The sequence below is a fragment of the uncultured Amphritea sp. genome (assembly GCF_937127095.1).
GTDB lineage: Bacteria > Pseudomonadota > Gammaproteobacteria > Pseudomonadales > Balneatricaceae > Amphritea.
In genome coordinates this window covers 1-115343 of record NZ_CAKZLP010000008.1, presented here as the reverse complement: position 1 = coordinate 115343, position 115343 = coordinate 1, and the positions used below count along the sequence as shown (strand labels likewise).

103 protein-coding genes and 1 pseudogene are annotated in these 115343 nt (G+C 51.2%); 36 read left to right on the top strand and 68 right to left on the bottom strand.

Annotated elements, in window-relative coordinates; all coding sequences use genetic code 11:
- Nucleotides 1-287: 287 nt before the first annotated feature.
- Nucleotides 288-2882 (top strand): DNA mismatch repair protein MutS, encoded by a 2595-nt coding sequence (mutS, locus tag Q0499_RS01700; RefSeq protein ID WP_299195336.1) that lies wholly within the window; start codon nucleotides 288-290, stop codon nucleotides 2880-2882.
- 164 nt (nucleotides 2883-3046) lie between these two features.
- Here the strand turns inward: mutS and rpoS are convergent, their stop codons facing one another.
- The 26 genes from rpoS to rpsB all read right to left on the bottom strand — a co-directional run bounded on the left by rpoS (nucleotide 3047) and on the right by rpsB (nucleotide 30847).
- Entirely contained in the window at nucleotides 3047-4051 is a 1005-nt protein-coding gene (rpoS, locus tag Q0499_RS01695) for an RNA polymerase sigma factor RpoS (protein ID WP_299195334.1), read from the bottom strand.
- Nucleotides 4052-4123: 72 nt separating this feature from the next.
- On the bottom strand, nucleotides 4124-5011 hold the full coding sequence (locus Q0499_RS01690) for a peptidoglycan DD-metalloendopeptidase family protein (RefSeq protein ID WP_299195333.1): 888 nt from the start codon (nucleotides 5009-5011) through the stop codon (nucleotides 4124-4126).
- A 3-nt stretch (nucleotides 5012-5014) separates the two neighbouring features.
- A complete protein-coding gene (locus Q0499_RS01685) occupies nucleotides 5015-5953 on the bottom strand; it encodes a DUF368 domain-containing protein (RefSeq protein WP_299195331.1) in 939 nt (312 codons plus the stop codon).
- 25 nt (nucleotides 5954-5978) lie between these two features.
- Nucleotides 5979-6647, bottom strand: a complete 669-nt coding sequence (locus Q0499_RS01680; RefSeq protein ID WP_299195329.1) for a protein-L-isoaspartate(D-aspartate) O-methyltransferase — start codon at nucleotides 6645-6647, stop codon at nucleotides 5979-5981.
- Complete coding sequence (gene surE, locus Q0499_RS01675) at nucleotides 6644-7393, bottom strand: 5'/3'-nucleotidase SurE (RefSeq protein WP_299195327.1); 750 nt, start codon at nucleotides 7391-7393, stop codon at nucleotides 6644-6646. Before surE ends, Q0499_RS01680 begins: the two co-directional genes overlap by 4 nt.
- Complete coding sequence (locus Q0499_RS01670) at nucleotides 7393-8445, bottom strand: tRNA pseudouridine(13) synthase TruD (RefSeq protein ID WP_299195325.1); 1053 nt, start codon at nucleotides 8443-8445, stop codon at nucleotides 7393-7395. The genes surE and Q0499_RS01670 overlap by 1 nt, the downstream gene beginning before the upstream one ends.
- Before the next feature lie 17 nt (nucleotides 8446-8462).
- Nucleotides 8463-8756, bottom strand: a complete 294-nt coding sequence (gene ftsB, locus Q0499_RS01665; protein WP_299195370.1) for a cell division protein FtsB — start codon at nucleotides 8754-8756, stop codon at nucleotides 8463-8465.
- 110 nt (nucleotides 8757-8866) lie between these two features.
- Complete coding sequence (gene eno / locus Q0499_RS01660) at nucleotides 8867-10162, bottom strand: phosphopyruvate hydratase (protein WP_299195323.1); 1296 nt, start codon at nucleotides 10160-10162, stop codon at nucleotides 8867-8869.
- Between the two features lie 30 nt (nucleotides 10163-10192).
- Nucleotides 10193-11824, bottom strand: a complete 1632-nt coding sequence (locus Q0499_RS01655) for a CTP synthase (RefSeq protein WP_299195321.1) — start codon at nucleotides 11822-11824, stop codon at nucleotides 10193-10195.
- A gap of 66 nt (nucleotides 11825-11890) precedes the next feature.
- Nucleotides 11891-13210: a tRNA lysidine(34) synthetase TilS gene (gene tilS / locus Q0499_RS01650; protein WP_299195319.1), complete on the bottom strand. Its 1320-nt coding sequence runs from the start codon at nucleotides 13208-13210 to the stop codon at nucleotides 11891-11893.
- 74 nt (nucleotides 13211-13284) lie between these two features.
- A complete protein-coding gene (accA, locus tag Q0499_RS01645) occupies nucleotides 13285-14238 on the bottom strand; it encodes an acetyl-CoA carboxylase carboxyl transferase subunit alpha (RefSeq protein ID WP_299195317.1) in 954 nt (317 codons plus the stop codon).
- Nucleotides 14239-14355: 117 nt separating this feature from the next.
- Nucleotides 14356-17850 (bottom strand): DNA polymerase III subunit alpha, encoded by a 3495-nt coding sequence (gene dnaE / locus Q0499_RS01640; protein ID WP_299195315.1) that lies wholly within the window; start codon nucleotides 17848-17850, stop codon nucleotides 14356-14358.
- Between the two features lie 30 nt (nucleotides 17851-17880).
- Entirely contained in the window at nucleotides 17881-18489 is a 609-nt protein-coding gene (rnhB, locus tag Q0499_RS01635) for a ribonuclease HII (RefSeq protein ID WP_299195313.1), read from the bottom strand.
- The gene (gene lpxB / locus Q0499_RS01630; protein ID WP_299195311.1) at nucleotides 18470-19642 is read right to left on the bottom strand and encodes a lipid-A-disaccharide synthase; all 1173 of its coding nucleotides are present in this window, start codon (nucleotides 19640-19642) and stop codon (nucleotides 18470-18472) included. Before lpxB ends, rnhB begins: the two co-directional genes overlap by 20 nt.
- Nucleotides 19643-19645: 3 nt before the next feature.
- A complete protein-coding gene (gene lpxA, locus Q0499_RS01625; RefSeq protein WP_299195309.1) occupies nucleotides 19646-20416 on the bottom strand; it encodes an acyl-ACP--UDP-N-acetylglucosamine O-acyltransferase in 771 nt (256 codons plus the stop codon).
- Between the two features lie 2 nt (nucleotides 20417-20418).
- A complete protein-coding gene (gene fabZ, locus Q0499_RS01620; RefSeq protein WP_299195307.1) occupies nucleotides 20419-20859 on the bottom strand; it encodes a 3-hydroxyacyl-ACP dehydratase FabZ in 441 nt (146 codons plus the stop codon).
- On the bottom strand, nucleotides 20856-21902 hold the full coding sequence (gene lpxD, locus Q0499_RS01615; protein ID WP_299195305.1) for a UDP-3-O-(3-hydroxymyristoyl)glucosamine N-acyltransferase: 1047 nt from the start codon (nucleotides 21900-21902) through the stop codon (nucleotides 20856-20858). The genes fabZ and lpxD overlap by 4 nt, the downstream gene beginning before the upstream one ends.
- Nucleotides 21903-21909: 7 nt before the next feature.
- On the bottom strand, nucleotides 21910-22416 hold the full coding sequence (locus Q0499_RS01610; RefSeq protein ID WP_299195303.1) for an OmpH family outer membrane protein: 507 nt from the start codon (nucleotides 22414-22416) through the stop codon (nucleotides 21910-21912).
- Nucleotides 22417-22426: 10 nt separating this feature from the next.
- Complete coding sequence (gene bamA, locus Q0499_RS01605; RefSeq protein WP_299195301.1) at nucleotides 22427-24730, bottom strand: outer membrane protein assembly factor BamA; 2304 nt, start codon at nucleotides 24728-24730, stop codon at nucleotides 22427-22429.
- A 29-nt stretch (nucleotides 24731-24759) separates the two neighbouring features.
- Nucleotides 24760-26112, bottom strand: coding sequence for a sigma E protease regulator RseP (gene rseP, locus Q0499_RS01600; RefSeq protein ID WP_299195299.1), 1353 nt, complete (start codon nucleotides 26110-26112; stop codon nucleotides 24760-24762).
- A 12-nt stretch (nucleotides 26113-26124) separates the two neighbouring features.
- Nucleotides 26125-26937, bottom strand: a complete 813-nt coding sequence (locus Q0499_RS01595) for a phosphatidate cytidylyltransferase (protein WP_299195297.1) — start codon at nucleotides 26935-26937, stop codon at nucleotides 26125-26127.
- Nucleotides 26930-27691, bottom strand: coding sequence for a polyprenyl diphosphate synthase (gene uppS, locus Q0499_RS01590; RefSeq protein ID WP_299195295.1), 762 nt, complete (start codon nucleotides 27689-27691; stop codon nucleotides 26930-26932). Before uppS ends, Q0499_RS01595 begins: the two co-directional genes overlap by 8 nt.
- A gap of 45 nt (nucleotides 27692-27736) precedes the next feature.
- Nucleotides 27737-28294 (bottom strand): ribosome recycling factor, encoded by a 558-nt coding sequence (gene frr, locus Q0499_RS01585; protein ID WP_299195293.1) that lies wholly within the window; start codon nucleotides 28292-28294, stop codon nucleotides 27737-27739.
- A complete protein-coding gene (pyrH, locus tag Q0499_RS01580; protein ID WP_299195290.1) occupies nucleotides 28284-29042 on the bottom strand; it encodes a UMP kinase in 759 nt (252 codons plus the stop codon). Before pyrH ends, frr begins: the two co-directional genes overlap by 11 nt.
- Nucleotides 29043-29139: 97 nt before the next feature.
- Nucleotides 29140-30000: a translation elongation factor Ts gene (tsf, locus tag Q0499_RS01575; protein WP_299195288.1), complete on the bottom strand. Its 861-nt coding sequence runs from the start codon at nucleotides 29998-30000 to the stop codon at nucleotides 29140-29142.
- A 109-nt stretch (nucleotides 30001-30109) separates the two neighbouring features.
- Nucleotides 30110-30847, bottom strand: coding sequence for a 30S ribosomal protein S2 (gene rpsB / locus Q0499_RS01570; RefSeq protein WP_299195286.1), 738 nt, complete (start codon nucleotides 30845-30847; stop codon nucleotides 30110-30112).
- Between the two features lie 301 nt (nucleotides 30848-31148).
- Here rpsB and map point away from each other — a divergent pair, with 301 nt between their 5' ends.
- Genes map through Q0499_RS01555 form a run of 3 tightly spaced genes read left to right on the top strand, consistent with a single transcriptional unit; the run spans nucleotide 31149 to nucleotide 34977 of the window.
- Nucleotides 31149-31919, top strand: a complete 771-nt coding sequence (gene map, locus Q0499_RS01565) for a type I methionyl aminopeptidase (RefSeq protein WP_299195284.1) — start codon at nucleotides 31149-31151, stop codon at nucleotides 31917-31919.
- A gap of 23 nt (nucleotides 31920-31942) precedes the next feature.
- Complete coding sequence (locus Q0499_RS01560) at nucleotides 31943-34633, top strand: [protein-PII] uridylyltransferase (protein ID WP_299195281.1); 2691 nt, start codon at nucleotides 31943-31945, stop codon at nucleotides 34631-34633.
- 44 nt (nucleotides 34634-34677) lie between these two features.
- Entirely contained in the window at nucleotides 34678-34977 is a 300-nt protein-coding gene (locus Q0499_RS01555; protein WP_299195280.1) for a DUF1244 domain-containing protein, read from the top strand.
- A 117-nt stretch (nucleotides 34978-35094) separates the two neighbouring features.
- Here Q0499_RS01555 and Q0499_RS01550 read toward each other — a convergent pair whose 3' ends face one another.
- Entirely contained in the window at nucleotides 35095-35580 is a 486-nt protein-coding gene (locus Q0499_RS01550) for a hypothetical protein (protein WP_299195278.1), read from the bottom strand.
- A complete protein-coding gene (locus Q0499_RS01545; RefSeq protein ID WP_299195276.1) occupies nucleotides 35577-36278 on the bottom strand; it encodes a FlgO family outer membrane protein in 702 nt (233 codons plus the stop codon). The genes Q0499_RS01550 and Q0499_RS01545 overlap by 4 nt, the downstream gene beginning before the upstream one ends.
- Before the next feature lie 140 nt (nucleotides 36279-36418).
- Here Q0499_RS01545 and Q0499_RS01540 point away from each other — a divergent pair, with 140 nt between their 5' ends.
- Complete coding sequence (locus Q0499_RS01540) at nucleotides 36419-37627, top strand: flagella assembly protein FlgT (protein WP_299195273.1); 1209 nt, start codon at nucleotides 36419-36421, stop codon at nucleotides 37625-37627.
- A gap of 184 nt (nucleotides 37628-37811) precedes the next feature.
- On the opposite strand, the gene Q0499_RS01535 is transcribed toward Q0499_RS01540, so the two are convergent.
- Nucleotides 37812-38480 (bottom strand): hypothetical protein, encoded by a 669-nt coding sequence (locus tag Q0499_RS01535; protein WP_299195271.1) that lies wholly within the window; start codon nucleotides 38478-38480, stop codon nucleotides 37812-37814.
- A gap of 280 nt (nucleotides 38481-38760) precedes the next feature.
- Nucleotides 38761-39414 carry an OmpA family protein gene (locus tag Q0499_RS01530; RefSeq protein ID WP_299195268.1) on the bottom strand — a complete coding sequence of 218 codons (654 nt, stop codon included), beginning with the start codon at nucleotides 39412-39414 and terminating at the stop codon, nucleotides 38761-38763.
- Nucleotides 39415-39712: 298 nt separating this feature from the next.
- Between Q0499_RS01530 and Q0499_RS01525 the strand changes: the two genes are divergently transcribed.
- Complete coding sequence (locus Q0499_RS01525) at nucleotides 39713-41620, top strand: beta-ketoacyl synthase (RefSeq protein WP_299195266.1); 1908 nt, start codon at nucleotides 39713-39715, stop codon at nucleotides 41618-41620.
- Nucleotides 41621-41715: 95 nt separating this feature from the next.
- Nucleotides 41716-42129: a hypothetical protein gene (locus tag Q0499_RS01520; RefSeq protein ID WP_299195263.1), complete on the top strand. Its 414-nt coding sequence runs from the start codon at nucleotides 41716-41718 to the stop codon at nucleotides 42127-42129.
- Here Q0499_RS01520 and Q0499_RS01515 read toward each other — a convergent pair.
- Both Q0499_RS01515 and Q0499_RS01510 read right to left on the bottom strand, forming a co-directional pair.
- Nucleotides 42102-42869, bottom strand: a complete 768-nt coding sequence (locus tag Q0499_RS01515) for a TatD family hydrolase (protein ID WP_299195260.1) — start codon at nucleotides 42867-42869, stop codon at nucleotides 42102-42104. The two genes, Q0499_RS01520 and Q0499_RS01515, sit on opposite strands and share 28 nt — an antisense overlap.
- A gap of 147 nt (nucleotides 42870-43016) precedes the next feature.
- The gene (locus tag Q0499_RS01510; protein ID WP_299195257.1) at nucleotides 43017-44597 is read right to left on the bottom strand and encodes a peptide chain release factor 3; all 1581 of its coding nucleotides are present in this window, start codon (nucleotides 44595-44597) and stop codon (nucleotides 43017-43019) included.
- A 337-nt stretch (nucleotides 44598-44934) separates the two neighbouring features.
- On the opposite strand from Q0499_RS01510, the gene Q0499_RS01505 reads away from it, so the two are divergent.
- Genes Q0499_RS01505 through Q0499_RS01490 form a run of 4 tightly spaced genes read left to right on the top strand, consistent with a single transcriptional unit; the run spans nucleotide 44935 to nucleotide 49183 of the window.
- A complete protein-coding gene (locus Q0499_RS01505) occupies nucleotides 44935-46719 on the top strand; it encodes a bifunctional alpha/beta hydrolase/class I SAM-dependent methyltransferase (protein ID WP_299195254.1) in 1785 nt (594 codons plus the stop codon).
- Between the two features lie 12 nt (nucleotides 46720-46731).
- Entirely contained in the window at nucleotides 46732-48075 is a 1344-nt protein-coding gene (locus tag Q0499_RS01500; RefSeq protein WP_299195251.1) for a phosphatase PAP2/dual specificity phosphatase family protein, read from the top strand.
- Nucleotides 48065-48529 (top strand): hypothetical protein, encoded by a 465-nt coding sequence (locus tag Q0499_RS01495; RefSeq protein ID WP_299195248.1) that lies wholly within the window; start codon nucleotides 48065-48067, stop codon nucleotides 48527-48529. The genes Q0499_RS01500 and Q0499_RS01495 overlap by 11 nt, the downstream gene beginning before the upstream one ends.
- A gap of 12 nt (nucleotides 48530-48541) precedes the next feature.
- Nucleotides 48542-49183 carry a CDP-alcohol phosphatidyltransferase family protein gene (locus tag Q0499_RS01490; protein ID WP_299195246.1) on the top strand — a complete coding sequence of 214 codons (642 nt, stop codon included), beginning with the start codon at nucleotides 48542-48544 and terminating at the stop codon, nucleotides 49181-49183.
- Here the strand turns inward: Q0499_RS01490 and Q0499_RS01485 are convergent.
- The gene (locus tag Q0499_RS01485; RefSeq protein WP_299195242.1) at nucleotides 49180-49845 is read right to left on the bottom strand and encodes a lysophospholipid acyltransferase family protein; all 666 of its coding nucleotides are present in this window, start codon (nucleotides 49843-49845) and stop codon (nucleotides 49180-49182) included. The two genes, Q0499_RS01490 and Q0499_RS01485, sit on opposite strands and share 4 nt — an antisense overlap.
- A gap of 17 nt (nucleotides 49846-49862) precedes the next feature.
- Nucleotides 49863-50795 carry a phosphatidate cytidylyltransferase gene (locus Q0499_RS01480; RefSeq protein ID WP_299195239.1) on the bottom strand — a complete coding sequence of 311 codons (933 nt, stop codon included), beginning with the start codon at nucleotides 50793-50795 and terminating at the stop codon, nucleotides 49863-49865.
- 506 nt (nucleotides 50796-51301) lie between these two features.
- Between Q0499_RS01480 and Q0499_RS01475 the strand changes: the two genes are divergently transcribed.
- The 7 genes from Q0499_RS01475 (at nucleotide 51302) to Q0499_RS01445 (ending at nucleotide 58106) form a co-directional block, all read left to right on the top strand.
- The gene (locus Q0499_RS01475; RefSeq protein ID WP_299195235.1) at nucleotides 51302-52285 is read left to right on the top strand and encodes a MotA/TolQ/ExbB proton channel family protein; all 984 of its coding nucleotides are present in this window, start codon (nucleotides 51302-51304) and stop codon (nucleotides 52283-52285) included.
- Nucleotides 52275-52670 carry a biopolymer transporter ExbD gene (locus Q0499_RS01470; protein WP_299195232.1) on the top strand — a complete coding sequence of 132 codons (396 nt, stop codon included), beginning with the start codon at nucleotides 52275-52277 and terminating at the stop codon, nucleotides 52668-52670. Before Q0499_RS01475 ends, Q0499_RS01470 begins: the two co-directional genes overlap by 11 nt.
- Complete coding sequence (locus tag Q0499_RS01465; protein WP_299195229.1) at nucleotides 52670-53092, top strand: biopolymer transporter ExbD; 423 nt, start codon at nucleotides 52670-52672, stop codon at nucleotides 53090-53092. Before Q0499_RS01470 ends, Q0499_RS01465 begins: the two co-directional genes overlap by 1 nt.
- Entirely contained in the window at nucleotides 53089-53907 is an 819-nt protein-coding gene (locus Q0499_RS01460) for an energy transducer TonB (RefSeq protein ID WP_299195226.1), read from the top strand. Before Q0499_RS01465 ends, Q0499_RS01460 begins: the two co-directional genes overlap by 4 nt.
- 33 nt (nucleotides 53908-53940) lie before the next feature.
- A complete protein-coding gene (locus tag Q0499_RS01455; RefSeq protein ID WP_299195223.1) occupies nucleotides 53941-56184 on the top strand; it encodes a TonB-dependent siderophore receptor in 2244 nt (747 codons plus the stop codon).
- A 69-nt stretch (nucleotides 56185-56253) separates the two neighbouring features.
- Nucleotides 56254-56937 (top strand): Fe2+-dependent dioxygenase, encoded by a 684-nt coding sequence (locus tag Q0499_RS01450; protein ID WP_299195220.1) that lies wholly within the window; start codon nucleotides 56254-56256, stop codon nucleotides 56935-56937.
- A 59-nt stretch (nucleotides 56938-56996) separates the two neighbouring features.
- Nucleotides 56997-58106, top strand: a complete 1110-nt coding sequence (locus Q0499_RS01445; RefSeq protein WP_299195217.1) for an alpha-hydroxy acid oxidase — start codon at nucleotides 56997-56999, stop codon at nucleotides 58104-58106.
- Nucleotides 58107-58142: 36 nt separating this feature from the next.
- On the opposite strand, the gene Q0499_RS01440 is transcribed toward Q0499_RS01445, so the two are convergent.
- The gene (locus tag Q0499_RS01440) at nucleotides 58143-58787 is read right to left on the bottom strand and encodes a hypothetical protein (protein WP_299195215.1); all 645 of its coding nucleotides are present in this window, start codon (nucleotides 58785-58787) and stop codon (nucleotides 58143-58145) included.
- Nucleotides 58788-58979: 192 nt separating this feature from the next.
- On the opposite strand from Q0499_RS01440, the gene Q0499_RS01435 reads away from it, so the two are divergent.
- Together Q0499_RS01435 and Q0499_RS01430 are read left to right on the top strand one after the other, a co-directional pair.
- The gene (locus Q0499_RS01435; protein ID WP_299195212.1) at nucleotides 58980-60254 is read left to right on the top strand and encodes an ATP-binding protein; all 1275 of its coding nucleotides are present in this window, start codon (nucleotides 58980-58982) and stop codon (nucleotides 60252-60254) included.
- Nucleotides 60244-60795 carry a response regulator transcription factor gene (locus Q0499_RS01430; protein ID WP_299195209.1) on the top strand — a complete coding sequence of 184 codons (552 nt, stop codon included), beginning with the start codon at nucleotides 60244-60246 and terminating at the stop codon, nucleotides 60793-60795. The genes Q0499_RS01435 and Q0499_RS01430 overlap by 11 nt, the downstream gene beginning before the upstream one ends.
- Nucleotides 60796-60960: 165 nt before the next feature.
- Here Q0499_RS01430 and Q0499_RS01425 read toward each other — a convergent pair whose 3' ends face one another.
- From Q0499_RS01425 to Q0499_RS01410, 4 genes are read right to left on the bottom strand one after another with little or no spacing between them, the layout of a single operon-like run.
- Entirely contained in the window at nucleotides 60961-61629 is a 669-nt protein-coding gene (locus Q0499_RS01425; RefSeq protein WP_299195206.1) for an energy-coupling factor ABC transporter permease, read from the bottom strand.
- Between the two features lie 40 nt (nucleotides 61630-61669).
- Complete coding sequence (rimI, locus tag Q0499_RS01420; protein WP_299195203.1) at nucleotides 61670-62131, bottom strand: ribosomal protein S18-alanine N-acetyltransferase; 462 nt, start codon at nucleotides 62129-62131, stop codon at nucleotides 61670-61672.
- On the bottom strand, nucleotides 62121-63119 hold the full coding sequence (locus Q0499_RS01415; RefSeq protein WP_299195201.1) for a hypothetical protein: 999 nt from the start codon (nucleotides 63117-63119) through the stop codon (nucleotides 62121-62123). Before Q0499_RS01415 ends, rimI begins: the two co-directional genes overlap by 11 nt.
- A gap of 47 nt (nucleotides 63120-63166) precedes the next feature.
- A complete protein-coding gene (locus Q0499_RS01410) occupies nucleotides 63167-64705 on the bottom strand; it encodes a 2-isopropylmalate synthase (protein ID WP_299195198.1) in 1539 nt (512 codons plus the stop codon).
- A gap of 246 nt (nucleotides 64706-64951) precedes the next feature.
- Here Q0499_RS01410 and Q0499_RS01405 point away from each other — a divergent pair, with 246 nt between their 5' ends.
- Nucleotides 64952-66109, top strand: a complete 1158-nt coding sequence (locus Q0499_RS01405) for a PatB family C-S lyase (protein ID WP_299195196.1) — start codon at nucleotides 64952-64954, stop codon at nucleotides 66107-66109.
- Nucleotides 66110-66462: 353 nt separating this feature from the next.
- Here the strand turns inward: Q0499_RS01405 and Q0499_RS01400 are convergent, their stop codons facing one another.
- The 5 genes and pseudogenes from Q0499_RS01400 to efp form a co-directional block, all read right to left on the bottom strand.
- Nucleotides 66463-66903, bottom strand: coding sequence for a hypothetical protein (locus Q0499_RS01400; protein WP_299195374.1), 441 nt, complete (start codon nucleotides 66901-66903; stop codon nucleotides 66463-66465).
- A 73-nt stretch (nucleotides 66904-66976) separates the two neighbouring features.
- Nucleotides 66977-67390 (bottom strand): annotated as a pseudogene (locus Q0499_RS01395) (pilin); the annotation flags it as partial.
- A 464-nt stretch (nucleotides 67391-67854) separates the two neighbouring features.
- Complete coding sequence (locus Q0499_RS01390; RefSeq protein ID WP_299195193.1) at nucleotides 67855-69849, bottom strand: hypothetical protein; 1995 nt, start codon at nucleotides 69847-69849, stop codon at nucleotides 67855-67857.
- A gap of 589 nt (nucleotides 69850-70438) precedes the next feature.
- A complete protein-coding gene (epmA, locus tag Q0499_RS01385; RefSeq protein ID WP_299195190.1) occupies nucleotides 70439-71410 on the bottom strand; it encodes an EF-P lysine aminoacylase EpmA in 972 nt (323 codons plus the stop codon).
- A 173-nt stretch (nucleotides 71411-71583) separates the two neighbouring features.
- Nucleotides 71584-72147 carry an elongation factor P gene (gene efp / locus Q0499_RS01380; protein WP_299195188.1) on the bottom strand — a complete coding sequence of 188 codons (564 nt, stop codon included), beginning with the start codon at nucleotides 72145-72147 and terminating at the stop codon, nucleotides 71584-71586.
- Between the two features lie 110 nt (nucleotides 72148-72257).
- Here efp and epmB point away from each other — a divergent pair, with 110 nt between their 5' ends.
- Together epmB and Q0499_RS01370 are read left to right on the top strand one after the other, a co-directional pair.
- On the top strand, nucleotides 72258-73268 hold the full coding sequence (gene epmB / locus Q0499_RS01375; RefSeq protein ID WP_299195186.1) for an EF-P beta-lysylation protein EpmB: 1011 nt from the start codon (nucleotides 72258-72260) through the stop codon (nucleotides 73266-73268).
- Between the two features lie 7 nt (nucleotides 73269-73275).
- Nucleotides 73276-74094 (top strand): glucosaminidase domain-containing protein, encoded by an 819-nt coding sequence (locus tag Q0499_RS01370; RefSeq protein ID WP_299195183.1) that lies wholly within the window; start codon nucleotides 73276-73278, stop codon nucleotides 74092-74094.
- A 25-nt stretch (nucleotides 74095-74119) separates the two neighbouring features.
- Here the strand turns inward: Q0499_RS01370 and Q0499_RS01365 are convergent, their stop codons facing one another.
- The 3 genes from Q0499_RS01365 to Q0499_RS01355 all read right to left on the bottom strand — a co-directional run bounded on the left by Q0499_RS01365 (nucleotide 74120) and on the right by Q0499_RS01355 (nucleotide 78697).
- Complete coding sequence (locus Q0499_RS01365; RefSeq protein ID WP_299195180.1) at nucleotides 74120-77446, bottom strand: EAL domain-containing protein; 3327 nt, start codon at nucleotides 77444-77446, stop codon at nucleotides 74120-74122.
- Between the two features lie 343 nt (nucleotides 77447-77789).
- On the bottom strand, nucleotides 77790-78200 hold the full coding sequence (locus Q0499_RS01360) for a DUF805 domain-containing protein (RefSeq protein WP_299195177.1): 411 nt from the start codon (nucleotides 78198-78200) through the stop codon (nucleotides 77790-77792).
- A 182-nt stretch (nucleotides 78201-78382) separates the two neighbouring features.
- Nucleotides 78383-78697, bottom strand: a complete 315-nt coding sequence (locus tag Q0499_RS01355) for a DUF1820 family protein (RefSeq protein WP_299195174.1) — start codon at nucleotides 78695-78697, stop codon at nucleotides 78383-78385.
- Nucleotides 78698-78855: 158 nt separating this feature from the next.
- Between Q0499_RS01355 and miaB the strand changes: the two genes are divergently transcribed.
- The 5 genes from miaB (at nucleotide 78856) to lnt (ending at nucleotide 84231) form a co-directional block, all read left to right on the top strand.
- The gene (gene miaB / locus Q0499_RS01350) at nucleotides 78856-80214 is read left to right on the top strand and encodes a tRNA (N6-isopentenyl adenosine(37)-C2)-methylthiotransferase MiaB (protein ID WP_299195171.1); all 1359 of its coding nucleotides are present in this window, start codon (nucleotides 78856-78858) and stop codon (nucleotides 80212-80214) included.
- Between the two features lie 102 nt (nucleotides 80215-80316).
- Complete coding sequence (locus tag Q0499_RS01345; protein WP_299195168.1) at nucleotides 80317-81354, top strand: PhoH family protein; 1038 nt, start codon at nucleotides 80317-80319, stop codon at nucleotides 81352-81354.
- The gene (gene ybeY / locus Q0499_RS01340; protein WP_299195166.1) at nucleotides 81351-81809 is read left to right on the top strand and encodes an rRNA maturation RNase YbeY; all 459 of its coding nucleotides are present in this window, start codon (nucleotides 81351-81353) and stop codon (nucleotides 81807-81809) included. Before Q0499_RS01345 ends, ybeY begins: the two co-directional genes overlap by 4 nt.
- A 44-nt stretch (nucleotides 81810-81853) precedes the next feature.
- A complete protein-coding gene (locus Q0499_RS01335; RefSeq protein WP_299195163.1) occupies nucleotides 81854-82711 on the top strand; it encodes a transporter associated domain-containing protein in 858 nt (285 codons plus the stop codon).
- Nucleotides 82711-84231: an apolipoprotein N-acyltransferase gene (gene lnt, locus Q0499_RS01330; protein ID WP_299195161.1), complete on the top strand. Its 1521-nt coding sequence runs from the start codon at nucleotides 82711-82713 to the stop codon at nucleotides 84229-84231. The genes Q0499_RS01335 and lnt overlap by 1 nt, the downstream gene beginning before the upstream one ends.
- Here lnt and Q0499_RS01325 read toward each other — a convergent pair.
- Nucleotides 84175-84717 (bottom strand): zinc ribbon-containing protein, encoded by a 543-nt coding sequence (locus Q0499_RS01325; protein ID WP_299195159.1) that lies wholly within the window; start codon nucleotides 84715-84717, stop codon nucleotides 84175-84177. The genes lnt and Q0499_RS01325 overlap by 57 nt on opposite strands.
- Before the next feature lie 124 nt (nucleotides 84718-84841).
- Between Q0499_RS01325 and leuS the strand changes: the two genes are divergently transcribed.
- The 4 genes from leuS (at nucleotide 84842) to Q0499_RS23640 (ending at nucleotide 89472) form a co-directional block, all read left to right on the top strand.
- A complete protein-coding gene (leuS, locus tag Q0499_RS01320) occupies nucleotides 84842-87430 on the top strand; it encodes a leucine--tRNA ligase (protein ID WP_299195157.1) in 2589 nt (862 codons plus the stop codon).
- Between the two features lie 10 nt (nucleotides 87431-87440).
- Nucleotides 87441-87950, top strand: coding sequence for an LPS assembly lipoprotein LptE (gene lptE / locus Q0499_RS01315; protein WP_299195154.1), 510 nt, complete (start codon nucleotides 87441-87443; stop codon nucleotides 87948-87950).
- Nucleotides 87951-87956: 6 nt separating this feature from the next.
- Complete coding sequence (gene holA / locus Q0499_RS01310; protein ID WP_299195152.1) at nucleotides 87957-88976, top strand: DNA polymerase III subunit delta; 1020 nt, start codon at nucleotides 87957-87959, stop codon at nucleotides 88974-88976.
- A gap of 172 nt (nucleotides 88977-89148) precedes the next feature.
- Nucleotides 89149-89472 (top strand): cytochrome c, encoded by a 324-nt coding sequence (locus Q0499_RS23640; protein WP_363317757.1) that lies wholly within the window; start codon nucleotides 89149-89151, stop codon nucleotides 89470-89472.
- A 298-nt stretch (nucleotides 89473-89770) separates the two neighbouring features.
- On the opposite strand, the gene Q0499_RS01305 is transcribed toward Q0499_RS23640, so the two are convergent.
- The 18 genes from Q0499_RS01305 to Q0499_RS01220 form a co-directional block, all read right to left on the bottom strand.
- The gene (locus tag Q0499_RS01305) at nucleotides 89771-90211 is read right to left on the bottom strand and encodes an OsmC family protein (RefSeq protein WP_299195149.1); all 441 of its coding nucleotides are present in this window, start codon (nucleotides 90209-90211) and stop codon (nucleotides 89771-89773) included.
- A 140-nt stretch (nucleotides 90212-90351) separates the two neighbouring features.
- Entirely contained in the window at nucleotides 90352-91209 is an 858-nt protein-coding gene (locus Q0499_RS01300; protein WP_299195146.1) for a phosphatase PAP2 family protein, read from the bottom strand.
- Entirely contained in the window at nucleotides 91184-92794 is a 1611-nt protein-coding gene (locus Q0499_RS01295) for a glycosyltransferase family 39 protein (protein ID WP_299195144.1), read from the bottom strand. Before Q0499_RS01295 ends, Q0499_RS01300 begins: the two co-directional genes overlap by 26 nt.
- Nucleotides 92754-93788: a glycosyltransferase family 2 protein gene (locus Q0499_RS01290; protein WP_299195141.1), complete on the bottom strand. Its 1035-nt coding sequence runs from the start codon at nucleotides 93786-93788 to the stop codon at nucleotides 92754-92756. The genes Q0499_RS01295 and Q0499_RS01290 overlap by 41 nt, the downstream gene beginning before the upstream one ends.
- A 97-nt stretch (nucleotides 93789-93885) precedes the next feature.
- Nucleotides 93886-94821: a lysylphosphatidylglycerol synthase domain-containing protein gene (locus Q0499_RS01285; RefSeq protein ID WP_299195138.1), complete on the bottom strand. Its 936-nt coding sequence runs from the start codon at nucleotides 94819-94821 to the stop codon at nucleotides 93886-93888.
- Complete coding sequence (gene lipA, locus Q0499_RS01280) at nucleotides 94821-95825, bottom strand: lipoyl synthase (protein ID WP_299195135.1); 1005 nt, start codon at nucleotides 95823-95825, stop codon at nucleotides 94821-94823. Before lipA ends, Q0499_RS01285 begins: the two co-directional genes overlap by 1 nt.
- Nucleotides 95818-96489, bottom strand: coding sequence for a lipoyl(octanoyl) transferase LipB (lipB, locus tag Q0499_RS01275; RefSeq protein WP_299195132.1), 672 nt, complete (start codon nucleotides 96487-96489; stop codon nucleotides 95818-95820). Before lipB ends, lipA begins: the two co-directional genes overlap by 8 nt.
- Complete coding sequence (locus Q0499_RS01270; RefSeq protein WP_299195130.1) at nucleotides 96489-96770, bottom strand: DUF493 family protein; 282 nt, start codon at nucleotides 96768-96770, stop codon at nucleotides 96489-96491. The genes lipB and Q0499_RS01270 overlap by 1 nt, the downstream gene beginning before the upstream one ends.
- Before the next feature lie 17 nt (nucleotides 96771-96787).
- Nucleotides 96788-97645 (bottom strand): aminotransferase class IV, encoded by an 858-nt coding sequence (locus Q0499_RS01265; RefSeq protein WP_299195127.1) that lies wholly within the window; start codon nucleotides 97643-97645, stop codon nucleotides 96788-96790.
- A gap of 62 nt (nucleotides 97646-97707) precedes the next feature.
- The gene (locus Q0499_RS01260; RefSeq protein ID WP_299195124.1) at nucleotides 97708-98877 is read right to left on the bottom strand and encodes a D-alanyl-D-alanine carboxypeptidase family protein; all 1170 of its coding nucleotides are present in this window, start codon (nucleotides 98875-98877) and stop codon (nucleotides 97708-97710) included.
- 121 nt (nucleotides 98878-98998) lie between these two features.
- Nucleotides 98999-99844, bottom strand: a complete 846-nt coding sequence (locus tag Q0499_RS01255; RefSeq protein WP_299195121.1) for a septal ring lytic transglycosylase RlpA family protein — start codon at nucleotides 99842-99844, stop codon at nucleotides 98999-99001.
- 3 nt (nucleotides 99845-99847) lie between these two features.
- On the bottom strand, nucleotides 99848-100885 hold the full coding sequence (gene mltB / locus Q0499_RS01250; RefSeq protein WP_299195118.1) for a lytic murein transglycosylase B: 1038 nt from the start codon (nucleotides 100883-100885) through the stop codon (nucleotides 99848-99850).
- Nucleotides 100886-101027: 142 nt separating this feature from the next.
- On the bottom strand, nucleotides 101028-102164 hold the full coding sequence (gene rodA, locus Q0499_RS01245; protein WP_299195116.1) for a rod shape-determining protein RodA: 1137 nt from the start codon (nucleotides 102162-102164) through the stop codon (nucleotides 101028-101030).
- Nucleotides 102157-104091 carry a penicillin-binding protein 2 gene (gene mrdA / locus Q0499_RS01240; protein ID WP_299195113.1) on the bottom strand — a complete coding sequence of 645 codons (1935 nt, stop codon included), beginning with the start codon at nucleotides 104089-104091 and terminating at the stop codon, nucleotides 102157-102159. Before mrdA ends, rodA begins: the two co-directional genes overlap by 8 nt.
- A gap of 32 nt (nucleotides 104092-104123) precedes the next feature.
- Nucleotides 104124-104591 (bottom strand): 23S rRNA (pseudouridine(1915)-N(3))-methyltransferase RlmH, encoded by a 468-nt coding sequence (rlmH, locus tag Q0499_RS01235; protein ID WP_299195110.1) that lies wholly within the window; start codon nucleotides 104589-104591, stop codon nucleotides 104124-104126.
- An 85-nt stretch (nucleotides 104592-104676) separates the two neighbouring features.
- A complete protein-coding gene (rsfS, locus tag Q0499_RS01230; RefSeq protein WP_299195107.1) occupies nucleotides 104677-105027 on the bottom strand; it encodes a ribosome silencing factor in 351 nt (116 codons plus the stop codon).
- A gap of 6 nt (nucleotides 105028-105033) precedes the next feature.
- On the bottom strand, nucleotides 105034-105699 hold the full coding sequence (nadD, locus tag Q0499_RS01225) for a nicotinate-nucleotide adenylyltransferase (RefSeq protein WP_299195104.1): 666 nt from the start codon (nucleotides 105697-105699) through the stop codon (nucleotides 105034-105036).
- Nucleotides 105700-105705: 6 nt separating this feature from the next.
- A complete protein-coding gene (locus Q0499_RS01220) occupies nucleotides 105706-106962 on the bottom strand; it encodes a glutamate-5-semialdehyde dehydrogenase (RefSeq protein ID WP_299195101.1) in 1257 nt (418 codons plus the stop codon).
- Nucleotides 106963-107117: 155 nt separating this feature from the next.
- Between Q0499_RS01220 and Q0499_RS01215 the strand changes: the two genes are divergently transcribed.
- The 4 genes from Q0499_RS01215 (at nucleotide 107118) to Q0499_RS01200 (ending at nucleotide 112139) form a co-directional block, all read left to right on the top strand.
- On the top strand, nucleotides 107118-108614 hold the full coding sequence (locus tag Q0499_RS01215; RefSeq protein ID WP_299195098.1) for a hypothetical protein: 1497 nt from the start codon (nucleotides 107118-107120) through the stop codon (nucleotides 108612-108614).
- Between the two features lie 115 nt (nucleotides 108615-108729).
- Nucleotides 108730-109500 (top strand): sulfite exporter TauE/SafE family protein, encoded by a 771-nt coding sequence (locus Q0499_RS01210; protein ID WP_299195096.1) that lies wholly within the window; start codon nucleotides 108730-108732, stop codon nucleotides 109498-109500.
- 58 nt (nucleotides 109501-109558) lie between these two features.
- Entirely contained in the window at nucleotides 109559-110182 is a 624-nt protein-coding gene (locus Q0499_RS01205) for a LysE family translocator (RefSeq protein ID WP_299195092.1), read from the top strand.
- A gap of 319 nt (nucleotides 110183-110501) precedes the next feature.
- A complete protein-coding gene (locus tag Q0499_RS01200) occupies nucleotides 110502-112139 on the top strand; it encodes a methyl-accepting chemotaxis protein (RefSeq protein ID WP_299195089.1) in 1638 nt (545 codons plus the stop codon).
- Nucleotides 112140-112412: 273 nt separating this feature from the next.
- Here Q0499_RS01200 and rpsA read toward each other — a convergent pair whose 3' ends face one another.
- Both rpsA and Q0499_RS01190 read right to left on the bottom strand, forming a co-directional pair.
- The gene (gene rpsA / locus Q0499_RS01195; protein ID WP_299195086.1) at nucleotides 112413-114092 is read right to left on the bottom strand and encodes a 30S ribosomal protein S1; all 1680 of its coding nucleotides are present in this window, start codon (nucleotides 114090-114092) and stop codon (nucleotides 112413-112415) included.
- 387 nt (nucleotides 114093-114479) lie between these two features.
- Nucleotides 114480-115343 (bottom strand): DNA gyrase C-terminal beta-propeller domain-containing protein (locus Q0499_RS01190; RefSeq protein WP_299195083.1); only part of this gene is annotated, 864 nt, incomplete at its 5' end.

Here is a 115343-nt window from a genome sequence, read left to right as displayed (position 1 = left end):
TCCTGGGTCGCTTTACCCCTAAGATAAATGAACCAAGCCTGTGCCACTCATACTGCATGAGTTCAGCTACCGCAGCCCCCATTTCAGCGTATTTAATAATGGCTTGATTATAAAACCTGCTGTAAACCATCAATCTCTACCAACAGGAATCAGTATTTTTGGTAAACTGCTGTTATTTCTGTTCGGTAAACATCTCTGCCTCGAATCAGGCAGGCATAGCTAAGCACCAGACACTTTAATCTAATGAAACATTCAGCTATCCGCTATTAAACAACAATAGAATTAAAATGAGCCATAAAACAGACACTTCCAAAGCAGCGATTAAGTCCGATCATACACCCATGATTCAGCAGTACCTGCGAATCAAGGCCGACCACCCTGATCAGCTGGTATTCTATCGGATGGGGGATTTCTATGAGCTGTTTTTTGATGATGCGAAGAAAGCGTCTCAGCTGCTGGATATCTCCCTGACGGCCAGGGGCAAGTCTGCTGGTGAGCCGATTCCGATGGCGGGGATCCCTTATCATTCGGCTGATGGCTATATTGCGAAGATAGTACGTGCGGGTGAGTCGGTGGCGATCTGCGAACAGATTGGCGATCCTGCTACCAGCAAGGGGCCGGTTGAGCGGAAGGTGATGCGGATTGTCACACCTGGTACGCTGAGTGATGAAGCGCTTTTGGATGAGCGTCGTGACAGCCTGTTGATCGCGGTGAATACCGACCTGCAACGCTATGGTATCGCTATTGTAGATATCAGTACCGGACGATTCAGTTTGCTTGAGGTTAGTGGTGAAGAAGCGCTTCACGGTGAACTGGAACGCATTAAACCTGCAGAGATCCTCTTTAACGATGGTCATAACCTTGCCAGCCAGTTGCAGGGATACAAAGGGCTGCGTCCACAGGCCCCCTGGAACTTTGAACGTGAAACCGCTGAACGTCTGCTGTGCCAGCAGTTTCAGACCAAAGACCTGACCGGCTTTGGCTGTGACCATCTGCCAGTGGCTCTGGGGGCTGCCGGCTGTCTGCTGCAATATGCAAAGGATACTCAACGTACCGCACTGCCGCATATTCGTCGTCTGATTCTCGAGCAACGCGATGAAAGTGTGATTCTGGATGCCGCCACCCGCAAAAACCTGGAGATCGACATTAACCTTGCAGGCGGACGCGAAAATACCCTGGCTGCGGTGATTGATAAAACCGCCACGCCGATGGGCAGTCGTATGCTAAGACGCTGGCTCAATCGACCGCTGCGTTGCCGTAATACACTGCAATCTCGTCAGGCTGCCTTGCAGTGGCTGATCAGTGATTACCGCTTTGAACCGTTATCTCCCCCGCTGAGGCAGATCGGTGATATTGAGCGGGTGTTGGCACGGGTTGCCCTGCGTTCTGCCCGCCCACGAGACCTTGAACGATTAAAAAACGCGTTTCAAGTGTTACCTGAGGTTCAGGACCAATTAGCGTCGACTCAACCCACCTTACTCAAAACCCTGGCTGAAACGGCCAGTACCTTCCCGGAACTTTGCGACCTGCTAAATCGTGCGGTCATTGAGAATCCACCTGTCGTTATTCGTGATGGCGGCGTAATTGCCACCGGTTATGATGCAGAACTGGACGAACTGCGGGGGCTAAGCGAGAACGCCGGTGATTACCTGGTGCAGCTGGAAACCCGTGAACGGGAGCGCACTGGCATCCCAACGCTTAAAGTGGGTTACAACCGGGTGCATGGCTATTTTATTGAAATAGGCAAAGCACAGAAGGCAGAAGTGCCGGTAGACTATATTCGCCGTCAGACACTGAAAAATGCTGAACGTTATATCACCCCGGAATTGAAAGCGTTTGAAGATAAAGCCCTGAGTGCAAAAAGCCGGACGCTGGGCCGGGAAAAAGTCCTCTATGAGGCGCTGGTTGAAACCCTTGCCGAACAGCTCGCCGAATTGCAGGACAGTGCAGCGGCACTGGCTGAGCTGGATGTCCTCTGCAACCTTGCCGAACGGGCAGACAGCCTTGATTATGTTGCGCCGACCCTGACTGAAGAGCCGCAAATCCAGATCAGCGGTGGACGACACCCGGTGGTTGAAGATGTGCTGGACGATCCTTTTGTCGCCAACAATCTCAGCCTCTCACCCGAGCGGCAGATGCTGATTATCACCGGTCCGAACATGGGCGGTAAATCCACCTATATGCGCCAGGCCGCTCTGATTACCCTGCTCGCCCATATCGGCAGCTATGTCCCGGCGCAAAGCGCGACCATTGGTCTGGTCGACCGGATATTTACCCGTATGGGATCGTCTGATGACCTCGCCGGAGGCCGTTCGACCTTCATGGTGGAGATGACAGAAACCGCTAATATTTTGCATAACGCAACCGAACAGAGCCTGGTGCTGATGGATGAAGTCGGACGCGGCACCAGCACCTTCGACGGCTTATCCCTGGCCTGGTCTGCAGCGGAATACCTGGCCAACGAAGTCAAAGCGATGACATTGTTTGCTACTCATTACTTTGAGCTGACCGTACTACCAGAGCTCTGCCAGGGAGTATTCAACGTTCATCTGACGGCGATGGAACATCAGGATCACATTGTCTTTATGCATGAGGTTCAGGAAGGGCCTGCCAGTCAGAGCTATGGCTTGCAGGTTGCGCAATTGGCAGGCGTGCCGGGGAATGTTATCAGCCGTGCGCGGCAGAAGCTGATTCAACTGGAAGAGGACGCCGGCCAGACTGAACAGCGCCGCCAACCTCCTCCGGTACAGGATGATCTGTTTGTTGCTCCACGTCCCCACCCTGCTCTGGTTCAGCTTCAGGCGCTGGAACCGGACAACCTGACACCCAGACAGGCATTGGAGCTTATCTACAGCCTGAAAAAAGAAGCCGAACGGCGCTAAGCTCTGCAGCGAAGAGTTCTGCAGCAAAGAGCTCTACAGCAAAGAGCTCTCCAGCGAAGAGCTTTACAGCAAAGAGTCTTACAGAAAATCCGACGCAGTGAGAAAACGCAGACAAAAAAACCGGGCATCTCAGCCCGGTTTTTTTTATCTCTATCGGCAAACAGCTAGCCTTTAAGCAGGTCTTCACCGCTCAGGCCGTTACGTTCAACAATCTCGCGTAACTTGCGCAGCGCTTCAACCTGTATCTGGCGCACCCGTTCACGGGTCAGGCCGATCTCTTTACCCACCTCTTCCAGCGTACTCATCTCATAACCTCTGAGTCCAAAACGACGGGATAGCACTTCAGCATGTTTTTCCGGCAGCATTCCCAGCCAGCCTTCCAGGTTTCCGCTGATATTCGATTTCTGTAGCAACGTTTCCGGATCTGATGACTCCTCATCAGCAATTGTATCCAGCAACATCTTATCTGAATCTTTACCCACCGGAACATCAATGGAGGTCACTCGTTCATTCAAGCCGAACATCTTCTCGACATTCTCGACCGGTCTGTCGACCGCCGCTGCAATCTCTTCAACGGTTGGTTCATGATCCAGCCGCTGGGCCAGTTCACGGGCGGCACGCAGATAGACATTCAGCTCTTTAACCACATGGATCGGCAGGCGGATAGTCCGGGTCTGATTCATAATCGCCCGTTCTATTGTTTGTCTGATCCACCAGGTGGCGTAAGTAGAGAAGCGGAAACCTCTTTCAGGGTCAAACTTTTCAACTGCACGAATCAGACCGAGGTTACCCTCTTCAATCAGATCAAGCAGCGTCAACCCACGATTGATGTAGCGACGGGCAATTTTTACCACCAGCCGCAAATTGCTTTCAATCATCCGTTTGCGCGAGGCCTCGTCGCCTTTCAGCGCACGACGGGAGAAATAAACTTCCTCCTCAGCGGTCAGCAACGGGGAAAAACCGATCTCATTCAGATATAACTGGGTTGCATCCAACGATTTAGCATTCAGCAGGTCATTATGGGCCATACTGCCCTTGCCCCGGCCACTGTTGAGAAACGCCGGTTCGTCATCAGCTACATTGTCAACATCTGAATCGTCAACATCCGCATCATCCATATCAACGGAAACCGCATCCAGTTCCTGCTCACTATTTTCAACATTTACCATTGTTTTATTCCCGAGTAACCTGGTTTTTATAGATTGTTATTAGTTACTTCATAGTGACAATCAATAATTTGTTCATCTTTTACGCGGCAGATACATCATCGGATCCACAGGCTGTCCATCTCTGCGAATCTCAAAATGCAGCATTGTTCGGGCGGCTCCGCTATTACCAATTTCGGCAATTTTGTCACCTGTTTTTACCTTATCATTTTCCTTCACCAGAATGCGACTGTTATGCGCATACGCGCTCAAAAATTTCTCATTATGATGAATAATGACAAGGTTTCCATACCCCAGCAAACCACTTCCTGCATAAACGACTTTGCCTGACTCGGCTGCAAAAACCGGCTCGCCTTTACTCCCTGCCAAGTTGATCCCCTTATTCACAACACCCTTATCACTAAAGCCCTGAATAACCTTGCCTGTCACCGGCCAGCGCCACTCTAATGTTCGTTCAGCCACCGCCGCTGGCGGCTTTTTAGCAATCAGCGGTGGCGTAACAGGCTTAGTTTTAGCGTTCGCCGGGGGCGTCGGCACGGGTCTTTTTACAGCGGCAGGTATCTTCTGAGTTGCGGGTTTTGTCGCTATGGTGGACTTTGCGGGTTTAGCGACGGGCGCTGACTGCTGACTGCGGGGAGGCGGAGGAGTCTCTTTTAGAGCCAGAGTCTGGCCAGGGTAGATCTCGTAGCGATCACTGATACCGTTGCTACGGGCCAGCTGCCTGAAATCCAGCCCATAACGAAATGCAATTGAATAGAGAGTGTCCCCCCGGCGCACCTTATAATGACCTGGCTTATAGGGGTCGGAGCGCGTCTGACTACTGACGATTTTTACCGCATGCCGTCCGCTGATTGAGCGTTCGTCCACCGGCGAATAGACACTGGTTGAACTGCAGGCAGACAACATCAGTACACCGACAATAAATACCGGTGCCTTGAGGAGATCTGCAACTGCTCTCAGCATAATCTATTCCTTGGCGGTCTGATAACGCTCCATAACAACGACAATTGCGATACCAACCAGCGTTAGCCCAATCGCCCACACTAGAAAAGCAGGCTGACCCGTGATGCTCTCAAAATGCCAGGGGAGAACATTATCCTGCTGCAGCGGCACCTGTTCTCCATGACGGTTAATGCTATAGGCCAGAGTATATTTCCAGGGCCAGACTTTATTCAGCGACCCCAGCATAAATCCTGCAAGCAATGCCAGAGTCACTTTCCGGTGGTGGCTGAACATCCAGCTCAGCAGCCGGGAAAAACTCATAATACCGACAATACAGCCCAGCATAAACAAACCGATAAGTTGAAAGTCAGCGCCTTTCACTGCAGACAAAATATGCGCATACATCCCCAGCAACAGCAAAATAAAACTACCAGAGATACCGGGTAAAATCATCGCACAGATCGCAATTGCACCCGATAAAAAAACCATTAATGCAGTCGGCTCAACACTGACCGGCGCAAAGCTGGTAATGATATACGCCACAATTGAGCCGATGATAAAGCTGGAGATCAGATTCATATCCCATTTATCGATATGACTCATCACCAACCATACCGACGCCAGAATCAGACCGAAAAAGAACGACCACAACAGAATCGGGTAGTTTGCCAGCAGAAACAACACCCCCCCGGCAATCGTAGCGATACTGGCAACAATACCCGCCAGCAGTACGACCAGAAAAGTACCGTTAACGTGCTGCCAGAACGCCACAGGCCCCTGCTTAAACAGCACTTTGACAGCCCCCAGATTAAACCCTTTGATGGTATTGATCAGCTCTTCATAGATACCGGTAATAAACGCAATAGTCCCCCCGGACACCCCGGGCACGACATCTGCAGCGCCCATCATGACGCCCTTAAAAAACAGCCCCAGATACTCCCGGGTTGTACGCTTCGTAGTCATTCAATATTCCGTTGCATTGATCAGTTCAGCGTATCGTTCCGCTTAACAGAGGCACAAACTTAACCCCTTCCAGTACCGTTGTTTCGTACTCTGTTTCTGTGACCCGGATAACCAGTTTAAGTTGCTGATTCTGGGTGCCGCCAACCGGAATAACCAGCCGGCCACCCACGCTCATCTGTGCTAACAGCTCTGGGGGCACCTGCTCCGGGGCCGCCGTGACCATAATGCCATCAAATGGCCCCCGGTCAGCCCAGCCCATTCCACCATCACTGTGTCTCAACGACACATTGTGAATTTTCAGCAGGGAGAAACGCTGCCGGGCTTTTTCCTGTAACGGTTTAATCCGCTCAACACTGAAGACCTTATCCACCAGCTGCGCCAGGATAGTCGTCTGATAACCCGACCCTGTACCCACCTCAAGCACGCGTTCAAGCGGGCCACCCGCCAGCAGAATCTCGGTCATTCGAGCAACAATATAGGGCTGCGAGATGGTCTGATTAAAACCGATCGGCAGCGCCGTATCTTCATAGGCACGATGGGACAACGCCTCATCAATAAAAATATGCCGCGGGGTATTCCCCATAACATCCAGCACCTGCTGACCGGTAATACCCTGCTCTTTGAGCCGCTCCACCAGTCTGCCGCGGGTGCGCTGGGAGGTCATCCCAATCCCCTGCAACTGCAACTTATTCACTCTAAATCCTCAAGCCAGTTACTCAGATTATCCATACCGGAATACTGTGTCATATCGATATTCAGCGGTGTAATTGAAACATAGCCGGACTGTACCGCAAAAAAGTCGGTTCCCGGCCCACAGTCCGCCGCAACACCCGCACCGGCAATCCAGAAACGCTGCGTGCCGCGGGGGTCGATAGACTCAACCGGAGCATCAGCCACCATCCGGTGACCCAGACGGGTGACATGGATCCCTTTCAACTGATTCAGTGGCAGGTCAGGCACATTTACATTTAATACCGTGCGCGGTGACAGCACCAATCCACGGATATCTCTGATCAGCTGCCGCACCACTTCTGCTGCAGTATCATAATGAACCGGACTGCTTCCCGCCAACGAAACCGCAATAGGCGGCAGGTGCAGATGACGTCCCTCCATCGCAGCAGCAACCGTTCCGGAATAGATAACATCATCGCCCAGATTTGAGCCACAGTTAATGCCTGAGATCACCATATCGGGGGGTTCATGGTAGATACCGCCGATCCCCAGATGAACGCAGTCAGTCGGCGTACCGTTAATACCAATAAAACCGTTCTGATGATGGTGCGCTTCAAGGGGACGGTCCAGCGTCAGCGAGTTACTTGCACCGCTGCGGTTACGATCAGGCGCGACCACCGCCAGTTCATGATCCTGCGCCAGAATTCGCGCTAACGCTTCCAGCCCCGGAGCGTAAACCCCATCATCGTTTGACAGTAACAGTCGCATTACTCGACCTCCGCTTCCTGTTGCCCTGACGCGGAGGTCACCTGAGCCAGCTCTCTGAGAACACTGGTGGCAAAGCTTCCGGCAGGCAGATTAAAGGCGAGCAGAAACTGATCTTCAGCCTCCTGCTCGATGGTCAGATTAGCGGGCATCAGTCGGGTTGAGCGACGCTCCTGATTCAGACCCAGACGCTCCAGCCCTTCTAACTGCTCCTGCCAGGGTGCTAACTGCTCGCTCTCCCAGGCCGCTGCATCAGCAGAACAGATTGAACGACCCCGACCCCACATCGCTGCAGTCAGATGCAGATCACCAGATGCAAGGCGGCTGAGAATAGTCTCATCCTCCACATCATAGGAAAAACAACTCTGACTGCCGTTGATCATCAATACATCCCCCGGCATTGGCTGAGCAAAAAAAGACTGCCCAATACGTTGGGACACCAGCTGATTAAACATAAATGAGCGCACCGCAGAGATATACAGGCCTTTCTTATGCCGTTGCCGCTCTTTCAGTTTACCCGCTATCAGCAGGGCGCCCTTGGAAAGATTACCCTGATGATGACCAAAGCGTTGTTCACCAAAATAGTTAGGTACGCCGGCGCGAATCTGCTCCGCCCGGCTTAACAATGCCGCGGGCTCTGTCACCTGACGCAGGCGAATCTGAAAGCGATTGCCGTTAAGGCTTCCCAATCTCAGCTTGCGGGTATGCTTAACCGCCTTCAGCACTTTGATAGTATCGGTTTCAAACAGCGACCAGGTTAAAGGAGAGCGCCCCGGCAGATGCACACTGAACCATTGCTCAGTCACCGCATGGCGGTCTTTCTTGCCGGCGTAGCCCACCTCTTTAGGACTGACCTGACAAAAATGTGCCAGTTGCCGGGCAACCCAATCGGTGTTTTCACCGGTTTTACGAATATAAAGAAACACATGATCGCCGCTGCCTTCCGGTTCAAAAGAGAGATCTTCTGTGACCTGGAAATCATCGGCTTCAGTTCGGATAACTGCACGACTGGCAGGCTCACCGTAGAGATAGTTTAACTCGGTTGGAAAGTTCATTAACGCTAGGGTTTCCGTTACTGACCGCTATCGGCCGGTGGCTTACCTGGCAACGCCGGGACCAGTTGAAAGAAGGACTCACCCTCCTTCACCATTCCCAACTGATTTCGGGCTCGCTCTTCCAGCGCATCAAGTCCCTGCTTGAGGTCTTTCACCTCAGCATCTAATTGATGGTTTCGATTTACCAGAAGGTCGTTTTCGGCCCGTTGCCGCTCAATCTCCTGCTGTAGCGCCTGAACTTCAGCCAGATTCGCTTCGCCAAACCATAGCCGGTACTGCAGCCCGATCAGACTGATCAGCAGCAACAACATAATCGAACGAAATAAACTCAGGCGAAACACAGTCCGACAGCACTCTACTCTGTATATAGTCAAAAAAGGGGGCGTTTAGCCCCCTTAGTATTCCATAGATCAGGTTAAAATTAACCCTGACCCTTAATTTCAGACAGGCCGTTGTACACAGCGTCCGCACCCAGCTCTTCTTCGATGCGCAGCAGACGGTTGTACTTAGCGACACGGTCGGAACGGCACAGCGATCCGGTCTTAATCTGGCCGGCAGCTGTACCGACTGCCAGATCAGCGATAGTGGTATCTTCGGTTTCACCTGAACGGTGCGAGATAACCACGGTAAAACCAGCATCTTTAGCCATCTTGATAGCATCCAGCGTCTCAGACAGAGAACCGATCTGGTTAAATTTGATCAGAATGGAATTGCCGATATTCTGTTCGATACCCCGGCTGAGGATCTTGGTGTTGGTCACAAACAGATCATCACCCACCAATTGAACCTTACCGCCAATCTTCTTCGTCAGGTACGCCCAGCCATCCCAGTCAGACTCGTCCAGACCGTCTTCGATAGAGACGATCGGGTAGTTTTCGGTCAACGCAGCCAGGTAGTCACTAAAGCCTTCAGCATCAAACACTTTACCTTCGCCAGACAGGTCGTACTTGCCATCTTTATAGAACTCAGACGCAGCACAATCCAGCGCCAGAGTGACATCTTTGCCCAGCTCATAGCCAGCATTTGAGATCGCTTCCTGAATGACAACCAGCGCCTCTTCGTTAGAGGCCAGGTTAGGCGCAAAACCACCCTCGTCACCAACAGCGGTGCTCAGACCACGGGCTTTCAGTACTGCCTTCAGCGCATGGAAAATCTCAGCACCACAGCGAAGACCATCGGAGAACTTAGTAAAGTTAACCGGCTGCACCATAAATTCCTGGATATCAACGTTGTTATCCGCGTGTTCGCCACCGTTGAGGATATTCATCATCGGAAGCGGCAGTGAAAACTGACCCGCAGTGCCGTTAAGCTCAGCGATGTGCGCGTACAATGGCATACCCTTAACAACTGCGGCCGCTTTCGCAGCAGCCAGAGACACCGCCAGGATAGCGTTAGCCCCCAGATTCTCTTTGTTCTCGGTGCCGTCCAGCTCAAGCATTTTATTATCCAGCGCACGCTGATCGGTCACATCCATACCGATCAGGGCTTCACGGATAACGCCATTCACCGCACCAACCGCTTTCAGAACGCCTTTACCCAGATAGCGGCTTTTATCGCCATCGCGCAATTCAAGGGCTTCACGTGAGCCGGTAGACGCACCTGACGGTGCACAGGCAGAACCTATCACACCAGACGCAAGGATCACATCCGCTTCAACGGTAGGGTTACCACGGGAATCGAGAACTTCACGGGCCTTAATGTCAGCAATCTGTGCCATTGACTAAACTCCAAATAGTATAGGTATTCTTTATTTTTCGAGGTCTTGATAGGCCAGCGCGGCTTCAATGAAACCGGTGAACAAACCGTGACCATCCCTCGGGGTAGAGGTAAATTCAGGATGGAACTGACAGGCAACAAACCACGGATGGTCCGGCGCTTCCACCACTTCAACCAGCTCGCCATCAACAGAGCGACCGGAAATAATCAGGCCAGCCGCTTCAAGCTGAGGAACATAGTTGTTGTTAACTTCATAACGATGACGATGACGCTCTTTGATCTCAGTTGAACCGTACGCCTGATAGGCTTTAGTGCCCTCTTTCAGCGTACATCCCTGAGCACCCAGACGCATAGTGCCGCCCAGATCATCCTTATATCCACGAATCTCTTTGGCGCCCTCTTCGGTCATCCACTCAGTGATCAGACCCACCAGCGGTGAAGGCGTATTCGCATCAAACTCAGTACTGCTGGCATCGGCAATACCGGCCACATGGCGGGCATATTCAATCACCGCCACCTGCATACCCAGACAGATACCCAGATAAGGCACCTTGTTCTCCCGGGCATATTTAACCGCTGCAATTTTTCCTTCGACACCGCGTTCACCAAAACCACCGGGCACCAGAACTGCCGATACATCCTTCAGCAGGTCGACACCATCACGCTCAATCTGTTCAGAATCAATGTAGATGATGTTCACTTTGGTACGCAGCGCGATGCCCGCATGGGTGATCGCTTCGATCAGCGATTTATAGGCATCCAGCAGCTCCATATATTTGCCAACCATCGCGATAGTCACTTCACGATGAGGGTTCAGCTTGGCATCGGACACCCGATCCCATTCACTCAGATCAGCAGGTGGGCACTCCAGATTAAACTGTTCGATAACAATCTGATCCAGTTTCTGTTCACTCAGCATCCGCGGGATACGGTAGATGCAGTCTGCATCCGGCAAAGAGATAACCGCACGTTCTTCAACGTTGGTAAACAGGGAGAGCTTGCGGCGCGAAGATATCGGCAGCGCAAAATCAGAACGACATACCAGAATATCCGGCTGAATACCGATCGACCGCAACTCTTTGACCGAGTGCTGTGATGGTTTGGTCTTAATCTCACCGGCAGTCGCAATATAGGGCACCAGCGTCAGGTGCATAAACATCGCCCGGCGGGCACCCAGCTCAACCCGCAGCTGACGCACCGCTTCCATAAACGGCAGGGACTCGATGTCACCTACGGTGCCACCGATCTCTACCAGGGCGATATCCGCATCGCCGGAACCTTCCAGTACCCGACGTTTGATCTCATCAGTAATATGAGGAATAACCTGAACCGTACCACCCAGATAATCACCACGACGCTCTTTACGCAGCACATGCTGATAGACACGGCCTGCCGTAAAGTTATTGCGTTTGGACATCGTCGTACGAATGAAACGCTCGTAGTGCCCTAGGTCCAGGTCAGTTTCGGCACCATCTTCGGTAACAAATACTTCACCATGCTGGATCGGGCTCATGGTCCCCGGATCTACGTTGATATAGGGATCCAGTTTCAGCATAGTCACTTTCAGCCCCCGGGCTTCAAGTATTGCTGCGAGTGATGCGGATGCGATGCCTTTCCCCAATGAGGAAACAACACCACCTGTGACGAAAATATATCGCGTCATGGGGAACCTGTGTCTGGTCGTGAAAAGTGAGTCGAGCTGTTCCGAAAACAGCTACTAAAGATGGGGCTACAGGGTATCAGAATCACCCCGCACAGACAATGCAGTTGGCTGCCAATTCACTGCAAAACCACTGCCTTTTTTTTCACTCTGCCAACCTTCGCAGATACAGATCCCCGGCAAAGCAACAATCTCATCACCAACCACACAGACCGGCCATGAGCTTCGTTGCCAGACGGGAACACGGAGTTCCTGAAAAACCTTCTTCAAACTGCATGAACCACCCCGCCCTACCGGCTTGCAACGATCCCCGTCACGACGGTTACGCAGGGTCACACCTGACAATGATTTCAACCCCGCACCATCGAGATCAGAATTAACAACCAGACAGCCCTGAACAGTCACTTCGCCTGCCAGCGTCAGGGGCCGACCACCCCACTCAAACACTGATTCATCGGGTTGTAGCAGCAACACTCCCTGATAGCGACGCAATTTCACCTCTCCCAGCGTAACAATCGGCTGCCGATCATCAGCTGCAGCGATCAGCTTAATGATACTCAGAATCTGACGCTCACCGACAGCAACCCCTGCCCGACGCAACCAGAAACGCAGCAGATTGTTTCTGCGTGGCTGACTCAACCGCATCAACGCTTCGCAGCACAGCCCACCGTCTTTAGAGACGGACGCACTGTCCATCTCAGCGAGATCGTGGTGTAACTGCTCTGCTTCTTCCATGTAACGAGCGGTATCCGACCAGCGCTGAGAGAAACCCGGCCAGCGGGCCTGCAACAGGGGCAATACAGCATGACGCAGGTAGTTACGATCATAACTCAAGTCGGTATTACTCGGGTCTTCAATCCATTCCAGCTGCTCAGCTTCAGCCCACGCCATGAGCTGCTGCCGGGACACCGACAGCAACGGCCGGAACAGCTCTGCCCGACCCAACGACCGACGTTCAGGAATACCGGCAAGACCGCGCACACCGGCACCCCGCAACAGACGAAACAACATGGTTTCCGCCTGATCATCCAGGTGATGAGCCAGCAACAGACAATCCCCCGATTGCAGAATATTCTCAAACGCCTGATAACGCGCACGACGTGCCGCCCGTTCAAGGCTGGCCGAGCCATCGACAACGACTTTTTCACTTCTAAAGGGGAGGTTGAGCGTATTGGCTAAGCGACCACAGAAGGCGCTCCACTGCGCTGACGGAGTCTGTAACTGGTGATCGATATTGACCACCAATATCCGGTCGGCCGGGAGTGCTCTGGCAGCCAGGTGAAGTAAAACGACGGAATCCAGCCCACCACTCAAACCGATCACCCAGCGCGTCACCGTACCGGATCGATTATCAAGCTGCTGATTGAAGTGGGACTGAAGGTCTTTCATGTAGCTTACTTATAGCAGTGTTTAACTCTGCTGGCAGACAAAAAAAACCGCCGGGGTAGCCGACGGTTCCGATATTACTGGCTGATGCCGTAGGACATAAGACGCTGATAACGTCGTTCAATGAGCTCTTCCGGCTCAATCTCGCTGAGTCGATCCAGCGTTTCCAACAGATGTTTTTTCAGATTCGCAGCGATCAGACCGTGATCACGGTGGGCTCCGCCCAGCGGCTCATCAACAATCTGATCCACCAGGCCCAGCGCGTGCAGACGATCTGAGGTCAGACCCATCGCTTTAGCAGCATCCGGTGCACGGTCTGCACTCTTCCACAGAATGGAGGCACAACCTTCCGGAGAGATAACTGAATAGGTAGCGTATTGCAGCATCATCAGCTCATCACAGACACCGATAGCCAGGGCGCCTCCAGAACCACCTTCACCCACAACGGTCGCGATAATCGGCGTATTCAAGCGAGACATTGCCGCCAGGTTGAAAGCGATCGCTTCCGACTGACCACGTTCCTCTGCATCGATGCCAGGGTAGGCCCCCGGAGTATCAATAAAGGTCAGGATCGGCATCTTAAAACGCTCAGCCATCTCCATCAGGCGCAGCGCCTTACGGTACCCTTCAGGACGCGGCATACCGAAATTACGACGCACTTTCTCTTTCACTTCGCGGCCCTTCTGATGGCCAATCACCATCACCGGACGACCTTCCAGACGGGCAATACCGCCGACCAGCGCACGGTCATCCGCAAAATGACGGTCACCATGAATCTCTTCAAACTCGTCGAAAATTAGCTTCACATAATCAAGCGTATAGGGACGTCGCGGATGGCGGGCGATCTGGGAGATCTGCCACTCACTCAGGTCACTGAAAAGAGATTTGGTCAGCGAACGGCTTTTAGCCTGCAGCTTGGAAATCTCTTCCTCAATATTCAGCTCATTGTCATCACCAACCAGACGCAGCTCTTCAATCTTGGCTTCCAGGTCTGCAATTGGCTGTTCAAAATCCAGATAATTGGGATTCATGTATTGATATTCCGTAAGTTTGCTTCGTTCCGGCCGGGACACAGTAGCAACTAAAGATCAGCCGACGATAAAATTTGGCCTAATTCTACCCTGTGTAGCAACTAAGAACCACCCTGATCAGTAGCGAATCCTGACCGCATCACCACCAAACTGATCCTTAAGTTTGATCAGCAGATCATCCGTCGGCTGCACCTGCCACGCCTCACCCAGACAGAGTGTCGCTGAGGCATTATTACTGCTATATCGCAGCGCCACCGGCATCTTCACACTGCCTTTATGTGCAGCCAGAAGCTCACCAAAGGCCTTCAGCGACCGCTCTTTCAACTGTGTATCCTGACAATCAATCTCGATATGACGACCATAACGCGCGCGGCACTGAGTGATATCAGTCACCTTATTGCCGCGCACTTTGAGCTTGTCGGTGCCGGAGTAACTATCGATGGTGATCTCGCCCTCAATCAGCAGTATTGAGTCTTTATTAAGCATGGTGCGGTATTCATCGTAGGCTTCACCAAACAGCGATACCTCAATGCGGGAGGTGCGGTCGTCCAGAGTGACAAAACAGAGCGAATCACCCTTTTTAGTTTTCTTAACGCGTACATCCACCACTAAGCCCAGCATCTTCTGCTGCTGACCCCGCTGTGGCACCAGTTCCACGATCCGCCGGGTGATAAAGTTAGGCAGCTCCGACTCATACTCATCAATCGGATGACCGGTAACATAGAGCCCCAGGGTGTCTTTCTCGCCCTGCAAACGCTCTTTATCGGTCCAGCGCCTCAGCTTCATATACTCAGCGTAAGGATCGCGCGGCTCTTCCGCCTCGACATCACCAAACAGATCAAACATGCCGGCGCTCTGATTGCGCTCAGACTGATCAGCCGCTTTCAATGCTTCGCCGATAGAGGCCCATAGCTGGGCACGGTCCGGCCCCACATGGTCCAGCGCACCGGAGCGCACTAACGCTTCCAGCACCCGCTTATTGAGTTTTTTACTGCCCACCCGTTTGCAGAAATCAAAGATATCCTTGAAATGTCCGCCCTGATTACGCGCCTCAACAATCGCCTCAATCGGGCCTTCACCGACTCCCTTGATAGCGCCCAGGCCGTATACAATCTCACCCTTGTCGTTAACAGTGAACATATATTCACCCCAGTTAACGTCCGGGAGCACCAGCGGCAACTTCATGGTGCGACACTCTTCGATAAAGATCACCACCTTATCGGTGTTCTGCATATCTGAGGAGAGCACCGCCGCCATAAACGGCGCGGGGTAGTGTGCTTTCAGCCAGGCGGTCTGATAGGAAACCAGCGCATAGGCAGCTGAGTGGGATTTGTTAAAGCCGTAACCGGCAAATTTTTCTACCAGATCAAAGATGTTGCCTGCCAGATCGGGGTCGATGCCGTTAGCTGCAGAGCCCTCCATAAAGGAGCTGCGCTGCTTCGCCATCTCCTCCGGCTTTTTCTTACCCATCGCCCGACGAAGCATGTCGGCACCACCGAGGGTGTAACCGGCCATCACCTGGGCGATCTGCATAACTTGTTCCTGGTACAGGATAATACCGTAGGTGGGCTCCAGCACCGGTTGCAGACTGTCCAGCTGATAATCTGCATGCGGATAGGCGAGTTCTGCCTGACCATGCTTACGCAGAATAAAGTCATCCACCATGCCTGATTGCAGCGGGCCGGGACGGAACAGCGCTACCAGTGCCACAATGTCTTCAAAGCGGTCAGGCTTAAGGCGGCGAACCAGATCTTTCATACCACTGGATTCAAGCTGGAACACCGCGGTGGTTTCGGCGGATTTAAGCAGCTCAAAGGTGGCTTTATCTTCCAGATCAATCAACGCGATATTCAACGGCTCTTCGCCATTTTTCGCCCGGATCCTATCGATGGTTTTCACCGCCCAGTCAACGATGGTTAGTGTACGCAGCCCCAAAAAGTCGAACTTAACCAGTCCGGCTTCCTCGACATCGCTCTTATCGAACTGGGTCACCAGGCCGTGACCAAACTCATCACAGTAGGTTGCCGAGAAATCGGTCAGTTTAGTCGGTGCAATCACCACCCCACCGGCATGTTTACCGACGTTACGGGTGAGACCCTCCAGCTTGAGGGCCATCTCCATGATCTCCTGAGCCTCTTCGCTGGAATCGACGAACTCCTTCATCAGCGGCTCTTCAACCATCGCCCGGGAGAGAGTGATACCCACTTCAAAGGGGATCAGCTTAGAGAGCCGGTCCGCCAGACCAAACGCTTTGCCCTGCACCCGGGCAACGTCACGCACAACCGCTTTTGCCGCCATGGTACCGAAGGTGACGATCTGGGATACCGCATCCCGGCCATAGGTCTCGGCGACGTAATCAATGACCCGGTCACGGTTATCCATACAGAAGTCGATATCGAAGTCGGGCATCGATACCCGTTCCGGGTTCAGGAAGCGTTCGAACAGCAGGTCGTATTCCAGCGGATCAAGATCGGTAATCTTCTGCGCATAGGCGACCAGTGAACCCGCACCTGAACCCCGCCCAGGTCCGACGGGTACGCCGTTATCCTTGCCCCACTGGATAAAGTCCATGACGATCAGGAAGTAACCGGGGAAACCCATCTGGGTGATGATATCCAGCTCAAACCGCAGTCGTTCCTCATAGGGACGGCGTTTTTCTGCATAGTCCGGGTCATCTTTGTCCAGCAGAATCTCCAGACGTTCTTCCAGCCCCTTCCAGGAAACATCGGCAAAAAACTGATCCATCGTCATCCCGGCCGGGATGGGGTACTTCGGCAGATAGTAGGTGCCAAGATCCAGCTGAACGTTACAGCGTTTAGCGATCTCAACGGTATTTTCAATTGCAGAAGGGATATCACTGAACAACTCAGCCATCTCTTCAGCGGTGCGCAGATACTGCTGTTCGGTGTAGTTCTTCGGCCGATGGGGGTCTTCAAGGGTTCGACCCTGGTTGATACAGACCCGCACCTCATGGGCTTCGAAATCTTCGGGCCGGAGAAACATCACCTCATTGGTGGCGACCAGCGGGCAGCCGGACTCATGGGCCAGTTGAACCGACGCATGTACACAGCTCTCATCTCCGGGACGTCCGGTGCGTTGAATCTCCAGATAGAAACGATCAGGAAACACCTTTTGCCACGCGTCCAGCACGGCTCTGGCAGAGTCGTTATCCGCCAGTGCCCGTCCGATTTCGCCATCTTTGGCACCCGACAGAGCAATCAGACCCTGTGAGCGTTCAGCGATCCAGCTCTTTTTCAGCAGCGCCAGTTCCGGCTGGATATTCTGACCTTTTTCGTAGGCCAGCGAGATCAGCTCCATCAGGTTACGGTAACCCTGCTCATTCATCGCGAGCAGCGTCATCCGGTGAGGCGTTGCTTCCGGGTCGGTCTCATTTTCGATCCAGATATCTGCACCAAAAATAGGTTTGATACCCGCACCGGTGGTCGCTTTGAAGAACTTAACCAGAGCAAACAGGTTTACCTGATCGGTAATCGCAATGGCAGGTATCTGCTGATCTTTGGCAACATTAACCAGCTCTTTAATACGCACCAGTCCATCGACCAGTGAATACTCTGTATGTAGTCGAAGATGTACAAATGCCGGGTCAGTCATTTCAGCTCGTTTATTCAGTTAAGTTCGTTATTAAAGGCTATTAACAGAGAGTAACTCTGCAACGGGCCTGAAGCTGCGTCGGTGTTCTGGCAGCGGGCCTAAAAGACGCAATTTTTCCATATGCAGCGCGGTGGGATAGCCTTTATGTTGGGCAAAACCATAGCCCGGGTGACGCTTATCCAGCTCGGCCATCTCCCGATCACGATACACCTTTGCCAGAATTGATGCGGCACTGATGGCGGGTTCTTTCAGATCACCCTTAACAATCGCCTCGGAAGGACAGGGCAAACCGGGAGGGCAACGATTGCCATCAATCAGGGCAAACTGAGGCACAACTTTAAGCTGATTAACGGCGCGCTGCATCGCCAGCATGGTGGCATGCAGGATGTTCAGTTCATCGATCTCTTCAGGTGTCGCCCAGGCGATAGACCAGGCAAGAGCATTCTCCTGAATCAGCGGAAAAAGCTGTTCACGCTTTTTCTCGCTGAGTTTCTTCGAGTCGGTCAGACCGCTGATCGGCTTAGCCGGATCGAGAATAACCGCAGCAGCAACGACATTGCCAATCAAAGGGCCGCGCCCCACCTCATCGACACCGGCAATCAACCGCTCCGCGGCAAAATCAAACCCCAGCGTCTTCACTCAGCCTCCCGCGGGATTGCAGCAATTGAACGATCGCATCGGCCGCTTTTTTACTGGCATCCTGTCGTAACTGCAGATGGATCTCGTAAAAGCGCTGTTTTAACGCGCTCTGCTCATCACTGTCTATCAATGCCTGCTCAATCGCTGGCCCCAACACCTCAGGGCGCACTTCATTCTGCAGGATTTCAGGCACTAAAGGCGCATCTGCCAGCAGATTCGGCAGGGATATATATTTACTACTGAGCAAGCGGGAGATGATTTTATAGGTAATCGGAGCCATCCGGTATGCCACCACCATCGGCTTTTTCAGCAATAATGCTTCAAGGGTCGCGGTACCCGAGGCGATCAACACCGCGTCCGCAGCGGTCAAAACCTCCCGCGAACGCTTCAACACCAGTTTTATAGGCAGATCACTGTAACGGCTATCGATCAGCGCACGTAAATGATCAAAACGCTCCTGATTGGCCGCCGGCATCACAAAGACAAGATCAGAGTTGCGCTTCAACAACCAGCGCGCGGTATCCAGGAAAGGTTCTGCCAGATATTTCAACTCGCCGCCGCGACTGCCGGGCATCAGCGCGACAATGCGCTGCCCATGGGGCAGATCCAGATCGGACCGGGCACCTGGCTGATCCGGTTCAAGGGGAATCATATTCGCCAACGGATGGCCAACGAACTCAACCGGCATCGCATGTTGCTCATAAAACTGAGCTTCAAACGGGAACAGGGTGAGCATCAGATCAGTTGTTTTGAGGATTTTAAACACCCGTTTACTGCGCCAGGCCCAGACCGATGGACTAACATAGTGCACCGTCGGAATACCTGCAACACGGAGTTTACCTTCCAGATTCAGGGTAAAGTCGGGAGAATCGATACCGATAAAAATATCCGGGCGATGCTGACAAAAGCGGGACACCAGCGATTTACGAATCCCCAGCAACTCTCTCAGCCTGCCAAGCACTTCAACCAGCCCCATTACGGATAGACGTTCCATAGGATAGAGACTGTCGCAGCCCTCGGCCTGCATCAGCTCACCGCCAATCCCCTCAATCTCAATATCAGGAAAACGCTGTCTGAGTTCTGCCAGCAGGCCAGCACCCAGAATATCTCCGGATGCTTCACCTGCTACGATACCAATGCGCAGGGTACTCATACCCTAACGGATGATGCCCCGGGTGGAGGCTTTGAGGGAATCAGACAACAGCTTAAGCTCCGGCGTTTCAAGCACCAGCGGCTCAAGCTCAGCTATCGCCTCATCCAGCTTCAAACCCTGACGATAGATGATTTTATAAGCACGCTTGATATTCTGAATTGCCGCCGCAGAAAAACCGCGCCGCCTCAGCCCCTCAGCATTGATGCCATGCGGCTGAGCGCTGTTGCCATTAGACATGACAAATGCAGGAATATCCTTGAGCACCACACTACCGGCACCACACATACTGTGAGAACCGATCAGACAGAACTGATGCACAGCGGTAAAGCCACCCAGGATAATAAAATCTCCCAGGTGAACATGCCCTGCAAGGGCGCAGTTATTAGCCAGAATATTGTTATCGCCAACGATGCAATCGTGGGCTACATGAACATTCGCCATAAACAGGTTATGACTGCCAATAACAGTAATACTGTTATCCTGGATCGTACCCCGGTGCACGGTACAGCCCTCACGGAAGACATTGTAATCCCCGATCTGCAGCTGTGTAGGCTCACCGTTATACTTTTTATCCTGACAGTCTTCACCGATACTGGCGAACTGATAAATATGGTTACGTGAACCGATTTTAGTCGGCCCCTTGATAACAACGTGAGAATGAATTTTAGTCCCGGGACCGACCTCTACATCGGGGCCGATAACCGTCCAGGGACCCACCTCAACATCATCAGCCAGGCGGGCAGACGGGTCAATAATGGCGCTGGAGTGGATCAAAATTAGACCTTTCTATCTGCACAAAGAATAGTTGCCGAGCTTGCCAGCTCTCCGTCAACTGTAGCACGAACATCAAACTTCCAGATACCACGCTTTTCAGAAACGATAGTGGCTTCCAACTGAAGTCTGTCACCTGGCACGACAGGACGCTTAAAGCGTACTTTATCAGAACCGACGAAATAATAAATTGAGCCATCTTCAGGCGTCTTATCCATGGTTTTAAAGCCAAGAATTCCGGCAGCCTGCGCCATCGCCTCAACAATCAGTACACCCGGCATAACCGGATGATCCGGAAAGTGGCCATTAAAGAAGTTTTCATTCACAGTGACGTTTTTATAGGCGACGATCGACTCACCCGGCACCAGCTCAACCACCCGGTCTACCAGGAGGAAGGGGTAACGGTGAGGTAAATATTTGCGGATCTCTTTTACATCCATCATCATTCAGGCTGACCTTCAGTATGCTGCTTTACAATATGTTCTAAACATTTAACCCGACGAGACAGCTCATCTAACTGACGAAATCTCACCACATTACGTTTCCACTGCTGATGCGGCTCCATAGCCGTTCCGGAAGAGTAAACTCCCGGCTGCAATATCGATTTACTAACGAGCGTCATCGCGGTGATATGCGTACCATCTGCGATCGTCAGATGCCCGGCAATACCGACAGCACCCGCGATAGTACAATTTTTTCCTATGCGGGTGCTACCAGCAATGGCGGTACAGGCAACGATTGCCGTATTATCGCCAATATTAACGTTATGACCGACCTGAATCTGATTGTCGAGTATGACACCATCGCCAATAATTGTATCATCCAGCGCCCCACGATCGATGGTGGTACCTGCACCGATCTCAACGCGGTCACCAATTCTAACGCCACCCAACTGATGAATTTTCAACCATTGGCCATCATCATTGGCAAAACCAAAGCCATCGGCGCCGATCACTGCACCGCTGTGGATAACGCATAATGCCCCCACCCTGACCTCGCTGTACAGCGTAACATTGGCAGCGATACGGGTGTTTTCACCGATCACACTGCCGGGGCCAATAACACTGTTAGCGCCAATCGTCACACCGGATGCGATCTTCACATCATCACCGATAACCGCATGTGCGCCTATAGTTACATTATCCGCTAACACCGCCGATGTACTGATCTCTGCGGAAAGACTGATAGCTGCTACCTCAGTCGTCTGCTGCTGACAAAACAACGCGGTTGCCCGTGCATAAGCAATGTAAGGGTCTGCAACCACCAGAGCAATCGAAGCTACGTCGTTACGATGCTCAGCCCGCACCAGAACAGCACCGGCCCGGGAGGCCTGCAGCTGCTGCTGATAACGCCCATTGTGTAGAAATGACAATTGCTTTTCAGTAGCCGACTGTAATGTCCCTATACCCTCGATCAGGCAATCTGAAGTAACCGTTTCAGCCCCAAGCAGGCTAGCCAGCTCAGCAACAGTAAAAGAAGGTTTCGCCATCGGTCGTTTACTGCTTATTCAGCAGTTCAACAACCTTTGCAGTAATATCCAGCTCAGGCTTTGCAAAGATGGTCGCTTGTTTGCTGACCACCATATCATAGCCCTCTGTCTCGATCAGACCACGAATAACTGTATCCAGTTTGGGCCGCATCTCTTTCAGAAACTCGTCTTCACGCAGGCGTTGTTTCTGCTGTAACTCTTGCCCTAAACGCTGATATTCGCCATAGGCTTTCTGAAACTGCACACGCTGCTGATCCTGAACTTCCTTAGACTGAGTGCCCTGGCCTTTTTTAATATCGTCCTGAATCTTTTTCGCCTGAGCTTCCAGGTCGATAAGTTGCTTTTGCTCGCTGCTGAACTCTGACTTGAGCTTCTCACGGAATGCATCCGCAGCTTTACTGGTCAGCAAAGCCTGTTGCACGCTGAGCGCAACCACTTTCTCAGCCATTGCATTGAAGCTGAATACCAGCCCTGCGATAAGTATCAGTGATCGAAACATAGTTGGTCGAAGCATTGTTTTCTCCTTAGAAAGTTCGTCCAAGAGCAAATTCGAAGAACCGCTCATCGTCTGTATCTGTTGCATTTAGCGCCTTAGACAGTGCAATTGAGATCGGCCCGATCGGGGTCAGCCAACTGAATCCAAAACCGGCAGCGTAACGCAGTTCGTCAAATTTAATACCGCTATCACAGCTGTTACTGGTAGGACACTCTGTTAAAAAAACGTTACCGGCATCGACAAATAGCAGGGTACGCATTGAACTTGAGTCTTTAATAAAGGGGACCGGGAAGATAAGCTCAGCGCTCATATCAACAGCAACATTCCCGCCAAAAGGGTCAGCCTGTGAATCTCTGGGACCCAGCGAGTTGGATTTAAATCCGCGTACTGAACTCAAACCGCCGCTATAGTAGTTCTTAAAGAACGGGTAGGCGTTATCTCCCAGCTTACCCGCAAAAGCAAGTCGACCTCTCAGCGAGCCAATAAGACCCTCTTTATCTTCTGTCAAAGGGTAATAGATACGCCCCTTGTACTGCTCTTTGTGATAAGACAGATCGCTACCGGGAATCCCTATCTCAATCGAAGCACTTTGAGAGTAGCCCTCAGTAGGGAAGATTTTCCGGTTCAGGTGATTATCACTCCAGCTGAACTGAACGTTGAAAATATTGAAATTGTCCCCCTCCTCTGCGAGATAGTCGGTCACCTCCGCTGAAACATCAGTCGAGGGCTTAACCTTGATCCCTTCATAGTTCAGACCGAAATTGAGGCGCTGATAATCATCCATTGGATATCCGAAGTTAACCCCTGCACCCAGAGTATCAGTCGAGTAGTTACTGACGTTTTCCTGATCATAGTTGGTTTCGCGGGAATAGATGTTATAGCCGCGACTGACGCCATCAACCGTATAGTAGGGTTCAACATAGCTGAACTTGTATTCGGTGATGGTATCACTTTGTGTAACACCAAAGCCGACGCTGTTACCGGAACCGAGGAAGTTATCCTGCTCGACACTCAGGTTGAGGATTGCGCCACTGGTCTGGGAAAAGCCCACACTGGCAGAGAAGTTACCGGTATTGTCTTCGATAACACTGTATTCCAGATCCACCTGATCATCCGTACCCGGTACCGACGCAGTTTCCACATTCACATCTTTAAAATAACCGGTCTGGGCAATACGCTGCTTGGATCGCTCGATGGCCGCGGAGGACACAAGACCACCCTCGACCTGAGACATTGAACGCCGGGCCACGACATCGGCGGTTTTAGTGTTGCCTTTTATCGAGATACGGCGCACATAGGTCAGATTTCCGGGTGCAATAAAGAACTGCAGATTAACGGTATTATCGTCATTAATCTTAGGCACCGGGCTGACATTGGCAAACAGATACCCCTTATCGCCCAGCTTTCGAATCAGTGCATCCTGTGATTCAGTCATGTCGCGACGCGAAAAAGTAGCCCCTTCGACAACCGTTATCGCATCCAGCAACTCCTGCTCATCAATTACCAGATCGCCGGCAACAGCTACGCTGCCAACGGAGAACTTCTCACCCTCAGTCACACTGACAGTAATATATACGTGCTTTTTATCCGGAGACAAAGAGACCTGAGATGAATCGATGGTGAAATTGATATAACCCCGGTCAAGGTAGTATGAGCGCAGTCGCTCGAGGTCGCCCGCCAGTTTTTCCCGGGCATACTTATCAGAGTCACTGAAGAAATCCCAGAAACCCGGCAGCTTGAGAGAAAAACCATCTTTCAGATCTGCATCGGTGAACACCGTATTACCGACAATATTAATATGCTGAATTGTGGCAACCTTACCCTCTTTAATATCGATATTCAGGGCAACGCGATTCTCTGAAAGCGTCTCAACCTCAGCGTCGATAGCGGCGCCATAACGACCCTGCCCCGCATACATACGTAGCAGGTCCTGGCGGATTTTTTCCAGCGTTGCCCGCTTAAAGACATCGCCTTCACGCAGACCATTCTGTTTCAGACCATCCAGCAAAACTTTATCGTCCAGCACCTTATTCCCGTCAAGACGGATGAGACTGACAGCCGGACGCTCCTGAACCTTAACGATCAGCACATTACCATCACGGGCAATACGGATATCGTCAAAATAACCGGTACGGAACACCCGCCGTGTAGCCTCAGCGATTTCGCCCTGATCAACGCTCTGCCCCGAATCAATATCAAGGTTACGCAGCACCAGGCCGGGCTCGACACGCTGCAGCCCTTCCAGACGCACGTCTTCCACAGTGAATGATTGCGCACCAACAACCGCCGAAAACAGTGCCAGGGAAAAGAGAAGTCCGATTCTGATCTTCATGAACTGGTTCTTATATTGAAATAGATAATTTAAAGTCGCATCAGATCATTAAAAATAGCGACGCCCATAAGCGAAAACAAAATTGCCATCCCGATTTTCAACCCGACCATCTGCACCTTTTCAGATACCGGCCGTCCCCTTAGCAACTCCACTGCGTAATACAGCAGATGTCCACCATCCAGCATAGGGATCGGTAGCAGATTAAGAATACCGAGACTGATACTCAGATATGCCAGAAATCCGGCAAACGCCTCAACACCAGAGGCAGCAGAAGCGCCTGCCACTTTAGCAATGGTTATCGGCCCACTCAAGTTTTTTACGGATAACACGCCTTCGAGCATTTTCCAGATAGAATCCAGAGTCAGGCTAATCATCTGCCAGGTTTTAGAGAACGCACCGCCGATTGACTCGATAACACCATACCGAACATCCCGCAGCATCTCTGCTGGCCACTCAACCGGCGCAACACCGGCACCGATATAACCAACCGTAGCGGTCACTTCCGGCTTCGCATCCGGCGTAATCGTTAGCGTAAGTCGCTGACTGTTGCGCTCCACGTCAAACTGAAGCGCCTTACCGGGGCTCTGGCGAACAATATCAACCAATTGAATCCACTCTGACACCGGCCGGCCATCTACGGCGATAACCCGGTCTCCGGCTAGCAACCCACCCTTACCCGCGGCACCCTCCTCGACGACCTGCCCGATCACCGACGGATACACGGGACGGTATGGCTGAATACCCAGCGCTGACAGAGGACTTTGCGCTTCAGGATCAAAATGCCAACCAGTCAGATTCAACTCGTAATTCTGCCTCAGACCGTTAGCACCCTGACGCAGCGTAACTGGCACCACTACTGACTCACCGAGATAGGCCGCCAACGCAAGGTTAACATCATCCCAGGAGTGCGTTTCACGCCCGGCAACAGAAAGAACCTCATACCCTGGCTGCAACCCGGATTGCTCCGCAACGCTATCCGGGGTAATGCTACCAATCACCGGAACTACTTTTTCCACGCCGGAGACCAGCATCCCCCAATACACTAACACCGCAAACAGCAGGTTAACCACAGGTCCCGCAGCAACAATCGCAATCCGCTGCAACACCGACTTGCGGTTAAAGGCCTGATCCAGTAGTTCCGGCGCAACATCAGCTTCGCGCTCATCCAGCATGGACACATAACCACCCAGGGGAATCATGGCGATAACGAACTCAGTATCCCGCCGGTCTCGCCAGCGAATCAGGGGCTTACCAAAACCAACCGAAAAACGTAAAACTTTGACACCGCAACGCCGGGCCACCCAGAAGTGTCCATATTCATGAATCGTCACCAGAATACCCAGAGTGACGATCAGTGCTAATACGGTATTTATAATATCCATCTTTCCTCAGAATCAGCTAATCGCTAACAACTGCACACCCATCACAAACACGGGCCCTGCAGCAGTAATACTGTCTATCCGATCCAACACTCCACCATGACCGGGGAGCAGCCGACTACTGTCTTTAATGCCGCGATGACGCTTCAACATACTCTCAAACAGATCACCCAGCACAGAGGCCAGTCCGGCAACCATCGCTAATAGCAACAGATAGACTCCGGTAAGCAGATCAAGTTCAAGATAGATAACAAAACAGAAGGAGATTGCTGCGCAAGAGGCAAGGCCGCCCCACAGCCCTGCCCGGGTTTTACCAGGACTGACGTTAGGCGCAAGTTTAGCCCGCCCCCAGGTTTTACCTGCAAAATAAGCACCGATATCAGCTCCCCAAACCAGAAGCAGCAACATCAGCAACAAAGTATCTCCCCGGGGATGATGGTGCAGACTGACCAGCGCCATCCAGCTGGAAGCAAGCACCAGAATACCGATCAGAGCACGCTGCCAGATAGTCTGCCAGCCACTAGCGGCAGGATAGCGTACGACCCAGAACGCAGCCAGTAGCCAGAACACTACCGCTAACATAAGAAAGCCACTAAACGCCGCATCCGGGGAATAGTAATTAAGCGCCGCAATGAGCGCTGCAATAAACGAGGTATATGCAAAACGTACAGTGGGGAGACTCAGGCCCGACAGATTAGCCCATTCCCAGGCACCAAAAAGAACAATGGCAGCAACAAACAGTTTAAACACATCAACACTGGAGAGGAACAGCCCCGCCAAAACTAACGGAGCTAACAGGACGGCAGTCCATACCCTCTGTTTAAGCATTCTCAGCCTCTATCTGTTCACTGGTTTTACCAAAACGGCGCTCGCGTGTGGCGTAGCTTTGAATCGCGGCTCCCAGTGCATACTTATTAAAGTCGGGCCACAATAGGTCACTGAAGAAGTATTCACTGTAAGCCATCTGCCAGATCAGGAAGTTACTGATGCGCTGCTCACCCGCAGTTCGGATACACAGATCCGGCGCAGGCAGATCACTCAGACAGACCATCGACCCGAGCAGATCAGCGTCCAGCTGTTCCGGGGTAAAACTCCCGTCTACACAGCCCTGGGCAAAACGCCGGGCCGCTTCAACTATATCCCAGCGACCACCGTAGTTAGCGGCCACATTCACCATAAGGCCCGTATTACCCGCTGTCAGCGCTTCCGCTTTATCGATCTTTTTCTGTAACGAGCTACTGAAGCGACTCGTATCACCGATAACGCGCAAGCGAATATTGTGCTTATGAAGCTTTTTTACTTCACGATCCAGTGCCAGCGCAAACAGCTCCATCAACCCTTTAACTTCCAGGGGAGGTCGCTGCCAGTTTTCGCTACTAAAGGCAAACAGCGTCAACACTTCTACACCCAGCTCAGCACATCCTTGCACCACACTGCGGACACTGTCCACACCGGCGCGATGCCCGGCCAGACTTCCCTTTCCATGTTTTTTCGCCCAGCGGTTATTACCATCCATAATGATCGCAATATGACGTGGTACAGATCTTCCCGCAGGCAAACTGAGCTGTAATTTTTCAGACATATCAGATGCCGATAGCTGCTGTTAACAAGCCACCGGCTATTCCCTTCAAATTTCCATCAGGTCCGATTCTTTGGCCACAAGCAGCTGATCAACATCAGCAATAAACTTATCGGTCAGCTTCTGAATCTGGTCTTCACCGCGATGCGCGTCATCCTCGGTAATCTCTTTCTCTTTCAGGAGATCTTTGATATCGCCGTTTGCATCCCGGCGAATATTACGGATAGAAACCCGGCCATTCTCAGCTTCGGCACGCGCCTGACGAATATAGCCTTTACGGGTTTCTTCGGTCAGCGCAGGCATCGGCACACGAATCACCGCACCAGCAGTCGACGGGTTAAGACCCAGATCAGACTTCATAATCGCCTTTTCGATATCCGGGACAAGGTTTGACTCCCATGGAGAGATGGACAGAGTACGACCATCTTCAACACTGATGTTTGCTACCTGACTCAGCGGTACAGGGGAACCATAGTAATTTACATATACGGTTTCCAGAATACTCGGATGTGCACGACCGGTGCGAATCTTCTTCAGATTGGTCGCCAAAGCATCAAGACTTTTACCCATGCGTTCCTGGGCATCTTTCGCTATCTCATTCAGCATATATCTCTCCTACCGTCTCATTATTATCAATGACGGTTCCTTCGTCGCTACCAACAATCAGGTTGGCAAGCGCACCTGGTTTGTTCATATTGAAAACCCGGACCGGCATATCGTGGTCACGGGCCAGACAGATTGCAGTCAGATCCATTACGCCCAGCTGCTTATCCAGCGCCTCATCAAATGTCAGATGGCGATATCGCTTAGCAGAAGGGTCCTTCATCGGATCTGCGGTATACACACCATCAACTTTGGTGGCTTTAATTACTACATCCGCATCGATCTCGATGCCCCGCAGACACGCGGCTGAGTCAGTAGTAAAAAACGGGTTACCGGTACCCGCAGAAAAAATCACAACGTCACCCTGAGCCAGGTAACGGACCGCATTACGCCGGTCATAATCATCTACCACACCGCGCATCGGAATAGCAGACATGACCCGGGTAGCAATATTACAACGTTCCAGGGCATCACGCATCGCCAACGCATTCATAACGGTTGCCAGCATACCCATATGGTCGCCGGTCACCCGATCCAGGCCCGCAGCACTCAATGCCGCTCCACGGAACAGGTTGCCACCGCCAATAACCATACCGACCTGAACACCTATACCCACCAGCTGGCCTATTTCCAGCGCCATCCGGTTTAACACTTTAGGGTCGATGCCGAAATTAGCTTCGCCCATCAGGGCTTCGCCACTTAACTTGAGAAGTATACGTTTGTACTTGGAATGCTTATGTGAGGCAGGCATCGCTATCGTCTCCACCCGGAATGAGTTCGAACAGTGTAACAAGAAAAAAATAGATTGCGCACCCAGAACAGGTACGCAATCTGCGCAGGATCAGTTTTTAACCTTTCAACTGCTCAGCAACTTCAGCAGCGAAGTCTTTGTGCTCAACTTCGATACCTTCACCTACTTCAATGCGGATAAATGATGCAACAGAAGCGCCTGCATCTTTAACCAGCTGACCCACTTTAACATCAGGGTTTTTAACAAAAGCCTGTTCTGTCAGGCTATTTTCAGCCAGGAACTTGTTGATCCGGCCAACCACCATCTTCTCAGCGATCTCAGCAGGCTTGCTCGCCATATCAGGCTGTGCCAGGATGATCTCTTTCTCTTTAGCAACTACATCAGCAGGCATATCTTCCGGGCTAACCACCTGTGGGTTAACCGCAGTTACGTGCATCGCAACATCTTTAGCCAGCTCAGCGTTACCACCATTCAGCGCAACCAGAGCAGCCAAGGTGCCGGTACTGTGAACATAGGCAGCAACCATCTCGCCTTCTACGATCATGACACGACGAACACTGATGTTTTCGCCGATTTTCTGTACCAGCGCATCACGCACATCGGTCAGTTCACCCGCCATCAATGCTGCAACATCGGTCTGCTTATCAGCAAACGCCTTTTCCAGCACAGTGTTAGCAAAGGAGGTGAAGTTGCCATCGCGGGCAGCGAAGTCAGTCTCAGAGTTAATTTCTACTGCAACAGCAAAGCTGTTGTCATCAGCGATTTTAACGACAACGATACCTTCAGCAGCGGTACGGCCCGCTTTCTTAGCGGCTTTCATACCTGATGCTTTACGCAGCTCTTCGATCGCCAGATCTACATCGCCATCAGCAGCAGCCAGCGCTTTCTTACACTCCATCATACCCAGACCGGTACGATCGCGCAGTTCTTTTACCTGCGTAGCGGAGAAGTTTGCCATTTGGTTTTACCCCATTAACAGTCTATTGATTCAAATTCAAAAAAAGGGGAGCAACTCAGCTCCCCTCCAGCGTGTCTGAATAGTCTATTCAAACCGCTTGACAGTCTGATTACTCAGCAGCAGCGTCGTTTTCAACTTCAACGAATTCGCTCTTTTCACCCGCTTCAACTTCAGTACCTTCAGAGCATGCATCAGCAATCGCTTTAACGTAGATCTGAATGGCACGCAAAGCGTCGTCGTTGCCCGGAATAACGTAGTCAACGCCATCAGGGTTGCTGTTAGTATCAACGATACCGATAACAGGGATACCCAGCTTGTTAGCTTCGTTGATAGCGATACGCTCGTGATCAACGTCAACAACAAACAGTGCGTCTGGCAGACCACCCATATCCTTGATACCGCCGATAGACAGTTCCAGCTTTTCCATCTCACGCTGACGCATCAGAGCTTCTTTCTTAGTCAGCTGAGCGAAAGTACCATCCTGGCTCTGTACTTCCAGATCACGGAAGCGACGGATAGACTGACGGATAGTCTTGTAGTTAGTCAGCATACCACCCAACCAGCGATGGTTAACGTACGGCATATTCGCACGCAGTGCTTCTTCTTTGATGGTTTTGCTGGCAGCACGCTTAGTACCAACGAACAGAATCTTGTTCTTGTTGACAGCCATGCCCGCAACTACATCCAGGGCACCGTTCAGTGCTGGAAGAGTGTGTTCCAGGTTGATGATATGAATCTTATTACGAGCACCGAAAATGTATTTACCCATTTTCGGATTCCAGTAACGGGTCTGGTGACCGAAGTGAACACCTGCTTTCAGCAGGTCACGCATTGTAACTTTTGCCATTATATTTTCCTAAGTATAGGGTTAGACGTCCATGCACCCCAGCTCCCAACCGCAAGCGGCACCCAAGGAGATGTGTCGGTAACATGTGTGGATTTATGAAATTTGAGTTTTAAAACACAAATGTTTACAAACATAAATTTCGAGCGCGATTTTATACCACAAACCGCCTTTGTTTTGAAGCAGCAATTATAATCTATTTATCCTCAGTGTTTTGTTCTTAGTCCCTAAATTCGCTACAATCGGTTAACTGTTTACACTATATTGTCTTTCGCCCCAAAGGCTTACAATTTTAAGGGTTTATATGAGCATTACTATCAAAACGCCGGAAGAGATCGAAAAAATGCGCGTCGCCGGCCGCCTGGCTGCGGAAGTACTGGAAATGATTGCCCCTTTCGTTAAGCCGGGCGTCACCACAGAAGAGCTCAACACACTCTGCCACGACTATATGGTCAATGAACAGAAAGTGATTCCTGCACCACTGAACTACCACGGTTTTCCAAAATCAATCTGCACCTCGGTTAACCACGTTGTCTGCCATGGCATCCCCAATGACAAACCCCTGAAAAACGGCGATATTATCAATATTGATATCACTGTCATCCACGATGGTTACCACGGCGACACCAGCCAGATGTTCTATGTTGGTAACGTCCCACCCCACGCGCAGCGGTTGTGCGAAATCACTCAGGAATGCCTGTACAAAGGTATGGAACTGGTCAAACCCGGCGCTCGCCTGGGTGATATCGGTTATGTCATTCAACAACATGCCGAGTCGCATCATTATTCAGTGGTACGTGAATACTGCGGCCACGGCATCGGCATCGGCTTTCATGAAGACCCTCAGGTGGTGCACTATGGCAAACCCGGCACCGGCGTTGAGCTGCTGGAAGGGATGTGTTTTACCATCGAGCCGATGATTAACGCGGGTAAACGCCATGTCAAACTATTGAAACGGGACGGCTGGACGGTGGAAACTGCCGATAAACGACTCTCTGCTCAATGGGAACACACGATTCTGGTAACAGCTGTCGGTTATGAAGCGCTGACCAAACGCAAGGATGAAGTATTCTAACCTACTGCTGACGGGGACAATCCATGTCGCACACCGCTTTTGCTGCCGATGAAACGCTCTTTTCAGCCAGTGACTTTACGGCTGCTCTGGCGGAATCAAAATCTCCCATACCCGTTTTCAAAAATGCACTGAAAGCAGCCCAGGAAAAGATGGATGCCCGCTTTCGGGACGGGGAAGATATCCGCAAACTGATCTACGGTCGGGCCTGGCTAATCGATCAGCTACTGCTGCAAGCCTGGAACCTGTTTGAATGGCCTGCGACAAAACATTTCTGTCTGATGGCTGTCGGAGGCTATGGCCGCGGGGAACTTCATCCCCGCTCCGATGTAGACATTCTGATTCTGCTGGACAACATCAGTGACAGCGAAGTGCAGGACAGCATCAGCGGTTTTCTCACCCTGCTCTGGGATATCAATCTGGATATCGGCTCCAGCGTACGCACCATTGATGAGTGCTATGACGAAGCGCAAAACGATATCACCATCGCCACCAACCTGATTGAATCACGTCCACTGGTGGGCAATGCCGACCTGCATATTCAGATGTACCTGCGGGTAACCTCCGAGGGCGCCTGGACCGATAAAGAGTTCTTCCTCGCCAAGGTTAACGAACAAAACGGTCGTCACGATAAAACCAATGACACCGAGTACAATCTTGAGCCAAACCTGAAGAACTCCCCGGGAGGACTGCGGGACCTGCAGACCATTGGCTGGGTGGCGAAACGACACTTTGGTGCCACCTATATCCGCGACCTGGTGGATCACGGCTTCCTCACCGAGCTGGAACTGGACACCCTGAATAAAGGCGAGCTATACCTCTGGACAGTTCGCTACGCCCTGCACATGCTCGGCCAGCGCCGCGAAGACCGCCTGCTGTTCGACCATCAGCGCAGCCTGGCAGACCTGTTCGGCTACACCGACCAGAACGGCGCGCTGGCGGTTGAGCAGTTCATGAACAAATACTATCGGGTCGCCAAAGCGATGTCGGAATTCAACGGCATGCTGCTGCAATATTTCGATGAGGTTATTCTGCGCCATGAAGAAGAGCAGGTAATTGAACCGCTGAACAATCGATTCAATCTACACAACGGTTTTATCCGGGTGGCGTACGAGAGCGTCTTTGAACACCACCCATTTGCCATGCTGGAGATGTTTGTACTGCTGGCGCAAAACCCTGAGATCAAAGGGGTGCGGGCGTCCACCATCCGCCTGATCAGAAATAACAGACACAGGATCGACGACGAGTTCAGAAATGATATTCGTAATACCTCGCTGTTTATGGAGCTGTTAAAACAGGAAAAAGGGGTCTCCACTGAACTGAAGCGGATGAACCGCTTCGGCATTCTGGGTCTGTACCTGCCGGAGTTTGGTGACATTGTCGGCCAGATGCAGCACGACCTGTTCCATATCTATACCGTTGACGCCCACACCCTGAAAGTGATTCAGAAGATCCGCAAGTTCCGCCATAAGGATCAACGGGAGAAGTTCCCGATCGCTTATCGTATTATCAATCAGCTTCCGAAACTCGAACTGATCTACATCGCCGGCCTCTATCACGATATCGCCAAAGGCCGTGGCGGCGACCATTCTGAGCTGGGCGCAGAAGATGCGATAGCCTTCTGCCTGCGTCACCACCTGGGTAAGTGGGACACCCACATGGTGCAGTGGCTGGTGCGCAACCATCTGCTGATGTCGATGACCGCCCAACGCAAAGATATTTCCGACCCCGATATTATTCTGCATTTTGCCAAACAGGTTCGGGATATCGTGCACCTGGATTATCTCTACATCCTCACGGTCGCTGACATTAACGCCACCAACCACAGTCTCTGGAATAGCTGGCGCGCCACACTGATGCGTCAGCTGTATACCGAGACCAAACGGGCCTTGCGTCGGGGTCTGGAGAATCCGGTTAACAAAGATGACCGGGTCGAACAGATCCAGAATGAAGCCCTGGCGATTATGCAGCGTAAAGGGTTTAACGAACATGAAGTGATGGAGTTCTGGAAACTACTGGGCGATGATTATTTCCTGCGGGAACAACCGCAGCATATCGCCTGGCAAACCAAGGCGATCCTCGAACACGGAGATTCTGATCAGCCGCTGGTGATGATTCGCAAAACCTCTTACCGGGCATTTGAAGGCGCGACCGAGATATTTGTCTACATGCCCGATCTGCCAAAACTGTTCGCCGCCGCGGCCTCGGCCCTGGATCAGCTCAACCTGAACATCCAGGATGCCCGTATTATGGTGGCCGACAACAATCAGGCACTAAACACCTATACGGTACTGGCTGAAGACAACATGCCACTGCCCGATGATGACGCGTTTCTAGAGACCATTCGCAAACATCTGGTTGAAGAACTGGATGATCCCGATGATTTCCCAGCCATTATTCAGCGTCGCATTCCACGCCAGATGAAACTATTTGCTTACCCTACTCAGGTCAACATGAGTACCGATCCGGCCACCCAGCTGACCACACTGGAGATCATCACCCCTGACCGCCCAGGCCTGCTGGCTCGCTTAGGCGGTATCTTTGTTGATTTTGATATCTCGGTACGTAAGGCAAAAATCGCCAGTATTGGCGAACGGGTAGAAGACTTTTTCTTTATCACCGATGATCAGGGGCACCCTATCAGCGACCCGGACATCTGTATGAAGTTACAGCAAGCCATCTGTCAGCAACTGGACGAATACAGTAAGTCCGCCTGAACCCCACAGACGACCGACATTGACGATGAATATGAGACGTAATCATGGATAAACAGACCCAAACCGAACTTGAAGCCGCCGCCTTTCGCCGCCTGGTACAACATCTGGATGAACGTAAGGATGTGCAGAATATCGACCTGATGATCCTCGCCGGTTTCTGCCGCAACTGTCTGTCCAAGTGGTATAAAGCGGCCGCCGACGAACAGGGCGTTGAACTGAGTTACGAACAGGCCTGTGAACAGGTCTACGGCATGCCCTATTCCGAATGGAAAGCGCAACACCAGAAGAAGGCGACACCGGAGCAACTGGCGGCCTATGAAGCGACGCAGAAGCCCCACCAGTAAACCGCATCAGGTAAACGGTTGAAACTTACCAACCGCAGGCAATAAAAAAACGCAGGTGCGATAAAGCAGCTGCGTTTTTTTATTTTTTTGCCCGCGCTTATGTCAGCGCGGGCAGTGTTACTGATTACTTGCCTGCCAGGCCCGCTGCACCTGATTCAGATCAACCTCAAGAATGGTGGCATAGACATCGGTCTGCACCGGATAACTTTTCACCACCCGCGCCCCGCGTACAATCCCGGCCACTGCGCCCTGGAACTGGTTATTCTGCAGAATCATATCCTTCACCGAGGTCGTGCCCGCCACATACTGGCCATGCACCAGCGCGGTCAGCTCACGATAGGCATCCAGCTTTGATGCCTTCATCGCCATCAGCACCTTATGCTGCTGGCTCTGGCCCTCCTGCAGACTGATCGGCGCATAACCGGTCACCTGCACCCAGTTTGGCTCTACCGGGGTATTATCAACACTGGGCGGCAGATCGGGTAGCGCAGAGATAATATCCTTGGTGGACTCAACAAAGGTTTCACAGCCCCCCAGAGAGATAACCAGCAGTATCGCCAGAGCCCCCAGAGTCAGTTTTTTCAGCCAGGATTTCACTTTCACTCTGCACGCTCCGCAGCCGTTTGACGGGTACCATTTTCAATAATCATGCCGTCATCCATCGCCTTAATCGGATCATAACCCGGCAACTCACCTTCCAGCCGAACCGAGGGGATATTTGTCTGGGCCGCCGCCAGTATCTGACGACTGGTGGTATCCAGCACCCGGGCATTGATAATAATGCCATCCGGATGCTGACTATAGGTACCGGTCAGGACGAAATGGATGCGAAAACGGTTACGAATCCCGGAGAGGTTTTCAGCGGAAAGTGGATCTTTAACCGTGGTATTCAGACTCACCGCGCGAAAATCGACCAGATTATAGCCATGCTGCTGCAGCTGAAAGATAAAGTTCTCACTCAATCGTTCGCCGGTCGGTGTACCGGAGGCTTTGCTGCCCAGCTGCACGAATGGAAGGATAGCAATCGGCAAGCGCTTTACATGATTCTCGCTCAGTCCGACATTTAACTGTATCGCCATCTGTGCCACCGCTTCGCTCAGCGGATCAGCACCGGAAGGCTGATCAGCAACCACCTTGACCTCATGTTTGGTCAGTTCCCGCTGCGCTTCAAGATTAGCCGCTTCTGCTTCCTGCATCTGCACCAGCGCCTGCGGATCAACACTCTGCACCGTCACCGGAACCGGCTGATTCAGCACACATCCAGTCAACAGGATTGGACCAAGCAGTAAAGAATATCTCATCGACACCCGACACCCAGAATTAAATATGCGTTTAAACTAACATAAATCAGGTACTTAAACAGTCCCTGCCGTATTGCAACAGATCAATAATTTGCATACCTTAGTGTATTATCGGTCACCCAGAAAGTATGTTTAGTCCTATGATGCGTATCGTTGCAGCACTATTGTTCAGCCTTCTCAGCCTGTCACTGCATGCCGTTACGATGGAAGCAGAGGGGCGCGCACTGATATTCGACAAGGATATTGATTCCGCGCGTCAGGCTGCCATCAAAAATGCCACCCAGCAGGCATCACTTCAGGCCAGTGCTATTGTCAGCAGCACTCAGACCATTAACCAGGGTGTCCTGAGCATCGACAATATGCAGGTCAGCACCCTGGGGCTGGTGGGCAACATCGATATCCTCGATGAAAAAATTCAGGGGCGCATGCTATGGGTTAAAATCCGCGCCGATATCGACTTTGAAGAGGGTTGCGCGGCAGGAGTGTCCGGGCACGGCTACCAGAAATCCGTAGCGATCACCGCGTTTCCTCTGCTCTATCCGCAACAGGCCAATCTCGGCTATCTAAGCAATATTCAGACGGAGCTGAGCCATATTCTCAGCAACCAGATCAATCAGACCAGCAATTTGCGGGCGATGAATGCGGGCATGCTCAATGTCCTGGAAAGCGCCGCTACGGCACCAACCCGCCAGCTCAGCGCGGGTGCGCTGACCACCGTACTCGACTATACCCGCCAGCTGGATGTGCAATACATCGTCTCCGGCGTGATTCGCGATATGTCTATGTACGACTCATCGGTGATCGATCCGAATCGTAATATTCTGGTAGATCTGTATAACCGGATGGATTATCGCAGTAAACGTCACCTGCGGTCGCTGGTGCTGGATCTGTATATCCATGACGGATTTTCCGGCGCATTGCTCTTCAGTAAACAGTACGCTACCGCCGGACGCTGGAATCTCGAACCCGAAGCCCGCCCTGGGTTTGCCAGCGCAGAATTCTGGCGACTGGATTACGGCAAGCAAACCCGGGAGATGTTGAACCAGATTGCTGCCGACCTCAATAACGAACTACGCTGCATGCCCTTCTCGGCCCGCATCACCAAAAGCGAAGACAACCTCCTCTGGTTTAACGCCGGAGCCCTGGCAGGCATAAAAGCGGGCGACAAACTCACGGTCTACCGCAAATCAAACTTCTTCACCGACGATATGCGCAGCCATGTACAACTCGCCAACACCCGCAAAACCATCACCGTCACCGAAGTTCAACCCATGTTCTCCATCGGCCGGCTTGCAGAGGATGGCGCGCTGTACAATATACAGCCAGACGATGTCGTGATTTCCTGGTAAGCGCGGAGCGCTTACCAGGCAGACCGCCGCTTCGCGGCTCGCTAGACGCGACTGCGTCGCTTGCTAGTGGCTAGACGAAAAACTTCGTTTTTCTTGCTAGAAAAAGCAAAGAAGAAAGAACTATATTGCTCTCTCTTTTATATAAAAAACCTAAAACAGCAAAAATATAAAAAACTAAACCTTCTCAAACCTTTCTACAAAAACAGATTTTATTAATTTTTCCGGTAATTTCACTTTGAGATAATTTTAATAGCTGCTCCGTAAAATACTGTTTGGCCAATGGATACACCGTCATAGCATAACTAGCAAGCTCTTTTCTCTTCTTTTCAGAGCACTCAAAAGGATTAAAATCAATACTTTCCACACTGCCAAGATAGTTTATGAATGTATCTGTTTGGCCCTCATCCTTGTCTTGTTTCAACGCATCAAGTTCTTGCCTAGCAATTTGCTTTATTTCTAATTTAAGCTCTTCGAGATGCTCAACCATGTCTTTTAGTTCAGTAGGAAGCCCTTTTACTTTTACTAAATCATACGATGCGTTTTTAGTAATCAAATGGGTTTTAAGAGGACCATCAATGAACTCATAGATACTGCTGAGAGAGTATTGACTCACTTTTGGCGAACCAGGCTCTTGATAGGGTACATAATAATAATGAACCTCATCACCTGTAATGGATAAAACACTGCCCTTGGAAGGAATATCACTTTCATTTATGGAGCGGTCTATATGATGAACCTCAAATGTATGAGATAAAGAAAACTGATCTTGTATGTAAAGGATATATGTTCGCAAACACCTAACTTTATAATCAAATACTGTTTCGCTTTCACCCTTTTCTAGCACTATATCCATGTGTACTCCTAAAACCTATCCAAAGGTGCTACAGAAGCAACACCTATCCAACCTACTAATATCCTTACTCAAAATAATTTTACATTACTTTTCGTACATCACTCCAATGCAGACTGCATTTATACAAAGCAGTTTTCCTCCAAAAAAAACCGCCAATTAGGCGGTTTCTTGTTTATACTTTTTCTAGCAAGGAAACGAAGTTTCCGTCTAACCACTAGCAAGCGACGCAGTCGCGTCTAGCGAGCCGCGAAGCGGCGGTCTGGAAATAATTGCTCCGCAATTATTTCTGCGTCCCACGAATATTAACTTCTACCCGACGATTCATCGCGCGGCCACCGGCGGTATCATTACTGGCAACCGGGTAACGCTCACCATAACCTCGGGATTGAAGCCGCAACGGTGCCACACCACTACCGCCCAGGTATTGGGCAACGCTGGCTGCGCGGCGTTCAGACAGAGTCTGGTTGGTTTCGAATGAGCCGGTGCTATCGGTGAAACCGTCAACGTTGACGACTGTCTTATCGAATTTCACCAGTACTTTGGCAACTGAATTCAGGGTTGGATAGAACCCCTGATCAATGTTGTAAGACCCGGTCGGGAAGGTCACATTGCCCGGCATAATCAGGCGAATCGAATCACCAATCCGTTCAACCCGCACACCGGTGCCTTCCAGCTCCTGACGCAACAGCATCTCCTGCTGATCCATGTAATAACCAATACCACCACCGACGGCACCGCCTAATAACGCACCGGCAATCGCACCTTCAGTACGTTTGCCTTTACCGGCTACCGCATTACCCAGGACGGCACCGGCAACAGCGCCGATGCCGGCACCTGTCGTTGCATTGCTGGTTTTGGCTTCCTGGGTATAAGGATCCATGGACTGACAGCCAGCCAACGCAATTGCGCCAGCTAAAACAATAATTTTTTTCATTATCACTCCTTTGGTAATCTGTGAAAAAGCTCAGCCTGACTCAGACACTACTGATTGCTGAAAAAGTGATGGGAACCACCTGTTTTTCAATCCGACTTAGTTGCTATTTTGCCTACTAAGTTCCAGCTTAGCCAATCTAGTTGCTAAATTATCGCTTTTTAAGCTGAATATCACCTTAGCGAGGCATTTTTACCGAGATAGATCTGGCCTCAGGTTACAACAACTTATAGAATCTGCATTAACATATAAGTACGACCTTTGTATTGCGATCGTTTCATTTTGTCCCGAGGATTATCACTTGTCTCAGCTACCAGTCATCGTGGGTTTCGGCGGCATCAGCCCAGCCGGAAGAAGTTCCTTTCACCATGGCTATCGTCGCCTGATTCTCGACAAACTGAACGACACGACGCGAAATGAGACGCTACTCGACCTCGCCACGCTGATGGGGCTTGCCAGTTTCAAAGATAATAGTTACCTCGACCAGAAAGGCAATCCTACGCCGGTCAGTGAGCTACTCGAAATGATTACGCCGCAGGTGTGCAACAGCACCCTGATTCGACGTATCGAGAAAGAGTGTTTTGATGTCCACAGCGTCACCTTTAACAAGCCTGCGACGATCAACTCAGCAGAACCGATCAGTTTTACCCTGCGCAAGCGCCAACTGCCGCAGAACATCCCTGCCAACTGGTCAATCAAGCCATTATCCGCGACTCAGATTGAAGTAACCCTACAGGGTGACCTTGAGGTTATTTTCCCGGATTTTAAAGAAGCCCTGGTGCAATCGGCCGGACAACTGCCCAGTGGCTTTCAGCCGGGTAAGCTGTATCAGTCACGCAACCATCCGCGCAATATACAGATGACCGTATTTGGCGCCTCTGACGCACTTAACTCAGCGGGAATTCCGTGGGATACCATTGCGGCGGCGGTCAGCCCTGACCAGATCGGCGTCTACGCCAGCAACTCTATCGGTCAGCTTGATGACCTTGGCTTTGGCGGGCTGACCAAATACCCCTCCATCGGCAAGCGTACCACTTCAAAGCAGATGCCCCTGGGTTATGCGCAGATGCCGGCTGACTTTGTAAACGCCTATATTCTTGGCAGCGTTGGCGTCACCGGCGGTTCACTGGGAGCTTGCGCTACCTTCCTTTACAACCTGCGCAATGCCGTTAACGATATCCGCTCAGGACGCCGTAAGGTCGTACTCGTGGGCGGTAGTGATGCACCGGTGACGCAGGAAGTAATTGAGGGTTTCCGCTCGATGGGAGCGCTTGCAGAGGATAAAGACCTGCTGGCACTGGATAAACTGACCGAGCTGAGCGCCGATGATTATCGTAAAGCCTGTCGACCCTTTGGTAACAACTGCGGCTTTACTATTGCTGAGTCTTCGCAGTTTACCCTGCTGATGAGCGATGATCTGGCCCTGCAACTGGGTGCCGATATATACGGCGCAGTGCCGGAAGTATTCGTCAACGCTGACGGCCATAAAAAATCAATCTCAGCGCCGGGCATCGGTAACTATATTACCCTGGGCAAAGCCGCGGCGCTGGTCAATAATATGCTCGGGCAGGAGTCTTTACAGCAGCGCAGTTTCGTTCAGGCCCACGGCACCAGCACCCCGCAAAACCGGGTGACAGAGTCCCATGTTATCAATGAAACGGCCAAAGCATTTGGTATTCAGAACTGGACCGTCGCAGCCTTGAAATGTTTCATCGGCCACTCGCAGGGAACCGCTGGCGGCGATCAGATGAACCTGTCACTGGGCGTTTGGCAATATGGTTATATCCCAGGCATCACCACCACACCGGAATTTGCCACTGACATTCACAACAGCAACCTCAACCTGAGTAACCAGCATATTGAAGTTGGGACAGCGGGGATAGACTCGGTTATTCTCAACTCAAAAGGGTTTGGCGGTAACAACGCCAGCGCCGTTGTATTAGCCCCTCACATTACCCAACAGATGCTGCTGAAGCGTCATGGGCAGGACGTGATCAACCGTTACCAGGATAAGCTTGTTGCTACCCGGGAAGCGGCCGCCGCTTATGATCAGAACAGTATCAAAGGCCTGACCCGACCGATCTACCTGTATGACCATAATGTTCTGACCGGTGAAGACCTTGAAATCAGCAACCGGGAGATCCGGCTGCCGGGTTACAGCCAGCCTGTCAGCCTGGATATAGGCAACCCGTTCGAGGATATGAACTAAGCATCACCACGCCGACAATAACAGACTCCGTCGTTACACGCGGTGGTGTTAAAGAACGTTATTAAGACTTAAACAGATCAATATCAGGAAATATCATGCTCAGAGTGATCACTGCAACACTAATGACCCTGGCCCTGACCGGATGCATGGACAGCATCACCAAACTGTCTGAACCGGCGGATGTCAGTTACTACACGGTGGATCTGAAAAACTTCAGTTATTGCCAGGGTAACAGATCGACCTGCCGTGACCTCAGCTCAATTGTCAGTAGCACCCAGTATGCCGGGCCGATAGAACAGGCATACGGCTACAAGATCAGTGGCCCTAACTACCGTGGCAGCCTATTACGGATGATACTCAATCCTGAAGGCGCGCCCTACACCGCTGAGAAGGCCAGTGACAATGGTCGTTTCTACCGCGTGCCCGCTAACGCATATACCGATACAGTCTGGCAAACGCTGGAGAATATCAATGATGCCCTCTATAACGGCAAGATTATCATGGACTGAGCTGTCGCTGTCCCGACAACCTCTGTTAATGGCTGCTGCCTTATCCGGGCAATAGCCGCTGCGACGTTAGCCACCCGCTCCGGGTAGTTCACCTGCCCCTGATAACCGAGTAACGGCATATCAGGGCTGTCAGTCTCCAATACAAAGCTCTCCAGCGGCAACTCTGCCACCAGTTTTCTCAGTTTTGTCGCCCGGTCATAGGTAACAGAACCGCCGATACCCAACCGGAATCCCAGTTTCAAGTATTCCTTTGCCTGCTGCTCGCTTCCGGAAAAGGCATGCACCACTCCTGCTCGTTCCAGCTTTATCTGGCGTAACTGTTTCAGCATCAGATCATGAGCTTTACGAACATGCAACAACACCGGCTTCTGATAGGTTTTTGCCAGTTCAAGCTGAGGCCTCAGCACAGCCAGCTGAGCATCGAGATCCACTTCGGTGATAAACAGATCCAAACCTATCTCTCCCACAGCTACCAGTTCAGAACGGTGTTGTAACTCCCGCTCCAGCCTAAGCAAACTGTTTTCCAGATCGGGATGATCGAAACAGGGGTGCAGTCCCAGCGCAGGATAAAGGTCGGAATGCTCAGCACAGAGAGTCAGTAAGCGACTCCAGTGAAGTTCAGATACACCGGGCACGACAAAGCCCGTCACGCCATTTTTCCGGGCACGATTCAAAACATTGTCGATGTCATCTGCCAGCTGAGGAAAGTCCAGATGGCAGTGGGTATCAATAAGCTGCATAGAATATAAGTTGCCTGAAGTGGCTAGTGGCTCGTGAAAGCTTAAGAATGTTCTGTAAAAGTATCAAGTTTAAAAATCAGAGTACCTTTTATAAGAACTCCTTTCTGGTCACTCATAAAAAAACGCGCCAGTGGCGCGTTTTCATGTCTAGTGTTCGCGGGTAGCGCGGAAGCGCATATCCGGCCAGCGCTCTTCAGTGAGGCTGAGATTAACCCGGGTGGGTGCCAGATAGGTCAACAGACCACCGCCATCGAGTGCCAGGTTATCACCGCCTTTACGACGGAACTCCTCCAGCTTGCGGTGATCGGTGCACTCAACCCAGCGAGCCGTTGCGATGGTGACCGGCTCATACATGCATTCAACTTTGTACTCATCTTTAAGACGGTATACCACCACCTCAAACTGCAACTGTCCCACCGCACCCAGAATCAGATCGTTTTTATTGATCGGTTGGAACAACTGCACCGCCCCCTCTTCTGACAGCTGCTGCAAGCCTTTTTGCAGCTGTTTCATCTTCAGCGGGTCTTTCGGCCGCACCCGGCGGAACATCTCCGGGGCAAAGTGGGGAATACCGGTAAACTTCAGATCTTCGCCTTCGGTAAAGGTATCACCAATCTGAATGGTGCCATGATTGTGCAGACCGATAATATCGCCGGACCAGGCCTCTTCAACGTTGGAGCGATCACCCGCCAGAAAGGTCACGGCATCAGCGATCTTCACATCCTTTTTAATACGCACATGACGCATCTTCATGCCCCGGGTATAACTTCCGGAGCAGACCCGCATAAAGGCGATCCGGTCACGGTGTTTCGGGTCCATATTGGCCTGAATTTTAAACACGAAACCGGAAAAAGCCTCTTCATCTGCATCGACTGTACGACTAATCGTTTCACGGGCTATCGGTGATGGCGCGAATTCAACAAAACCATCCAGCATCTCCCGCACACCGAAGTTCGACAATGCGGTACCAAAATACACCGGCGTCAGACGACCCGCCAGATATTCATCCTGATCATATTCATGGCTGGCACCACGTACCAGGTCGATCTCCTCAAGGAAATCTTCATAGAGATTTCCGAGCAGCGCTTTTGCCTCATCGCTCTCCAGTCCCTGCACCTGGATATCATCGGGAATAATGCTGCCCTGTCCCGGTGTAAACACATGGATAGTGTCGGTATAGAGGTTATACACGCCGCGGAAGTCCTTACCCATGCCAATCGGCCAGGTGATCGGGGCGGCGGCAATCTTCAGCACCTCTTCGATCTCATCGAGCAAATCAACCGGGTCACGAATATCCCGGTCCATTTTGTTCACAAAGGAGAGAATCGGTGTATCCCGCAGACGACAAACTTCCATCAGTTTAATCGTCCGGTCCTCAACACCCTTCGCCCCATCCACCACCATCAGCGCCGAGTCTACGGCCGTCAGTGTACGGTAGGTATCCTCGGAGAAATCTTCGTGTCCCGGCGTATCCAGCAGGTTAACAATGCGTCCCTTGTGGGGAAACTGCATCACCGAAGAGGTAACCGAGATACCCCGCTCCTGCTCCATGCTCATCCAGTCTGAAGTTGCATGACGATCCGATTTTTTACCCTTAACCGTACCCGCTTTCTGAATCAGGTTTCCGAACAACAGCAGCTTTTCAGTAATGGTCGTTTTACCCGCATCCGGGTGGGAGATAATAGCAAAAGTACGACGAATCGATACTTCCTTTGAGATACTAGACATAGAGATCCGGTTGTTTTGGAAACTGCCCTGCACACCAATCGGCAGAAGCCAGAAAATATAATTGGGCGCTATTTTCGCTGATATGCCTCAAATCCACAACTGAAAGCTATTGACTGACCCATCTATTCTGACAGACTAGCTCTTACTGCTAAGGAAAGCAGAGGACAAATGATGATATGGACTATCACTCCGACAACCGCTCGCCCTCTCCTCCTTTTGCTCAACAACCCTGTTCGCGCCCTTGAGTAGCAGATAACGATACTCCGTCGATTTAAGCTTTCACCAAAGTCTGATCATGGAAGACTAAGCCGACTTTAATCAACCAAGGACTCAACAGATGAACCAACCTGCCATAATCGCGGAAGAGACCCGTCCTATCAACCGCAGTGCTGAGCAACATACCCTCCTGAGCCACGATAACAGCGAACTGTTTTACCGCTATTGGCCCGCTATACAACCAACAGATACGCAACGAGCGATTGTGATGTTTCATCGGGGTCACGAACATGGCGGGCGAATGAGTCATCTGGTGGATGAACTGCAGCTGCCTGATACCGCCTTCTTTGCCTGGGATGCACGGGGGCTGGGTCAGTCTTCCGGCGCACGGGGCCATGCCGAAAGCTTTGCCACTCTGGTGCAGGATATCGACTGTTTTATTCGCCATATCACCAAGGCCCACGGCTTTAAAACCGATCAGATCATCGTGTTAGGCCAGAGTGTCGGTGCCGTCATGCTGACAACCTGGGTGCATGACTACGCCCCTGATATTCGCGGGATGATACTGGCGGCACCCGCATTTGATATTAAACTCTATGTCCCCTTCGCCCGACAGATGATTGCAATGCGCCAAAAAGTCGGCGGTATTTTCACAGTTAACTCCTATGTCAAAGCGAGTCAGCTGACCCATGATCCTGACAGAATTCACAGCTACAATGCAGACCCTCTGATTACCCGTCCCATCGCCTCCAACCTGTTGCTGGATCTTTATGCCGCAGGTGAACGGTCTGTTAAAGACGCCCACGCTATCAACACACCAACCCTGACACTGGTATCTGGCAGTGACTGGGTAGTCAGAAAACAGCCTCAGTATGAATTTGCGGCACGCTTGGGTAGCAGCAACAAACGGCTGATAGAGCTACCCGGCTTTTTCCATGACACGCTGGGCGAACTCAACCGGGAGCAAGCTCTGACAGAGATACGCCAATTTACCAGCGAACTTTTTGACACGCCCCGACATCAGCCCGACCTGAGACAATCAGATCAGCAGGGTCAGGGTTATCAGCACTATAAAAGTCTGGCCACAGCAGAAACGGGGCTGAAGCGAACCTATTGGCAGCTGTTGCAGAAAATGGTCGGTCTGGGCGCACGGTTATCAGAGGGGTATCGGTTAGGTAAAGAGACCGGCTTTGATTCCGGCAGCACCCTCGATTATGTCTATCGCAACCAGCCACAGGGGAAAAACTGGCTGGGCAGGCAGATCGACCGGGTATATCTCAATAGCATTGGCTGGCGTGGCATCCGGCAACGCAAACTTCACCTGGAACAGTTGATTAGTCAGGCCATCGATCAGCTACAGGCGAACCAGCAACCCGTCCGTATCGTTGATATTGCTGCGGGCCATGGCCGTTATATTCTGGATGCTATCGCTCCCCGTAAAGATGAGATCGATAGCATTCTGCTGCGGGACTTCAGCGATATTAACGTGACCGCAGGCAGCCAGGCGCTGGCTGAGCGAGGCTTTGACAGATTCGGCACGTTCCAGCAAGGGGATGCGTTCGATCAGGCGTCGGTAGCCGCAGTACAGCCAGAACCGACCCTGGCCATAGTTTCCGGACTATATGAACTGTTCAGCGATAACAGCCTGCTGCAGTCATCCCTTGCCGGGCTGGCCGACGCGGTGAAACCCGGCGGTTATCTGATCTACACCAACCAGCCCTGGCATCCGCAGCAGGAGCTGATCGCGCGGGTGTTGAACAGCCACCAAAGCAATAAGCCCTGGGTGATGCGTTGTCGTTCGCAGGCAGAGATGGACCAGTTGGTTGCCGATGCAGGTTTTGAAAAATGTACTCAGCTGATCGACCAGTGGGGTATTTTCAGCGTCTCAATTGCCCAGCGACGCTAAGCGGAAGCAGCGATGAATACTGAATCCGTCATGCTCGGTGATCAACCGCCACGCCCCTGGCTCAGAGCGTTAATCTGGCTGGCCTTTCTCGGGCCAGCATTTTTTATCAGCTACGGTTTTGCCAATACGTTTACGGCGGGCCGCAGCGATGTTGGGCAGTATGTCTTTGCCTGGGAGACACAGATCCCCTTCTGGGACTGGACTATCATTCCCTATATGTCCATCGACCTGTTGTATGGCATCTCACTGTTTCTCTGCACCAGCAAAGCCGAGCTTGACCGCCATGCACTGCGCTTGCTAACCGCTACCGCTGTTTCCGTTATCTGTTTTCTGCTGTTTCCGCTGGAGTTCACCTTTGTCCGTCCACCCACCGATGGACTCTATGGTGAATTATTTAATCTGCTAACCGGCTTCGATAAGCCCTACAATCAGGCACCCTCTCTGCATATCAGCTTACTGGTACTAATCTGGTACACCTTCAGCCAACACCTCAGGGGCTTACTGCCGCGCTTGTTAATGCATAGCTGGATGCTGTTAATCGGCATCTCAGTACTGACCACCTGGCAACACCACGTCATTGATGTGATTGGGGGACTTATCGTTGCGCTAGTGGTGATGTACCTGATTCCCCCGGTTGCTCATCACTGGCGCTGGACAGCACAGCGGAAGAGCAAACTGGCCGGCTATTATTGTTTCGCCACCCTGATTCTGAGCCTCAGCGCTATTTTTATCGGCAGTTGGGGCTGGTTATTGTTGTGGCCAGCCACGGCAACAGCCCTGATGGCGCTGGCCTATTGGGGCTTAGGCATCTCGGTTTTTCAATATGATAATCAAAAGATGTCGCTGCCGGCATTGATACTATTGACCCCCTACCTGCTCGGCGCCCATCTCAGCGCCCGGTTGCTCAGCAGACACCGACAGGGGTGTGTAAAAGTCACCGACGGAGTCTGGTTGAGTAAAGTACCCGGCAGGGAGGAATTACAAACCAGCGGCGCCAGTTTACACCTGAACCTAACCGCCGAGATGCGGCCGCTGAGCTATCGTTGCAACCATACATACCGCATACCGATGATCGACCTGGCGATCCCCGATGAGGCAACACTGTGGACAGCGATTCAGACACTCAATTGCCTGGTTGAGAAAAAGAAAACGGTGCTGGTGCATTGCGCACTGGGATTATCACGCAGTGCACTGGTGGTGGCTGGCTGGCTGCTATACAGCCATAAAGCCTGCTCAGTCGGGCAGGCTGTGGACATGATCACTCAGGTCAGGCCCGACTGCATCCTCCACGAAGATCATCGGGCACTACTCCATAAGATCAGCAGGCCGACAATGGAGATCGATAATGATCACTAACCAATCCCCAACCGCAACGGTGCTGGCCGAAAAACCTGAGGAGGTGAAAGCAGAGGTGCTGCTGGCGGCCCTGTCATCCACACATGCGCTTGGTTTTATCTCTGCGGTGCTGGCAGGCATATGTGGCCTGTTGATTATTTTCGGCGGCTCGCTTCTGGTCAGGTTGATCGCTTTCGCCGGTATATTCATTGCGCTGCTGCAAAGTTATTACTTCTGGCGAGTCTCTCTTGATAGAAAACTAATGCCAGTCTTACTCAAACATGGTGCGCAATCCTTTGATCAGGGACTCCGGTTCCTGTTTCCGGCGAAAGCCGATTCACTGACAACCGTCACAATGAGTGACCGCCTACAGGGCATCAGAAAACTATTCTTTCGGCAGTGCTGGCTGGCTATAGTACAATCGCTGCTGACCCTACTCAGTCTGGTTCTGTGCTTAATCAGCGCCGCTTGTTAAAAGGATTTATTCATGCCCAGTGTTTATCAGCTTAAAAGTGCGTTCTCCGATATTCTCCGCCCGATCACGCAACGCCTGGCAGCCGCTGGCATTAGCGCGAATCAGGTCACTATTGCGGCACTGGCAGGTTCCGTTGCGCTGGCAGTCGCACTCTATTTTGGTTCGCCGCTACTGAATCTATCACCACTCATCTGGCTGTCGGTGCCGGTATGGATGTTTATCCGCATGGCGCTGAATAATATCGACGGCATGCTCGCCCGCGAACATGATATGTCGACCCCGAAAGGGGCCATTCTCAATGAGATGGGCGATGTTGTGTCCGACAGCGCCCTGTTTCTGGCGTTTACCGCGCTGCCGGGCATCAACATTCCGCTGCTGGTTATCCTGACACTGCTCGCGGTAATGAGCGAGATGATCGGCGTTGTTGCTGTGCAGATCGGTGCCAGCCGCCGCTATGACGGCCCCTCCGGTAAGAGTGACCGGGCACTGTTTTTTGGTCTGCTGGGGTTTCTCTATGCCCTGGGCGTTAACCCGGGAATATGGAGTAGCGCGGTGTTACTGCTGATTATCGTTTTGCTGGCGGTCACCATTATTAACCGCGCCAAATCAGCCCTGCGTGAGGTTTCAGACAAAGCGGCCACCGGGTCCGATTAAAGAGCCTCATCAACCGAATCAGATGCCGACAGCGTCAGGCAATAGCCGGATAACTGTTTGAAGGACGCTGTCGCCGAGTTCATAAATCCGGCGGCACTCTCCCGGTCAGTCAGATTTTCACCGATCACCACGTCACAGTTAAAGGGCACCAGCAGCGCTTCACCTTTGGGCAGCGCCCGGCCAAGACCATGCAACATAGTTGGCACGACAGGAATGTCTGCGCGTTCTTTAATGAGATAATAAACACCTTTCTTCAGACGACTCAGCTGTTCCGGCTTACCCCGACTGCCTTCCGGAAACAGCACCAGAATCTCTCCATTCGCCAACGCCCGGGTGCAGCCACTGAACAACACCTCGCGGTCGGCACCACCACTGCGATCCAGCGGTATAATACCGAAACATTTCAGGGCGACCCAGGCCAGAAAACCACCATTACCGAGAAAATAATCGGCTGCGGCCACCGGACGTACTTTATGGATCATCGACAATGGAAACAGGCTAAGTAACACCAGCGTATCCAGATGGCTGTTATGGTTAGCGATCACAATAGCGGGGCCGCTATCCGGCAGGTTATTCCTGCCGCGGACATTCAACCCCAGCAACAACAGCACCACCGGTTTTACCAGCAGAGCAAAAAACAGCACTTTAATCAGTCTATCCATGGGATTAGCTCCGCCGATCAATAGTAGCTATAAAACAGAAAATGAAAAAATAGCGGCGCTGTAAAAATCAGACTATCCATCCGATCCAGAATACCGCCATGGCCAGGAATCAGGCTACCGGTGTCTTTAATCTGCAGATCCCGCTTAACCGAAGAGATCACCACATCACCGAAGAAGCCACTGACACTGATCAGCAATCCGGCAATCAACCCCTGCCACCAGTTTAACGGCGTCAGCAACGGCGCCGTCAGCCCCCCCAGCAAGGTAATGGAAGCAACACCGCCGAGAAACCCTTCCCAGGTTTTGTTCGGGCTGACCCTGGGAATAATCTTATGCCGCCCCAGTTTTTTGCCCCAGATATACTGACAGACATCGTTGAACTGGGTCATAAACAGCAGAAACAGTACCGGGCCGATATAACCTGCGGCTTCATTCTTCACAGGCAAGACCAGCAGATAAGCGATATGACTGATACAAAAGACCGTCAGCATGGTTGCCCAGTGCAGGATACCCGCTGAGCGGATAAAGCCCCGGGTTTCACCCAGCAATACCATCCGCACCGGCAGCAGTAAGAAGATATACACCGGAATAAAGATAATAAACATGCCGTACCAGCCAATGGCCACCCAGTAGTACTGCACAGGAATTGACAGATACGCCCAGAAGATTACCCGACGATCAGTTTGTCGGGTTGGCACAATCGAAAGAAACTCTTTGAGGGCGAGAAAACTGAGGAAGCCGAAAAACACCACCGCCAGGGTCTGGTTAAACAGCAACGCAGCAAACAGAATACCGATCATCAGCCACCAGGACTGCACCCGCTGTCGCAGCTCGGTGTAATCTTTATCAGGATGCTGCCGCTCAATGCGGGAACTGATCAGGCTGCCGCTGATCAGCAGAATAATCACCAACAGGATCAGATAAAACGAGTTAATCGGAACGCCAAACATAATGATGCAATATCCCTTTGAACAAAATCAGTTACCCGCAACCGACTGATATTTATGAAAATATAGCGCTTGTGGCGGAGCCGCGAAGCCTTATCAAAACGATGTCATCTACTGTTCAAAGCACTTCGAACACACTCAGGTTAAACAGCAGAAAGTAAAACCACACCGAAGAGCATAGATTGTGACAGGCAGCGCTAATAACAGCAATTGTTATAGCTCAGCCAAACGCGCAAATCCCTATCCACCCGCTATTCCCGGAAAAATCGCAAGCTTCTGACCCCAACGCATTTCACTACGGATAAGCAACTAAGAGCTCAAAGCACCGCCCACAAACATAATGAGAATTATTTAATTTTGTATTTGAGAATCGTTTGCATTCGCATCTAAAAATAATTAGCATACAACCTCATCAGACAGGTCGGTAACAACTGCCCAAAAGCGATCCGTTAAAAGATCAGGGGCCGGCAACGATTTACTGGATATTTTTTAAACAATGAGGTTACGTTTTGGCTACTACAATCACTCCTGCAGAACAGAGTTCAACTGCAACGGTTCCGACAGAGGTTGCACAACCCACATTCTCTGCAACTGAGTTGTCTGAGCCGAAGGATGCTCCCTCTGATGAGCAACTAACCGACTTCCCCGACTTTGCCTCTGATCTGTCTGATGATACCCAGACGCTGCTGACGCCCGACCTCCGGTCTAATCTGTCTGAAACAGGTAACTCAGATATAACTAATCATTTTTTCGACCTTCCGCTGGCGGATAGCATCGACCAGATTCAATCGTTACTGGATATTGGCGGACCGGTTGTCTGGATTCTCGCGGGCATGTCCATCTTTTCCCTGAGCATCATCCTGATAAAACTGTGGCAGTTTGCTCTGCACAGAGCGGAGAGCACCAACGATGTTGAACAGGCGCTGCACTACTGGAGCCTGGGTCAGGCGGACAAAGCTTCCAATGCTTTGATAGCCACACGCCCAGTATCCGCGCTGGTGTCTATGGCGATGACTGGCATCCGCCAAAAACAAGACCCGGACCTGTTGCAAAAAGAGTTAAGCCGCAAAGCAACCCATCAGCTAAATCAGTTTCGTTCATTACTTCGCCCGTTAGAGGTCATTGCCAACTTAAGTCCGTTACTGGGGCTGATGGGGACGGTTTTAGGGATGATAAGTGCCTTCCAGCAGATGGAAGCGGCGGGCAGTCAGGTTGACCCGGCGGTGCTCTCCGGGGGGATCTGGCAAGCACTGTTAACCACCGCCGTTGGTCTGGCCGTGGCGATCCCGGTTGTTGCCGCATTTAACGCGCTGGACAGAAAAGTAGAGCGCATCGCCAGTTTGATGAACGATGCCGTCACCCAGGTGTTCACCCAGCAAACCCGGAGCAGCGTTTCAACCCTTAAAGATACGTCCGTCGAAGATGCGCCCAGCGCAGGTATGACCGGCAAAGATAAAACCGTCCGGGAAAGTGAGGCCGTTCATGCTGCCTGATCTTAGCCGGGTACAGCGCAGACAAGCGATCAGTCTGACGCCGCTGATTGATGTGGTGTTTATCCTGCTGCTGTTTTTTATGCTCTCGTCCAGCTTTATAAAACTCAAACAGATCAACCTGCCAGCCGCCACCCAGGCTGCAGAATCATCCGATGATGTGCTGCTGATCACCCTGCACGCAGGAGGGACGGCATTCAGCGCCGCCGGGCAACGCTACGACCTGTCAGACCGGTCTGCTTTGACCGACCTAATCATGCGCAATCCGCACACCATCTTTGCCCTCGATGTGGAACCGCAGGTGTCCACTCAGTCAATGCTGACACTGCTGGATAACTTCAAACGAGCCGGCGCCCTTAACGTGTCCCTGACAGGAGTGATGCCCTGATGCTGACCACTGACGTCGTCAAACGACGGCCACAAAATGATGACAACATGATCCCGCTTATCAACGTTGTCTTTCTGATGCTGATTTTCTTCATGATTGCGGGCCAGGTTCAGCCATCAGATGCAGTCCCAATAGAGCTTCCGGGGTCTGTTATAGCGCCTAATCTGGACGATAGCGGCTCAGTTGAACTGCTGGTTAGCGCCACCGGAACACTGTTTATCGATGGCAGGCAGCTCAGCATCAATGAACTTAGCCAAAGCCTGAGCAGCAAAGTTGATCAGACTAAGGACGCCAATAGTTTCAGGGTCCATATCAAAGCGGATGCCAGCCTGGAGGCGCAGACACTGCAGGAGATCCTGCGCAACATTAAAGCAGCAGGCTTAACCCATGTCTCACTGATCACCCGGAAGCAGGAAGGATGAAAAGCGGAATAATCTTACTGCGTCACCGCTGCGTTGCGATTATCGCTGCGATTCTACTTCACCTTAGCGCCATCCTGTTGATGACCCACCTCACACTGGGCGGCGCCCGGGCACAGGGCGAACAGGGGATCGAGATTGATCTGGGGATGCTCGGCGATCTGGGCACAGCGGCATCAACTACGGCTGAATCGGCCCAGGCTGCATCAACCGCTGAGAACAACGAACCGGAACAGCAGCCAGCGGTTAGCGAGCCACTCGATACCACGCCAGAGCCGACACCGGTCAGCCCACCAGCCGAGATGAAACAGCGCGCTGAACTGACAGTAAAGAAGGAAAAAGTATCGACACCCACGGAGATTCAGCAAGTTCCGCTCACTAAAGACCGGTTACCTGAAACCCGCTTAGCTAAAGCACAGAGCGACCTGACAGAAACATCGATGGATAACGACATTACTCATGCTGACGCGGGCCAGGAAATATCCACAGGCAGCGCCAATGCACTTACGTCCGGTGGGCATGCAGGCCCCAATCTGACCTATTACTCACTCATCGCAGCTGAGCTGGCGAAGTATAAACGTTATCCCAAATCATCCCGTAACGCGGGAGAGGAAGGTACCGTCATCCTCACCTTCACAGTACTCAGTAGCGGACTGATCAGGGATGCCCGGATAAAGCAGAGCTCAGGCTACACAAAACTCGACCGATCGGTGAAAAAGATGCTGAAAGATGCTTCACCCCTACCCGCATTTCCCGCCGATCTGACGCAGTCGATGCTCACTATCAGTATTCCGATCGTTTTCAAACTAAATCAATAAGAGATTGATTTATAAACACATAAGGAGCAGTAAGTGTCCAATTTATACCGTCCAAACACTCTACGTACAAAACCCAGAAGCAGTCTGTCGTCAGGTACTGTCGCGAGCTCTCTGGCACTGGCGATATCCTCAACCTTTATTGCGAATGTAAACGCGGAAGAGGTCAGACTTGATTCGCTGGTGGTTGAAGATAATGCGATTCAGCCCGACAGTAATCCCTATGCTCAGCCCGGCGCGGCCTATAAGGCCAAAAAACTATCCGGCAGTAAACACAGCCGCGATATTGCTGAAACACCGGCTACCATGACGGTGTTGACCAAAGAGGCGATTGAAGATTCGGGTAAAACCGAGCTGAAAGACATTCTCAGTGCACAACCCGGTATCACCCTGGGAACCGGCGAAGGCGGCAACTCATTTGGTGACCGCTATATCATCCGTGGTTATGAAGCTCGCAGCGATATTTTTACCGACGGCTTGCGCGAGCCGGGGCTGATTTCGCGGGATACATTTGCGCTGGAACAGGTTGAAATTAGTAAAGGCCCCAGCTCAACGTTTGCCGGGCGCGGCTCGACCGGTGGCTCAGTCAACAGTGTGACTAAAAAGGCCAGTCTGGAGGATGATTTCACTGAACTGACCGGCGGTCTCGGCACTGACGACTATCAACGCTACACCCTGGACACCAACAAAGTCGTCAGTGATGACCTCGCGGTGCGCTTTAACGTCCTCTACAGTGAGGCAGGCATTCCCGCACGGGATCCGGCCGACGAACAGCGACAGGGGGCGCTGCTGTCCGGAGTTTATCAGGCGAGCGAAGATCTGAAAGTTTCAGCCGATTATTACCACTACCGCGCCGATGACCGGCCCGATCTGGGTACACGGTTAGTCGATGGTAAACCTTATAGCGGGCAGGATTACCCAGGTATCAAAGGTCTGGATTTTCAGCGATCCGGCGCAGATACCCTCACCCTGACGTTCGATTACCAACTGAACAATGAGACCCGCCTGGAAAACAAAACCCGTTACGGCAAAACCAGCAACGACTATGTGACGACCACCAAGCAGGCTTCTCGTACCACTCCTGTCACCCTGAGCAACCGCACTTTTGCCGGCTGGCAGGACAATACTTACGTCGGCAACCAGACCAACCTGATCATTGATAAAGAGATCGGGGGCAAGCGCCACACCATTATCACCGGTATCGAGCTGGCTCAGGAAAAGGTCAAGGGTGCCACTGATGCGTTTCTCGCCGTCGGCAGAAGTGATGGCAATGCGTACAACATTGATTTCAGCACCAACCGTGCGACTAAGCAGCATAGCCCGACAACTGATTTAACCCTGAATACCGCTTCAGCTTACCTGATGGACACTATCACCCTGAATCAGGACTGGGAGCTGTTTGGCGGACTGCGCTATGACTACTTTGAATATGACCTGTGGCTGGCAGCGTCCAATGGTCGCGGTGGACCGGTGCCGGAAAAAACCTACCAGTATGAAGATGGCTTCCTCAATGGTCACCTTGGGGTGGTCTACTCACCCTGGGAAAATGGCAATATCTACGCCAACGTCAGCAGCTCATCGAATATCAATGGCGGTGAAGCCGACTCCGCAGGCAACTGTGGCTATGGAGGCATCTGTACCGATGCCGATGGCAACTACTCCAACGCCAAACCCGAGCAGGCAATCAATCTCGAGCTGGGCACCAAATGGAACCTGATGGATGAAAAACTACTGCTCACCGCTGCAGTGTTTCAGATTACCAAAGATGATGTCATCGAAGGGGGGAATGACTCTTATCAGTCAGGCGGCAACCTTAATACCGGTAAAAACCGGGTCGAAGGTGTAGAACTTGGATTATCCGGCAACCTTACCCCGAAACTGAGTGGCCAGTTCGGTATTGCGGTGATGGATTCGGAGACGCTGGAATCCTTTAACGCGGCGAACGTCGGTTTACCTAAAGCCAACTTCGCTGAAGAAAGCGCCAATGTGCAGCTGCGTTACCAGGCGACGCCACAATTCTCTGTGGGAGGCAATGCCACCTACTCCAGTGACATTAAAGGAGGGCAACCTGATGCTGGCAGCACTGGCAGAGTCAGTATTTCCAGCTATAGCGTCTATGACCTGTTTGCGACCTATCAATTCAGCAGCCAGCTTGAGTGGCGCGCCAACATTCAGAACCTCACGGATAAAGAGTACTACACCGCCGTCTACCGGGGAGGCAGCATCGTTTATATCGGTGATGCACGCTCGGCCAACCTGACGCTGAGCTACAAGTTCTAAACAGGAGCACTTCAAAAAATGATGGAGCGATACCTGCCACGGACGGCAACACTTTAAAGTGAGATCACGATGATTATTCCAATCGAATCGGTATTCAGCAAAGCCGAGGCCGCAGAGATTCGCAGCCACTTGTTGCAGGCTCAATGGCAGAATGGCAAAACCACTGCCGGAAGCCAGGCGGCAGATATAAAAAACAACCAGCAACTCGCGGTCGATTCCGACTTAGCACAGCAACTGGGTGACTGCATTCTCAATGCTCTGGCACAGCATCCGCTATTCATCTCTGCAGCCTTGCCCTTAAAAATATTACCGCCCATGTTCAACCGCTATGATATCGGTGAAACCTACGGTTTTCATGTGGATAACGCTATCCGCATCGCACCGGGCACCCACACCCGGATTCGCACAGACCTCTCCGCGACTATCTTCTTCAGTGAATCCGATGAATATGAAGGGGGTGAGCTGGAGATAGAAGACAATTACGGAACCCACCGGGTGAAGCTCTCCGCAGGCGATATGATTCTTTATCCCTCAACCAGCCGACATCGGGTAACCCCGGTGACAAAGGGATGCCGCCTGGCGGCTTTCTTCTGGATACAGAGCATGGTCAGAGAGCATGAACAACGCGAGATGCTCTACGATCTGGATCAATCGGTGCAGTCACTCACGATGCAGCATCACCATCAACACCCCGATGTGGTTCGCCTCACCGCCGTATATCATCGACTCATCCGTCAACTGGCGGATACCTAGAACGGCTAAACAACGCAACTAAACAAACATTTAACAACACGCATAAACAGGACTGATCGATGTCAGATAACCCCCAGGCAGCATTGTTACAGATCCCATCTGATCTGGTCTCTGTATCAGACTACCCGCGCTATGCCCGACAGCATATCCCCCACGCCATCTATGAATATATCGCCGGGGGTGGCGCTGACGAGTTAACCCTGCGCAGAAACCGCCAGGCGCTGGACCAGATTCAATTGCTGCCCCGCATGCTTAACGACTGCACCCAGGGCACAACGGCAACAACGTTCATGGGGGAAAAATTTCGTCATCCGATTCTTCTGGCGCCGGTAGCGTTTCATACGCTGGTGCACCCTCAGGGGGAGATCGCAACCGCACAGGCTGCCAGCGCCCTGGAAACCGGTATGGTTGTCAGCACCCTGTCGAGCTATAGCCTTGAAGAGATCGCAGCGCAGCTAACCTCACCAAAATGGTTTCAGCTGTACTTTCAGCAATCGCTCACATTTACCCGGGATCTGGTAAAACGTGCTGAAGCCGCCGGGTATAGTAAACTCATCGTCACCATAGATGCCTCATTGCATGGCATTCGCAACCGGGCTCAGCGGGCGGGGTTTTCGCTCCCAAAAGAGGTCGAGCCCGTCAATCTGCGCTACCGGCCACCCCTGCCCCACAAAACGCTGACGCCGGAACAGAGCATTGTCTTTCAGGGAATGATGACCGAAGCCCCCACCTGGAAAGAGATCGCCTGGTTGCAACAACAGACCGATCTGCCCATCATTCTGAAAGGGATCCTCCATCCTGAAGATGCGCTAAAAGCCAAAGAGATGGGTATCGCAGGCGTAATCGTCTCTAATCACGGCGGCCGGACGCTGGACTCAATCCCCGCCGCCATAGAACTGCTACCCGCCATCCGCAAAGCGGTAGGACCTGATTACCCACTGATTCTGGATGGCGCCATCGAACGCGGCACCGATGTGTATAAAGCACTGGCATTGGGAGCCAACCTGGTGATGGTCGGCAGACCACAGCTCTATTCACTCGCCGTGGCAGGCGCAACCGGGGTCGCCCATATGCTGAGAATCTTACGGGAAGAACTGGAAGTCACCATGGCGATGATGGGGACAGACACCCTCGATAAAATCACCCGGCAAGGGCTATACGAAACCTGACTTAGTACTATTGATACAGACCGGACTAAACCAAGCTCATTCAGAGAACTTCCAGGGCCGGTCTTCAGGCACATATACAGCCTCTTTTTTGACACACTGATGACTGATATCCGTTGCTTCAGAAAACAGAATATCACGTCCCTGAGCTATCGTGCGGGTATACAGCGGAACGGTCCAACCGTAAAAAGCTGCCTCACAGCGCTGAGTTGTCTGCACTCCGGCGAGATCCTCTTCACGCCAGTTACACTGAAACCCGGCGATGGTTCGCACAGGCTCACTTGGGGATAATAGCGCATAAGGGATAGTGTTTTTCTCAATCAGCGGATGCATCCGCACGCGAGCGATATCGCCAACAGAGAGGTAGGTGTATATCGCGTCCGGGGTTTCCCATCGCTCTTTTCGGTATGAGCTATAGACTGTTTCACCACGACGCTTTGCGGCGCTATCCAGCATCTCGCCCGCTTCCTCATGGAAACTGGCATCGCTGCTTGCGGTAATGACCTGGCGGCCTTTCTTATCCGGTTGTTCATCAATCAACCGGGTCACCACATGATCATAGGTGATGACATACGCAGGCACCTCAGCCGGATCACAGTTTAGAGGAGCCTGAGCATAGCCAGGCGACGCACTCACCAGCAGAATTAACCCGAAGAGGAATCTAATTGTCCTGTTTTGTTCCATATTCAAATCCGTTTTATGTTCGCAAAAACAGCTAAGCTAAACCGGAGACTCGCCTGCCAGACCAATAAGATAAAGCAAAGTATCAAAGAAACCCGGCAGTCCACAACTATTGAGGATAAACAGTGCGACAATCTGCCACATTCGTGACGCAGCGCTCTTGGTTATAATTTCGCTTTCTGCCAAGCTAGCGCTATGAACTACATCACAAATACCCGCCACCAGCTACTCCAGCTCAGTTATATCCGTACGGTCACTATTTTTGGCCAGAGCGGGCTATTGCTGTATCTGTTTTTTGGCCTGCATGTCAGTCTTAATTTCTGGCTGATCGCCTTCGCGCTGCTGGCGATGGCGCTACTGAATCTGCTGTCACTGTTACGCCTGAACTCCCCGCTGCCGCTGACCCAGCTGGAGTTTTTTTTCCAACTGATTGCCGACATCGCCTTCTATGTCTGCCTGTTATACCAGATGGGCGGAGTGAGCAACCCCTTTTCTGCGCTATTACTGATCCCTCTGATTATCAGCGCAACATCACTACCCCGGCGCTATACCTGGCTGACCGCACTGCTGGTCACTCTCAGTTACTCTCTGCTGATGCAACTCTTTATACCGATAACCCTTCCGGATACCGGACATCAGCATCAGGCAATCGCACTCCTGGACCTTCACCTGGCAGGCATGTGGATCAACTTTATTCTCACAACAGCTCTGATCACCTGGTTTGTGGTTAATATTCGCGAGAACCTGCAGCGTCAGGAGTTGAAACTTAACCGCGCCAGAGAGTCCAGTCTGCGCAATCATCAGCTTCTCTCTCTGGCGACCATGGCCGCGGGCACCGCCCATGAGATGGGTACACCACTCGCCACTATGCGAGTGGTGCTGCATGAGATGAAACTGGATCATAGTGATGATGCGGAACTGCTTGAGGATATAGAGATACTGCAGACCCAGGTTGAAAACTGTTCCGACCGTCTGAAGCACCTGGCAGAATCGGTAAAACAGGAACAGAAAGAAGCACGAGCGCTGCCTGCCGAGCAGTTTTTCCATGAGATACTGGAACGCTGGCACCTGTTGCGGCCTACCGCCAGTTTTAACACGCCGGTAATTCATCTGCAGGGGCAACCGACTGTTCTCAGTTCAATTCCATTACAACAGGCATTCATCAACCTGCTGAATAATGCCGCTGACGCCTCTGAGCAGCCGCTGCAGATTCAGCTTTCATCTGACAGCCAACAGATACTCTTTACCATCCATGACCAGGGCCCCGGTATTCCACTTGAACAAGCTGAAAATCTGGGCAGCCCGTTTATCACCACCAAGGGAAAAGGCCTTGGAATAGGGCTATTTCTAACGGCCTCGGCTCTGGATAGCTACGGTGGCCAAGTCTGCCTGTTTAATCATCCCGACGGTGGCACACTCACCGAAGTTAAACTGCCTCTGATTAAGGAGAGTTCACACTATGGATACTAATTCAACGCCGCTGCGCTTTCTGATTGTCGATGATGACGAAACCTTCACCCGGGTGTTAAGCCGGGCAATTAAACGGCGCGGCTATGAAACGGCGGTTGCCAGCTCTGCCGAACAGGCACTACTGATTCTGGAGCAGTTCACTCCCGATCTGGCAACCCTTGACCTGAAGATGGACGGTGCCTCGGGCATCACCCTCATTCCCCGGTTAAAAGCGGTGAATGCGGATATCAAAATTCTGATTCTGACCGGTTACGCCAGTATCTCTACGGCGGTAGAAGCGATTAAGCTAGGAGCCACTGACTATCTGGCTAAACCTGCCGATACTGACCAGATTCTGGCCAAACTGAAAGGCACCCAACCCGATCCAGATGTCGAAATTGCGGACAAACCGATGTCCGTTGGCCGATTGGAGTGGGAGCATATTCAGAAAGTGCTGACCGAGCATGAAGGCAATATTTCCGCCACTGCCCGGGCATTAGGGATGCACCGGAGAACCCTGCAACGCAAGCTGCAAAAACGTCCGGTCAGGGAAGAGCATTAACGTTGCTCGTTGTGGACTCGGGATTATTGCCCTTCACAAACCGAACACAACAACTTTCTTACAAAGCGCTTAACCTGATCGCTTAATCCTGAAACTATTTAGAAGGCTTTTCCGAGCAACGAGCAACGGCTTTTAAAGCTTTTGTGACAGTCGAGTTAGAATCCTTTACTGATCATCAATATATTTTTTCGCATCAAAGGTGCGGATCCAGTCAGGATAAAACACCATCATACCGGTCATGATAATTCCGTTCAGCAAGCCCTCCGGAAACATGATGAGGGGCAGAATCTGAATGTATTCGTTATAAATCTTCTCGCTGCTGTAGACATCACTGATCCATAGCAGAAAGCCCATGCTCAACCCGCCGGTGAGAGTTGCCACTCCTGCCCCGAGAAAGGCGCAAAGAAACAGATAGACAAAAAAATTGGGCGGCAGGCGGGCCTCTACCAGACGCAGAATCAGATAGCTAACCAGCGACGGGATGACGATAGTACAGAGCCCGTTGACGGCAAAACCGTCCCAGCCCTCCCGTCCGATCAGGGTGGTCCCCAACAGTGCCAGGCTGGCTGACAGGATTGCCAGATCCCAGCCAAACATCAGGGTAAGCACCGTCACCCCGAGGAAATGAATCCCCAGTCCGGGAGAGATTCCGGCCCGCATCTGCCATAAAATCATCAAACCGACGGTAGTCCCGAGAAACAGGTGCTGTAGTTGTCGACTGTTGACCAGAGTGGACCAGGGGGCGGACCAGATTGCCACCCCCAGCAGGAGAAAATAGCCGACCTGTGCAAACCAGAACCAGAAGCCGGTAATCAGCTCTGTGGTTATATTCATATCCGCATCCGTATAGTGAATTCTGCAGAGTTTAGCTGCCTTACAGTAAAAGAAGGTTGTTACAGCTCATTAAAATGGCATCTTCGTAGCCAACCTCAGCCGGATAGTAGTTTTTACGCACACCATCTTCCTTATAGCCCAAGCGCCTATAAAGCTTTCGGGCGGCCTCATTGGATCTGCGCACTTCCAGCAGATTTCGGCTAATACCACAGTTTTCCAACTGCTCGTGAACGAAGTTCAGTAACTCACTCGAAAAACCCTGTCCCCGCGCTTCAGGTCGAATGCCGATCTGCAACAGTTCAGCTTCATCCAGAACCGTGGTTAACAGAGCAAATCCATTTAACTGCTCATCCTGCCACAGGCCATAACAAAGATAGCGCTTACCTCTGAGATACGAAAGTAACTGAGCATCAGACCATGGCGGACTGAAACAACAGGCTTCTAATTGCGAAAGCTGGGGAAGGTCGGCTGCTTCAAGCGGCCGCAGAAGATTACTCTCCATCGGTGACAGAGTGCTTTTGCAGGTGATCGAGCAGCGGCTGAAGATCACTCCAGACCTCCCGTTTACAGCCCGGCAACATCATCATCTCGGTCAGACTGGCAGAGGCCAGGGTTTTAACACTGGAACGCAGGCTAAACAGCATACCCCGCAACTGATCCAGCGGCTCGGTGCGTTCCAACACCATCTGTGCGGCGGACTCACCCAGTAATAACACGGTATTCACCGGGCTCTTTTGCAAACTTTTCTTCAGTTTATGCTGTACGGTCAGGCGTGCCTGTTCCGCTCCCTGATCCAGTGATTTACTGGCGAACATCGGCCAGGGCAGCGTGTAGTACTCAGTTGTCGTCCCCCCCGTAAGACCGATAGAGCGGAGAATTTTATCTAACAATATCTGATGATGAGCATCGGCCTGACCACTGTTCTGTGGTGTCCGGGATGAAGCTGACACTGGTGGCAGAGAGTCGATAACCAGACAGTCCTGATACACCATGAACGCCAGTTTAAAGGGCTTCTGCTCGGCTTGCTCAGACACAGACGGCAGATGCAGATCGACCGGCTCAGACGACGACAGGCTGATATCATCAGCACCGGCGTCGATCTGTACTGAAACTGGGACGATTGAAGCCGGTGCTGTTGCAACCGGAGCAGGCGTCGGCGTAACAGAAACCGGCGCTGGCTGAGTAATCGTCGCAGCAACCGCTGCGGGTACAGCAGAGGCACTAACGCGGGCGGGTTTTGGCTCAGAACCAAAGCTGGCACTCAGCTCAGCACGGGCCTGTCTGGCAGCGATGGCACGATCAGCAGGATTCAGAATCGGCGCAGCAGTCGCTGCCTGACCATTACCCGATAACGCTGCAGTGTCATTTTCCGGCCAGCAGTACTCCAACACCCAGTCCGGGGTGGGACGGGCACCGGGCAGCTGTCGACGGGGCAGCCAACTGACAATGCCCATCGTTTCCAGATATTGATGACGCAGCGACTGCTCCATTTTGTTGTTCCCTTTGCCCTGAGCTGATAACTAAATTAAAGCGTTAGTTAAACCTGCGGATGGGCTTTCTCTTCGGTTGATTCAAGCATATTCAGCGCATGGATATAGGCTTTAGCCGAAGCGATGATAATGTCGGTATCCGCTCCCAAACCATTAACGATACGGCCTCCCTTCTCCAGCCGCACAGTCACCTCACCCTGAGAATCGGTACCGCTGGTAATCGCATTTACTGAATACAGTTCCAGTGACGCATGTGACTTAACAATCGACTCAATCGCTTTGAATGCAGCATCTACGGGGCCACTGCCAACCGCTTCTGCGGTGTGTTCGCTATCACTCACCACAACGGTCACGTTAGCCACCGGCACTTCACCGGTCTGTGAAGTCACTGACAGGCTACTCAGTTTGAACTTCTCATAATGAGACGCACGGGTATCACTCACCAGTGCTTGCAGATCTTCATCGAAGATCTCATGTTTTTTATCGGCCAGATCTTTAAACCGGGCAAACGCGGTATTCAGTTCGGCCTCCGATTCAAAGCTGGTGCCCAACTCTTCCAGGCGGGCGCGGAAAGCGCTGCGGCCTGAATGCTTGCCCATCACCATCTTATTGGCGTTCCAGCCGACATCCTGAGCGGTCATAATTTCGTAGGTTTCGCGGTGTTTCAGTACACCATCCTGATGGATGCCCGATTCATGAGCGAACGCATTTGCACCGACAATCGCCTTGTTTGGCTGCACCGGAAAGCCGGTCACGCTGGACACCAGTCGCGAAGCCGGCACGATCTGCGTGGTGTCGATACCGGTATGCAGCCCCAGCACATACTGACGGGTGCGCAGCGCCATCACCACCTCTTCCAGTGACGCATTACCAGCCCGCTCTCCCAGACCATTGATAGTACACTCGACCTGCCGTGCACCGGCACTCAGAGCGGCCAGCGAGTTAGCCACCGCCAGACCCAGATCGTTATGGCAGTGTACGGAGAATACCGCCTTATCGGCGTTGGGAATCCGCTGCAGTAACTGTTGAATGGTGTGACCAAACTCCTCCGGCACCGCATAACCAACGGTATCTGGAATATTGATGGTGCGGGCACCGGCATCGATCACCTTTTCGATGATGCGACACATAAAGTCCAGTTCTGAACGGCTGGCGTCTTCCAGCGAAAACTCAACATCACCAATCAGATTGCGTGCACGCTTCACCGCATAGACCGCTTGCTCCACCACTCGGTCCGGATCCATCTGCAGCTTGTACTTCATATGGATCGGCGAGGTGGCGATAAAGGTATGGATACGCCCGGAATTGGCATTCACCAGCGCTTCACCGGCGCGGTCAATATCAGCATCCAGTGCCCGTGACAAAGAACACACAGTACTGTCTTTGATAGTGTCGGCAATCGCTTTAACCGACGCAAAATCACCCGGAGAAGCGATCGCAAAACCCGCCTCAATCACATCCACCCGCATTTTCTCCAGCTGCTTGGCAATCCGCAGTTTTTCTTCGCGGGTCATCGATGCGCCAGGGCTCTGCTCACCATCACGCAGGGTGGTATCAAAAACAATTACACGGTTATTATCGGTCATGACCGGACTCCAGAAACTGATTAGCTGCGACTTTAAAAGATGCGGCAAACAAGCTGTATTGATTAGGCTGAAAAGGGATCGGCAGCTGGCGGGACTGTATCGCTACAATCAAAAAATTGCCGGAAAATTAAGGCCATATCCACTATATTATCTGATACCGACTAATATAACTTCCTGATGGCTATTTGCAACTTAATGACATACAAATAAGTCTCTGCCAGCCTCTAAACTAAAGGGATTCAGCCGATGAGCCGTGATCATTTCGATCAACCAGTAGACCGCCATACAACCTCCAGCCAGAAGTGGGAAAAATACCGCGACACCGATATTCTGCCGATGTGGGTCGCCGATACTGACTTTATGGCCCCTCCTGCAGTGATTGAAGCGCTGCAGGCTCGGGTTGATCATGGAATTTTTGGCTATACCAACACTCCGACTGAACTCAGTCAGTTAATTATCGAGCGGATGCAAACACTCTATCACTGGCAGATTCAGGAGGAGTGGTTAGTCTGGTTGCCCGGGCTTGTCTGTGGTCTGAATCTGGCCTGCCGCAGTGTCGGTGTCAGTCAGGATGAGGTCGCCACCGCCAAACCGGTCTATCCGCCCTTTATGTCAGCACCCCGTTTATCTGACCGGCGTCTGATCACCGTGCCCATGGTTGAACAACAGCAACGCTGGCTAATCGATTTCGACGCCCTGGAACAATCAATTACCGACACCACCACACTTTTGCTGTTCTGCAACCCGCATAACCCGGGCGGCACCGTTTACCGTGAAGATGAATTACAGCGTCTGGCGGATATCTGTCTGCAACACAATCTGACGGTTTGTTCGGATGAGATCCACTGTGATCTGATTATGGAGCCGGGGCTGAAACATGTTCCGCTGGGATCGATGGACAGCGAGATCGCCAGCAAAACCATCACTCTGATGGCCCCCAGTAAAACCTTTAATATTGCCGGTTTGGGCTGCTCCTTTGCCATCATCCCCGACCCACAGTTGCGCAAACAGTTTCAGCAGGTCCGCAAAGGGATCGTCCCGGACGTTAACCTGCTCGGTTATACCGCAACGATGGCCGCCTACAAGGAGGGTGGCGAGTGGCATCAACAGCAACTAAATTACCTAAAAGGTAACCGCGACTACCTGATGAAAGAGATCAATCAGATTCCCGGGCTGAAACTCAATCCGGTAGAAGCCACCTATCTCGCCTGGATCGACGTCTCCGCCGCAAAACTGGAAAACCCCGCCCACTTCTTTGAGCAGGCCGGCGTCGGCATGTCACCGGGACGAGACTTCGGCGATGACCGTTTTATGCGCCTCAATTTCGGCTGCACCCGCAGCCTGCTGATTGAAGCGGTAGACCGGATACGCCGGGCGATGTTAAGTCAGCTACCTGGGGGGTAGCTCACTTCGCTTAAAAGCAGAACGCTGCTTCGCAGCTTGCTAGTCGTTAGACGTAAAACTTCGTTTTACTTGCTAGAAAAAGCACAGGGTCTGATGCCCATGTCTGCTTTTTCAAGCAAGTAACCTATCTAACGACTGCGCTTCCCCCTGCAGATCTTAGTGCTTTGTATAACAGCCTTTCTTGTCTTTCCATTTACAATTGTTACTTTTTTCACTCTTCTCGCAGGTCTTTTTATCCGTTATTGCACTGCACTGAACCGGTCCACTGAAAGAACTCGTACTGCACGTTTTCTTCTTTCTGTCCCAGTCACAGTTAGGATCTTTTTTCTGCCCATCGCAATCTTTTTTATTGGTTATAGCGCTGCACTGTAGAGGTGGGTTTGTGTCGCTTGTACCTGGGCCATTTGTACCCGTTCCGCTTGAACCTGTGCCACTTGAGCCTGTGCCACTTGAACCGCTTCCGCTTGAACCTGTACCGCTTGAACCTGTACCGCTTGAACCTGTACCGCTTGAACCTGTACCGCTTGAACCTGTGCCACTTGAACCTGTACCGCTTGAACCTGTACCGCTTGAACCTGTACCGCTTGAACCTGTGCCACTTGAGCCTGTGCCACTTGAACCTGTGCCACTAGAACCTGTTCCGCTAGAGCCTGTGCCACTTGATCCTGAGCCACTAGAACCTGTTCCCGTTGAACCTGTTCCCGTTGAACCTGTTCCCGTTGAACCTGTTCCCGTTGAGCCTGTTCCCGTCGAGCCTGTTCCCGTTGATCCTGAGCCACTTGAACCTGTTCCACTGTTTCCGGGAGTGTAAACACTTGCCACGGTACAGGAGCCAGGGCTTGGTGCGGTACCCGAGCGACAGCTATCAGGCAAATAATCTGTTGATACGCCTGTTCCAGGAGGGGACATGCAGGTCCAGCTGGTCAGATAGTTATTGTTACATTCAGGCACAAACTGGAGAATCTTATGACTACCCAATTGCTGTAGTTTATAACTAACATTGACAATGCCATCGGTGATCCAGATTTTTTCAACGTAGTTGGTTTCGTAGTCATTCGGACTCAGACCCAGGTCTGCTTCAGTAATGGGTACCTTGCCGGTATTCATCACCTCCTGCGTTATCTGCAACTTAACCCCATCAGCCATGCTAAACCCTTCGGTAACTTTAGCCCGGGTGACATAACTGGTATACGCAGGTATAGCGATAGCGGCAAGAACCCCGACAATTGCCACCGCAATCAGGATCTCTATTAGCGTAAAACCAGAATCTCTTTTTTTCATATCAGGCCCTGCCATCTTTACTTACAACAAATCAATAGCTGAGAGGTCTACTGCATCAAACGCGATCAGCTAAACACTGCTCACACGGGCTACTAATTCTTCTCGTTATTCAAAGACACACTGACTAAAAGGTAACGGCCTGCCCGCCAAGCTTCAAGCACTCAGCTTCCAGAACAACACCCTTTCATGTCACAGGGCAATTTTTTATAACAAACTCATGGGTTTTTCTTTACGCTTTTTCTGGTGGGTCGCGTAGCGGCGAACAAGCAAGATATTGCGTCGCAGCTTGCTAGTCGTTAGACGTAAAACTTCGTTTTACTTGCTAGAAAAAGAACAGGCACCAGATGTCCGCTTTCGACACAAAGCGGACATTAACGCCACGTTAAGCGGCAAATAATAGCTGGCTATAAGGAGTGAGGCACGAACAACAACCAGCTGTTATTTTCCCGTTTGAACGCCTATTATCACCTCAACTTCGAAGGAGATACGGGCTTAGTACAATCAATAATAAGATTAGATATGTTTTTATTAGCATTTATTTTATTAAGTTGAGCTTCCAATTCATCCAAAGAATTATACTTTGTTGGTCGATCAAATAACTCACATTTGTACCAAAGAACCAAATAAACACCATATTTACAACGTTCACCTTTCAAATAAGCGGGTAATTGCTTAGTTAAACCTTTCTCAACATTTTCGGCATGGGCTAATTTTAATTCAACGCAAAGTTTGAGTAGTTTATTTTGGCTATTAGTAAACGAAACTAAGAAATCCACCTCTCCATTTGAGCTTTCTACTTCTCGGGAAATTTGTATTCCCATAAAATCGAAAATTGCTCTTAAATGGCTAAATATATAAGGTTGCGTTTCTGGTTCGCGGCAAGGAATCTGTTTGCCATTTACATCGTTCTTCCATAAATATTTGTAGCCACCATGATTTTCTATATTATGCTTAACAAATAGATCTACACACCTAAAAACGAATTCTTTTAAACTTTTTTCAGTTTCAATTTTGGTTGTGAGCATCAATTCTCGAATATCAATAAATGCATCAGCCAAATTTACACTATTAAGCCTTTCAACAAATCTGGTTAGAGTCTTAGAGTAAGAATCAGGATTTGTTATTGCGTACAATTTGTGATGTATATTCTCTCTAGTTATTTCATTTATATGTTGAACAAAATAATTAGAGAACATATTTACATTTATATCTTTTTTGTCTATTTCTATATGCTTTTGTAGCGCGGTTAAATTTGATAAAAGAGTCTTAACAACAAATTCTTTATGTGGGTAGTAAGTACGCCCAATTAAGGCTTCTTTTTCTGAAAAATCTATATTGTCATAGCTATTTTCATTTAATTTAACATCAGGTGTATATAGTTCTCTAATCGCAATAAGAATATGGGTATAATTCTTCCCCTCTTCAGGTTCAATATCACAAAAGTGGCTCCACCCCATATTTGCTATATTCCACCCGCTCATAATTCTAAACATGGGGTCAGCCCAAAAAGCTGATACAGGAGATAACATAATTTCTAATTTATCATCAATTTCAATGACTTGACTGTCAACACTATAACAAACAGATGGAATTGAAAAACGTATTAGCGTTACAACGTTTTTATCTTTTGTCGAGTTTATTGATAACGTCCCATTACCAAATGAAAAGCCATGTACTTCAACTCCTCCCGCTTCAGAATTTACAGTGGTTTTTAAATATTCTAAATCTTCATCGCTTATTAACTCTTCATACTCTTCTATAAAGGAATTAAGTTCAGCTCGACTTCTTAAGTTATATGAAGCGTTGTGAGACACGATAGAGCTTACTAAAACAGACTTTTCAATTGATGAGCTTGCAGTATCTAGAAACTCATTCAAGAAATCACTTGCCTGTATGAATTGTCCCTTATAGACAAAGAATTCAATAGCTTTAGAAACGTATTTTGAAAAAACATTACGTATAGAATTTTTATCGCCAAATATCTCATTATCCGAACTTGAAAGTGCGATACGACTGAATTTTAGCCTAGCATTTAGTGCTGCTAAACCTTGAGAACTTATTGCGAATGATTCTTCTATTTTCTCTTTAAAGTTCTTATTCTCAAAATCTATTATGTATGTTTTTGATATAGAAGAGACATGAGACGACTCTAGAAACTTGGTTGTTATTTTAAAATATTGATCGAATTTTTCTAAATCAGAATAAGTTAATATAATTGGATATAAATGATGCAATACAAAACCACAATCGTCTAGAAGGTTAACTTCTTTTTTTCCTTCAGGTGTGTTGATGCCAACTTTGATGGAATAGCGTTTTTTATTTTTTGATAGTTCTTCGATTGTATTCAAAAACATCACGAAATATTTTAAAGCTTCCTTATGGTTCCGAGGTTGATTCCCTTTTTGCAAATAAGAAACATATTTTAGTGATTTTTCGATTATTTTACTTTCAGTAGACAAATGAACTCCATTCACGACTATCCGCATAACAATTTATTATTGAGCCCTTACAAGCTTGCAAGGTTTGCTATCTTGTAAGGTGTATTTATATGTAAGGATGGGCAAAAGAAGTATCGCAGAAGCCGTAAGTATCAGGAATATGAGACTAAATATGCAAAGGCAGGATCTGTCAGAGAGGAAAAAAGGATTTATGGTATTCATCCTGAATATCCGTCTGAGTTACCCGAGCTGCGCAGGCTAATCAAAATTACAGACTACAACGGGTTCCACTTACCCATCGAATTGAACTATATCGCAGTAACCGTGTTGATTGCTACAACGTTTGGGTAAACGGCAAACTTTGGAAAAAACGAATTGGTTGGAGCAAAGTTCTTGAAGGATTAAGAAAAGCTTTACCACGTCGTATCAATCACTGGTGAGCATGTCCGCTATTGGCACAAAGCAGACCAACCCACCCTAAATTCTGATTCCTAAAAAACCAACCGTAAGTCCCCCTCCGCAGTTCGCTCTTTACGCTTTTTCTAGCAGTCGCGAAGCGACGTTCTAACCACTAGCCAGCCGCGAAGCGGCGATCTAGCCACAGCTCTTATCAAGCCCGATCAAACGGCAGAGCGATCACATCACTAATCTGCTCCGTTCCCAGGGCTAACATGACTAAACGATCAAGCCCCATCGCGACCCCGGCGCACTCAGGCATACCGTTTTCCAGCGCCTCAACCAGCAAGCCATCAGTCGGTCTGAGCGGTAATCCCTCGGTTTGTCTTTGGGCGATATCCTTAGCAAAGCGTTTTGCCTGTTCTGCCGCATCGGTGAGTTCGTAGTAGCCGTTAGCTAACTCCACTCCGGCGATAAACAGTTCGAAACGGCACGCTACCGGCTGACCATTATCGTCTTCAGCAATACGTGACAGGGCAGCCTGACTGGCTGGATAATCGTAAACGAACACCGCGCCTTTATCGGCCAGCTGCGGCTCAATCACATGAGACATCAGCAGATTCAGCCAGTTGTCGCGGTTATCATCGTCCATTTGAATGTCAATATGCTGACGGGTTATAGCTGCCAGCTCGTTAACCGTCGCGGTTTGCAGGTCAAGCTGGAGGTATTGCCGAAACAGTTCGTTATAGCTGATACGCTGAAACCCAGCCATGCCAATAACCGGCCCCACCAGCGCTTCAACCTCATCCATCAACTGATGGTGATAAAAGCCGGGACGATACCACTCGAGCATGGTAAATTCCGGGTTATGGCGACGACCGCATTCGCCGTTGCGAAACGCTTTACAGATCTGGTAGATCGCGCCGCTGCCGGACGCCAGCAGCCGCTTCATCGCATACTCTGGCGAACTTTGCAGATAGCGGGCCTGCTCCTGCTGTCCAGGTAACGGATGGTAGCGACACTCGATGGTATCGATATAGGGGTCACTCACCGCCGCCGAGGTCATCAGGGGGGTTTCCACCTCCAGCACATCCCGCGCAGCAAAAAACTCACGTATCTGCGCAAAGATCTGTGCCCGTTTGCGCAGATTTTCAATCGGTGCTGTCGCCTGCCATAACTCAGTCATCGGGGATTACTCATAAATGAAAAAGCGCCGCTGTTACCCATCCATGCGCCCGCGGCATACCGTACATCCTGTACATAAAAATGGCAGCCGTGGCTGCCATTGAAATAGTAAAAATTGAATTGAACGCGTTAAAAGCCCAGTGAGAACAAGCGCAATAGCGCTCAAACCATTATTTAAGCGCGGGACACGTACTCGCCACTGCGGGTATCAATCTTCAGCACATCGCCCTGCTCAATAAACAGCGGCACACGCACGACAGCACCGGATTGCAGCTTGGCGGGTTTAGAGCCGCCCTGAGCGGTATCGCCTTTAAGGCCCGGATCAGTTTCAATAACTTCCAGCTCAACAAAGTTTGGCGGTGTTACGGATATAGGGTTGTTATTCCACAGGGTGACCTGACACTTATCCTGTTCCTTCAGCCACAGGTGCGCATCGCCAATAGCGGTTTTATCGGCAGCGACCTGCTCATAGCTGGTTGGGTCCATAAAGTGCCACATCTCGCCATCGCTGTAGAGATACTCCATATCAGTATCCATGACATCTGCACTTTCTGCTGTTTCGTTCGATTTGAAGGTCCGCTCCCAGGTACGGCCAGTGAGCAGGTTTTTCAGTTTAACCCGGGTGAAGGCCTGGCCTTTACCTGGTTTAACGAACTCAACGTCTACCATGGAGCAAGGATCAGACTCGATCATCACTTTCAGGCCGTTTTTAAACTGGTTGGATGCGTAATTTGCCATATCGATCTCGAAATAGATTAGACTCAGGTGAACCGTAGCCACCGCAAAATTGACACACATTCTACTTGAAAGGAGAATGCGAGCAAATTTTCCAGCGAAATTATTCTGATATGAACTCATCTATGCCGTTACCGGACGCCTGGCAGGCCCTCCTGAGCCAGACCTTAGACAGTCCGAAAGCGCTGATTCGTTACCTGCAACTGCCGGACTCACTGCTGGAAGGTGCCGATCGCGCCAGCCTGGAGTTTGCTATGCGCATTCCCAGGCCCTGGCTGGAGCGCATCGAAAAAGGCAACCCCGATGATCCGCTATTACGTCAGGTACTCCCTCTCGGCGAAGAGCTCAATGATGTTCCCGGGTTTATCCGCGACCCGCTGGAGGAGATGCACAGCAATCCGGTGAACGGACTGATTCATAAATACAATGGCCGGGTGCTGGTGATACTCACTGGTGCCTGTGCGATTAATTGTCGTTACTGTTTTCGACGCCACTTCCCCTATGCTGAAAACCGTCTGGGGCCGCAACAGTGGCAGGGAATCCTCGATTATATTGCTGCCGATGCCAGTATCACTGAGGTTATTTTTTCCGGGGGCGACCCGCTGGTCTCGAATGATGCCCGTTTACAGCAGCTAATCACTGACCTTGAGCAGATTCCACACCTGACCCGGTTGCGCATTCACAGCCGGCTGCCGGTGGTTCTGCCACAACGGATTACGGAATCACTCACTCGCATACTGCAGCAAAGCCGCTTTAAAGTGGTGACTGTAATCCACAGCAACCATCCACAAGAGCTGGATGATAGTGTTGCGGCGGCGGTGCAACGCCTGAAACAGGCCGGTGTCACCGTGCTCAATCAGGCGGTGCTGCTGCGGGGCGTCAATGACAACATCGACACCCTTAAAGAGCTCAGTGAAAAATTGTTCGATATCGGCGTACTACCCTATTACCTGTTCACCTTTGATCCGGTCAAAGGCGCGGCGCACTTTGACCTGCCGGATGACGAAGCAAAACAGTTGCTGGGGCAACTGCAGGATCTGCTTCCGGGTTATCTGGTGCCGAAACTGGCCCGTGAAATTCCCGGACGAAGGGCTAAAACGCTGTTATTTGCTGATCAGGAATAGACAACCGATGCACTCAAAATCAGACCAGGCTCCGTTACAAACCGTATTGTTGTTTATCGCCGCGCTGATGTTTGGTTTTGGCGCACTGGTACAGATTGGCGATCAGCGTAACCCGAGTGATATTTCTGTCACCTACAAACGCCTGAAAACACCGGCAGATATTGTCCCTCTGAGCAATCCGGTCAAAGCGGTGGCTTACACCTCGGTGGTATCACTGGCTAAGCTACCGGTTGCCGACAAGAAGCAACGTTTTGTGGCGCTGCTGCTGCCAGCTATCCTGATCAGCAAACAGCAGCTACAACAGCGACGTGACAAATTGGTGCAGTTGCTGTCAGCATCCAGTATCAGTAGCGCCGACCAGGCCTGGCTGGACCGGCTTATGGCAGAATACGATGCGGAATCGCCAACACAGCTGCGCCGGCGCATGGTCAGTTTTCCCAACAGCCTGATTCTGGCGCAGGCAGCCATTGAGACCGGCTGGGGTAGTTCGCGGTTTTTTGTCCAGGCGAATAATGTCTTTGGTGTCTGGTCATTTGACCCTACGGAAGCACGGATTATGGCCCGTCAGCGACGCGATGGTGAGGCAATCTATGTCAAACGATATGCGTCGCTACTGGGGTCGATTGAGGATTACTTTCTGACACTGGGTCGAGGTGGAGCCTACACCGAGTTACGCCAGGCGGCCCGCAACACTCAGGATAGCCTGGCGTTGATAAAACATCTGCACCGTTACAGTGAGCTGGGTGATGACTACGTTGCGCGGCTGGATGCTATGATCCGCCATAACCGGTTAACACGTTATGATAGCTACTATCTGAAGCACTGAGACCCCAAACTCTCAGCCCTCTGCTCTAACGATCATCATCGCCACTCACCTGCTGCAACAGAGCATCCAGAGGGGTTGGTAAACCCAGGCCGTAGCCCTGCCCATAATCAACACCAATCTCACGCAGCAGATCACAAATCTCATCATTCTCGACAAATTCAGCTATGGTAGTTTTACCCATCACATGACCGATATCGTTGATCGATTTAACCATTGCCTGATCCAGCTCGTCATCCAGAATCCCCTTAACAAACATGCCATCGATTTTGAGATTATCCACCGGCAGGTTTTTCAAATACGCAAAGGAGGAGAGGCCACTGCCGAAGTCATCAAGTGAAAACTGACAACCATAGGCTTTCAGGGCATTAATAAACCGCTGCGCTTCCACCAGATTCGCAATAGCCGAGGTTTCAGTGATCTCAAACTTAACCTTGTAAGGCAGCAAAGCTGAGCTTTCCAGAAAACCAATAATAACCTTTTTAAGGTGCTCGTCCCCAAGGCTGCCCCCGGACAGATTGATCGCGCAACAACCAAAATACTTGCTGAACTGGGTAAAGTTCCGCTCCAGCCAGGCAAATGCGTTACCCACCACCCACTCATCTATCCGGCCAGCCAGCTGATACCGTTCGGCTGCAGGCAGAAAAGCTCCCGGAGGCACAATATTTCCCTCCCTATCCTTCATCCGCAGCAAAAGCTCCACATCGGGTTTAAGCTGAGGATTCTGCAAAGGTACAATGACCTGGCCGTAGAGCAAAAAACGTCCCTCATCCAGCGCAGAATTAATCTCAGAAACCCAGTGCATCTCCCCTTCCCTACGGGCCAGCATCTCATTGCCCTGGACGTAGAGATGCACCCGATTACGCCCGGCATCTTTAGCGGTATAGCAGGCCGAGTCTGCCTGTTTAAGAATCTCAGTCATATTGGCAGAATGTTCATTGATCGCGACGACACCGATACTGACACCAATATTAAACACCTGCTGCTCCCAGCAGAATTTAAACTCGGCAATAGCATCACGCACGCCCTCGGCCACACTGCGGGCTTTGTCGATAGGACAGTTCTGCAGCAAAATACCGAACTCATCCCCCCCCAGCCGAGCCAGGGTATCATTAGCCCGCACCCGCCCCTGAAGAATCGACGCAACCTGCCGCAACAGTTCATCTCCCGCCACATGACCACAGGTATCGTTAACCACCTTAAACTGATCCAGATCGAGAAAACAAAACGCATGCTGACAACCGGGAGATCGCTGCGAGTAGAACAGAGACTGCAAACGAACCTCAAACTCTCGCCGATTGACCAGTGCTGTCAACTGATCATGACTGGCCTGATAACTAATCTGTTCTGAGATCAACCGGTTTTCGGTAATATCCTGCAGGGTAACCACATAATTTGTCAGGACCCCGTGAAAATCATAGATCGGCGCGATATTCACCTGCGCCCAGTAATGCCCTTTGGACTTTTTCCGGTTGACGATATCGCCGCGCCAATTAGGCTTATTGATCAGGCGAGGCCAGATATCCCGGTATGAAACTTCGCCCTTTTGCTCGAAATGAAGCATATTGATGTTATGACCAATAACATCCTCAGGAACAAATCCAGTGTCCTCTGTAAATCTCGGGCTGGTGTACTCTATCTCACCATCCGGAAGCGTAATCAGCACCATATTCGGGCTAAACTCTACCGCTTTAGTCACTTTAAGCAACGACTGCTCTGCCCTGCGGCGCTCCTCAATTTCATGCTGCAGTGACGCGGTTTTTTCACTCACCAACTGACTGATACGTAACGTACGACCTGTCAGAGAGAGCAACCAGCCACCCAGCAGTGCCGCAAACAGCATGCCGCCAAGCAGCACAATCCAACTGCTCCACTGAGAAAAATGCAAAAAGAACTCAGGCTTCGCCCGATACTCAAACCGGAAACCCCTTCCACCCGTTACATATTCATCAGTCCAGTACAGAGACTCATTGACGTTTTTATGATTTAACGCATATATCTGCTGCCTGCTATCTGTCGTATCAAAGACCTCAACACTAATCTGTTTCGCCAGATCATGGTGTTCACTCAGCACAAACTGTATGAAATCGTCCATCCGGTAAACCGCCGCAACCACTCCCTCAGTAGACAATCCAAGATCAACCCCCGCATGGTTAACCTGCAGGTAAGCGACAAGACCTTTTTGCTCGCCCGACTCCTGAACCAATCTGATCGGGGCGGTAAAAGCGACACTGTCCTGCCCACGCGCCCGTTGCAGTGCATCCTCTGCCGGCGGATTACTGGTGACATTAAAGCCAAAAGCACGCTTATTTTCAGCAAAGGGCTCAACGTAGGTGACCGGATAGTAATAATCTCGCACAGGCGCCCTGAACAGCTCACCGTCATCGCCCTTCTCTACTATTTGCAGGGGAATTTCAGAGGAATTTTCATATTCAGACCGGCGCTCGTTGGGAATTCGGGGAATCCACTCCAGCGCCTGTATTTCAGGATAGCGTTGCAACATATGATGCGTAAAACTATAAAAATCAGCGGCGTCAATGTGAGAACTGCTCAAAAACAGGCTGCGTAAAGAGTAGAGCGCCTCTATCCCTCCATCTAACCGCACCTTCATATTGGAGTGCAGCTGCTCCGCCTGTTGATTAAACTTCAGGGTTCGCTCTTGCGACTCATAGTTTTTAGTGATCAAAAAAAGAACGACAATGACGATCAGCAGGCTCCCCATTGGAAAAACGATCGCCCACTTGCGGGAAAATAATGTACTGCGTTTATTTGCAAAAAAAGCCAGCAACATAGGTGCGACAACAATGGCACCTATACTGTCTCCAATCCACCAGGTTAACCAGCTGATAAAAAAGTTTTCCCAGCCAATAATGCCAAATAAAAGGAGTGTTGTGATAGCCATCAGGCTCGCAGCAAGCGACGCCACAGGTCCGATGATTACAAGAAAAAGGGTTATCTGTTTATCATCAACCAGGTCCGGCATCCCGCCTAACAGGCGATGAGTCAGCCACACAGCACCTGCAGCCTCAAGAATAGCGGCCATACTGAGTAGAGTCATCAATCCAATAGAGCGAATCAACGCAGCGGTACTGCCTGTATCCAACCAACTGTCCGCATAAAAAATCATTAAAGCGACAAATAAGCCAAAACAGGCACGATAGCCCCGCAGCAGAATTGCAGCAATAGACACACCCGCCGCTGGCCATACCGCGGAAGCATCACTTGGAGGGATCGACAGCAGCCCTATCGACACCTGAGCCAGCAACAGATAAACCAGGCCGGGTAGTATATGAGTACAAAACAGCTCAGAAATACGGTGTTGGGCTGACTTAGCAATGTGTAGGATTGAAGACATACTGCGTTTAGATGCTCTTATAAATACTGTCTGTTGTGAACTCTAACAACAATGTACTTAAATCAGAAATGATATTGAGCTTTTATTACCCAATCTGCCACCGGGATCGTCGCGCCTAGAGTAGCAAGCGATAATACTTTAGACGCAAGCCAACGAACCTTTGCCGACATATTTTGAATCGCAGGATCCAAAATATTTAGACCGGTGAATAGCCTCTTACCCTGAGCTGTATAGCAAAATGGCCGCTACATAAGTAAAAAGAGGGAGGGAATAAAATCAGCCTGACTGAAAAGGAAAAAGACATATCAGGCTGTGAGTGGCAATATTACCAATAGATCAACGCTCAGGCGCTTGGCGAGCCGTAGTCATTCGCGTTCTGATCGCCTGCCAGGCAACCAACTTCGATAAATACCCAGATCGCGCCAATCAGCGGCACCAAGTTCAACAGAACCCACCAACCTGACTTATTCCGGTCATGCCAGCGTTTTACCTGAATAGCCAGACCAACCCACACCAACGGAATATACACAAGGCCCACGAAAATCATTAGTACTTCATCACTGACAGTCAAGGCTGTCAGCAAACCAAAAACAACCATTTCAGCGACAAGCATCCCCAGCGCTGTAAGCCAAAAGAACTTGCGGCCGATACGCCCCTGAAATGAAAATAGTATTTGCTTTAAAGTCAGCGGAGCAACCGCCGAATTTGCTTGCAACAGTTCGGCCTTAGGCGCTTCATAAACATTTGTATTCATTAAATAATCCTTTATTAATAACTGATCAGCCCTGATCGAATAACAGTTACCTGGCCAACTACAAGGCGATCTGCTTAAGTGTATGGGTTAGTTGCTGGTGGTGAGCCAGACACTATCAGATGATAGCGCGGCACAAGTTATAGAAACTATGAGAAATATCAAGTTTTATACGCTGATACAGATCAGTTTCTCGGTGGCATTACCGGAAACGGTGTGACAGTGCCCTTAACTTCGGTAATTTTAGCCGGCCCTTCATGTTTTACTTCATCGATGCGAATAATCGCCTGCATCGGAATATAACTGCGTTCCACATCTTCAAACTGCTTTTTAAGCTTCTCTTCTGAGGGATCAACCACCATTGCGCTCTGACTGCCAAAAACGATATTTTCTATCTCCAGAAAGCCCCACAAGTCACTTTGATAGACGTTATGTGCATAGATCTCATAGATCTCGTTCTGATTTAGAAATTTTATCCGATAGATCGGGTCACTAGCCATGATTCACTGCACTCAAAAAAGGTTAACAGGCGTTATTATGGGGGCGCTTTAAATGATTACAAGTCATTATCCGAAGCGGTTAAAAACTATGCAGCCGGATTGCCATAAAGTATAATTCCCGCCCTTTTAATTTTCCCAAGCTGTAGAACAGGTGTGCAATGGCCAAGAAGCTATTCATTAAAACCCACGGATGCCAGATGAACGAGTACGATTCCTCACGGATGGCGGATCTGCTGGGCGAAAGCCATGAACTCGAGTTAACTGACAATCAGGAAGAAGCGGATGTGCTGCTCCTGAACACCTGTTCGATTCGCGAAAAGGCTCAGGAGAAGGTATTCCATCAACTGGGCCGCTGGCGCAAACTTAAAGCCAGGAACCCTGACCTGAAGATTGGTGTGGGTGGCTGTGTGGCTTCACAGGAAGGGGAAGCCATTCTCAAACGCGCCCCCTATGTGGATATGATTTTTGGTCCGCAAACCCTGCACCGTCTTCCAGAGATGATCGACCTTACCAACTCCGGCACGCAGAAAAAAGGCATCGTCGATATCAGTTTTCCTGAAATCGAGAAGTTTGACCATCTGCCCGCCCCAAGAGTTGAAGGCGCAGAAGCCTTTGTATCCATCATGGAAGGTTGCAGTAAATACTGTACGTTCTGTGTTGTACCCTACACCCGTGGCGAAGAGGTCAGCCGACCGCTGGACGATATCATCGCCGAAGCCGTTGAACTGTCTGAACAGGGGGTTCGTGAAGTTCACCTGTTGGGGCAGAATGTTAATGCATACCGGGGCGCAACCGATGATGGCGATAGTGCAGATCTGGCCGAGCTGATCCGCTGCATCGCTGCTATCGACGGCATCGACCGCATCCGTTTCACCACCTCTCATCCGGTTGAATTCACCGACAGTCTGGTCGAGGTATACCGCGATGTTCCTGAGCTGGTGAGTTTCCTGCATCTGCCAGTGCAAAGTGGTTCTGACCGGATTCTGATGGCGATGAAGCGGGGTCATATGGCGCTCGAATACAAATCACTGATTCGCAAAATCCGCGCAGCCCGTCCGGATATAACACTGTCATCTGACTTCATTATCGGTTTCCCGGGTGAGACCGACGCCGATTTTGAAGCGACGATGAACCTGATCGCCGAGATCGGCTTTGATAACTCCTACAGTTTTATCTACAGCCGCCGTCCCGGCACTCCGGCTGCCGACCTGCCGGATGATGTATCCGACGAAACCAAGAAGCAGCGCCTGAATATTCTGCAGCAACGCATCACGCAGCAGGCGTTACAGATCAGCCGCCGGATGGTGGACTCAGTCCAGCGCATTCTGGTGACCGATTACTCTCGCAAAGATCCGGGCATGCTGCAGGGTCGCACCGAAAACAACCGGGTGGTTAATTTCCGTTGCGATAATGCGGATCAGATTGGCCACTTTGCCGACGTCCGCATCGCTGAGGTTTATACTAACTCACTGCTGGGCGAACTGGTTGGCTCCGAGCTCGATGGCACGTTGCAGTAATCTCTATTGTTTTGTCATCCGGAAGGCCCGATAACGGTTACACTGACTGTAAAACAGTCCTGACAGACAAACGCTATAGCATCTTTATTAAAGGATCCGTTGTTGAACACAGCGCAAACCATTCAGGTCACCCTGGAACCGGACAACACACAACACCTGTCCAACCTCTGCGGCCAGCTCGATGAGCACCTGCGTCTGATTGAGCAGCGCCTGGGAATAGAGATCAGCAACCGCGGCAACAGTTTCAAACTGGCGGGCCAGTCTAACGTCGTGCGCGCCGGAGCCAAGCTGCTGGAGCAACTTTACGAAGATGCCCGGCAGGGTGAACAGATCACCCCGGATCAGATCCACCTGTTACTTCAGCAATCCGGCGTTGAACAACTGACAGGAGCTGAGCCGGTGGTACCGGTTTATCAGGCCGATATAGCGATTCAGACCCGTAAAACCCTGATCCGTCCCCGTGGGCCAAATCAACAGGGCTATGTTCGCTCTATTCTGACCCATGACATCAACTTTGGGATCGGCCCCGCCGGTACCGGTAAGACCTATCTGGCGGTTGCCTGCGCCTGCGAAGCACTTGAGCGCGAAGAGGTCAGCCGCATCCTGTTAGTACGCCCCGCCGTCGAAGCCGGTGAAAAACTGGGGTTTCTGCCCGGCGACCTGAGTCAGAAAGTAGACCCCTACCTGCGTCCGCTGTATGACGCACTCTATGAGATGCTCGGCATTGAGCGGGTCAGCAAACTGATCGAGCGCAATGTGATCGAAGTGGCCCCGCTGGCGTATATGCGTGGCCGAACCCTGAATGGCTCGTTCGTGATTCTCGATGAAAGCCAGAATACCACCCGCGAGCAGATGAAGATGTTTCTCACCCGCATCGGCTTTGGCTCGACAGCGGTTATCACCGGCGACACCACGCAGATCGATCTACCCAAAGGGGTTCGCTCCGGTCTTATCCATGCGATTGAGGTACTGAAAGAGGTCAAAGGGATCGGTTTTACCCATTTCACCTCCAAAGATGTGGTACGCCACCCGCTGGTAGGGCACATTGTCGACGCCTATGACCTGTACGAAAAACGCCAGGATCAGCAACAAGACAATCAACAGACCAATCAACATAACCGCCAGCAGGACAGAAGATGAGCTACTACGTTGACCGACAGTGTCAGATAGAGGATGAAAACCTTCCCTCGGAAGAACAGCTCACCGAATGGGTCAGCACGGCGCTTAAAGGTCGCCTGGATGCTGCTGAACTGTCAATACGTATTGTCTCTCCTGAAGAAAGTCAGGAACTCAACTGCCAATACCGGGGCAAAGATAGTTCCACCAATGTTTTATCCTTTCCTTTCGAGATGCCAGAAGGGATAGAACTCGATCTTCTGGGCGATCTGGTAGTCTGTGCCGAGGTGGTTGCGCGGGAAGCAGAGCAACAAAATAAGCCATTATTTAATCATTGGTGTCATATGGTCGTACATGGAGTATTGCATCTGCTTGGATTCGACCATATAAATAACGATGAAGCGGAAGAGATGGAACAACTGGAACGTGAAATTCTTGCCAGTCTGAATATTCCTGATCCCTATTTGTTAACTGAATAAGCTTGCTAACTGAATAAGCAGATGCCGAAGAAACGGAGCAGCACATGAGCGAAGAGCGATCGGGAAATGGCCAGAACAGATCCTGGCTGGGTAAACTCGCCCAGGTATTTTCTGATGAACCCAAAACCCGTGAAGACCTGCTAGCAGATCTGAAAGACGCCACCGATGAGAACGTCCTGGATCAGGAAGCGTTCAGCATCATCGAGGGGGCGATGCAGGTTGCCGACCAACAGGTGCGGGATGTAATGATTCCACGCTCACAGATGGTTGTAGTAGAAGCCGATCAGACACCGAAAGAGTTTTTACCGATTATTATCTCATCTGCCCATTCCCGTTTTCCGGTTATCGGTGAAAACCCGGATGATATCCTCGGGGTATTACTGGCCAAAGATCTGCTTTCCCTGATTCTCGAAGATAACAATCTGGAAAACTTCGATATCAAGCAACATGTCCGCAAAGCGACCTTTATACCGGAAAGCAAACGCCTCAACGTGCTGCTCAAAGAGTTTCGTGCCACGCGCAATCATATGGCAATCGTCGTCGATGAATACGGCGGTGTATCCGGCGTTATTACCATCGAAGATGTGCTGGAACAGATTGTTGGCCAGATTGAAGATGAGCACGATGTCGAAGATGATGAAGGCAACATTAAACCGTTTGACGACAATGGCTATATCGTTAAGGCGCTAACCCCGATCGAAGATTTCAATGAGTTTTTCGATATCGGCATGCCCGATGATGACTTTGACACTATCGGCGGTCTGGTGACACAAAAGTTTGGTCACCTGCCGCGCAAGGATGAGACAGTGGAAATTGATGCATTTACCTTTAAAGTGCTCAGTGCAGACAACCGGCGTATCCGTCTGCTTCAGGTTATTCGGTCAGAACCGGCCGGCCAATAATGAATAAACGCACACCGTTTATAGTCTGGCGCATTATTCTTTGTGCCATTGCCGGTGCAATAGCGCCACTATCGCTGGCCCCATTCGATTACTGGTACCTTGGCGGCGTTTCGGTCGCCCTCCTATTTATACTGTTACACAACTGCTCCCCCCGGGTAGGCGGCTGGCTGGGCTGGTGCTATGGTCTCGGGTTCTTTGGCACAGGCGTATCCTGGGTATTTGTCAGCATCCATGAGCACAGCAGTGCTTCGGGGTTACTGGCAGGCTCAATGACCGCCCTGTTCGTTGCCGCGCTGGCGATTCTGTTTGCCCTGCAGGGATGGCTCTACAGCCGGTTTTTCCGCAACGTCATCGGCTTCTGCGCTTTATGGGTATTGTTCGAGTGGCTGCGCAGCTGGCTTTTGACCGGCTTCCCCTGGCTCTATCTCGGTTATAGCATGATCGATACACCACTAGCGGTTTTCGCGCCGCTGGGCGGAGTATGGTTGCTCAGTCTCTATGTCGTACTTACCAGCACCCTGCTGGTAACCTTCGTTAAACGCCTCAATCAGCCATTACAGGCGGCCACCATTCTGATGGTGCTGGGCCTGCCACTGGTGGCAATTCAGCAGCATCAGATCCCGGAAAACTGGACCACACCGATTGGTGAGCCGCTCAGCGTCATGGTGGTTCAGGCCAATATTCCGCAACAGCAGAAATGGCAGCGCAGCGAACTGGAAAATATTCTACAAACCTATGTCGATCTGAGTCAGGGCAGCGACAAAGCCGACCTACTGATCTGGCCTGAAACCGCCATTCCCACGTTCTATCAGAAAGCCAGCGTCATGCTCAGCCCGTTTACTGAGATGCTGGAAAAGAGCAACACCGCCATGATCAGCGGTATTCCGACGGCCTATAACGACCCTGAACAACCCAAAGGTAAGCGCTATACCAACAGCCTCACGTTGTTTGCTGGCGGCAGAGGGAGTTATGACAAGCAACGGCTGGTGCCTTTCGGGGAGTATGTTCCACTGGAGAGACAACTGCGCGGCATCATCGACTTTTTTAACTTGCCGATGTCAGAGTTCAGCCTGGGATCATCTGATCAGCCCCTGCTGGAAGCCGCTGGCAGTCAGATTGCACCGTTTATCTGTTACGAGATCGCTTATCCGGAACTGGTCCGGCAACAAAGCCTGACCAGCGACCTGCTACTCACCGTCAGCAATGATACCTGGTTCGGCCATTCAAGTGCTCCGGCGCAACATCTGCAGATCGCCCGGATGCGGGCATTGGAAACCGGTCGCTGGCTGATTCGCTCAACCAACAACGGCATCAGCGCCCTGGTCAGTCCTGATGGTAAAATCAATTCCACGGTGCCCCAATATGAACAGGCGGTGATGGTCGGTCAGGTGCAGAAGATGCAGGGTCTGACCCCCTATCAGGAATGGGGGATCAAACCGTTGCAGATTATCATCGGGCTGATGTTACTGTTCGGTCTGTTCACCGTCCCACGGAGCCGACAGTCGCGTAAAGGTTTCTGAGCCACACTTCGCACAAGCCGCTAAGCGGCTGGTGCTGGTGTGAGTGACCTGCTCACCACAATCAACACAGACAAAGGTACCGGCAGCCGCGGTATCACCCGCGATGTACTGGTCTTCACCGTCTGCCAGGCGCTGTTCAAGCTCAGTGATACCTATGCGGGTTCGGTCGGCCAGATCCATCAACTGTCGGGCAACAGTCTGCTCAAGAAAGTTCAGATCAAAATTCAGCCAGGCAGCCACGCCCTCACCGGTTTCGTGTGCATAATACCCCAGCTGCTTCAGATCCTTTTTCACATAAGCGCTGAGCAGATCCATCTCATCGCGGGTCATCTCTTCAGCGGTCAGCTCAAGCTCGACAGCTTCTTCTATTTTCTCCTGCAGATAGTCCCAGGAGCGGTGCTCTACAGATTCAAGATCCTGACGTAACCGGCTTAGCACCCGATCATATTGAGCACTACGATCTTTACCACTGCTATTGTTGCTCATATCCATCTCCAAAGCCGACTAAAAACTATATGTACCATTGCATATATTGTATCCTATGCGCTACAGACAAAACATTCCATTGACCGGTATCCAACGTTAGCCGGTTTTTATCATCAGAGTCGAAATGAACGAACAATATAAGCCGCAGCATATAGAGCCTGAAGTCCAGAAACACTGGGTCGACAATGAAAGCTTCAAAGCCACTGAAGACCTGTCCAAAGAGAAGTTCTACTGCCTCTCCATGTTCCCCTACCCTAGCGGTCGGCTGCACATGGGGCATGTACGCAACTACACTATTGGCGATGTGGTTTCACGCTACCAGCGTATGCAGGGCAAAAATGTCCTGCAACCGATGGGCTGGGATGCATTCGGCCTGCCTGCGGAAAACGCGGCTCTGAAAAATAATGTTCCGCCCGCCAGCTGGACCTATGAAAATATCGATTACATGCGTAATCAGCTGGACCAGATGGGCTTTGGCTATGACTGGAGCCGCGAGGTTGCCACCTGCCACCCTTCTTACTATCGCTGGGAACAGTGGTTCTTCACCCGACTGATGGAAAAAGGCCTGGTTTATAAAAAAGATTCTGAGGTTAACTGGGACCCGGTTGATCAGACCGTACTCGCCAATGAACAGGTGATTGATGGTCGCGGCTGGCGCTCTGGTGCGCTGGTTGAGCGTAAGAAAATCCCTCAGTGGTTCCTGAAAATCACCGATTACGCCGATGAACTGTTGGATGATCTGGATAAGCTGAGCGAGTGGCCGGAACAGGTTCGCACCATGCAGCGCAACTGGATCGGTCGCTCTGAAGGGGTTGAGTTAAGCTTCCATGTCGATGGTTTTGGTGAACTCGACGTCTTCACCACCCGCCCTGATACCCTGATGGGTGTCACCTATGTAGCCGTAGCGCCCGGCCACCCACTGGTGCAACAGGCCGCAGCAAACAATCCTGAACTGATCGGCTTTATCGACGACTGTAAAAACATGAAAGTGGCCGAAGCGGATATGGCCACCATGGAAAAGAAAGGCTTTGCCCTGGGGATTGAGGCAACTCACCCGCTGACAGGTCAAAAGGTTCCGGTCTGGACCGCCAATTTCGTGCTGATGGATTACGGCTCTGGCGCAGTGATGTCCGTTCCTGCCCACGACCAGCGGGATTACGAATTCGCTAAAAAGTACGATCTGCCGATCAAACAGGTGATCCGTCCGGCGGATGACAGCGATGCCGATATCGATAAAGAAGCCTTTACCGACAAAGGTATTCTGGTCAATTCCGGTAGCTTTGATGAACTTGATTTTGAAGTGGCCTTCAAAGCAATCGCCTCCGAACTGCACAGTAAAGGCAAAGGTAAAACCACCATTAACTATCGTCTGCGTGACTGGGGCGTATCCCGCCAACGTTACTGGGGCACACCTATTCCGGTGATTAATTGCGACAGCTGCGGTGCCGTGCCGGTGCCTGAAGACCAGTTGCCAGTTATTCTGCCCGTCGATGTCACTTTTGACGGCGTCGGTTCGCCGATCAAGAAAATGGACAGCTTTAAAAAAACCAGCTGTCCCAAGTGCGGTGGTGATGCCGAGCGGGAAACCGATACCTTCGACACCTTTATGGAGTCCTCCTGGTATTACGCCCGCTACGCCTGCCGCAATGCCGACACCATGCTGGAGCCCGAAGCGGCTAATTACTGGCTGCCGGTTAATCAGTATATCGGTGGTATCGAGCACGCGATCCTCCACCTGCTCTACTCCCGCTTCTTCCATAAACTGATGCGGGACGAAGGGCTGGTAAACTCCGATGAGCCGTTTGAGCGTCTGCTCTGTCAGGGGATGGTGCTGGCGGATACCTACTACCGTGATGATGAAAATGGCGGCAAGATCTGGATCTCGCCGACTGACGTGAAGGTTGAGCGGGACGAAAAAGGCCGGGTAACCAAAGCGGTTCATATTGTTGATGGCGAGCCCGTCGAATCGGCGGGTATGGGCAAGATGTCCAAGTCGAAAAACAACGGTATCGATCCGCAAATAATGATCGACAAATACGGTGCCGATACGGTGCGTCTGTTTATGATGTTTGCCGCGCCGCCGGAGCAATCGTTGGAGTGGTCTGATTCCGGTGTTGAGGGTGCTCATCGCTTCCTGCGCCGTCTGTGGAAGCTGGTCTACGATCACCTGCAATTCCCGGGTGATGTTGTTGCGCTGCAACCTGACAGCCTGGACGAGCGACAAAAAGAGCTGCGCCGCAAAACCCACGAAACCATCAAAAAAGTGTCTGATGATGTTGAGCGCCGCCAGACATTCAACACCGCGATTGCCGCAGTGATGGAACTGAGTAACGCAATCAGCCGCTTTGTTGATGCCAGTGATCAGGGCCGCGCGGTTGTCCGCGAAGCGCTGACCGCCGCAGTGCAGCTGCTGGCCCCGATCGTGCCGCATATCACTCATCAGCTCTGGGCAGACCTGGGCAACAGCAGTAATCTGCTGGATGCGCCGTGGCCAATGGTGGATGAGGCCGCAATGACCCTCGCCAATGTGCAGATGGTGGTTCAGGTTAACGGTAAAGTGCGCGGTAAAATCAACGTTCCCGCTGATTCCGATGAGAGTGTTGTATTGCATACCGCCCTGGCCGATGAGGGGGTGCAGCGCCACATGGACGGCAAAACAATCCGTAAACAGATTGTAGTGCCAAATAAACTCGTCAACATCGTAGTAGGCTAAGGGGGCAAGGATGAATCGCTGCCAGAACCGGCTTTCAGCCACTCTTTTGCTGACGGTTTGTTGTCTCATGCTGTCTGCCTGCGGGTTCCAGCTGCGGGGCAGTGCAGATATTGCGGAACCGTTACGGCAGCTCACACTGGTCACCCCTGAGCGCTCCCGCAGCCAGCTTGAGCCGGTGCTTCGCAGGCAACTGGAAGCCAACGGAATAGCCGTTAATACCGGCTCCGGCTATCGGCTAAAGATCATTTCGGAATCCCGTTCCCGGCGTGAAGCCACACTGGGAGCCAATGCCGATATTGATGAATACGAGCTGACCACCAAAGTTAAATTCATGGTGCAAGATCCACAGGGTAATCCGCTGCTCGAACGCGACATTCTTGCCGAGCGCACCTACGACTACGACGCGAACAAAGAGACCGCCAGTAGTGCTCAGGAAGCTCAGCTCTATATCGAGATGGATCAGCAACTGGCGATTCAGATTATGCGTTTCTACGCCAACCTGAAACCTGTGGCACCCTAAACCACTATGAAGATAAAACCGGAGCAGCTTGCCAACAAACTCGGCCCGCAACCGGCTCCGGTTTATCTGATCACCGGCGACGAAACGCTACTGATAGAAGAGAGTTGCGACCTGCTGCGCAAGCACCTCAACTCGATCGGCTTCTGCGAGCGGGAAACCCTGCATGTTGAGGGGGGATTCAAATGGGAATACCTGCTGCAATGCGCCAACGCACTTTCACTGTTTGCCGAACAGAAGATTATCGAACTGCGACTGGGCAGCCATAAGCCCAACAAGCAGGCCAGCGACATCCTCCAGGAATACCTGAAACGTCCCGCCGAAGACAATGTACTGCTGATCATCGCCGACAAACTCGATGCCGGCGCGAAGAAAAGTGCCTGGCTTAAAGCCATTGATCAACAGGGCATTATCGTTGAGATCTGGCCGGTAGATCTGCAACAACTACCCGGCTGGATCAACAACAGAGCCCGCAAGATCGGTCTGACACTGGAAAACGATGCGGTTCAGCTGCTCAGTGAGCGGATCGAAGGCAACCTGTTAGCGGCCAAGCAGGAACTGGATAAACTCAATCTGCTCTATGCCGGTCAGACAATTACCGCAGATATGGTGATGGACAGCGTCTCCGATAGCTCCCGTTACGACATCTACGGTCTGTCTGAAGCTGCGATACTGCAGCAGGTGCCCCGTTGCACTAAGATTATTGAAGTATTGAGACAGGAAGGTACCGAAGCGACCGTTGCCTTGTGGGCCATCGCCCGCGAAATTCGCTCCCTGATTGTGATTCAGAACGGCCTGCAGAAAGGCACTCCCTTTGACGCCCTCTGCCAGCGCGAACGGATCTGGGGCAACCGCAAAAATCAGATGCGCAATGCCGCTCAGAGAATTCCCGCTGACCGACTCAGCCATATGCTCAGTCGGTGTTCAGAAGCCGATGCGCAGATTAAAGGCGCTCTCGGTGATCCCTGGCTAACGCTAACCGGCATCACCCTCCAGTTGGCAGGAATAGAGCTTAATATAGAGCGGTAAGAGCAGAACACTTTCAGCTTGCGAGAACACTGCTTCGCGGCTGCTAGACGGAAACTTCGCTTTCCTTGTTAGAAAAAGCAATACTCACCTGAATATCAAGATAGCTCCAATATTGACCTCTCTTGAGAATATAGGCGATACTCAGGACTGGCTCTGCAGAAGGAAGCTCGGTGTGATAACAACAAGATCTGCTTTTTTCCCCATCTTATTTACCCTGCTCCTTAGCGGCTGCTCTGACAGCGATCCCGAAACAAGCTCAACCGATGGCAAAGAACTTTACTCACTCTACTGCGAGGCTTGCCATAAAAGTAATGGCTCCGGTAAATTTCTGGAAGGGATACCCGCGAACAGAAGCACTCGTTTATCATACAATCAGGTCGTCGCACTAGTGCGCAAGGGTGACCCCGCGCGTCCCGACATGCCAGCCTTCGTGCACCTCACAGATAAGCAGGCCGATGCGATAGTCGATTACCTGTTCAGCTTAAGAATTTATTAGAAGATCGCCATTAAAAGCAGACCACTGAACAAGTTCAGCTGGCTAGAACGCCGCTTCGCGGCTGCTAGTGGCGAGACGGAAAACTTCGTTTTCCTTGCTAGATAAAGCGTTTAAAAGACGGGCAGTAACCGCATCTGGCAGCGACTTTTTAGCCTGGGTTAAATGCGTATCTGAATATCTATACACGCAGCAGAGACTCATTGAATCCACAGTAGATAGCAGACAAAAAAAGAGAGCCTGGCTGGCTCTCTTTTTTCAGTTTTTTCTAACGATTTGCATGCGACGAAGCCGTCTCTGGCTACTGAATTAAAGAATGCGTAACTTTCGTTTCCAGCGCTATATTGTCATCTAACGGGCAGCGGTGGCAGACTTCTTCAAGAAATTTAGCTTTTTCCTCGTCACTCAGGTCGGCGTCAATCTTTGCTCTGACGGTGATGGTCTGGAAACCTACACGGTCCTCTGTGGGCTTACCTAGCAGGCCCGCAGGGTTCATGGTGCCATCGACATCGATATCGATAGAGCGCATCTCAATTTTTTGCTGAGTTGCAGCGATACGGGCGATGCTGGCGATACAGCCTCCCAGCGCAAAGAGGAAGAACTCCAGCGGAGTCGGGCCTTCATCGGTACCGCCCGCCTGCTTTGGCTGGTCGATAGTAACTTTATGACCACGGATATCAGCATGCACCTGACAGCCGGCATTCATGGAAGTGGACACTGAGATAACTTTGTTGGCAGACATATTAACTATCCTTAATGTAGTAAAACGTAATATTAGAATTATCGCATATAGAGCTTTATAAGAGATAGCCTTAAACGACACGTTAAAGAAAGTTTAATCACGATGTTGTGAATACATACGAGCTGCAGTGCAGCTTAAGCTCAAGGTGATTTACGCCCCGGATAGAAATATTCGGTAATAAATACCATGAGCGCAGAAAAGGCGATCAACTTGCCAAAAAGGAGAGCTTCAGAGTAACCGCCATCATGGCCACTCATAATCATCAGGGCAGCTACCAGCAACAGAAACACAATAAAGAGGTGCATCGACGGCTTAAAGCCAAAGCTTAATCGTTCTGCAGTCTTAACAGCGGCTACCGCAACCAGGATACCGAAGGCACTGCCTACCAATATATCCACCGGCCAGTGAGCCGCTACCATCACCCGACTTAATGCGACCAGCCCACCCAATAGCAGCAGAGCGCGGCGCAGCAACGGCTGAGTAAAGAAGTAATAAGCGATTGAGACGAAGACAAAAGCGGTTAGTGAGTGACCAGAAGGAAAGCTACCGTTTCTGAAGGCTTTACCCACCAGATTGTACTCACCGGCCACCAGCTCAACCGGAGGCCGACCCGCACCAAACAGATTTTTCAGGCCATGAGTCACCAGTGTTCCATATATTGCAGCGATAAAGATCACCCAGAGGATCGCCGGATTTCTCCGGGCGATAATCAATGCCAGCGTCAGTGCCAAAGTGGTGTCACCCATAAACGTGATGATCTGCCAAAAGGCCTCAGGAAAGGCCGGAGTAAACTGATTTAACAGGTGAAACGCGCCATGATACCCGGCGGTAATCCAGAGCAATAAAGCGGTTATCAGCAAGCCCGCCGCCACCAGCATTAGCTGCTTTAGTGCGGCAACGTCATTGCGGGCCAAAAACTGTTGCTGTGAGCTTTTCAGCTGCACGGATAGCCCAGCAACAATAAACGTATTGTTAATCTGTTCCCGCAGGCTTCGCATCTTGCCACTCCACCAGACGGATTCCGCCTTTGTTGAACAGTTCAGTTAACACTGCATCGGGATGACGTTGCTGTAACTTAAGCAGGTTATCGGCATCGGTAAAGATAACGTCTCCCGGCTTGGGGTTTTTCTCGTTCGGTGTAATCGCATCCCGATAAACACTAAACGTTGGCATATGCAAACCAAAGGCGACCACGTACTGACCTTCCCGGGCTTTAGCGATATAGGCAGCTTCCTGCACCGGTAACTGTTGCAGACCGGCCATCACCTGAATAAAGAAATTAAAGACAAACAGGGTCTGAATGAAACCGATAGTGACATACTTAACCGGCTTTTCCAGTTTCGGGGTAATGGCTATCCCCAGAACCAATATCAGCGCGACAATGCTGGCGATCAGATAGGGTGTACCAACCACATCCCAAACCCGCCCCAGCATCTCCTGCTCATAAATTTTACGACTACTGCCTGCGGCAGACTCAAGAATCCAGGGCAGCGCCAGCATGAGGATGAAGAACACTACCGGAAACACCAATCCCCAACTACGGAACAGTAACTCGCGATAACGGGCAAACAGCAGCAACAAGCCAGAGATACCATAGACTACATAGTGAGGTAGCTGAGTACCGGAAACCGACACAAGCACAAACACCACACCCAGCCATATCATGAGATAGAGTGTAAGTGAGTCCTTACAATACTCTCGCAGGCTGCGCAGCAGTGTAAACAATGCTGAACTAAAGGGCAGTAACACCAATGGCAGGGCGATGAGATAATACCAGAGCTTACCCCCATGACCTTCGCGGGTATCACTAAAGCGGTTAACGTTGTGATCCAGCAGAAATCCTTTAAAGAACCCCACGCCCTGATCCTGATACACCAGCCATAACCAGGGCGTCAGTATAAGTAGCAACAGGACCCAGCCCGGCAGATAGAAGATAGCTGTCAGCCAACGTCGCCACTGTCCCTGAAAAACAAAGAATATACCGCTGACCAGCAACGGAATCAGCACCGCTACCGGGCCTTTGGTAAGCAGCCCCAGTGCCATCCAAAGATAAACACGCAGCAACAGAAAACGCGACCGCTCATCTGGCTGCTGCCAGTAACGCCAGATATCAAGAACAGTGAGAGTAAGAAACAGGTTTAACCAAGCATCGGCAATAGCACCTTTACCGATAATGCCGATCCAGAGCGTATTCGCCATGATCAGCACCGCATACAACGCGGTAGTACGGTTCCATTGCTGAAGGGCAAAACGGTAACACACCAGCAGCCAGCAACTTGCAGCGATAGCAGAGGGCAATCGCAGGGAGAATTCGCTCAGATCAAACAGTGAAACACTGAGCGCCTGAAACCAGTAACTCAGTATGGGTTTGTCATAACGGGGCTCGCCATCCAGATAGGTTGCGGCAAAATTACTGTTAGCCAGCATCTCCCGGGTTGCTTCGGAAAAGGCGCCCTCATCCAGATCGAAAAGAGGGAAGCCCCAGATATTCCAAAAGAAAGCAAAAAAGAGTGCGGCGAACAGCAGTCCGTAATGGAGCAGGTTACTTTGGCGCAGAGTCGGCGTCATGCGCAGAGGTCTCATCCGTTACATCGGGCTGTTGCGTATACCAACGCCCTTCATCATCATTATTTAGCTTTTCACGCAGGGTATAACCACGAGTGTTCGAGGTTTCAAAGAAGATCCGCGACATCATTTCGGCCAGTACACCGGTGGTGATAAACTGCAGCGAAACTACCAGCAGGAAGATGCCGATCATAAACAGTGGCCGGCTACCAATATCTTCACCCAGAAACAGCTTCACCATCATGAGCCAGGTCATAATCAGCGACCCGACAACCCCCATACCCAGGCCCAGATAGCCAAAGAAATGTCCCGGACGCGCTTTAAATTTGAGGAAGAAGAACACCACCAACAGATCAAGGATAACCCGGAAGGTGCGTGACAAACCGTATTTAGATTCGCCAAACTGACGGGCATGATGATCAACCACGGTTTCACCAATGCGGGAAGGCTTTGTTACCGAGGCAACCCAGACCGGAATAAACCGGTGCATCTCACCAAACAGGCGTACCTGTTTAATCACACTGGCACGATACACTTTCAGGCTGCAACCATAGTCATGCAGACGTACGCTGGTAACTTTGGCGATCAGACGGTTAGCCTGACGAGAGAAGAACTTGCGGGTTGACTCATCTTCCCGCTGTTTGCGCCAGCCCTGTAACATATCCAGGTCGCGCTCTTCCATCTCAATGATCATCCGCTGGATATCGGCGGGATCATTTTGCAGATCGCCATCCATGGTGACAATAATTTCACCGCGAGCCGCATCAATACCCGCTTGCATCGCTGCGGTCTGACCAAAGTTACGCTGCAGTTCCACTACCCGCAGATGATCACCTCGCTGTTGCTGAGCCTCGTACAGACGTGCAACAGTGTTATCCGGACTACCATCATCGACGCAGATAAGTTCCCACTTACCGGCATAATCACTGAGGCATTCATGTACCCGCTCGACCAGCGGAAAGACACAATCCTCTTCTTTATACATCGGTACGACGATCGATAATGATTTCATAAATTATCCGAATTCAAGTCATTAAAAAGTGTAAGCGGACTCTATCACAAAGCCCTTTTGATATGAAGGTAAAGCCCGCCATAGCAGGTATTGCAGGTCATTCCGTTTCTGCCTGCAAGACCTCCTGGCGATGAAAAACCTTCGCCACCAGCCAGCCCAAACCAAAGGCCACAAATGACATCAGCAACAGAAACAGATGCAGCTGCACCGCTACTTTAAGCAGTGCAGTCGTATCAATGGCATAGAACTGTCCGGCCAGCACAAAAGCGGCTTCGAAAGTCCCTGAACCGGCAACCCCATGAATCGGCAAAATAGAGGAGAGGTCAGCAATCGCCACACTGGTTACCGCCTGCGTCAGTGTTAACTGGGACAGCTGCAGCACCACCCCAAGAAAGGCCAGCAATTTAGTCAACCAGACAGCATAGGTAGTCAGGACGATGGCAGCAAAATGTCCACCACGGGTTGGCAGCGCAGCGAACGCCTGAGCCAGTTTCACCAGCTTCGGGTTACTGAAGCGTCCCAGCAGCCAGACCACTAAACGCTTGCCCTGATCAAATAGCAATAAACCCACAACCGTTATCAGCCCCAGCATCACAGCGGCCAACGGATTAAACTGCCAGAGGGCCAGCACGCCCGCGACTGATAGCAGCGCCACCAGATCCAGCAGCCTATAGAGCAGCAAGTGTGAGGATGAATTGATCAACCCGATGCCAAAATAGCGCTTAATCAGCACCGGAAAGGCTACCTCACCGGTACGCATCGGCAACAGATTATTGAGCAGATTATGATTGGTACTGAGATAGAACATCTGCGGATACCGCCGGGCCGGAAGTTCAAAGCTGATCTTGATCCGCAGTGCCCGCAACGCATTACTACAAAGCGACAGGACTACCAGCAATGCCAGCGTACCCAGAGAAAATCCCTGCCAGGAGGTCAGCAGGCTATACCAGCCGATCTTATACTCCACCACTGCCAGGGTGATTAGCAGAATCACCACTGACAGCAGTAGTTTAAGCAGTTGAGCGCGCCGCATCAGCTGATTGTTTCACCTTTGGCCTGTAGATCTGCATGGTAGGAAGAGCGCACCAGCGGGCCACTGGCGACCTGAGAGAAGCCCAGTTCTTTTGCCACCCGGGCATACTCATCAAACTCTTCCGGGGTCACATAGCGGTCTAACGGCAGGTGATCGCGGCTTGGCTGCAGATACTGACCGATCGTCAGCATATCGACGTCGTGCGCCCGCAGGTCTTTCAATACCTCGATAATCTCCTCTTTGGTCTCACCCACACCGACCATCAGGCCCGATTTTGTCCGTACATCAGGGCAGCGTTGCTTATACTTCTGCAGCAACTCTAATGACCACTGATAATCAGCACCGGGGCGAACCTTGCGATACAGACGCGGCACGGTTTCCATGTTGTGGTTAAACACGTCCGGCGGCGTTTGCTGCAAAATATCCAGGGCGATATCCATCCGCCCACGGAAATCCGGCACCAGGGTCTCCACCTGAATCGATGGGACAGCTGTGCGGGTCGCAGTAATGCAGCGGGCAAAGTGCTCTGCCCCACCATCGCGCAGATCGTCACGATCCACCGAGGTAATCACCACATAGCGCAGCCCCATATCGGCAATCGCTTCAGCCAGTTCGGCAGGCTCATTCTCAGGCAGTGGTTTTGGCCGACCATGGGCAACATCACAGAACGGACAGCGACGGGTACAGATATCACCCATAATCATGAAGGTGGCGGTACCATGGCTGAAGCACTCGCCCAGATTCGGGCAGCTGGCCTCTTCACAGACCGATGCCAGCTTATGCTTACGCAGTTTGTTTTTGATTCCCTGTACTTTGGGCGAGGTACCCAGAGATACCCGCAACCACTCGGGCTTGCGCAGAATCTGGTCCCGCTCGGTGGGAATCACCTTAACCGGGATACGCGAGACTTTTTCCGCCCCCCGCAGCTTTACACCCGCTTCAGCACGCTGTGGCTTATCAACCGCAATCGCTGCACTTTGCACATTTTCACTATTCTCAGACATCTATACCTTCCAACGAATTAGCATTGGTGCGCTCGTTATAGTCGAGTCTTTTCACCAGAATTTCTGTAAGTGAATCCTTAACGGATTCCCTGTCGAGCGTATCGACCAGGTTTTTCAATCGGGTAACAGCCATACCGGCGTAACCACAAGGGTTGATCCGGTTAAAGGGTTCAAGATCCATATCCAGATTAAAGGCCAGCCCGTGAAACGAACAGCCTTTACGCACCCGCAATCCCAGCGAGCAGATTTTTGCCTCATTGACATAAACGCCGGGCGCATCCGCCCGGGCATAGGCTTCTACGCCATAGTTTGCCAATAACTCAACAATACTGGCCTCCATCCGTGCGACCAGTTCTTTAACGCCAAACTTTTTCCGCCGCAGATTGAGCAACAGGTAAACCACCAACTGCCCCGGACCGTGGTAGGTCACCTGACCGCCACGGTCAACCTGCACCACCGGAATATCACCGGTGCCAAGCAGATGCTCTGCGTTGCCCGCATGCCCCTGAGTAAACACCGGATGGTGTTCCAGCACCCAGATCTCATCGACACTGTGTTCACCCCGTGACGCGGTAAAATCCTGCATCGCCTGCCAGGTCGGCAGATACTCCACCAGGCCCAGATCACGGATCACTATTTTTTCAGGCTGAGGTGACACCGGCATCACATCACCATCTGTACGCGACCAGTGCCCAGAAGATCCTGATGCAGCGCTTTCAGCTGTTCATGGCCTGTAGCTGTAATTTTCATGCGAATTGAAGTAAAGGTGCCTTTACTGCTGCCCTGGATCTCAATTTTAGTAACATCAAGATCAGGCGCATGGATACGCACCACCTCGATCACCACCTCCTGGAAATCCGGGCCATCGCGGCCAATCACCTTAATCGGGTAATCCGCACAGGGGAACTCAATCTTTGGTGCTTCTTGCTCAGTTTTCTGTGGCATAACTATCTCTCGATCACTCAGCCGTTCATCAGATTATTTTGATAACGGGTAAACAGTTCAAACATTCTGGCCCATAATGGCCCTTTGTTACCGTCAGCCACCGGCTGACCATCAATTTCCAGCACCGGCACTACAGCCCGGGTAGAGCTGCTGATCCAGACCTCATCGGCAGACATCAAACGCTCATAATCGATATCCACCTCCTGGGTGGGAATACCGTTCTCTGCCGCCAGTTCCAGTATCAACTCGCGGGTCGTGCCCCCGAGAATCTCCGAGCCTCGCTTGGGGGTGTAGATCACCCCTTTATCCACCAGCATCAGATTACAGGAGGCGCCTTCGGTGAGCAGACCATCACGAATCATCAGCGCTTCCTGCACACCCGCCTGGCGGGCCTGTTGCATGACAAGAATATTGGGTAGCAGACCGGTGCTCTTAATATCGCAACGGCCCCAGCGCAGATCAGCAGTCACTATTGCCCGTACGCCTGCAACCGAGTCCGGACCGGCATCGTAGATATCTTTGATCGGACTACAGCAGGCAAACACGGTGGGGGTCATCTCGGCATCATAGATATGACTACGGTGGCCAGAGCTGCCCCGGCTAATCTGCAGATACACGGACAGATTACCCCCACCATTCAGTTCAACCAGATGGGTCAGAATAGTTTTCCAGTCATACTCTGCGTTAATCTGTAACGCCCGCAGGCTGTACTCCAGTCGTTGCAGATGCTCATCCAGCCGAAACCCCTGGCCCCGATAGAACGGAATCACTTCATATACGCTATCGCCAAACAGAAACCCCCGATCAAAAACGGATATTTTAGCCTGGTCTTCCGCGATAAACTCGCCGTTCAGAAATACTGTTTTCATCTTCATTTAACGACAGATGCCCGAACTCATATACTAAGTCCGGGCACCTATTCATCAGAACCCCAGGGTCAGTTGATCAGATTATAGAAGAATAGTGCAATGGCATCCCAGATGCGTTGCAACAGTCCCGCTTCAGCAATACTTTCCAATGCGATGACGGGCGCCTCAGCAACCACTTTATCCTCAATCATCACTTTCAGGGTACCAAAACTCTGGCCTTTTTCGATCGGTGCTTTGATCACCTTATCCAGATCCAGTACCGCCTGCAGCTGCTCGCCCTCACCCCGGGGAATAGTGATCGCCATCGCATTTTCCAGACCAACTTTCAGCTGATCCTGCTTGCCAGCCCACACTTTAGCGGTTTCCAGCACCTGACCGGCATCATAGAGCTTATGGGTACGGAAATAGCGGAACGCATACGCCAGCAGTTTCTGACTTTCCTGCGCCCGCGCTTCTTCACTGCTAGTCCCCATGACGACCGTAATCAGGCGCATCCCATCACGCTTAGCTGACGCCACCAGACAGAAGCCTGCGGCATCGGTATGTCCGGTCTTCAGACCATCAACAGAGTCATCCCGCCACAACAGCTTATTGCGGTTTGGCTGACGAATCTTGTTATAGGTAAAATATTTTTCTGAATAGACGCCATACTCTTCAGGGTATTTATTAATGATAGCCTGGGCCAGGATTGCCAGGTCATAAGCAGAAGAGTAATGCTCTTCTGCAGGCAAGCCGGTGGCGTTCATAAAGTGGCTGTTTTTCATTCCCAGTTGCGCCGCATGCTGATTCATCATATCCGCGAAGGCCGCCTCACTCCCGGCGATATACTCTGCTACAGCTACGCTGGCATCATTACCCGACTGGATAATAATCCCTTTCAACAGGTCATTCAGTAGTACCTGGGTGCCTTCCTTAATGAACATCCGTGACCCCGGCGCACGCCAGGCTTTTACCGATATCGGCACCAGGTCGGTTTTACTAACATTACCTTTAGACAGTTCACCCTCAAGGATATAGCTGGTCATCATCTTGGTGAGACTGGCAGGGGGGAAGCGTTCCTCCTCCCGACTGGCCATAATAACTTTACCCGTATCAGCATCCATAACGATATACGCCCGGGCAGCCACCTGAGGAGGAGCTGGGGTAATCTTTGCCGCCTGCACAGACAGTGAGGAAAAACAGATCGAGAGAAACAACAAGCGAATCAATAGAGAGCGAAAAGCAAATTTTCTAATCATAGTGTTTTATAGGTACTTTTTTTACGGTTACAGAGGGTCCAGATACAGCTGAGACCTACAAATAGTCTAAAGGTTCGGCCAATAGTCAGCGGTTTCCTTTAGCAAATCGTTTTAATGCTGCCTAGTCTACCAAATGTGGACGAAGATAGCCTGCGGCTTCAACCCTTGAAACCAACTCAGCCAGATTCGCATTCAGTTGTACCGGTCCGACCTGCACCCGGTAGAGTGTGCGATCCTGTAGCTGAAGCGGCACAATTCTGACCTGATACCCAGGCAGCATCGTTTGCAACTGCTGTTTTGCCTCAACTGCGGTTGCTTCCAGCCCGAAGGCTCCGACCTGCAAGTACCGCGCGCCGACCGCAGAGTTAACGGTATCCGGCGGAGCTAACGCACGCGTTCCTGCAGCAACAGCGGCACCTGAGGAGTTGCCCCAGGTACGTGGATCGATCGCTTCAACCTCAACATTGGCGGTTCCGCCGCCGAGCATGTCCAGCTTGGATGCTGCCGCATAGGAAAGATCAATGATCCGCCCACCATGAAATGGCCCCCGGTCATTTACCCGAACGATCACCCGCTTGCCATTCCTGAGATTAGTCACCTGAACATAACTGGGCAGCGGCAGGGATTTATGTGCGGCACTCATGCCGTACATATTATAGGTTTCGCCATTGGAGGTCAGATGCCCATGAAATTTCTTACCATACCAGGACGCGACACCACGCTCTTTATAGCCACTACTCGAGGCCATCACTGAATAGCTTTTACCTAACACGGTATAGGGGCTTTTATTACCGCCACGACTTTTAGGTTCAACTCTGGGCACAGCATCGGGCACATGAGAAACATCGACACTGGCTGAGGGTCCGTAATCCTTCTCTACAGCATAACGCCCGGTGGGTGCAGAAGAGCAGCCCGCCAGGATAGCTATCAACGACAGCGTTATCAGACAGGGGATTAGGCGCCTCATCAATTAGCCTGCCGTTCCAGTTGACTGGCTCACAGTCTGTTTACGCTTTTCAATCACGGCCTGACTTAGTTCAAACACTGCCGTTGCATATAAACGGCTGTGGTTATAGCGCGTAATCACGTAAAAATTGTGCAACCCAAACCAGTACTGAAACTCACCTTCAGTTTCCAGCCGAATCAAAGTCGCTTCATTCTCAGCATTCAGGTCTGTACGCGTACGAATTCCTCTCTCTGACCACTGCGCGAGGGTCAGTTCTGGCTTCAGACCGGCATTTATCCAGTCTTCTTCTGCCAACTGCTCCATCACTACGTTAGTACGCACCGGCTCTCCGGCTTTCCAACCGTGGGCACTGAAGTAGTTGGCGACACTGCCAATCGCATCCACAGGGTTGTTCCAGATATCTTTTTTACCGTCGCCATCAAAATCGATAGCAAAGTTTCGGAAGCTGCTGGGTATAAACTGACCAAAGCCCATCGCTCCAGCATAAGAGCCTTTCAAACTGAACGGATCTACATTTTCTTCACGCAGAAGATAAAAATACTCTTTTAACTGCCCCTGAAAGAATTTCCCACGAGGAGGATAATCAAAACCCAGTGTCGATAATGCATCAACCACCCGGTAGCTACCCATGTTGCGTCCATATCGGGTTTCAACACCGATAATCGCTACAATAATTTCTGCTGGAACACCGTATGTTTTTTCGGCCCGTTCCAGAGCTGCGTCATATTCGTTCCAGAACTCAACGCCCTGATTGATCCGTTTATCCCGTAGAAAGATATTACGATACTCGCCCCAGTTGAGACGTTTTTCCGCCGGACGGGAGATCGCTTTAAGAATACCCTCCTGACGTTCAGCAGACCCCAGTACCGCCCTGACCTCATCTTCATCGAAGCCTTCGCTCACCATATTTGAGATGAACTCCTGAGCAGCAGGGTGATCTGCATAGCCACGGGTATCATCGGCCGCAACCGCAACACCCCATACCAAACCGGTACTCAGCACAACGCCTGCCAGCAAGCCTGTAAATCTAGTTCTGAACATATCACCCTACCCTATTTGCCTAACAGCCTGGCATTCCTTAAACGATTGAGCTGCACTACACGCACCTCAGCTGAATCACGACTTTATCACACTCGCACCAGAACAAAACCGCTGAGTTATTATGTTTATTTAACCCATCTTCTTAATGACTAATCATCTGCCGGTGCGCCTGTACCGACATCAACAAACCAAAACCGGCCATCAGGGTCACAATCGATGTGCCGCCGTAACTAACCAACGGCAGCGGCACTCCCACCACCGGCAAAATGCCACTCACCATACCGATATTCACAAACACATAGACAAAAAAGGTCAGCGTCACACTGCCGGCCACCAGGCGACCAAAACTATCCTGCGCTTTGGTCGCAATGACCAACCCACGGGCGATAATTAACACATAGATAAACAGCAACACCAATATGCCAATCATTCCCAGCTCTTCACCCATGACAGCGATAATGAAGTCAGTATGACTTTCCGGCAGAAAATCCAGTTGCGACTGCGTTCCCAGCATCCAGCCTTTGCCTTCAATACCACCCGAGCCTATAGCGGCTTTCGACTGAATGATATTCCAGCCAGCCCCAAGGGGGTCACTTTCAGGATCGAGAAAGGTCAGTACCCGCTGCTTCTGATAATCCTTCATCACCATCCACAACCCGGGCAAACCCGCTGCAGCGACCGCCAGAGCGCCAAAAATATAACGCCAGTAGATGCCTGATAGCAGCAACACAAATACCCCCGACGCGGCAATCAGTAATGATGTCCCAAGGTCAGGTTGCTTCATAATCAGCACCACCGGTACGAAGATCAGCACCAGGGAGATCAGGATATGACGAAAGCTGGGCGGCAATGGCCGGTTTGCCAGATAACAGGCAACCATCAGCGGCAACACCAGTTTGACAATTTCAGCAGGCTGAAAACGAAACCCCGGTAACGCAATCCATCGCTGCGCCCCTTTAGCGCCAACCCCCACTAACAGCACCGCCAGCAGCAACCCCAGAGAGATGACATACATCGCCGGTGCCCAGCGGGCAAATAACTGCGGCCGCAACTGTGCGAAGACGGTCATAACAACCAAACCGGTCCCCATACGAATTGCCTGGCGGATCACATAGCCCATATCGCCACCGGAAGCACTATACAGTACCAGCAATCCGTAACCACAGAGCAGCAGAATAAGCAGCAGCAGCCAGGCATCCAGACGGGTATATGACCACAGCCCCCGACGGCGAGCCAGGTGCGGCTGAGCATCAGGCATGGTGCGCTGAAAATCAGCCATCGGTCGGTACTCCTGCCAACTTGTCCTGCTCCGCATCTTGCTGTTTCAGCGCCATAAATGCGTCGATCACATCCCGCGCTATCGGCGCGGCGGTACTGGAACCTCCACCGCCATTTTCAACTATCACCGATACCGCAATCTCCGGATCATCAGCGGGCGCAAAAGCGATAAAGAGTGCGTGATCCCGATGACGCTCAGCCATGCTTTCGGCATCGTAGATCTCATCCTGCTTTATCCCAACGACCTGAGCAGTACCGGTTTTACCGGCAATCTGAAAATCCAGCCCATGACCAATTTTACGGGCAGTCCCTCTGGGACCATGAACCACAGCGACCATGGCATCGATAATGCGTTTCCAATATTGGTTACTTTTCAGATGGATATCGGGCAATACCGCTGAGGTCCCTTCCAACCCACTGATCTCAACCACATCATCTTCAACAACCTGGTCGATTTTATGTTTGTTATGTTTCACCACACCTTTGAGCATTCGCGGCTGTTTCCATTGGCCGCGATTGGCCATGACTGCTGAAGCAGTTGCCAGCTGTAACGGTGTTGCCAGCATCCACCCCTGACCAATACTCAGATTGAGGCTGTCACCGGAAAACCACGATCCCCTACCGGTTTTTTTCTTCCACTCTTTTGACGGCAGAATACCTGACAGCGCTTCAGGCAGATCAAGACTGGTAACCTGGCCAAAACCAAACCGACCGAGATAATCGGATATAATATCCACTCCGGCGCGATTAGCCACATCGTAGAACCAGACATCGCAGGATTGATAGATCGCCATATCCAGATCAACAGTGCCATGACCACCCCGTTTCCAATCCCGATAGCGTCGCCCACCATTAGTGAGGGTATAGAAGCCCGGATCAAAAACAGTATGGGTTGGACTCACGACCCCACTGTCAATCACCCCCATAGCGACCATCGGCTTAATGGTTGACCCCGGTGGATATTGCCCTCGCAACGCCCGGTTAAAGAGCGGCAGATCCGGTGACTCCCGCAGATCTTTGTAGTCCTGGGTGCTGATACCGGTAACAAACAGGTTGGGGTCATAACCCGGATTGCTAACCAGCGCAAGAATCCCACCGGTTTTCGGATCGATAACCACAATCGCAGCACGTAGCCCCTCAACCAGCTTTTCAGCTGCCTGCTGTAAACGAATATCCAGGTACAGGACAATATCTTTACCGGGTATCGGATCCGTTTGTTCAAGCACCCGCATCACTCGCCCCCGGGCATTGGTTTCAACCTTTTGATAACCAACTTCACCATGCAACAAAGGCTCATAAAACCGCTCAATGCCCAGCTTACCGATGTAGTGTGTAGCGCTATAATTTTTTGGATCGACCCGTTTCAGTTCTTTCTCATTAATCCGGCCAACATAGCCCAGTGCATGCACCAGGCTCGCCCCGAAGGGATAGTAGCGAATCAGATCTGCTTCCACCTGAACCCCGGGCAAGCGCTGATAGTTCACCGCAATGCGGGCGATCTCATCATCGGTCAGGCGAAATCGCAGCGGCACCGTTTCATAAGGTCGACGGCGCTGTTGCAGACGTTTACGGAATAATTCAACTTCTCTATCGGTAATCGGTATCAGTTTTTGTAGCTCAGCAAGCGTATGTTCAAGGTCGCCCACTTTCTCTTTCAGCAGCGTAATACTGTAACTGGGACGGTTATCCGCTAACAAAGTGCCATTGCGATCGTAAACAAGCCCACGGGTGGGTGCGACGGGCTGCAACTGAATCCGGTTATCATCAGAAACCGCCGCCAGCTGATCATGCTGAATGACTTGCAGGTAGTAGAGACGGCCGATCAGCAGTCCGATCAGCAGCAGAACGATGACAAAAGCGATCAGCGCGCGTGAGAGGAACACCCGTCCCTCTTTTGTATGGTCTTTCAGACTATCAAACGCTGACATTTAAGCTATTCTTCACTGGTCTGTCTAACAGATTATTTATGATAGGGATGGCCCTGCAGGATACTCCAGGCCCGGTATAACTGCTCCGCCAGCAGGATACGCACCAGCGGATGCGGCATAGTCAGCCCTGAAAGCGACCATTTCTGATCGGCGATAGCAACACACTCCGGCGCCAGCCCATCAGGGCCGCCAACCAGCAGGCAGACATTTTGTCCGGACATCTGCCACTGTTCAGCCTGTTCCGCCAACTGCTCGGTACTCCAGTTTCTGCCGCCCACCTCAAGCGCAATGACCCGGTCACCTTTGGGGATGGCGGCCAGCATCAGTTCGCCTTCCTGACGCTTCGCACGAGCCAGGTCCGCCCCTTTACCCCGATGCCCAAGAGGAATCTCCACCAGTTCCAGTGAAAACTCGTTTGGCAATCGTTTCAGATACTCATTAAACCCTTCGGTAACCCAGCCAGGCATTTTGGTACCTACGGCGATAAGGCGTATTTTCATGCTAAAAACCAGTTTCCTTTAACCCTGTCTGGCGAGGGATATCGATATCCACTCAAACGTCAGTCATCTTCAGTTACAGCAGTTATTAATGTGCTGTATCCTGCTCGACTTCTTCGTCATAACCCCAGAGTTTTTCCAGATCGTAGAAACTACGCGCATCGGGCATCATCACGTGTACCACCAGATCACCCAGATCCACCAGCACCCAGTCACCGGTGTCCAGTCCTTCAATCCCCAGCGGCATTAACCCCTGGTGCTTCATCTCTTCCTGCACATGCTGTCCTATTGACATCACATGACGCTTAGAGGTTCCGCTGGCTATCACCATCCGGTCTGTCACGGTTGATTTATTAGTCACATCAATCTCGACAATATCCCGCGCTTTCATATCATCAAGGGCTTCACGTACAGCGATGATCATCTGATCCATTTCCATTAGTAATTATTTACCTTCATTATGTTGCTCAAAATTATAGAGCCTGTTTTGTTTTATATAACCCCAAACCGCATCTGGTATCAGATAACGGGGTGAGCGCCCACCCCTGATCAGCTCTCTGATCTGGGTGGCAGAAATGCCCAACGGCGTCAGTTCACGAAAAATCACATGACCCGCGGGGTATTGCAGCATTGCGTCAATATCGTCCAGCTCATGAATCCTGCTCACCTGTTGCATCTGCTCGCAGGGCTCATAGATCCATCCTGGCCGTTTAACCACCACGATATGACAAAGTTTCAGTAGTTCCTGCCAGCGATCCCACTTTGGCAGCGACAGGTAGGCATCCATACCCAGTATCATACAGATCGGCACGTCCGCTCCCAGCTCCCGCCGAAAAGACTCCAGTGTCAGTACAGTATAGGAAGCATCAGCCGAGATAACCTCCCGGTTATCGGCAACCAGAGCCGGCTCATCCGCCACCGCCAGGCGAACCATGTCCAGACGTTGCTGGCCGGTTCGCTCGGGTTGTTTGCGATGCACCGGAGCTTTGGAGGGCATAAGAGTGACCTGCTTCACCCCCAGCCATTGTTGAATTTCAAGCGCGGTGCGCAGATGTCCATTATGGATGGGATCGAAGGTTCCACCCATGAAGACTTTAACGGATTCGCTCATTCAGCGTTACTGACGAATATGGCCGTCACCCAGCACCACATACTTTTGCGAAGTCAGGCCATCAAGGCCCACCGGGCCACGGGCATGGATCTTATCGGTAGAGATACCGATCTCAGCACCCAGGCCATATTCAAAGCCATCCGCAAAACGAGTCGAAGCATTCACCATCACCGAACTGGAATCCACTTCCCGCAGAAAACTGCGCGACTTGGTATAGTTCTCAGTAATAATAGAGTCAGTATGATGCGAGCCATAGTGATTAATATGCTCAATCGCCTCAGCCATACTGCTAACCAGTTTGATCGACAAAATCGGTGCCAGGTACTCAGTTTCCCAGTCCTGCTCGGTGGCCGCGATAATATTTGGCAGCAGCTGACGGGTTTTTTCACAGCCACGCAGTTCAACCCCGATTGCCTGGTAACGTTCCGCCAGCTCAGGCAGAATCTCGGCCGCACGGGCTTCATGCACCAGCAGGGTTTCCATCGTGTTGCAGGTGCCATAGCGGTGGGTTTTCGCATTAATAGCGACATTGATCGCTTTGGTTTTATCCGCATCTTCATCAATATAGACATGACAGATGCCATCGAGATGCTTGATTACCATCACCTTGGCGTCACGACTCACCCGCTCAATCAGACCTTTGCCGCCACGGGGTACGATGACATCGACATATTCAGGCATGGTGATCAGCTCACCGACCGCTTCACGGTCAGTGGTTTTGACAACCTGAACGATATTCTCGGGTAGACCCGCAGCCTTAAGACCGGCCTGAATACACTCGGCAACCGCCGCATTACTGTGAATCGCTTCAGATCCACCCCGCAGAATAGTCGCGTTGCCGGATTTCAGGCACAGACTGGCGGCTTCCACGGTCACATTCGGACGGGATTCATAAATAATACCGATTACCCCGAGTGGCACACGCATCTTGCCCACCTGAATGCCGCTGGGCAGATAATTCATATCGGTGATCGCGCCGGTCGGATCGGGCAGAGCAGCAACCTGGCGTAAACCTTCGATCATGGTATCAATCTGCGACTGTTTCAGCTCCAGACGATCCAGCATCGCATCATCAAGGCCTTTGGCACGGCCCTGCTGCAGATCCTCAGCATTCGCCGCCACCAGCTTTTCACGGGACGCATCAATAGCGTCCGCCATCGCCAGCAAAGCGCGGTTCTTTGTTCCGGTATCAGCTTTGGCAATTTCGCGGGACGCGATACGCGCCTGCTGACCCAGTTCTGCCATGTATTGTTTAACGTTCATAACCTTCCTGCTCCGTCGAGACCGGGCATTATAACCCGCCCGACAGCGGGGGTCATCGACAGAGAAAGCAAAACAGAAAAAAAGCCGTTTTTGCAGCGTAACTAAGCTGCTATCATCTGCAAGCTCTACTGCCCGGGAATATTAGCCGTCGGAATATGGATACACCGCAACGCTTCACAGCCATGATCAATCAGCGCACCCGGCTGATGATCACGCTTGCCTTTATTTTACTCGCAGGCATTCTCTTATCTGGCATCTATCTTTCGGTTGTAGCCAATAAAACAGCTCAACTACAAACCCGACAACAGGGCGAGCTACTCGGCCAGCAAACGGTCACCATGATCAAGCCTGCACTAATGGCAGGTGATAGCGTCAGTCTTAACTTCGTTCTCAATCAACTGGTGAAACAACCTCACGTCGATGCAATTGTCCTCACCGATACAAAAGACCGGTTACTGGGCCGGGCTGGCGATATAAAACAGGACAATCTGATTAAGCAGGATGTGCTGATCCGACAGCAGGATGAGACCCTCGCTATTCTTGAGCTATACCTGAACCCACAAGCGAGTAAAACCACCCTCAACGCCCTGCTGGTACAGGCCGTTTTTCTGGCACTGATGACCGCTATCGCAGCGCTTGCAGGTTGCTGGTTTACCCTGAACCGCAACGCAATCGCGGATGTCGCGCCTGACGCACCCCACAAGAACCCACCAGCCAAAAGCATCCCGGACGCAGACCCGACAGCGCTCACCTGGCCACAACCGCAATCGCCATCAGCGCCAGACTCCCGCGACGCCGCCAGCACACCGGAACAACAGCACAACAGTCATCCGGAACTATTAGTTGACCTGCTACGACCCGACGAAGATGCGCCGCACATGCCTGGCTTTGCCCCCTTTTCTGATCACAAGCCAAGGGCTGAAACTGAGTACCTGCTTACCGATGCAGATGAAAACACCATCATTGAAGAGACCAACCTGGAACCACAACCACGCAAAAAAACACACAACCCTCTGTTTGCAAACAGTCCGCATGAGGTTCAGCTCGATCTCTACGCCTTTGAGCAGGAGCTTGAGCTGATTGTTGCAGCGGAAGCAGCGGGCTATCTGCTCTATCTAGACCTCGCGTCAGGCCATTCCGACAATCTTCGCCACGAAGAGCTGCAGGAACTCCAGGAATACTACTACCGCATGCTGGACATGGTGATCGCCATCTATCAGGGCGACGCAACCAGACTGGACAACGGCGACTTGCAACTGGCGTTCCTGAAACCCCACAAGGATGACTCACACGGCATTAATGCGATCTGTGCAAGCCAATTATTTAACCGTTTGTACAAACTCTTCAACCAGCAGCGCATTCGCAGCTTTAAACCCGTACTTAACCTGCATATGGCGCTGGTGCGCGGCCACTATAAAAAGCTATCCCGCATGCAGGAAGAAGCCCGTTATCTGACCCACAGCACAGACAGTAATGAACTGATTACCCACACAGCACTCAGCGAAGCACCCGATCTTAAGGTCAGCCTGCTGGCCGGAGCGAATATTGTCCGGGCAGAGGAGGACAAAGTTCTGATAAAGTCAGTCAACGACAACTACCAAAAGCTTCTGGACAAACAGGCCCGCCACCTGCTGAACAAGCTATTCCCCTGACACTCCAGCGAACGACAACCATACAGATTTATGGTTAATTGCAGCAAGGCTGTATCTGTCATGCAACTCCACTCTCCCCTATGCTCAGCTGACTGATTACCGATAAGGCGCAACTATGTTTACTGACCTAATAATGCTGTTTACCGCCGGACTTCTCGGCGGAGTGCTGAACTCCATAGCCGGTGGCGGCAGTTTTATTACCTTCCCGGCACTGCTGTTGGCAGGCGTCCCGCCTATCAGCGCCAACGCCACCAACACATTTGCATCCTGTTCAGGCTATATGAGCGGCGCCTGGGCGTTCAGAAAAGACCTTCTGGAGATTAAAGATCAACTCCCCCGTTTTATCATCATCAGCCTTATCGGCGGTATCTGCGGCGCATGGCTGCTACTGCAGACACCTGAAGCCTCTTTTGAAGCAGCAGTCCCCTGGCTACTACTATTTGCCACCCTGCTATTTATCTTCGGCGGACAGCTGAACCGGGCACTCAAACAACTGGGAACTCAACATCGCCACGCTTCGACTGCAGCAGCCACACTACTTACACTCCTGCTGCTTGGCGTGTGCCTTTATGGCGGATTCTTCAATGCGGGTTTAGGCATCATCGCGCTCAGCTACCTGGCACTGGCCGGGCATACCGACATCAACCGGATGAATGGTCTGAAGTTACTGATCTCAACCTTTGTTTCGCTGATCGCTATTGCGCTGTTTATCTATGATGGCGTTATCGCCTGGTATGAAGGCTCTATCGTCCTTGCAGGAACGGTTCTTGGCGGCTATGTTGCGGCACACTTATCGCGAAAACTGCCTCAGCAACGGGTGCGTCATTTTGTTATTGTTGCCAGCATCGGTATCACCCTGTATTTTTTCTACGATGTGTACCTATAAGCACCTGATCCAACAATACAACCGGGCACTCAATACCTCTCAATGACAGGTTAGAATTATGGATATAATGACGCTACTGCTGTTTATTCCCGCATGCTTTGCACTGAACATGTCCCCCGGGCCGAACAATCTGATGGCGATGAACAACGCAACACGCTATGGATTTCAAAGCGCGTTCTTTGCCGGAGCAGGACGATTGATCGCGTTCGCAGGAATGATCTTCCTCGCAGCAACCGGCCTTGCAGTCATCCTACACACATCTGAAATTGTTTTTATGATGATAAAAGTTATTGGCGCCTGTTACCTGTTTTGGCTGGCGTTTAAGCTCTGGACAGCTGATACAGCGAACAGCGACACAGCTCAGACACAGGGAGATAAAAAACAGTTTGAACTGATGCAGCAGGAGTTCCTACTCGCCGCCGGCAACCCGAAAGCGATCCTGATCTTTACAGCGTTTCTGCCGCAGTTTATCAATCCAGGCGGCAATACCGAGTTACAGTTCTCGCAACTTGGAAGCACTTTCCTCCTACTGGAATGGGTTGCCATCGCCATCTATGCCCTGTTCGGTCTCTATCTGCGCCAATGGTTTGCCAACCCACAAAAAAAAGAGATATTTAATCGTAGCTGTGCAACCTTTCTCGCATGCGCAGGGCTAGGTCTGCTGTTAACACGTCGCAGTTAAGCCCGTCCGGATAATGATCCGAAAACAGCCCGCCAATTGCCCCCATAACAACCTTTAGTACTCACAATGAGGGAAATCACACTATGCTGATTCCCTTTTTACATACCCTCATATAAATTAAGTATTAATGAAGTCTGTTGAATCATCGCTCAAACTCTATGAATCAAAATCTTAATGAAGACCAATAAATCCAAAGATCACCTATTAGCGTAGAACTAAAAAATTTTTGCTTCAACACGGGGATAGCTGGAAGCTTTCAACCTTTAAACTCATAAGGGATCGCTTCTCCATACATTTATGTATAAACGTGGGGTAATACATGAATCAGCTATTACGTAACATCAGCGTGCGCGCCAAAGTCTTATTACTTGTCATCATCACTGTCATCAGTTTGGTTGGAATGGTTTCTTTCTCACTCCTCCAACTGGAAGACGACCTTTACACCGAAAGAAAGTCTGAAATTCAACGACTGACCGAAGTTGCCTATTCACTGATCTTACATGAGCAGCAACTGATTCAATCTGGCCGAAAGACAGAAAAAGAAGCCAAACAGGAAGCACTGGAACTGATACGTACTCTCAGATATGGCGAAGACACCTATTTTTACGTCGTCGACACTAGACATAATATGCTGATGTACCCAGCCAATCCTAAGATTGAAGGTACAAATGTCGCTAACATGACCGATGCCAATGGTCAGAAAATCTCACAAACACTCCTCAGCAAAGCACAAGCAAGCACCGCCGGCGGTTTCATGGAGTATGAGATGATTAAGCCTGGCTCGAAGGAAGCAGCATCGAAACTAGCCTATGGACGCCTAAACACTCAGTGGGGATGGGTGCTGGCTACCGGCGAATACACAGACGATATTTCAGAAAGGTTCTGGCATGAGTTCTGGCTCGAAATGGAAATACTGGCATTTGCCCTCATTATTACCGGGATAGTATCAACACTGGTAGCCAAAGCGATCACCGATCCTGTTAAAAGCCTAACGGGCATCATCACAGATGCCGCCACCAACAAAGACCTGACGCTTCGATCAGAGATTCATAGCCGTGATGAGTTTGGCCAGATGGGTGAGGCATTCAACAGCATGATGGCCAGCTTCCATGAACTGATACTGGAGCTAACTGCGGCCACATCCCAGGTAGCCAGCTCAGCAACGGAGCTCTCAGCGACCACAGCACAAACCAGCAGAGGCATGACGCAACAGCAGGATGACACCGCACAGGTTGCCTCAGCAATGACCGAGATGACCGCTACGGTTTATGAAGTCGCACAGAACACTCAGCAAGCAGCAACCGCTTCCAGCGACGCAGCCGATGCCGCAAAAACAGGCAGACAAGTGGTCGAAGCAACAATATCCGCCGTACAAACACTTTCTCAACGCTTAGCAGACTCAGCAGAACTAACACACACCCTGGAAGCAGAAAGCACCAACATTGCCAACATGCTGGAAGTAATCAACAATATTGCTGAACAAACCAACCTATTGGCTCTCAATGCAGCGATAGAAGCAGCCCGTGCTGGTGAGCAGGGACGTGGTTTCGCGGTTGTTGCCGACGAGGTTCGATCCCTCTCTAGTCGGACTGCAGAATCAACCAAGCAAATTGCTACGGTTATCGAGCGCCTTCAGTCCGGAACAAAGGCGGCAGTAAAAGCGATGCAAACCAGCAGCAACGAAGCCTCAGAGGTAGTTCAGCAAACACTTAAAGCCGGTGACTCACTCAATGAAATCGCCACAGCTGTCGAGCATATCAATGCGATGACCATACAGATCGCCAGCGCTTCTGAAGAACAGAGCCTCGTCTCTGAAGAGATCAACCAAAATGTAGTCAACATTAGCAGTGTCTCTATGGATAGCGCCGAGGGCGCGAATCAGATCGCCCAGACCTGTGAAGAGCTGGCACGGCTATCTGAACACCTTAAAGAGATCTCAGAGCGCTTCACCGTATAACACACTACAGAAAGCATAAAACGAAGAAGGAGCGCATTAGCGCTCCTTCTTTTATAGCTGACCCAGAAGGACAGCATTGCAGCGGATAACCTTCACCCCTTCTACAGAGAAAGTTAAAACACCATCCGATACACCTATCCCTGTGCTTTACAATCCATACGGTCTCGACAGTTAACAACACTGAACATCAGAAAGAGAGAGAAATCCAAAACAAAAAAAGGAGCGCATCAGCGCTCCTTTTTTATTAGCTCAAGCTTATCAGCTTAAGAAGCCTTACTTCTTAGCTTCCATCTGTGCCTTGATCAGGTCACCGATAGTGGTTGGGCCAGCCATTTCAACCGGAGCATCAGCAACAGCCTTGATAGCCGCTTTCTCATCTGCCTGGTCTTTAGCCTTGATAGACAGAGTGATTGAACGGTTACGACGATCCAGGTTAATGATCTTCGCTTCAACTTCTTCGCCTACTTTCAGGACAGTAGAAGCATCTTCGATGCGATCAATGCTGATATCAGACACTTTCAGGTAACCTTCGATGCCTTCAGCCAGCTCGATGTTAGCGCCTTTAGCGTCTACAGACTTAACGATACCTTTAACGATAGTGTTCTTATCGTTGGCAGCAGCGTACTCAGAGAAAGGATCGCTTTCCAGTTGCTTGATACCCAGAGAGATACGCTCTTTCTCAGCATCGATAGACAGGATAACTGCCTCAACTTCTTCGCCTTTCTTGTATTCACGCAGCGCAGTTTCGCTGTCAGCATCCCAGGAGATGTCAGACATGTGAACCAGACCGTCAAGATCATTATCCAGACCAACGAAGATACCGAAGTCAGTGATAGTCTTGATAGTACCAGTCACTTTATCGCCAGCAGCGAACTGCTCAGCAAAAGTAGACCATGGGTTAGCGATGCACTGTTTCATACCCAGAGAGATACGACGACGCTTCTCATCAACATCCAGAACCATAACTTCTACTTCGTCGTTCACCTGAACAACTTTAGAAGGATGGATGTTTTTGTTAGTCCAGGACATTTCAGACACGTGGATCAGACCTTCAACGCCATCTTCGATAGATGCGAAGCAGCCGTAATCAGTCAGATTAGTGACACGTGCAGGAACCTTAGTACCGGCAGGGAAACGAGCCAGGATAGACGCCCAAGGATCTTCGTTCAGCTGTTTCAGACCCAGAGACAGACGGTTAGTCTCTTTGTCGAACTTGATGATCTGAACAGTGATCTCATCACCCGGAGTCAGCATATCGCTAGGGTGAGAGATACGCTTCCACGCCATGTCAGTGATGTGCAGCAGACCGTCAACACCACCCAGATCTACGAATGCACCGTAGTTGGTCAGGTTCTTAACGTAACCTTTAACTTGCTGTCCTTCTTCCAGCGTACCCAGCAGCTCATCGCGCTGAGCGCTGTTAGCTTCTTGCAGTACTGCGCGACGAGAAACAACGATGTTGTCACGCTTCTGGTCCAGCTTAATCAGTTTGAATTCCAGTTCCTGACCGATAAGGTGGTCAACGTTCTTAACCGGACGGACATCTACCAGTGAGCCTGGCAGGAAGCCATTGATCTTGTTAACGGTAACGGTGAAGCCACCTTTAACAGTACCGCTGATGTAACCTTTAACAGTTTCTTCAGCTTCGAATGCAGTTTCCAGAACACCCCAGGACTCAGCGCGCTTCGCTTTTTCACGGGACAGACGAGTCTCACCGGAACCATCTTCAACGCTTTCCAGGGTAACCTTAACCATGTCACCCACCTGAACCTCAAGTTCCTGGGCGTCGTTAAGGAACTGGCTGCGGGCAATAACTGCCTCAGATTTCAGGCCAGCGTTTACAGTAACCCAGTCACTATCGATGTCGATAACTTCACCCATAACGAGGGTGCCTGGCACCATAGCAACGAGTTCAAGGGATTCTTCAAATAAGTCAGCAAAGCTTTCGGTCATGCGTTTTCCTATACAACGAACACCATATATTGCGGGTGTTCGCAGGGGGTCATACCTGTATTGTCAGTTGATACAGGGCAGTTTAATTATCCTGAGCGATTGCAGAGACTGACTAAAAAACAATCATTCAGGAGAGGGTTAGGCGCAGTATTTTACAGATTACTGCATCAAGAAGAAAGTAAATGTAGTAATCAATTAGTAATTTTAAAGATTAAACCGGTATTTGCGCCATCCCATACGAGGGTACAGCGATATTATCTGAATCATATAACGGCAGCGTCGAGACACAAAAAAGGGGACACGTGCCCCCTGTTAGCTCTTACGACTATCGAGTTCTTACGACTAGCCAGTGCTTACACCTATCGAGTTCTTACGCCTGTCGACTAATCACTCATCAGCCTCAGAATCCGACTCGGTGGCGACCGAAGCGTTGGCAATCACATCCAGAGAATCGACCCGCTGATAACCCCGTGGCAACTTATTGCCCCGCCGGCCACGCTCGCCCCGGTAGTGTTCCAGATCGGATGGTTTCATCTTCAGGTGCTGACGACCGGAGTTAACCTGCAAGGTATCTTCCGGCGACAGGGTCACCAGTGCAACCAGTAACTCCTCTCGGGACGCGGCTCTTGCAGACGGGATGTTGATAATTTTATTCCCCTTACCGCGACCCAGCTCAGGCAGTTCCTGCACCGGGAACACCAGCATCCGCCCCTCATTAGTCACTGCGACTAACAGATCAGTGTCCTTATTCCGCAGCGCCATCGGTGCCATCCCCTTAGCGCCGTTAGGCAGGGTCAGAGTCGCTTTACCGGTACGGGTTTTACTAGTCATATCGGCAATTTTGGTGACAAAACCGTAACCGGCATCCGACGCCAGCAATACCGCATCGCTGTCTTTACCGGCGATAGCCCCATCAATCGTAGCACCTTTTGGCAGGGTTAGTTTACCGGTAATTGGCTCACCCTGGCCCCGTGCTGAAGGCAGAGTATGGGCTTCAAGGGAGTAAGCCCGGCCGGTGCTATCCATGAGTATAATCGGCTGATTCATCCGCCCGGGACAGGCTAGCTTAAAGCCGTCGCCAGATTTATAGCTCAACCCTTCAGGATCAATATCATGACCTTTCGCCGAACGAATCCAGCCCTGCTTCGAAATAACAGCGGTAATCGGTTCGGCGGTCAGCAGTGCTTTCTCATCCATCACTTTCGCTTCTTCGCGGGCGACGATAGGTGAACGACGATCATCACCGTACTC

What these genes read in the sequence shown, in the direction of transcription:
- mutS (WP_299195336.1), top strand. Translation starts at nt 288, where the DNA reads ATGAGCCATAAAACAGACACTTCCAAAGCAGCGATTAAGTCCGATCAT.
- rpoS (WP_299195334.1), bottom strand. Translation starts at nt 4,051, where the DNA reads ATGGTAAATGTTGAAAATAGTGAGCAGGAACTGGATGCGGTTTCCGTT.
- Q0499_RS01690 (WP_299195333.1), bottom strand. Translation starts at nt 5,011, where the DNA reads ATGCTGAGAGCAGTTGCAGATCTCCTCAAGGCACCGGTATTTATTGTC.
- Q0499_RS01685 (WP_299195331.1), bottom strand. Translation starts at nt 5,953, where the DNA reads ATGACTACGAAGCGTACAACCCGGGAGTATCTGGGGCTGTTTTTTAAG.
- surE (WP_299195327.1), bottom strand. Translation starts at nt 7,393, where the DNA reads ATGCGACTGTTACTGTCAAACGATGATGGGGTTTACGCTCCGGGGCTG.
- Q0499_RS01670 (WP_299195325.1), bottom strand. Translation starts at nt 8,445, where the DNA reads ATGAACTTTCCAACCGAGTTAAACTATCTCTACGGTGAGCCTGCCAGT.
- ftsB (WP_299195370.1), bottom strand. Translation starts at nt 8,756, where the DNA reads ATGTTGTTGCTGCTGATCAGTCTGATCGGGCTGCAGTACCGGCTATGG.
- eno (WP_299195323.1), bottom strand. Translation starts at nt 10,162, where the DNA reads ATGGCACAGATTGCTGACATTAAGGCCCGTGAAGTTCTCGATTCCCGT.
- Q0499_RS01655 (WP_299195321.1), bottom strand. Translation starts at nt 11,824, where the DNA reads ATGACGCGATATATTTTCGTCACAGGTGGTGTTGTTTCCTCATTGGGG.
- tilS (WP_299195319.1), bottom strand. Translation starts at nt 13,210, where the DNA reads ATGAAAGACCTTCAGTCCCACTTCAATCAGCAGCTTGATAATCGATCC.
- accA (WP_299195317.1), bottom strand. Translation starts at nt 14,238, where the DNA reads ATGAATCCCAATTATCTGGATTTTGAACAGCCAATTGCAGACCTGGAA.
- dnaE (WP_299195315.1), bottom strand. Translation starts at nt 17,850, where the DNA reads ATGACTGACCCGGCATTTGTACATCTTCGACTACATACAGAGTATTCA.
- lpxB (WP_299195311.1), bottom strand. Translation starts at nt 19,642, where the DNA reads ATGAGTACCCTGCGCATTGGTATCGTAGCAGGTGAAGCATCCGGAGAT.
- fabZ (WP_299195307.1), bottom strand. Translation starts at nt 20,859, where the DNA reads ATGATGATGGATGTAAAAGAGATCCGCAAATATTTACCTCACCGTTAC.
- lpxD (WP_299195305.1), bottom strand. Translation starts at nt 21,902, where the DNA reads ATGGCGAAACCTTCTTTTACTGTTGCTGAGCTGGCTAGCCTGCTTGGG.
- Q0499_RS01610 (WP_299195303.1), bottom strand. Translation starts at nt 22,416, where the DNA reads ATGCTTCGACCAACTATGTTTCGATCACTGATACTTATCGCAGGGCTG.
- bamA (WP_299195301.1), bottom strand. Translation starts at nt 24,730, where the DNA reads ATGAAGATCAGAATCGGACTTCTCTTTTCCCTGGCACTGTTTTCGGCG.
- rseP (WP_299195299.1), bottom strand. Translation starts at nt 26,112, where the DNA reads ATGGATATTATAAATACCGTATTAGCACTGATCGTCACTCTGGGTATT.
- Q0499_RS01595 (WP_299195297.1), bottom strand. Translation starts at nt 26,937, where the DNA reads ATGCTTAAACAGAGGGTATGGACTGCCGTCCTGTTAGCTCCGTTAGTT.
- uppS (WP_299195295.1), bottom strand. Translation starts at nt 27,691, where the DNA reads ATGTCTGAAAAATTACAGCTCAGTTTGCCTGCGGGAAGATCTGTACCA.
- frr (WP_299195293.1), bottom strand. Translation starts at nt 28,294, where the DNA reads ATGCTGAATGAGATAGCGAAAGATGCCCAGGAACGCATGGGTAAAAGT.
- pyrH (WP_299195290.1), bottom strand. Translation starts at nt 29,042, where the DNA reads ATGCCTGCCTCACATAAGCATTCCAAGTACAAACGTATACTTCTCAAG.
- tsf (WP_299195288.1), bottom strand. Translation starts at nt 30,000, where the DNA reads ATGGCAAACTTCTCCGCTACGCAGGTAAAAGAACTGCGCGATCGTACC.
- rpsB (WP_299195286.1), bottom strand. Translation starts at nt 30,847, where the DNA reads ATGGCAAAAGTTACAATGCGTGACCTGCTGAAAGCAGGTGTTCACTTC.
- map (WP_299195284.1), top strand. Translation starts at nt 31,149, where the DNA reads ATGAGCATTACTATCAAAACGCCGGAAGAGATCGAAAAAATGCGCGTC.
- Q0499_RS01560 (WP_299195281.1), top strand. Translation starts at nt 31,943, where the DNA reads ATGTCGCACACCGCTTTTGCTGCCGATGAAACGCTCTTTTCAGCCAGT.
- Q0499_RS01555 (WP_299195280.1), top strand. Translation starts at nt 34,678, where the DNA reads ATGGATAAACAGACCCAAACCGAACTTGAAGCCGCCGCCTTTCGCCGC.
- Q0499_RS01545 (WP_299195276.1), bottom strand. Translation starts at nt 36,278, where the DNA reads ATGAGATATTCTTTACTGCTTGGTCCAATCCTGTTGACTGGATGTGTG.
- Q0499_RS01540 (WP_299195273.1), top strand. Translation starts at nt 36,419, where the DNA reads ATGATGCGTATCGTTGCAGCACTATTGTTCAGCCTTCTCAGCCTGTCA.
- Q0499_RS01535 (WP_299195271.1), bottom strand. Translation starts at nt 38,480, where the DNA reads ATGGATATAGTGCTAGAAAAGGGTGAAAGCGAAACAGTATTTGATTAT.
- Q0499_RS01530 (WP_299195268.1), bottom strand. Translation starts at nt 39,414, where the DNA reads ATGAAAAAAATTATTGTTTTAGCTGGCGCAATTGCGTTGGCTGGCTGT.
- Q0499_RS01520 (WP_299195263.1), top strand. Translation starts at nt 41,716, where the DNA reads ATGCTCAGAGTGATCACTGCAACACTAATGACCCTGGCCCTGACCGGA.
- Q0499_RS01515 (WP_299195260.1), bottom strand. Translation starts at nt 42,869, where the DNA reads ATGCAGCTTATTGATACCCACTGCCATCTGGACTTTCCTCAGCTGGCA.
- Q0499_RS01510 (WP_299195257.1), bottom strand. Translation starts at nt 44,597, where the DNA reads ATGTCTAGTATCTCAAAGGAAGTATCGATTCGTCGTACTTTTGCTATT.
- Q0499_RS01505 (WP_299195254.1), top strand. Translation starts at nt 44,935, where the DNA reads ATGAACCAACCTGCCATAATCGCGGAAGAGACCCGTCCTATCAACCGC.
- Q0499_RS01500 (WP_299195251.1), top strand. Translation starts at nt 46,732, where the DNA reads ATGAATACTGAATCCGTCATGCTCGGTGATCAACCGCCACGCCCCTGG.
- Q0499_RS01495 (WP_299195248.1), top strand. Translation starts at nt 48,065, where the DNA reads ATGATCACTAACCAATCCCCAACCGCAACGGTGCTGGCCGAAAAACCT.
- Q0499_RS01490 (WP_299195246.1), top strand. Translation starts at nt 48,542, where the DNA reads ATGCCCAGTGTTTATCAGCTTAAAAGTGCGTTCTCCGATATTCTCCGC.
- Q0499_RS01485 (WP_299195242.1), bottom strand. Translation starts at nt 49,845, where the DNA reads ATGGATAGACTGATTAAAGTGCTGTTTTTTGCTCTGCTGGTAAAACCG.
- Q0499_RS01480 (WP_299195239.1), bottom strand. Translation starts at nt 50,795, where the DNA reads ATGTTTGGCGTTCCGATTAACTCGTTTTATCTGATCCTGTTGGTGATT.
- Q0499_RS01470 (WP_299195232.1), top strand. Translation starts at nt 52,275, where the DNA reads ATGCTGCCTGATCTTAGCCGGGTACAGCGCAGACAAGCGATCAGTCTG.
- Q0499_RS01465 (WP_299195229.1), top strand. Translation starts at nt 52,670, where the DNA reads ATGCTGACCACTGACGTCGTCAAACGACGGCCACAAAATGATGACAAC.
- Q0499_RS01460 (WP_299195226.1), top strand. Translation starts at nt 53,089, where the DNA reads ATGAAAAGCGGAATAATCTTACTGCGTCACCGCTGCGTTGCGATTATC.
- Q0499_RS01450 (WP_299195220.1), top strand. Translation starts at nt 56,254, where the DNA reads ATGATTATTCCAATCGAATCGGTATTCAGCAAAGCCGAGGCCGCAGAG.
- Q0499_RS01445 (WP_299195217.1), top strand. Translation starts at nt 56,997, where the DNA reads ATGTCAGATAACCCCCAGGCAGCATTGTTACAGATCCCATCTGATCTG.
- Q0499_RS01440 (WP_299195215.1), bottom strand. Translation starts at nt 58,787, where the DNA reads ATGGAACAAAACAGGACAATTAGATTCCTCTTCGGGTTAATTCTGCTG.
- Q0499_RS01435 (WP_299195212.1), top strand. Translation starts at nt 58,980, where the DNA reads ATGAACTACATCACAAATACCCGCCACCAGCTACTCCAGCTCAGTTAT.
- Q0499_RS01430 (WP_299195209.1), top strand. Translation starts at nt 60,244, where the DNA reads ATGGATACTAATTCAACGCCGCTGCGCTTTCTGATTGTCGATGATGAC.
- Q0499_RS01425 (WP_299195206.1), bottom strand. Translation starts at nt 61,629, where the DNA reads ATGAATATAACCACAGAGCTGATTACCGGCTTCTGGTTCTGGTTTGCA.
- rimI (WP_299195203.1), bottom strand. Translation starts at nt 62,131, where the DNA reads ATGGAGAGTAATCTTCTGCGGCCGCTTGAAGCAGCCGACCTTCCCCAG.
- Q0499_RS01415 (WP_299195201.1), bottom strand. Translation starts at nt 63,119, where the DNA reads ATGGAGCAGTCGCTGCGTCATCAATATCTGGAAACGATGGGCATTGTC.
- Q0499_RS01410 (WP_299195198.1), bottom strand. Translation starts at nt 64,705, where the DNA reads ATGACCGATAATAACCGTGTAATTGTTTTTGATACCACCCTGCGTGAT.
- Q0499_RS01405 (WP_299195196.1), top strand. Translation starts at nt 64,952, where the DNA reads ATGAGCCGTGATCATTTCGATCAACCAGTAGACCGCCATACAACCTCC.
- epmA (WP_299195190.1), bottom strand. Translation starts at nt 71,410, where the DNA reads ATGACTGAGTTATGGCAGGCGACAGCACCGATTGAAAATCTGCGCAAA.
- efp (WP_299195188.1), bottom strand. Translation starts at nt 72,147, where the DNA reads ATGGCAAATTACGCATCCAACCAGTTTAAAAACGGCCTGAAAGTGATG.
- epmB (WP_299195186.1), top strand. Translation starts at nt 72,258, where the DNA reads ATGAACTCATCTATGCCGTTACCGGACGCCTGGCAGGCCCTCCTGAGC.
- Q0499_RS01370 (WP_299195183.1), top strand. Translation starts at nt 73,276, where the DNA reads ATGCACTCAAAATCAGACCAGGCTCCGTTACAAACCGTATTGTTGTTT.
- Q0499_RS01365 (WP_299195180.1), bottom strand. Translation starts at nt 77,446, where the DNA reads ATGTCTTCAATCCTACACATTGCTAAGTCAGCCCAACACCGTATTTCT.
- Q0499_RS01360 (WP_299195177.1), bottom strand. Translation starts at nt 78,200, where the DNA reads ATGAATACAAATGTTTATGAAGCGCCTAAGGCCGAACTGTTGCAAGCA.
- Q0499_RS01355 (WP_299195174.1), bottom strand. Translation starts at nt 78,697, where the DNA reads ATGGCTAGTGACCCGATCTATCGGATAAAATTTCTAAATCAGAACGAG.
- miaB (WP_299195171.1), top strand. Translation starts at nt 78,856, where the DNA reads ATGGCCAAGAAGCTATTCATTAAAACCCACGGATGCCAGATGAACGAG.
- ybeY (WP_299195166.1), top strand. Translation starts at nt 81,351, where the DNA reads ATGAGCTACTACGTTGACCGACAGTGTCAGATAGAGGATGAAAACCTT.
- Q0499_RS01335 (WP_299195163.1), top strand. Translation starts at nt 81,854, where the DNA reads ATGAGCGAAGAGCGATCGGGAAATGGCCAGAACAGATCCTGGCTGGGT.
- lnt (WP_299195161.1), top strand. Translation starts at nt 82,711, where the DNA reads ATGAATAAACGCACACCGTTTATAGTCTGGCGCATTATTCTTTGTGCC.
- Q0499_RS01325 (WP_299195159.1), bottom strand. Translation starts at nt 84,717, where the DNA reads ATGAGCAACAATAGCAGTGGTAAAGATCGTAGTGCTCAATATGATCGG.
- leuS (WP_299195157.1), top strand. Translation starts at nt 84,842, where the DNA reads ATGAACGAACAATATAAGCCGCAGCATATAGAGCCTGAAGTCCAGAAA.
- lptE (WP_299195154.1), top strand. Translation starts at nt 87,441, where the DNA reads ATGAATCGCTGCCAGAACCGGCTTTCAGCCACTCTTTTGCTGACGGTT.
- holA (WP_299195152.1), top strand. Translation starts at nt 87,957, where the DNA reads ATGAAGATAAAACCGGAGCAGCTTGCCAACAAACTCGGCCCGCAACCG.
- Q0499_RS01305 (WP_299195149.1), bottom strand. Translation starts at nt 90,211, where the DNA reads ATGTCTGCCAACAAAGTTATCTCAGTGTCCACTTCCATGAATGCCGGC.
- Q0499_RS01300 (WP_299195146.1), bottom strand. Translation starts at nt 91,209, where the DNA reads ATGCGAAGCCTGCGGGAACAGATTAACAATACGTTTATTGTTGCTGGG.
- Q0499_RS01295 (WP_299195144.1), bottom strand. Translation starts at nt 92,794, where the DNA reads ATGAGACCTCTGCGCATGACGCCGACTCTGCGCCAAAGTAACCTGCTC.
- Q0499_RS01290 (WP_299195141.1), bottom strand. Translation starts at nt 93,788, where the DNA reads ATGAAATCATTATCGATCGTCGTACCGATGTATAAAGAAGAGGATTGT.
- Q0499_RS01285 (WP_299195138.1), bottom strand. Translation starts at nt 94,821, where the DNA reads ATGCGGCGCGCTCAACTGCTTAAACTACTGCTGTCAGTGGTGATTCTG.
- lipA (WP_299195135.1), bottom strand. Translation starts at nt 95,825, where the DNA reads ATGTCTGAGAATAGTGAAAATGTGCAAAGTGCAGCGATTGCGGTTGAT.
- lipB (WP_299195132.1), bottom strand. Translation starts at nt 96,489, where the DNA reads ATGCCGGTGTCACCTCAGCCTGAAAAAATAGTGATCCGTGATCTGGGC.
- Q0499_RS01270 (WP_299195130.1), bottom strand. Translation starts at nt 96,770, where the DNA reads ATGCCACAGAAAACTGAGCAAGAAGCACCAAAGATTGAGTTCCCCTGT.
- Q0499_RS01265 (WP_299195127.1), bottom strand. Translation starts at nt 97,645, where the DNA reads ATGAAGATGAAAACAGTATTTCTGAACGGCGAGTTTATCGCGGAAGAC.
- Q0499_RS01260 (WP_299195124.1), bottom strand. Translation starts at nt 98,877, where the DNA reads ATGATTAGAAAATTTGCTTTTCGCTCTCTATTGATTCGCTTGTTGTTT.
- Q0499_RS01255 (WP_299195121.1), bottom strand. Translation starts at nt 99,844, where the DNA reads ATGAGGCGCCTAATCCCCTGTCTGATAACGCTGTCGTTGATAGCTATC.
- mltB (WP_299195118.1), bottom strand. Translation starts at nt 100,885, where the DNA reads ATGTTCAGAACTAGATTTACAGGCTTGCTGGCAGGCGTTGTGCTGAGT.
- rodA (WP_299195116.1), bottom strand. Translation starts at nt 102,164, where the DNA reads ATGGCTGATTTTCAGCGCACCATGCCTGATGCTCAGCCGCACCTGGCT.
- mrdA (WP_299195113.1), bottom strand. Translation starts at nt 104,091, where the DNA reads ATGTCAGCGTTTGATAGTCTGAAAGACCATACAAAAGAGGGACGGGTG.
- rlmH (WP_299195110.1), bottom strand. Translation starts at nt 104,591, where the DNA reads ATGAAAATACGCCTTATCGCCGTAGGTACCAAAATGCCTGGCTGGGTT.
- rsfS (WP_299195107.1), bottom strand. Translation starts at nt 105,027, where the DNA reads ATGGAAATGGATCAGATGATCATCGCTGTACGTGAAGCCCTTGATGAT.
- nadD (WP_299195104.1), bottom strand. Translation starts at nt 105,699, where the DNA reads ATGAGCGAATCCGTTAAAGTCTTCATGGGTGGAACCTTCGATCCCATC.
- Q0499_RS01220 (WP_299195101.1), bottom strand. Translation starts at nt 106,962, where the DNA reads ATGAACGTTAAACAATACATGGCAGAACTGGGTCAGCAGGCGCGTATC.
- Q0499_RS01215 (WP_299195098.1), top strand. Translation starts at nt 107,118, where the DNA reads ATGGATACACCGCAACGCTTCACAGCCATGATCAATCAGCGCACCCGG.
- Q0499_RS01210 (WP_299195096.1), top strand. Translation starts at nt 108,730, where the DNA reads ATGTTTACTGACCTAATAATGCTGTTTACCGCCGGACTTCTCGGCGGA.
- Q0499_RS01205 (WP_299195092.1), top strand. Translation starts at nt 109,559, where the DNA reads ATGGATATAATGACGCTACTGCTGTTTATTCCCGCATGCTTTGCACTG.
- Q0499_RS01200 (WP_299195089.1), top strand. Translation starts at nt 110,502, where the DNA reads ATGAATCAGCTATTACGTAACATCAGCGTGCGCGCCAAAGTCTTATTA.
- rpsA (WP_299195086.1), bottom strand. Translation starts at nt 114,092, where the DNA reads ATGACCGAAAGCTTTGCTGACTTATTTGAAGAATCCCTTGAACTCGTT.